Consider the following 115,343-nt stretch of genomic DNA (forward strand, 5'->3'; position numbering starts at 1 on the left):
TTTCTCGGAACTTTTTTATCTAAATAAGTTTAAACAGGTTTAATAATTAAAATGAATTTTACAAAAGATTTTCCCAACTTGTTTCAGTTTTTTGGAGGTTATTTTCCTGATGCTGATTTTGAACAATTAACCGATGAGGATATTGTATCAGAATATGTTTTGGAGCATTTATCAAATAATAATTACCAGAAAATACAGGGGTTATTAGTAGATATTAATGAACTAATGGATAATATTGATAATTATTGGGAAGAAGTTGGGGATGAAGTAAATCGGTATTTTAAAAATTCTGATGAGGCACTTAAATGGTTAATTATAATTAGACAAGAATTAAGTAAAAACGGATAGCGGGTTATTGAGCATGGCAATCTAATCCGGGTTATCACAAAGGAGAAAATTATTGGGATAGGGCTTTTAGGGTAATGGCTTACAGTAGCATGGAAGCTAGAAGGGATTTTTCTATTGGTGGAAATCGTGCGACGGATTTGATTGAATTTGTTGTAAAAGCACAAGAAATTTATAGGGCTACAGATAATTCTTAGGAAAATCAAATTGCTCAAGAAACGGGATATATTATGAGTGCTGCTGCAAGATTTCATTTTCTAGTGATGAGTCGGTAATATCAAATTTTGGGAAAACTAAAGATAAAGTAAGTATTAGTAAACTAAAAAAGCAGACCTTTGGCGGCGAGGCAGAAGTTTTTATTTTCCATATGATTAAAGCTAAAATAGTACTATATGATTAAAATAATTGAAACAGAAAATACAGAATTTACTTATTGGGATAATTTTAACTATAAAATTAATGATAGCATATTGGTGTCAAATGATGCTAAGAAATATATATATCCTAATGAGCTCATGAAAATATGTCGCCCGGTTTTTACTAAATATTATAAAAAGGGTATGTTTATGCTAGACTATCTTTTTTGGATTGACAATATTGATATTCGTGATATAGATCTTAAAGTTAAAAACAATACATTTTACGATATAGATTTTGAAAGATCAATTAAGACGTATTTTTTGAATAATTTAAAATGTCTCCAATGTGGAAAAATATATAGAGGTGCCTTATCAGTTGATCCAGTATTAATATATCCTAAAAATTTTAAACTGGGAGACATAAAGTTGAAAATGATTAATGACGAAAATAAAATCATTAAATGTCATGAATGTGGAAATGCTTTTACAAGTAAGGTTTTACATATTTCTTTAAATTAAAAAAATTATGAACTTTACAAAAGATTTTCCCCTCGCTGCCGCACGAATCCTCTCGTGTGGTAGTTGGGTTTTATTCCAAAGCTATTAATGTTGGAAACTTCTGCGATGCATGGACTCAGTTTTTGGTAGAATAATGTATGGTTGGCTATACACCTCCAGAAATATTGAAATCTGAAATGTACTGGATTCATCCTGACCATTTTAGTGGAGCTTCCATGTTGGTAACTGCCGAATTTAAAACAATAGAATAATTGCATTTCTTATGAGATCTCATATTTGGATGGAGGTGAGAAAAATCTTAAAACTTCCGTTTTTCATGTTTTTATAGCAGATTTTCCTTTCAAAGTTTTATTTTTTTAGTCTTGCTGAATAAGATGCTTTAGGTCAGGATCATTTTCAATTCGTTCTATTTCCTTTTTTACAATAGATAAAATGTCTGACTTGATTTTCTGGTAATTTGCATGTATTTCTTTTTTCATCGTATTTTTTCCAAACTCATTTTCAAAATTCATTATCTGGGGGATTTTCTGATATGATTTTGTTTCTGAAGCTACTCTTTCATTATCTACAACGATTTCTGAGTGGAAAATTTTCTGTTCAATGCGCTCATCAAAATTGTCTGAAACAGCTCCTACAAACATTCCCTGTGTTAGGGTAGAAATTTTAGAAGCTGGTATTAAACTGTCTAACTGTGTTGAGATAGAGGTGGAAGTATCGTTTCTATTAATGCTTAAGCTTTGTCGTTTTTGAAGTACTTTCCCAAATCTTTCAGAAAGATTTTTGGCAGTTTCTCCAACAACCTGTCCACTGAAAATATTTCCTACCGTGTTTTGAATGACCTTGCTCTCTTTATCTCCGTAATCACGAATTAGTTGTGAATAATCTTGAAATCCTAAACAAACAGCGACCTTATTACTTCTGGCTGTAGCAATAAGATTGTCTAGTCCCCAAAAATAAATGGTTGCCAACTCATCAATAATAACTGAACTTTTTAACCGCCCTCTTTTATTAATGAGTTTTACAATTCTGGAGTTGTATAAACCCAATGCGGCAGAATAAATGTTTTGTCGATCCGGATTGTTTCCCACGCAAAGTATTTTGGGTTCTTTTGGATTATTAATATCCAATGTGAAATCATCTCCTGTCATCACCCAATAAAGTTGTGGAGAAATCATCCTTGATAAAGGAATTTTCGCAGAAGCAATCTGACCCTGCAGTTGATCTTGTGCACCTCCTTGCCATGCATCCATAAAAGGAGAGAGGTAATTTTCTAAATCAGGATAGGTCGTTAAAATAGTAAATACATCAGCGTATTTTTTGTTTAAAAGTTCAATAGCGTGTGGAAATGTACAATATTTTCCATTGTCGTAAATCTTTAAAAACCAAATAATAGCAGCCAATAATATAATTGGACTCTCAACGAAAAAATCACCTTGCTTCTGAATCCAGCTTCTGTTGAGATTTAGCATGATGGTGTAGGCTGCTTCATAAGCATCAGAAATATCCGTCATGAAATCGGGGGTTAAAAGATTGCAACGATGGCTTTTGCTGGGGTCATCGAAATTGATAACATAAAATTTTGGTTTTACTTTGTATTTGTCTGTATGTTTAAGTAAATGGTTATATGCTATCGTTGATAGATCATCAAACTTGAAATCATAGATGTACATTGAGAAGCCTTTTTCAATATGTTGCTTTATGTAATTATTGATAATTGCATAAGACTTGCCGGAACCAAGTGTGCCTAAGACAATAGTCGCTCGAAAAGGATTTACAACATTAATCCATCCATCATTCCATTGACCTTTATAATAAAATTTTGTAGGAAGGTTTACTGAATATTCATTCTGCATTAGTTTTATCTCTTGTTGAACTCTCGTTTTCATTATTGAAAACATCTTCCATCAGATTAGTTCTTAAAAGACGGCTGATCCAAACACCAGACATCATTAAGCTGATGTAACCACAAGATATGGTTATTAAGTAGAAATAAATAGAATATTTGAAATAGGAATTTAGTATTAAACCGTTAAAAAAGAAAAGTAATACGCCAATTAGTAAAGTAATATTTATCTTTTTCCATGTAATTTTTTCATTTTTGACACCTTTCGTTCCCCAGCAGCTTAATGCCAAAAGAACTACTGCAAAGATTTTAGTGTATAACGGATGAGAAAACAATCCTGCTGTTTTCTGAAAATTCGATAATATCGTATTAACAATCTCTAAAATCCATCCATGCTCTAAAAAGAAGGTATAACAAAACCAATAAAAATGCATTATGACCAGTATAATACTTACTGCTCTCATGAATCCCATAATTTTAGCTAATCCTCTCAAATCATCTTCTCCCTGCATAATTTCTATTTTAAATTATTAAGGTCGAAAGTAATCTTGTACAGTTGAACTTTTTAAAATCGTCGTTTATTGGCTCCTATTATCTTTTTCTGCAGGGTAAATATTCAGGTTCATCAAGTTTTAGTAGATCGTAAATAAAATATTCGAAACATCATCCCTTTATTTTATAAATGGCAAGAACAAGATTAGAGAAAAAGTAGTTGTCCTGATCTTATCTACAAATTACAATAGATGGCAAGGCTGCTGAGATTTCTTGAAGAGGTAAATTTTTAAGCTTGTACTTTCATTCCTATGCTTGTTGAGATATGTCTTTTACTGAAACTGAAATTTCCCCCTTGTACAATTTTAATTTTTTCTAAATGATTATCAAACCATAACATTGATTAGAGTTTTTAAGAAAAAGTATGCAAGTCTCAATATTCGTTTCATCTTAACCAAATATTTCTCATATATATGAGAAAATATTTATATTTAAACAAAAATTTATTTCTAAGCTAATTCTAATTTATATGATTTATTCCCGTTTTCGTGATGAATTCCAATTTTTATAATGGAGAAAAATAAAGACAATATAAATTCTTTATTAAAGGAAATACTCTTTTTAATATCTCTAAAGTTGAAGATTTAACTAATAAAAAACCATGAAAATCAAATCATACTTATGCCTCTTATTTGTAGTGATAAGTTCTATTGCAATATCTGGACAAAAAGCGAGCACGGCAGTTCAATTTTTAAGCTATTATAACAACTATCAAAAAAAAGAATTAGCCAATATTATACCCCCCTTGATTTTAAATTCAAAAGAGAATTTTCAAAGGTAATTATGTAGATCTTGATTGGGTACAGCATAATGGATTCTATACAGATTCCTCAAATGGCTCCGTTTTTTTAACCCAGAGGCTTATCTTAAAAAATTGAATTTGACGAAAAACAAATACTAATTATGATATTAAAAATTAAATTATTTGATTATATCGAATGGGTAGAAATAGTAGCATTTATCATTGGTAATATTGTAGTGCTTTTACAAAATGAAAACAAGCTTTGGGAATATTTTGTTTATAATTGAGATTTAATACTCACTAAAAAAATCAATTCAGATCTTTGAGGAAATTATTATCCGGGAAAATTAAAAATAGCGAATGAAAATATAGTGGAATACCTTTTTTATGATACAAAAGGATTGAAGAATAATGCTATGGTAAATTAGTTTGAACGTAATCCGAAAAGTTATTATAGACTAGAAATTTATTTAATACTTAAAAACAGTTACAATGTCATCACTCTACAAAGTTAGTGCTATACAACGCCAAGAATCAAAAATTCAAATTAGTGTTCAGGTTATTCATCCCGATAGCAATTACATTAATGATTCGCCAGGATTTGCGTTAATGTTACTTTATCATAATGTAGACAACAATTCTCCTATAAAAAAGGAAGTTGATTTTGATGATACCCTTGATGAAGTGTGGATGAAAGAAAACGCCTATGCTTTTATTGATTCGGTAGATCTGAAAATGGGTAAACCAAATAAAAAAGGATGGAAAAATGGGGTTCTGGACATTACGGTAACACATCCTGCATGGTTAGAACATCTAAAAGATATTAATCATTGGGATTCAGCTGCGTGTGACCCGACAGATGATTATATTATCTGCGAACCCAGATTTCAGTTGAAAAAGAACCTTTTTCTATTTCTTCTGATTCAGAAGTGATTTCGAAAGAAGGTTTAATGCCCGTTTGGAAATACATTATATCGGATTTGCTTAGAAGTGAAAAAGATATTATATGGTTTCCCGCGCTTGGTGAGAAATATTATAAAGCTTCAGATATCGTTATCAAAGATTTGTCTGACGAGAATTTAAAAAAATGGGAAGGAGCTCTTGTGAGCACCGCAGAATCGTTTGGTGTTCTGTTAAAACGTTATACGGACTGGGGAATTATAAGTTGTGGTAATGGAAGTATGGGATCATCACATATTGATGGGGAAATGAACCAAATGATTTTGAATACAAGAAAAAAGAATGGTTATCCTCGCTCTCCGGAGTCTCTTTTGCGTTGGAGTCGTCCTACTGTTTATGAAACAGTAATCAATGATGATACTATTTCTTTCAAAGTAATGACTTTGAGCGAGGATGATGACCGCATAGCTTTAACATCAAAAATGAGCGCATTAGAATTTTTGCTGAAACCATTCGAGTACTTTTTTGGTGATGAATACAAAGGAGAAGGACCTTTGTGTGAGAAAATGAATGCCCTGATAAAAGAAAAAAATATTGACAGGACTATAAGTATTTATCTTAGCCACAAAGAGATAGCCGAACAGTTTATTGTGAGTTCAAGGATAGAAAAAATTAGGGATGTACCATATCCGGACTTGTACAAATTGAGCAATGAAGAAATAATGAATCTGTATTGTTTTGAAAAATGGCCAGCTTATGAAATATCGGTTACCATGACAGATGCAAAATGGCTGGAGCAATACCCGAAAATTCCTTTTTCTCATATTTTTAACAGATATGAATAAATAGCTAAAACCGAAAATATATTTAATGATGAATTTAACCCATTATTTTGCCAATGCAATAGACATAGATGGAAATGAAATAGAAATTCCTGTAAATGAAGAAGGAATAGTGCAAATTTGGAGCACAAAAAAACTAAAAAATGAAATATAACGATGACATGACAATAGAAGAACTTTTAAAAAGATCTTCTAAAAAAAGTCTTTTGAAAAGAATTCTTCAGTTTTTCAAAAAAAGCCAATATCCTATGAAAAAGCGCTAAAAAATCCCTTGAAGCATAGTAGGCTTGATCTGAGAGGTCTGGGCTTAAAAGAACTTCCTGAAAGCATTGGGGAATTTAAAAATCTAATCTTTCTGTACTTGGATAATAACGAGCTTACAAGCCTGCCTGATTCCATTGGTAACTTAACCAAATTGGAAGTGCTGTCGCTGAAACATAATCAATTGACACATCTTCCGGATTCCATTGGTAAATTAACCAAAGTGGATATGTTATGGTTATCAAATAATCAGTTGACACATCTGCCGGAGACGATCGGTAATTTGACGGCGCTTAACTACATTAAATTGGATAATAACCAGCTGATAAACCTTCCCGATAGCATTTGTTTTCTGAAAAAAGTAGTAAGTTTTGACGCTTCGGGTAATAAGCTCACCCAGCTACCGGAATTGTTTGGCGAAATGTCTTACATTCAGGTGCTCAGTTTGTACAACAATCAACTGACCTGTTTACCGGACTCTATCGGAAACCTGAAAGAAAATGTGGTCTATTTTAATATCAGCAACAATCGTCTGAAAACTTTACCCAAAACCTTGCATAAAGTAGTATTTGAAGACATATACCTCAACAACAATGAGCTGGAAACATTAGGGACATTAGGAGAAGGAAGATATAGAATCGAGCAGCTACATCTTAATGGCAATAATCTCTCTTCCTTACCCGAAGCGTTGTTAGAAAGGTCGTGGCACTCTATCAGTGCAGAAAAAAATCCCTTTACTCCGGAGCAAAGGACAGAACTGCAAAAAAGAGTTGCAGGTATGCGAGTCTGAGAAACGGAATAGAACTGTTTTAAAAATAACATACAAAAAGCAATTAAATTATTTTGTAGATTGTAAAAAAAACTAATGATCTTTAAAAAAATGGACATCGAAAATCAACGAAAACTGAAATCACAAATTACATCAGGTAATACAATAGATGCTATTCAGGAATTACAGCAATTAGAAGACCTCAGTATGTTTATGGATGGAAGAACCGCTTTGGGGTACGCTGTTTCGTACAACAATATTGAAGTCGCTAAATTTTTATTAAAAAATGGAGCAAATCCCGATTTGAGCGAAATAAAACCAGATACCTTCACTCCACTCATGTGGGCAGCAGAAGGAAATGATCTTGAAATGATACAACTTTTGTTGGAACATGGGGCTGATGTTCGTCGTAAAAACAAGTACAATAATGCTACAGCTTTATGGAAAACCGTTATACCAGGTAGTTTGGAAGCTGCTAAGTTATTAGTGAGCGCAGGTGCAAATCCGTTTGAAGAAATAGCTGCAGGGAAAAGTATCTATGATGCAGTAAAAGAAATCAATGCAAATGAGTTTGTTGAATACTTTGAAAGTGTGAAAAGAGGTTTTGAAAAATAGCGGTATAAATAAGTATAAAAAAATGAAGTGGTTTCAAATAAATACATTAAGATAACAATGACAATAACATCCACACATCCTCAACTTTCCATTGAAACAATAACTGAATGGGAAAATAAAAATATCCCGATTCCAGACCCATACAAGACATTTTTACTGAATAATAATGGTGGCGGTACCGGTGATAAAAACACATTTAAGGTTCCCAAAATGAGAGGTGAATTTGGATTTCATGAGTTCTTTGGTATTCACGAAGGATTGGGCGGTTTAGATTATATTCAAGCCACATATACCAAAAGAAAACGTTTTCCTGCGCATTATTTTGCCATTGCTTCTGATGTGGCTGGTAATATTATTTTAATGGGACAAAATGAGAAAAAATTTGGACAAATATTTTTCTGGTATCACGAAGGTGAAGTAAGTGAAAATGAAAAACCTTGGGAGAAAAACATTTATAAGATAGCAAAAAACCTGAAGGATTTTATGGATAATCTTTATGAAGAAGAAATAATAGAAAATGAAGATGATCTCTTAACTCTTTTTGGAAGAGAAAATAGTCAAAAACAATTGGCTCTGATTAATAGTGGTTGGGATGTAAATGAAAAATTAGATATTTCTTCACAGACAGCTTTGGAACGGGTTGCCCAGTTCGGAAACGATATTTCTGTCTTAGAAGCATTATTACATAAAGGGGCAAATATGGGGAAAGTGATGGAACAGGTGCTCTGGAACCGTACAGATTCAGCTGTAATTTTTGCCAAAATACTACTTGATGCCGGTGCAGATCCTGATTATTCGGATGAAAAAGCAAGAGAAGATAAAAATACATTATTGGGATCGGCAGTAAATCAGCCAATGCCTCAAATAGAAATAGCAAAACTGCTTATTCATTATGGAGCGGACGTAGCCTTAGAAGATGATTATGGATGGACAGCATTAAAGGTAGCACAACGCACGTTGGAAAATGGTGTTCCTGAAATGCAGGAAGTCATCGATTTAATCAACGGAAAATTACAGAATAATGATGCAGAATAAAATAATACTTCCTTTCTTCACAGACGAAAAATTTGCAGGAAAACCACTCACACTTGTAAATTGTATTGCGTTCTTAGCCCACAGAGATGGCAGTCATCTGTTATTGATGTCTCATTTTGCAGAATTATATCTGTTTAAATATTCAAATGATTTTGTTTTTGAAAAGGAAATTCCGGTAAAAGAGGTTTTAAACGGATTCAGACATTTCAATGAATCACGTGAGTTTGCACTGAGCGAAAGTGCTTCAGGACAGATCATTATTTCAGGCGATGCCAATCGTTGTTTTATTATTGACGAAGATGGAAACATAGATCCGGCTTCGTACACTACAACTGTTGTCAATTTACATGGAGATGCAAACGCTCTTTTTCCGCAAAAGCAGGAAGCAGCCGCTAAAAATTTGTATTGCAATGCAACGTTATTGCCACAATCCAATAAATTGGTTGCTTTAGTAGACAGTGAAATGGGTTTTGGGTCAATTGAGGGTAAAAGACGTGGAGACTTTATCGTGATTTCGGATGCACCTTTTGATGATGCAAGACAACGTCCCCGTTTGAAACTGTTGGCAGCATTGAATAAAAGACCAAGTGCAATGTACACAACGGATTTCCCGGGAATTGAACTTAAAAATGATACAACCATTTATCGTGATGATACTTTTGGAGATAATTTAATTGCTGCAATCGAGATCAATAATAAAAAAATGGTCTTTTTCGATCCGTGGATTGGTAATACTTATCCGCTTACCGAATCGTTGTTACTAGTACCTGTGTATGATAGATTTAAACGTTTGAGTGCTGATACTTGTTTTTTGTTATTGAACATTGATGGAGTAGTGGAAGGGCAATTGCAGGACATTGAGCCGAAAAATCTCAAGCTGAGTAAGTTGGAAGAATTTCATTTTGCCGTGAATCATCAGGAACAAATCATTTATTTCAAAGGAGAAAATACAATTTATTTATTTGGATTTGATGGTGCTTGTTTAGATAAAATTATATTGGAAGGAGCTACAAAATCGCTGGTAGCATTTCGATTAATTGGACATACAAGCCAAGGCAATTTACTGTTTTTCGACAGAAAGAATTTTCACTTTTTGCAATTATCTCCATTAAAACCTTTAGATGGCAACAATGTAATAATTATTGAAAATGCACTGACAGCTTATAAAAAGCACAAACTGCCAAAACCTAAAGTATCGGTAAAAAAGGTAAAAGATGACAAACATATTTACTTACATAAAATAGACGCACCTGAAGTTATAAATTCGAATTTTATAAGGAAGCAAAAGCGATATCCTGAAAATTTAAAAGACGCAAAAGAAATCTTTAGATTTTTATTTTACGTTTATAGAGATTTTTCAGAATTTTTGCAAATGTCTGTTTTGGAAAAACCAGAATTATCCCAACAAAAATATTGGTTTACCTACGGACTCAACTGTATTAGCGAGTTTTGTCGCTTAATTCATTTTAAAGGGGAAACCAGAGAAGCTACGATAGATGATAGTGGAACTTTTGAAATCAAGATAGAATCCGGCGGTGAATATGTTGATGTCATCAATGTATTGTACTGGGCAATCATTGCCCGTGATGCGGAAAAGCAAAAAATCATTGCCAATAGTCCAATAAAAAATTGGATATACAGAGAAGAAGATTGGGACAAAAATACGTTTGGGACTTGTTTTTTAAGACTGATAAAAGAATATTATCTCACAGGAAATTTTAATACTTCTTTGTATGACGCGGCAAAAGCTGATTTGGAAAAATACAAATCTTCACTTGGACCGGATGTGAAACAGAAATTTGGATGGTATCTGAGAAGCCGATTTCTAAATGCTTTTAAAAGTCTGATAGATAATAATGAAGCCGAATTTCATATCAATTTTGCATTAGCACTTCACGCTCACAAAGAAGTTTGGAGTCAGAAAAAAGCATTGAACCGTGGCGGAACTCCATTGTGCAGAGAGAATGAAGGCTTTTTAGCTTGGGATTGTACTGTTTTAGCGGTTATGGCTTATGATAAAGGCTGGAAACTGGAAATTACGTCCGATTATGTTCCGCAATTTATGGTGGATGGAAGTATTAATTTGAAATAAAAAGAGTATGATTTTTACAATGATAATTAAAGAACAATTGACTGCAGTTTTAAAAGAAGGAAATGTTGATTTATTTCAAAAGAATGAATTTGGCAATACACCACTTCATGTTGCATGTAATCCTATTTATGATACTAATGTTGAAATTATTAAATTACTTTTAAAGTATCCGTTAGACATTAATTCACGGGGATTAGATGACGTTACTCCATTAATGTATGCTATTATGAAAAGAGATATTACAGTTGTTAATATTTTGATTGAAAATGGAGCCGATGTAAACATTCCAAATAAATATGGCAAAACACCGCTAATGGTTGCTGTGGATATGTTTAAAGATGACGATGCCATTATAAAATTATTATTAGAAAACGGGGCTGATCCGTATCAGAAAAATAATTACGGAGTTTCAGTTTATAAATTATTAGAAATGCCAAGGAACGAGTCAATAAGACATTTATTTCCGCTGGAGAAATAACCTTTAAAAAATAGGACAGACGTCAAAGATTAAACCTAAGATTTAGAAGAAAATCTGCGATATCAGGTAGCAAAAAAAATAATAAATCTAATGTCGGTTAGCTACACTTGTATCGTAGGGTAGAGAAGGTTTTAAATAGTTTTTTTTAATATTAAATAATGAAAAGAATAACGTATTATAGTATTCAAAATGTCACAGAAAGTGAAAAAGTGGGTTGTTGGCCTCAATTGGAACCACCCAAACGATATTGGAAAGTAAAGAATAATTATGATGATGTATTGGATTACAGAAAATTTCCGGAAGTAACACCCAATCTTGATAATTTTACATTAAAAAGCATAGCTAAACGGACAGATGTATTAAGTGCGGAAATGCAGGGTGTCGGTGGGAGGATAGGAATGTTTGTAAGTGAAAAATTCAAGGGTCTTGTGGAAAATTATACGTTAAGGGATTTTCGATTTTACGATTGTAAGCTTATTTCTTCTTTCGACGAAAATTTTAATAAAAGAGAAAATTCGGAATTATTTCATTTTAATTATCTGAATTTCATACATCCCACAGATATCATAGATTTTAAGCATTCGGTATTTGAAGACTTAAAAATAAATGAAATGGTTACGATAGAAAATGAAGAAGAGCGGACAATGTTTTTATACCCCAGAAAAACTAATACTAAAAGAAACGCCTGATTTATTTTGTTCTCCATATAATGTCAATATTCTTGTTTCCGAACGCCTTAAAGCTGCTATAGAAGAAGCAGGTATTACAGGTGTTTCATTGTTTGTGAATTTTATACTGTTGGGTAAAAGTATCCATTAACAATTAATTAGTTTATGAAATATTACAGCATAACACAAGAAACTGATTCAAAGATAATTGGTATATATCCTCAGGTAAAAGAATTAAAAATCCCTTTTCATGAAGCTAGAGCTTCACAATGGGGTAAAATAAGTCAATGGAAAACCATTGATGATGTTCCGGAGCTCAATCATTTTATATTACACTATAACTCGAGACTTTCAGATTTAGTTTCTAATAATTTTGTTATTGTCTCAAGCGGTCTATTCATAAGCGAAAAATGTTATCAGATTTTGAAGCCCTTTACTATAAATGGGAATTTTCATCCAATGACTATTTTTAGGAAAGAAACAGCTCATCCATACAGTTTTCTTTGGTATGAGTACGGAGCAAAAAGTAAAATAGATTTAAAAAAATCAACATTTATAGAACATAACGATATCATTGAAAAGACAGGTGAAATAATACCTGTAGAAGATTTTGAAGATTATAAAGCTAAATTTAGAAAACTACACGATGAAAAAAAAGAGAAAGGTGAAGTTGGCTGGGGTTTAAGACCAACAATTTTGAAAATAAATGAATACTTTGATATGACTCCTGCTTTTGGAATCGGTTTAATCTGTAACGAAAAAGTTAAGAATGCCATTGAAGAAAATAAACTTACAGGCTTTATATTCGAACAATTAGACATTGAAATTATTTTTGAATAAAAAATCTTTCACTGCACTAGATTGCATCGTGCGACTTTTTATAGAAACTGTTCATACTAAAAATTGAAGATTGGGAAACGAGTATATAAAATTCATCTAATTTTGATATCGAAAATTATGTGAATTTGTTTCTGTAAAAGCAATAATGAACTGGATAAACGAAACTATTTTTCACTGAATAAATATTTGAAAGAGAAATAATACTTTAATTTTCACAGCACCAAAATTTTATTTTAAGACTGACTCTAAGGAAAAATTAAATAAGAAATAGAAGTATATAGTAGTCAAAAAAAAACTCCATTCAAAACAAAAAAAGGAAACTTTTCTAATCTTAATGATCACCCGTAGACTATTCATTTTTCTGATTTTAAAACAAAGTATTGTACAAAACTCAGATAATAAGTAACTTAGCAAAAGTTCTTACTATAATTCCCTAAGAAATAAAACTTCAGTTAACGTTAGATATTTTCTTGTATGATGAAGCCATTCAATACCTAACATTGACTCTATAACGCCATACCCAGTTCAAGTATCCTCTCTCTTAGTATGTTAGATATCTACTATGGATTTCTAACATAAATGTATGAAGAGATGGAAAGAAATAATGATAAAAAAGACAACACTATTATCGAGAAAAATATTTTAACATTAGAACAGAAAAGAGAAGAAGAGAAAGAAGAATTGTTAAATAAACAGATTGTAAAAATAATTGTTTCGCTTACCTTAAAAGAATATTATGAAACGTGCGATAAGATATCTAAGATTCAGCCAATTGGGACAAAGTAATGGATCTATTGAAAGACAAGAGCTGTATACAGATCAATGGTTAGCATTTAATGATGTAACGTTAATTGATACATTTATTGACAGAGGTAAAAGTGCACGAACATTTGATCGTCCTGATTTTAACAAATTAAGAGAATTCATCACAAAACATCACAGCTCAGTAGATTATCTTTTGGTTGACCAACTTGATAGATTCAGTCGGGATGCTGGTGAAGCGATGAGCTTAGTGAAACTTTTACAACAAAAATACAATATCCAAATTGTTAGTGTTACGGAAGGTATTACCTTCGATTATAATACTCCCGGAAGTTTTTTTCGTGCAGGTCTTCAATTGCTTTTAGCTGAAGAAGATAACATTAACAGAAGCATAAAAGTAAAGGGTGGAATTTACACTGCAAAAGCAAAAGAAGGTCGTTTTGTATATAAAAACGCTCCTTTCGGCTATACAAAGCAAGGTGAAAGAAAAGATAGAAAACTAATAATCAATGAATCAGAAGCAAAAATAGTTCGCTTTATCTATAATTCATATCTAGGGGGTACACCACTTTATCTAATAAAAGAAAATGCTATTAGTATGGGTTTCAACAGAAAAGGCAACATGGCTGTGGAAAGGGTTTTTAACAAATCCCGTATATGCAGGCTTGTTGAACGTTAGATCATACAAAGAGTATGCTGGGGGACTATTTCCAGGAATTCATGAACCTATAATAAATTTGCTAACATGGAAAATTGTTCAGGAAAAAATGAAACGCCCTTTGAAGATTAAAACCATAATAGATGACAACATACCACTTAGAGGTGTATTAAAATGTCATTGTGGACAGCCTTTATCAGGAGCGCCGTCTCGAGGCAAAGCTGGTAGATACTATTATTATTATTATTATTATTATTATTATTATTATTATTATTATTATTATTATTATTATTATTATTATTATTATTATTATTATTATTATTATTATTATTATTATTATTATTATTATTATTATTATTATTATTATTATTATTATTATTATTATTATTATTATTATTATTATTATTATTATTATTATTATTATTATTATTATTATTATTATTATTATTATTATTATTATTATTATTATTATTATTATTATTATTATTATTATTATTATTATTATTATTATTATTATTATTATTATTATTATTATTATTATTATTATTATTATTATTATTATTATTATTATTATTATTATTATTATTATTATTATTATTATTATTATTATTATTATTATTATTATTATTATTATTATTATTATTATTATTATTATTATTATTATTATTATTATTATTATTATTATTATTATTATTATTATTATTATTATTATTATTATTATTATTATTATTATTATTATTATTATTATTATTATTATTATTATTATTATTATTATTATTATTATTATTATTATTATTATTATTATTATTATTATTATTATTATTATTATTATTATTATTATTATTATTATTATTATTATTATTATTATTATTATTATTATTATTATTATTATTATTATTATTATTATTATTATTATTATTATTATTATTATTATTATTATTATTATTATTATTATTATTATTATTATTATTATTATTATTATTATTATTATTATTATTATTATTATTATTATTATTATTATTATTATTATTATTATTATTATTATTATTATTATTATTATTATTATTATTATTATAAGTGCAAACATTCGAAGCATAATAATATAAGCGCAATAAAGTCACATGAGCAGTTTTTAAAAATCTGTGATCTCATGAGTTTGTCTACCGAAAATATCGAAAAAATTAAATTATCATGTAGAAAATCACTTGACTCAGAACTAAATGAAAATCAACTCGTTCTTAAAGAAAACCAAAAAAAAATATTAGAGGCTGAACAAAACTTATATTCAGTAGAAGATAAATGGATTAAGAATGAAATTACAAAGGAAACTTTTGAAAGATGGTCAAATTTATATAACAGTGAGATTAAAGTTTTGAACAGCAGTATTGAGAGATTAAGTACCAATCAGAATAAAGCGTATAAATTCTTAGAGAAAAATCTCAACTCCTTAAGTGACATAAGACAAATATATTCAAAGGCAAATACAATAGAAAAAAGGGAGTTTGTAAACTTAGTGTTCGACAGCAATCTTTATTATGAAAATGGTATCTATCGAACACCTACTATGCTTGGTGTTTTTTCACATAATGCTTTGAAAATGAAAGACAAAGGTCTTCTTATTTATGAAAAAAAAAAGAGTCTTCGTAATGAAGACTCTTTCAGCGGAGAAAGAGGGATTCGAACCCCCGGACCTGTTACAGTCAATAGTTTTCAAGACTATCGCAATCGACCACTCTGCCATTTCTCCAAAAACCTCGATTGTATCGTTGTTTTTAGTGGTGCAAATATAAGACGTTTTTTAATTCTGACAAATAAAATTTAGAAAAATATTTTAAAAAGTTTTATTTCGACTAAAATAGATGTCAATAACTAGACTTCTTCAATCACTTCATCATAAATTACTGGGTCTGTAACCTCTTGAAAACGTTCCCATTCAGCTTCCATAGACTTATTTGTTTTCATTTCTTCTTCCAGTTTCAAAGTTTCACGATATTGTTTTGCTTCGGCAAGAAGTGTCCATTTACAGTTGATACCGATTTTTTCGATATGATTTTTCAAATCATTGAGTTCAAGTCTGAAAAATTCTTTTCGTGGATTGATTTTATTAAGCTGGTTTTTAAGAAATTTCTTGTGAAGCTGTCTTTCTAAAGCAGGTGCATCATCCGAATAAATCATTGCATGAACGTCAAATTCAAACGGAACACTTGCATCACCCAGCTCACGAACTCGATCTAAAGGTTCCAGACGCCTCGTCATTCCGATTTTATAAACATCTTCGCCAAAAGATCCAACATTTGAAATAATATAAACATTTCCGGTTTTCGTTTGTTGCGCCATCGAAATCGCTCTTTGATTTTTCTCTTCTGCAGCTTCGAGCTTTCCCTGAAGCTCCTCCAATTTTTGCTGGAAAAGTGCTTTCTCTTCTTCATTAGCTCTAGAAACTTGTGATTCAGCTTTTTCAATCAATCTCTTTAAAGTCTGTTCCTCTTTTTCAGCATCTTTCATTGCTTTTTCAAATTCTTTACGGGCTTTCTCTTCTTCACGAATCTGTTCACGGATTTCTCTTTGTTCTTCAAGTTCCATTGCTCGTAATTCCTGCGCCACAACTGCCCATTTTAGTTCTTCTAATCTTGCCTGATGATAGATTTCAGAGATTCTAGCATTTCTAAAAGCTTTTCCATTAAAATTAACCAATTGGAACACATCTTCAATTTTCTGTTTTAAAATTCCATAATTATCTTTTCTTACGGTCGATAAAATAGAATCAACTTTTCCGTTATAGGCATCAATCACGAAATCTACCGCTGTTTTTTGTCGTTCTTCATCCATATAATCACAAATTCCGGCTTGTCTGTTGACAATCATCATCTTATTGTTCAGGCGAAGTTTTTTCAAATTTTCTCCCGCTTCTTTATGATTGAAATCTTCTGCAAGCTGATCTAGAAGTGTATAATTCGGTACTAAATATTCATTTCCATATCCTTTGATAACATTTTTCATTGCCTGAATTCTGTCTGCAATTTCATTAGCTTCTCTCAGGCTTCGATATGCATCACCACCGATTGTTTCAGCCTTATTTTCTGCATTTTCAATGATTCTTTTCGATTCTCTCACTGCATTTTCATATAAAAGTTCAATTTCACGTTGCTTCTTTTCAGTAAATTCTCTAGTAATTCTGCGTGATTCTTTTGCATTCTCCTGCGCTTCAGATAACTCCTGATTTCCTTTTTCTCTTAACCTTTCGTAATCTTTTTGAGCCTTTTTTAGTAAATATTCACACTCAATTTTTACATCGATAATGTTTTGATATTTGCTTAATTCTGCAATTTTATCTTTCAGTTCACGGTTGTTGATTTGAAGATTTGAAAACTCAGTTCGTGCCAATTGAAGCTTGTTTTTGAATGAATTGATTTCAAACTGATACTTTGAAATTAAAGATTGAAATTGAGTAATGTCTTTTGATAGTTCAGTGATTTTTAAATGTTTGGTTTTGATTTCGTTCTTTAGCTTTATTGATTTAGTATAAAAATAAACGGCTAAAATGCCTAAAATCACAATTAAAATAATTTCCATGGTTACAAGTTTTTTTTGATGTGCAATGATATGAAAATGGCATTTTACTTTTTTACGGGAAACCGTATTTGAGCTTTAAATTTGTTTAACAAATGGTTATTTTATGTATTTTAATTCTTAAAATTTGATTTCAAAAACACTATTTTTATCAAAAATAACCCATGAAGAAAGTTCTATTTTTTGTTTTAATATTTTTCACAATTACTGTTTCAGCTCAAGGAAGGAAATTTTTTGAAAAAGGAGAAGCAATATTGAAAAATCCGGTAGAGAAAATTAATCTTACTTTTGAAAATGAAATTCCATTGGTAAAGGTTATTATTAATGGAAAACCTTATCAATTTTTGTTCGATACGGGTGCGCCAACGGTGATTTCTCATTCTGTTTATAATGAAATGAATCTTAAGAAACAGCATAAAAGTAAAGTAGGAGATTCGCAGAAAAATAAGCATGAACAGATTTTTACTGAGCTGCCCGAAATGACGATTGACCAAGTAATTTTCAAAAATGTGGGAGCGATGGTGATGGATTTGCAGGGTCACGAGTTTGGATGTCTGAAAATTGATGGCATTATTGGTGCTAATCAAATGGCAAAACTGTTTTGGAGAATCAATTATTCTGAAAATACATTGGAAGCAACGGCAGATTTGAAAAACTTTCAGATAGAAGATTATGAAACGGTTTTTAAATTTTTCTCCTTGTCTCAGAAAACACCTATTATAGAATCTAAAATTTTAAACAAAAAAATCAATCTTACTTTTGATACAGGATTTACAGGTGGTATAAAGATTTCGGATAGTGAGTATGATTCTAAAAATACAACTGTAAAGTCCGTAGAAACTTTCGGGGTAAATTCTGTAGGAGCTTTTGGTACAGGAAAACCGGTTTCTTCCTATCATTTCAGACCAAAAGAATTGGAATTGGCTCAACATAAATTTCAAAATGAAATTGTAACGACAGGAAATTCAAGTCTTCTTGGAAATGAATTTTTAAAGAAATTTAAATTTGTCATCGATTGGGAAAATAATAAAATTTATCTGCACCGCATGATAGATACTCCCTCAAAAATGCAGTCTTTTGGATTTGCCTATCGCTTTATTAATCTTAAAGCAAAGGTAGTTTTGGTTTTTCAGCAAACAAATTTCCCTATTCAAATTGATGATGAAATTTTAAGCATTAACGATACCAGTTTTGAAAATTTAAATGATATTTCTTCTTGTGAATATTTACTTAATCGAGTAGAGAAAGATTTTAAATCAATAAAAGTTAAAATAAAAAGAGGTGATCAAATTTTGAATTTTACGGTCGATAAAAAGGAGTATTTGAATTAATTAAATAATCTACTATTCATTATTTAATAATTAAAAGAATATTTTTCAATTTCCAATAAACAGAAAAGTCCTCAATTCAAGGACTTTTTCTTTTACCAATTCTTATCAATCATATAAATCATCTGCGTCATAATCGTTGCTCCCAAAAGCAATTCTCGTCGATTCACTTTTTCAAAAGTATCTTCTTCAGTGTGATGAATGTCAAAATATCTTTGAGAATCCGGAGCCAATTCAGCTGTTGGAATTCCCATATCCTTCAAAGGATAAATATCTGTTCCTGAATACCTTCCTTCAAAATCATAAGCTCCATAAGGTAAAAATAAAGACGCCCAACTTTTAATTTGGCTAATTTTAGATTCATCCATTTCAAGGGCAATTCCTCTTGGAGTAAATCCACCTGCATCAGATTCCAAAGCAAAAAGATGTTTTTCGTTGGCTTCTTTTACTATTTTTCCGTATTGTTGACCGCCTTTTACGCCGTTTTCTTCATTTGCAAAACAGACCACTCTGATCGTGTGATTATTTTTTATTCCTAAATTTTTAAAAGTTCTTAAAACTTCGATACTTTGAACAATTCCTGCTCCGTCGTCATGAGCTCCTTCACCAACGTCCCAGGAATCTAAATGACCGCCAACAACGATAACACTTTTGTCTTTGTGACCTGTAATTTCACCAATAACAGAGTGGGAGAGTCTCTCACCTTTCATTCCACAGTTTGAATTGAGTTTTGCAGTAATTTTCTGTGATTTTAAAAGATTTTCCAATTCATCTGCGGTTGTATTTCCGATCGCAACGGCAGGAATTTTATCTGAATTTTCATTATATCGCATCGCTCCGGTGTGCGGAACATCATCAAATGCAGAAGAAAGTGATCTTACGATGGCAAACTTTCCTCCTTTTTTTGCCGTTAATGAAGCTGCAGTCGAACGATAAACCGCTGCATCACTGTATGCTTTGAAAGTCTGAACATAAGACTGACTAAAAGTATAATTAAAGAAAACAATTTTATCTTTTACCTGTTCGGGACTGAGTTTTTCATATTCATCCAAAGATTTTACCATGATAATTTCTCCGGAAATATCTTTACCTTTTGTTCCTTCAGAATTTCCTAAAGAAAGCATTTTTAAAGATTTCCATTGTCCGTTTTGAGTTTTTATTTTTAAAGATTCTTTTCCTCTTTCCCAAACCGGAATCATCACTTCCTGTAACCAAACTTTATCGGCTCCTGCTTCTTTCAGCTTTTGTTCAGCCCATTTTACCGATTTTTCGTAAGCTTCGGAACCGCTTAATCTGTGACCGATATTTTTCGTTAAATCTCTTAATTCGTTGTATGATTTTCCTTTATTTAAAATTTCTGTTGAAATTCTGCTAAATTGTAAGGAATCTTCTTTTGCCTGTCCAAAAGAATTCAGACTTAAAAATATAATGGCAGTTGATAAAATATTTTTCATAATTAATTTGAATCACTAAAAACTAATACTTTAATTCGATATTAAGTTGTCTTCCTTCTCTCAAAGCTTTTTTATCCATCGAAATACCAACCAAAGTCCCTATTCCTGCTCCCGCAAGAAGTCCTAATGCAAAAAATCTAGCATTATTAAATATATAAGCTAATAAAAAGCCAATAGGTAAGCCAAAAACCAATGCTCCAAGACTAATCCACATATTTCTGTAAAGATTTTTTGGAACAATATTGTGTTTTTTCTCAAGGAATTTTACAATATAATTTTGCTTTTCTTTTAGTAAATCCAATAATAGTTTATCTTTTAATGTTGATGAATTTATCTGTTCAACTATATGATTGATATATTGAATTGCTTCAGTAGGTAATTTTTTGTTATTGGTTCTCTTCAAAATATCCTGCATCTGAAAATAAAGGTCACTCAGTTTCGGATTGTTGATCTGATCAAATTTTAAGTTTAATTGATTGATTTCCATGTTTTACCGTAAATGTATTTGTGAGTCATCTTTAACTTTTTTCAGAATTAAAGCTTAGTTTTTATTACTAATTTTCTATAAAAAACTAAAATTTCAGCTCAATATCTATTTGTCTTCCTTCTTTCAATGCCTTTTTATCCATTGATGTTCCTACACCGACACCAATTGCCAAACCGATGGGTAAACCAATTGCCATTAAACCAATATTTCCTATCAATAAACCAAACAATAAACCGAAAGGTAATCCAAAAGCAGACATTCCTAAAGCAGTCCAAAGGTTTCTGTAATAATTTTTTGGAACAATTTTATGATCAGCTTCCAGCTTTTTGATGATGGTAGTCTGAGTGGTTTTAAGAAGTTTTTGAAGTTGAGAGCCTATCAAAACTGTTGCGTTTACATCACTGATTTTCTGATTGATAAATTGTACAGTTTCTGATGGAATATTTTTATGATTAAGTTTTTCGATGAGTTCCTGTATTTGTAGATACAGGTTTTTTACTTTCTCGTTTGATATTTGCTCTGAATTTAAATTTAATTGATTGATTTCCATGTTTACAATTTTAGTTATTCTACCAATTCTTATCAATCATAAAAACAAATTGTGACATGGCAACAGCTCCGAGTAATAATTCTCTTTTATTGACTTTGTCAAAAGTATCTTTTTCAGAATGATGATAATCGAAATATCTCTGGGTATCGACAACCATTTCCGCCAAAGGAATATCTAATTTTTTTAAAGGCGCAATATCCTGAATTGCATAAGTTTGGTCAAAATCATAAATTCCGTACGGTAAGAAATAATTTTTCCATTCAAAAATCAGCTTTCTTCTTTGTGGAGACATATCTAATGAAAAACCTCGTGGAGAATATCCTCCTGAATCTGTTCCCAAAGCCAGAATATGTTTTTCCTCTTTCTTTTTTACACTCATCGCATAAGTTTCCCGCCCCATTCCGCCATTTTCACTGTTGGCGTAAAGAACAACTCTTATCGTATGATTGTTGTCGTAACCTAAAGCTTTAAAAGTTCTTAAAACTTCCAAACATTGTACAACACCGGTTCCGTCGTCATGCGCTCCTTCAGCAAAATCCCATGAATCGAGTTGTGCACCAAGAACGATAACTTTTGAATCTTTTTTTCCGGGAATTTCTCCGATGATATTGTGATTAATTGTTTCGCCTTTTGATTCGGCAGACATATTAATTTTAGCTTTTACGGTAGTTTTTTTAAGCAAACTTTCCAATTCATCTGCAGAACGAACGCCGATTGTCATTGCAGGAATTCTCGCCTTATCTTCCGGTTCATAATAAACCTGTTTAGCATGCGGAATATCATCTGAAGCGGTAGTCAAAGATCTTATAATTAAAGCTTTTGCTCCTTTTTGTCCAATGACAGATGCTGAAATAAGTTTTGATTTTGCAGCAATCATATAAGAATCTACCGTACTGATTACAGTCGGGTCAATCGGATAGTTAACGAAGATTATCTTATCTTTTGCATCGGCAACTCTTAGATTTACCAGTTCCTGAACGTCTTTTACTAAAAGAATATCTCCAATCAAATCTTTGCCTTTTGTGCCTTCAGAGTTTCCGAAAGAGAGCATTTTGATAGATTTCCAATCACCGTTTGACGTTTTAATTTGTAAAGATTCTTTTCCTCTGATCCAGATTGGAACTTTTACTTCCTGTTTCCAGATATTTTCTGCGCCGGCTTCTCTGAGTTTTTTTTCAGCCCATTCTGTAGCTTTTGAGTAACCTGGTGTTGCACTAAATCTTGGTCCGATTCCTTTCGTTAATTCGCCTAAGTTATCATAAGCGGTTCCGTGAAGAAAAATTTCGTCAGAGATTTTTTTAAATTCTTCGTGATAATTGAATTTAGGAATTACTCTTGGCTTTTTTGCCGGAGTCTTTTTCTGAGAAAATAAAAATCCACTCAAAAAGAGTGGAAATATGATGAGTAATACTTTTTTCATTTTTACTGACCGTTTTCTTTTCGGAGCATAAAAATAAAGAAAAAATAGATATTTAAGGCTTCATATCGTACATTAATAATGCTGTAACCAATTTTGGTTCAATAAATGTACACTTTGGAGGCATACTTAGCTTTAAATCAGATATTTTAATCATATCATTGAAGCTTACAGGATAAATTCCAAAACCTACTTTTCCTTCGCCTTTATCGATTTTTTCTTTTAAAATTTTAATTCCTTCAATATTCGAACTTCCTTTTACATACGTGATTTGATCAGAACTATCTGAATCTTTAATGTCAAGAATATCTTTAATTATATATTTGTCTAAAAGATGATGATCTAAATTATCAAGAGACATTTCCTGAGAACGAAGGTCATGTTTTACGTGAAGAGAGTAAAATTTACCATCCAAATACATTGAAATATGGAATTTCTGAGAAGGGTAGTACGGAGTTTCATCTTTCTCATGAATAAGGAAATAAGTTTCCAGTTTTTTAAGAAATTCTTCTGTAGATAAATCTCCAATATTACTTAAAATTCTATTGTAATCGTGGATTTTTATCGATTGGTTGGAGACAATAAAACTATATACAAAATTATAAGCTTCAGTACCGTTATGCTTTTTGTTTTTGTCTTTTAAACGTTGTGCATGAAGCGCCGTAGAACCAATTCTATGGTGACCATCTGCAATATAAAAAGAGTCAATCTGATCGATTACTTCCTTGAATTGCTGTAGCTTAAGACGATTATCAATTCTCCAGATTTTATGTCTGATTCCGATGGTGTCAACATGATTGAAAATCGGAACATTTTTCTCTTCATGATTCATCAACAATTCAATCTTAGAATTTGATGGATATGTTAGCAAAACAGGTTCTGCCTGAAGATTTACTTTGTCAAGATAATGCGCCAGCTTTTCTTTTCTCTGAGGAATCGTACTTTCGTGTCTTTTGATTTTTCCAGCCCAAAAATCTTCAATAGATGTAAGCCCCAAAAGTCCACGGAAAATTTGTTTGTTAGGATAAATCTGCTCATAAAGATAATAAGCCGAACTGTCCTGAACCAAAGTTTTATCTTCCAATAACTCTTCAAAAGTAGTACGGATTTTCCTTAAATTCCGGTCAACATCTTTAGATTTACTTACAACATAAGGTTTAATCATATTGATGTAAGTTTTTTCTTTTTGCGCTTTTTCAGCAATCTCAGCTTGTGTGAAATTATCTAAAGGATGAGTAGGAAATGTCGCCTCATGGTCTTTGTGAGGGCGTATTCCACGGAAAGGTTTAAAAACTGGCATATATAGTTTATAATTTCTTTTTAATTTCAATAATTTGTTTGGCAAGCTCAATACCGATTTTTTCTTGTGCATCAACGGTATTTCCTCCCAAATGTGGCGTAAGAGACAGGTTCGGATTCATCAATAAAATTAATTCCGGAGCTGGCTCATTTTCAAAAACATCAAGCGCAGCTCCCGCAACTTTTCCGGATTCTATAAAATCAAGCAAAGTTACTTCGTTGATAACGCCTCCTCTTGCTGTATTAACAATGAAAACATCATCTTTCATTTTTTCAAACTGCGGAGTATCAATAATATATTCGTCTGTTTGTGGAGTGTTAATACTGATAAATTCGGTGTCTTTCAAAAATTCGTCGGTATCGTTTGTAGAAGTGATTTCAAATTTTAAAGTCTGTCCGTCGAAAAAATCTAAGGTTAAAACTTGTGTTCTTGGTTTTCTTGTAAGAACTTTTACTTTCATTCCTAAAGAAATTCCCATTTTTACCACTTCCTGACCGATGCTTCCAAAGCCAATCACTCCCAAAGTTTTTCCTGAAAGTTCATAAGCTTTGCTGAAAGATTTTTTCATTGCATTGAAATGAGTATCTCCTTCCAAAGGCATCAATCTGTTTGATTCATGTAAAAATCTTGCCAAAGAAAAGAAATGTGCAAAAACCAATTCCGCCACCGATTTTGAGGAAGCATTTGGTGTGTTGATTACATATAATCCTTTTTCAATTGCATATTCTACATCGATATTATCCATACCGATTCCGCCTCTTCCGATGATTTTAAGATTCGGACAAGCATCAATCAAATCTTGTCTAACTTTGGTAGCACTTCGCACCAAAAGAACATCCACGTTGTTTTCATTGATGAAATTGATAACGTGATCCTGAGCAACTCTGTTATCGAGTAACTCAATTCCGGCTTCTTTTAAAGCGATTTCTCCGGCTTTGGAGATTCCGTCGTTAGCTAAAACTCTCATTGTTTTTATTTAATTTAAGATTTTAAAGACTTAATTTTTAAAATAATAAATAGTTGCGCAAATTAAGAAAATTTAAAATAATGGAAAATAATATTCAACTATTTTGAACTTACACAATTATGCTATTTTAGAGATTTCATTACATCTACCAAAACCTGCACGCTTTCAATTGGCAAAGCATTGTATAAACTTGCTCTGTAACCTCCCAAACTTCTGTGCCCGTTTAATCCGCTGATTCCTGCAGCTTTCCATGCAGCATCAAATTCTTCTTTTTTAGTTTCATCAATTAATTTGAAAGAAACATTCATCAAAGAACGGTCTTCTTCAACGCAAAACGTTTCAAATAATGGATTAGAATCGATTTCGTTATATAATAATTTAGCTTTAGCTTCATTTCTTGCTTCTGCAGCTGCAATTCCGCCATTGTTTTCTAAATATTGCAAAGTCAAAAGTGACGCATAAATTGGAAATACAGGCGGAGTATTATACATTGATTCTTTAGAAATATGCTGATTGTAATCTAAAATAGAAAACATATTTTCTCTTTCCGTTTTACCTAAAATTTCTTTTTTTACAACGACCAAAGTTACTCCTGCAGGTCCCATATTTTTCTGAGCTCCGGCATAAATCAGATCAAATTTTGAGAAATCCAATTGTCTTGAGAAAATATCAGAACTCATGTCACAAACCATTAAAGTATCTACTTCAGGGAAGGTTTTCATCTGAGTTCCATAAATTGTATTGTTTGAAGTACAGTGGAAATAATCGTATTCTGCACCAATTTTATAATCTTTAGGAATGAAAGAATAGTTTTCTTCTTTTGAAGAACCTACAATATCTACACTTCCTACTTTTTTAGCTTCTTTTATAGCTCCTGCAGCCCAAGTTCCGGTATCAAGATAAGCTGCTTTTCCGCCAACTTTCATCAAATTGTAAGGAACCATCGCAAACTGTAAACTTGCACCGCCTCCCAAATACAAAACTTCGTAATCATCACCAATATTCATCAGCCTTTTTACAATGGCACGAGCTTCATCCATCACCGCAACAAAATCTTTACTTCTGTGCGAAATTTCAAGAAGTGATAAACCAATTCCGTTGAAATCTAAAATCGCTTCTGCTGATTTTTCAAATACTTCCTGAGGTAAGATACATGGTCCTGCGCTGAAATTGTGCTTTTTGCTCATAATTTTACTTTTTGTTTTTGCAAATTTTATTCAAGATAGAGAAAATCTGCGGTTTCGTTATTACTATTTTGAGAGATTTAATTAATATAAATAAAAACCGCCTCATAATGTATGAGACGGTAGTTTTTATTCTCCGTGTAAGAAAGCTTTTTTGTTCAGTAAAGCTTCATCAGATTCTACATGATCTTCATCCGGAACACAACAGTCTACGGGACAAACTGCGGCACACTGTGGTTCTTCATGGAAACCTTTACATTCTGTACATTTATCTGTTACAATAAAATAAACATCATCACTCACAGGTTCTTGTGGAGAATCTGCGTCAACCGTAAGACCTGATGGTAAAGTTACGGTTCCTGAAAGTTCAGTACCTTCGGATGCTTTCCAATCTACCGCTCCTTCATATATTGCATTATTAGGACATTCCGGTTCACAAGCCCCGCAATTAATGCATTCATCAGTTATTTTAATAGCCATCGCTAATTTTTTTTAAATTTGCACAAAATTACAAAATATTCCCCAATTTTACAGTAATTATGAATATCGAAAAAAGAGTTTTAGGACTAAATAAATTAAGTGATTATATAAAAGAGTTTTTAACAAAAAATTCTGAAGATCATAACGAAAATGATGTTGAATTTCAGCAAATATTAAAGAAGTGTGAAATTGAAAACCCTTGGTTTACACTTGATAATCAGAAATATGCTTTAAAGCAATGGTCGGAATTGTTGACTCAAGAGAAGATTAATGATTGGTTGAGCAATTATTCTCCTTCAAAAACTTCAAAAAAAGTAGGATTAATTCTTGCCGGAAATATTCCTTTGGTGGGATGGCACGATGTAATTTCTGTGATTTTAAGCAATCATATTCCTTTGATTAAATTGTCGTCAAAAGATCGATTGATGATTCCTTTCTTGTTGAAAAAATGGAGAGAATTTTCTGAAGAAACAATTGATTTTGAATTTGTTGAAAGATTGGAAAATTTTGATGCGGTAATTGCGACAGGAAGTAATAATACAGCAAGATATTTAGAGTATTATTTTAAAAATCATTTAAGCATTATTCGAAAAAACAGAACTTCTGTAGCGGTTTTGAAAGGAGATGAAACTGAAGAAGAATTAAAATTATTAGCTCAAGATATTTTCCAGTATTTTGGATTAGGATGCAGAAATGTGACACGAGTTTTTATTCCTGACGATTTTGTAATTGACAGATTGTTTGAGAGTTTCTTAGATTTTAAAGAAATTATCAATCATAATAAATATGCTAATAATTATGATTACAACAGAGCAGTTTATCTTTTGAATCAGGATAAATTCTGGGATAATAATTTTGTGATGCTGAAAGAAGATGATAAATTATTTAGTCCGCTTTCTGTGATTAATTTCAGCAGATATTCTTCTTTGGATGAAGTGAAAGATTTTATCGCTGAAAATGAAGAAAATATTCAATGTATTGTAGCAAAAGATGGGCTTGGAATTGAATCAATTCAATTTGGAGAAGCACAAAATCCAGGATTGAATACTTATGCAGACAATGTCGATACGATGAAGTTTTTGGAGGTTATTTAAATATTTTAGCTTACTTTAGTTATACCAAAAATTCAAAATCTATTCTATCATGAAAAAAGTATTCGCTGTTTTGGGTCTTTTTGCAATAACATTTGCATCGGCACAGACTGTAAGTAAAGTGGAAGTTCAAAATCCAGCAATGGATATTTCTGCTTCAATTCCTCAAGATAAAATTGAATTGTATAATCAGTCGTTTTCTAAATTTGTTTCAGCTTTAAAAACTTCGAATAAGGATGCGATTTCTTCTCTTATTTCTGAAAAAGTAAAGAGTTTGGTAAACGAAAATATGATTCAGAAGCTTTCTGGTGGAATAAGCTTTGAAAGAAAGACTGAAGTTTATCAATCAGGTTATCAAAAGCTACCCGATAATCAGACTTATCCTGCGGTTCAGTATAAATATGCAGATGATAAAAATGATCCGCCAAGAGATTTGATTACGGTTATTTTTGAAAATGACGGGAGAATTCTTGGTGTAAAACCGGATTACAGTAAATAAAAATTAAATTAATATAACATAAAATTATGAAAACTGATGTTTTATTATCACACTCTACCGATTTGGAAAGAGGTGATTTTTACAGGAAAACTTACATTCATGTTGCTTTGGCGATTTTGGCATTTATCGGCGTTGAAACAGTTTTGCTAAATGTTGTTCCTGAGCAATTAATTCTTGGTATGTTAGGACAGCGTTATCTTTGGCTGTTGATTATCGGAGTATTTTGGTTAGCTTCTTTTTTAGCAACAAAATGGTCGCTTTCGCAAAGTAAATCTACTCAGTATATGGGATTAGGATTTTACGTGCTTCTTGAAGCTGCGATATTTTTACCTTTAATATATATTGCAGTAGTTTACGCCGGAGCTTCCGTTATTTTTCAAGCGGCAACACTTACTGTAGCAATGTTTGCAGGAATTTCTGCAGTAGCATTTACTTCCAAAAGAGATTTTTCATTCCTTAGAAATATCATTACAATTGGAGGATTTATTGCAATCGGATTAATTGTTGGTGGAATGATATTCGGATTTAATCTTGGATTATGGTTCTCTGTTGGAATGGTGATTTTGGCTTCAGCAACAATTCTCTATCAAACCAGTAAATTGAAAGATGCTTATGCAACAGATCAATATGTGGGAGCTTCTTTACAGCTTTTTGCTTCAATTATGCTTTTATTCTGGTATATTCTGAATATTTTGATGAGCAGAAGAAGCTAAAAAGAATTATAAATTATGAGTTTTGAGTTAAAAATTACTTTCAAAACTTTTTTAAACCCAAAAAATCCTGATGTCTTTTCATCGGGATTTTATTTTTGGTGTGTTAAACACAATTAACACTAATTTCTTCACTAATAACACAATTTAAAACTTAAATATTCGTGACATTAGTGTTTAAATATTATTTATCAATAGATCCTAAAACCTTTTGAGCAAAAGAATTTAAAGCATCTTTTTCGCTCATTCCGTTTTGTACGTTAGCGTGAACTTCAAGAGCTCCGCAAATGTTGGTGATTAATTCTCCTGCAACATTCATATCTTCTTCTGTGGTTCCTCTGAACTCTGTGAAACTTTCTAAAACTTCTAAAGTTTTTTCTAAATTTTCAGGAGTTTGGTTTTGATAAAATTGTCTGATAATTGGCAGCTTCATAATTACAATTCGTTAAATAAGTTAATTAAACTTTCTGCCTGATTAGACTGAACCTGATTCACCAATTCACCATTTTTAAAGATTGCAAATGTAGGTAAGTTGTCAACTTTAGCTAATTTTCTGCTTTCCGGTAATTTTTCTGCATCTACATAAAGGAAAGGAATCGAATCGTTCTCAGAAGCTAATTTTTTGAATTTCGGCTTCATAATTCTGCAGTTTCCACACCATGTTGCTCCGTATTGTACGACAACTTTTTCGTTATCGCTTACGATATTTTGTAAAGTATCTTCTGTTAATTCTGTGTACATAATTTTAATTTGAAAATTTTAATAAATAGAAAATGAGATAATTCTTAAATAATCAGATGATTAATTCTCAAATTATCTCATTTTCAAATTAACATATAATATTAGTTCTTCGCTAAATATTCAGCAGTAGAAGTTCTGTCAGCTTTCATAGCATCTTTTCCTTCTTCCCAGTTTGCAGGGCAAACTTCACCATGCTTCTGAACATGAGTATAAGCGTCGATTAATCTTAAATATTCTTTTACGTTTCTTCCAAGAGGCATATCATTTACAGACTCGTGGAAAATTTTTCCGGTTTCGTCAATTAAATAAGTTGCTCTGTAAGTTACATTTGAACCTGTAAAAACTTCTTCACCTTCTTCATTGTATTCGAAATCCTGATCTACAATTCCTAAAGCATTTGCCAATTGTCTGTGCGTATCAGCTAAAAGTGGGTAAGTTACACCTTCGATACCACCGTTATCTTTTGCAACGTTTAACCAAGCAAAGTGTACTTCGTTTGTATCGCAAGAAGCACCAATTACTTTAGTGTTTCTTTTTTCAAACTCAGGCAAAGCTTCCTGAAAAGCATGAAGTTCTGTTGGACAAACGAAAGTGAAATCTTTCGGATACCAGAATAAAATAACTTTTTGTTGGTTGTTTGTAGCTTCTTCAAAGATGTTGATTCTTAAATCATCACCCATTTCCGACATTGCATCTACCGCTACATTTGGGAATTTTTTTCCTACTAAAGACATAATTTTTATTTTTTTTGATTGATAATCTTACAGTGCAAATATACATTGGTTTATCTATTGAAAAAATAGTTTTCGATAAATAAAATCTATAATAGTTTTTGAGAGAAAATTCTATTTTCAATTGAAAAGCTAATAAAATTCAACCTTTTAGAGTTTAAATTTTAGATCTAATAAAGCTTTTGTCTATCAAAAAAAAACAGATTTAAGTTTTAAACCTAAATCTGAAATATTTTTTTTTAAAATAATTAAATTTTAAACAGCCTTTTCCAATACATCTTTAATTCTTCGCATCGCTTCTCGTAAGTCATCTTCAGAAGCAGCATAAGAAAATCTGATACATTCAGGACTACCGAATGAAACTCCACCAACGCAACCTACGTGAGCATTTTCTAAAATAAACATTGCAAAATCGTCTGCATCTTTTATTTCAGTTCCGTTTAGAGTTTTTCCAATATAGTAAGAAATATCTGGGAAGAAATAAAATGCAGCTTTTGGTAAAAGCACTTTAAATCCTGGGATTTCTTTCATTAAATTAAATACTAAATTTCTTCTAGATTCAAAAGCATCAATCATGTATTTGTATTCTGAAGGATTGGTTTTTAAAGCAACGATTGAAGCTCTTTGAGCAACTGTATTTGCGCCACTCGTCATTTGTCCCTGAACTTTTTCACAAGCTTTTGCCAACCATTCCGGACAAGCTGAATAACCGATTCTCCAACCTGTCATTGCGAAAGCTTTAGACATTCCGTTGATTACAGCTGTTTGCTCGTAAATTTCAGAAAATTGTGCAATTGAAGTAGTCTTAGTTTCATAATTAATGTATTCGTAAATTTCATCAGAAATAACCGTTACATGAGGATATTTCGCAATAACTTTTGCCAAAGATTTCAATTCATCGTACGTATAATATCCTCCTGAAGGATTACAAGGCGAACTGAAAAGAATAGCTTTTGTTTTTTCATTAATTGCTTCTTCAAGCTGTTCTGCAGTGATTTTAAAATCAGTAACGTATGAAGTCGGAAGCATAACAGAATTTCCACCCATCATTTTTACCATTTCATCATAACTTACCCAATATGGTGTTGGAAGAATAACTTCGTCTCCATCATTGATAATTGCTGCCAAAACATTAATAATTGCCTGTTTTGCGCCGTTTGAAACACAAATTTGCGTCGGTTTATAATCTAATTGATTGTCTCTTTTTAATTTTTCAGAAATTGCCTGTCTAAGCTCTAAAAATCCCGGAACAGGAGAGTAGTGGCTGTAATTTTCATTGATTGCATCAAAAGCAGCTTGTTTTATATTGTCCGGAACATCAAAATCTGGTTCGCCAAGCGTTAAACTAATAACGTCTATTCCGCTGGCTTTCATATCTCTTGCTTTGTTAGACATGACGAATGTTTGCGAGTAACCTAGTCTTTTTACTCTGTCTGAAAGTTTATCCATATACTGTTTTTGTCTTTTTAACAAATATATATAAAAACTTAATTTGAATAAAATGTGAATAAAACTTATTTTTGCCTTTTACAATTACTTTTATGTCGATATCAACTATCCAAAAATATTTTCCGGATCTTACAGAGAAACAAATCGAGCAGTTTACAAAGCTTGAAGAACTGTATGGAGAATGGAATGAAAAAATAAATGTTATTTCCCGAAAAGATATGGAATCGCTTTATGAAAAGCATATTCTCCATTCTTTAGGTATCGCAAAAATCATGGAATTTGCTCCCGGAACAAAAGTTTTAGACATCGGAACGGGTGGTGGTTTTCCCGGAATTCCTTTGGCGATATTATTTCCTGAAACAAATTTTACTTTAATTGATTCTATTGGTAAGAAAATTACTGTTGTAAATGCTGTTGCAGAAGGAGTTGGGTTGACGAACGTAACTGCGATTCACGGTAGAGCAGAAAAAGTGAAAGAAAAATTTCATTTTGTAGTAAGTCGTGCCGTGACGCAAATGCCTGAATTTTTGAGATGGCTGAAAGGAAAATTTGAAAAAGAACAGTTTAATCCAAAACATAACGGAGTTTTATATTTAAAAGGTGGAGATCTTGCTGAAGAATTAGCTGGATTAAGATGTGAACTTTTTAGTCTTAAAAATTATTTTGAAGAAGAGTTTTTTGATACAAAAAAAGTAGTTTATTTATCAAAAGGTAATTTTAATTCATAATAAAATATTAATTAGAATTTATTTTTACTAAATTTATATTTCCAAATTATCAAATCCTGCATCATGAAATCTCTTTTAAAAATAAGTTTCGCTTCTGTTGTTTTAGGTCTGCTTTTTACTTCCTGTAAAGATGACGACGATTATCAGACGATAGAATCTGTAGATAAAGTGAAAATTGACAGCGTGAAAATCGTAAACGATACAATGGATGTTTTTTCGGTTCAGAGTATCAGAACTTATTCGAATTATGCTTCGGGTTGTCAAGGATTTTATGGTTACGATTATGCGCATCTCTCAGATTTAGAAAGAGATATTACTGCTTATCAATTTAATACAAATGGACCTTGTTCGCAGGCAAGTTATAAATCGGCAAACCAAATAAATTTTAGTCCTCGAAAAAAAGGAAAATACACCTTCAGATTTTGGAAAGGAAATAATGATTGGATCACAAAAACAATTGTAGTAGAATAAATGAAGTTTTTTTTAATAGTTTTTTTATTGGTATTCAATATCTTATCCGCTCAGAAAATCAACTGGAGCGAAGATCAAAAATTAGTTTGGGATAATTTTAAAAGCAAAACCAACCATTTAGGAGGTTCTACAGTTGTAGCTTATACCCATTGTGGTTGGGAATATTCTGCGATTACTTCAAGTGATCCCAAAGTTCCGGTTAAAATTGAGATTCAAACAATTTTTAACGAAGATAAATCTTGGAAAGACGTTAAAAGAATTGATGATTATGTACTTGTTCATGAACAGAAACATTTCGATATTGCTGAAATTCATGCCAGAAAACTCAGAAAAGAAGTTTCAGAAAAAATAAAAACGACTTCGGATTACAATAAATTCTTTAAAACAATTTACGCTAAAATTTCTTCAGAATACAAACAATTTCAAACAACTTATGACCGTATTACGGAGCATGGGATGAATAAAGAAAAGCAGGCGGAATACAGTATTTTGATAAGCGAAGAGCTTGAAAAACTAAAAAACTATCAGAAACTTTGAAATTTTTAAACAAAATTATCGATGAATTATTAATTCAAAATTCTGATTTATCACAATTTAATATTGTTCTTCCAGGTAAAAGACCCATCGTTTTTATACGTCAAATTTTAGAAGAAAACAATTACTCAGGATTTCTTCCAAACTTTTATACAATTGAAGAGCTGATTGTTAATATTGTTGATCAACAGACTATTCAGGGGATTTCTTTGTGGCTTTTTTCGTTTGATGTTTACAAAAGTTTGAATCTAATTCCTAATGATGATTTTTCTGAATTTTTAAAATGGTTTCCTACGCTCCAGAAAGATTGGGATGATATTTTGAAATTTTCAGATTCTGATCAGGCGGTTCTGCAATATATGTTTGATGAAGAACGTATTAAAGAATGGGCGCAGGATTTAGGAGATGATGATGAAGTTCCAAGAAAAAAATTCTTGAATTTTTGGCGGAATATGAATGTTTTTTTACCGGTTTTAAAAAAGAAATTAAAAGAGAAAAACTGGGCAACTCCCGGAATGATTCATGAATCTGCTAAAGCTGAAATCGAAAATTTCGCTAAAAATAATACCGAAAAATTTGTTTTCTGTGGTTTTAATGCTTTTACTCCCGTTGAAGAAAAACTGGTTCGGAATCTTTTGCAGTGGGATAAAGCACAGTGTTTTTTTCAAGGAGATAAATACTATTTTGATGATGAAAGACAGGAAGCCGGAAAATTTCTGAGAAGTCATAAAACATGGAAAGAATTTAACGAGAGCAGAGATTTTCACTGGATTGAAGACGATTTTAATCATCTTAAAAATATAAAAGTTTACGAAGTTTCAGGAAATGTTACCCAAACAAAAATTCTTCCTGAATTATTTGCAACTATTGATAATAAAACCTTTACCAATACAGCTGTAGTTTTATTGGATGAAAATCTTCTTCCTGCAAGTCTCGACGTAATGCATGAAGTTGAAAACCTTAATATTACAATGGGTTTTCCGCTGAAAAACCTTTCATTTTCAAATGCGGTAAAACAGTTATTCTATCTACAAAAACAACTTGAAAAAAATAAAAGCTCATATTATTATCGCGACATTTTTCCGATTCTTGAAGAGCTTCCAAAATCTGATGAAGATGAGAAAATCATCAACAATTTCAAGTCTGAAATAGAAGCCAGAAACATTGTTTATATTTCTCAAAAACTGATCAAAGAGCTTTTAGAGAATCTTTCTTATTTCAATTTGCTTCAAAAAGCAGAATCAGGCTATCGGTTTTTGGATGATTTAATTGATTTTTGCCGTAAAATAAAATGGCTCGAACTTGATGATATTCAGTATGAAAATGTTTCTCATTTTGAAAATGCTTTCCGAGTTATCAAAAACCAAATCACGCCTTACGGTTTTGAAATCAAGATGGAAACACTTGAAATTCTGATTAATCAGCATATTAATTCAGAAAGTATTGATTTTCAAGGTGAACCTTTGAAAGGTCTTCAGGTAATGGGATTGTTGGAAACCCGTCTTTTAAATTTTGAAAACGTGATTCTTCTGTCTGTCAATGAGGGAAAATTACCTCTCGGAAATTCTCAGAATACTTATATTCCTTTTGATATCAGAAGACATTTTGATTTGCATACTTTCCTTGAAAACGACAGTATTTATGCATATCATTTCTACCGATTAATTCAGGATGCACAGAATGTTCATTTGCTTTTTAATGCGTTAAGTTCGGGTGTAAATACCGGTGAAAAGAGTAGGTTTATTACTCAGATTGAAATGGAAAGTTCGCATAAAATTGAACACGTTATTGTTGAAAATTCTTCTGAGCCCATTTTAAGTCAGCCTATCGAAATTTTTAAAACTGAAATTGTTCAGCAGCAACTTTTAAAATGGAAAGAAAAAGTTTCCGCTTCGCACTTGACAAGTTATCTCTATAATCCAATCGATTTTTATCTTTCTAAAATTCTGAATACCTCCGAAGCTGATGAAATTGAAGAGGAATTGTCGATCAGGAATTACGGAAATTTAGTTCATTATACACTTCAAGAAGTCTATGAAGTATTAAAAGGTAAAGTTTTAAAATTAAAAGATTTACAGGATTCAATTAAACGAATAGATGAATTTATAGATATTGCTATTGAAAAGCTAAAACATCAACCTGAATTTTATAATAAAGGAATGAATTTCATTCATAAAGCAATTGCCAAGAAAGTGATTGAGAATATTCTTAATTATGATTTGGAGCTAATAAAAGATGGAAATTCTTTAGAGATAATTGATATTGAAAGACGATTCGAGAGTGTAGATTTTTATCTGAATGAAGAAAAATCCGACAAAGTTTCTTTCTTCGGATTTATCGATAGAATTGATAAACTGAACGGAACCATTAGAATTATTGATTACAAAACGGCTAAAACAAAAAACTTAACTGTCAAGATTGACGAACTTAATAAATCTGATTATTTTCAACACAGTGACAGAAAACAGGCGATGCAGCTTTGCCTTTATCAATATGTTGTTCAAAGTTTACCCGAATTTTGGGGTTACCCGATAGAAACAGGAATCTGGAGTTTTGCTGATGCTAAGAAAGGAGTAGTTTCATTAGAATTTGCTTTAGGAAATCTTGATGATGCAATGGTTTCAATACAAAATCTGATTCATGAAATTTTAAATCCGGAAATAAGCTTTTTAGAAAATGTAAAAACTTTTAGTCCATAAAAAAGGTGACTGAGATTCTCGAAGTCACCTTTTTTGTCTAAATAAATGGAATTTTTAAGAACCTAATCTCCCATTATTTTTTTATCTAAAAGGCATTAAAGCCTGTAATATCAAGACCTGTAATCAACAAATGAACATCATGTGTTCCTTCATAAGTAATTACCGATTCTAAGTTTGCAGCATGCCGCATCATCGGGAATTCTCCCATAATTCCCATTCCGCCAAGAATTTGACGAGATTCTCTTGCAATATCAATCGCCATTTTTACATTATTCCTTTTTGCCATAGAAATCTGAGCCGGGCTTGCTTTGTGGTCATTTTTCAAGTTTCCTAATTGCAAGCAAAGCAACTGAGCTTTAGTAATTTCAGTTAAAAATTCAGCTAATTTTTTCTGCTGTAACTGAAAAGATCCAATTGGTTTTCCGAATTGTCTTCTTTCTTTAGAATATTGAACAGCCGTGCAATAACAATCAATTGCAGCACCAATTACACCCCAAGAAATTCCGTATCGTGCAGAATTTAAACAAGATAAAGGTCCTTTTAAGCCTGTAACTCCCGGAAGAAGATTTTCTTTTGGAACTTTTACGTCATTGAAAACCAATTCACCAGTTTTAGAAGCTCTTAAGCTCCATTTATTGTGAGTTTCAGGTGTTGTGAAGCCTTCCATTCCTCTTTCAACAATTAATCCCTGTACTTTTCCTTCCTCGTTTTTAGCCCAAATAACTGCAATATCGCACAAAGGAGAGTTGGTAATCCACATTTTAGCACCATTCAAAAGATAATGATCTCCCATATCTTTAAAATAAGCTTCCATAGAACTAGGATCTGAACCGTGATTTGGTTCTGTAAGACCAAAAGACCCGATCATTTCACCTGAAGCTAACTTTGGTAAGTATTTTCTTTTTTGTTCCTCAGAACCAAATTCATTGATAGGAAACATCACCAAAGAACTCTGTACAGAAGCTGCAGAACGTACCGCAGAATCTCCTCTTTCCAATTCCTGCATAATCAAGCCGTAAGAAATCTGATCAAGCCCAGAACCGCCATATTCTTCGGGAATGTAAGGTCCCAAAGCACCAATTTTCCCCAATTCTTTCATCAGATTTGGTAAATCAGTATGATTTTGAGCGGCTTCATCGATATTTGGCATTACAAAACTTTCAACCCAATCTCTTACAGATTGACGGATAAGTTTGTGTTCTTCGGTAAGTAAAGCATCAATTCCGTAGTAATCGGGAATGCTTGTAAGAGGATAATATGACATTTAAATTAATTTTCCTAAAAATAAGATTTTTTCGGAATGCTCAAAAAAAAACTTTTAACAAGGAAGAAAAAATTATTCTTTAATGAATTTATACAGATACGGAGCTTTATTTGCAGAACCGTCATATAATTTCTCCATTCTTTCTAACGAATTGGTACTAAGTATTTTACGCTGAAAATTATTTCTTCTGAATTTTTCACCTAAAATAGTTTCATATAAAGACTGAAGATCTTTCATTGTAAATTTTTCCGGCAAAAGATTACTTGCAGCAACTTGAGTATCAATGTTTTTACGTAAATACTCCAATCCTTCTGCAATAACTCTGTCATGATCAAACGCCATTTGCGGAAGCTTACTAACTTCAAACCATGCACAAGATTCATTAAAAGCATCGGGAAAAGTATTTGCCATAGAAAAATCAATCAGACTACAGTAACCAACCGTGATAAATCTCTGTAAAATCCAGTGATCTTTGGGAACATCAAGACCTTTATTGTTGATTAATGTTTTGTGAACGTTATTTTCTGTTCGATTTAATCGTCCAAAAGTGTGAAATTGTTCCAAAAACAAACCTTTCAAATGTGTTCTTTCATACAAAACACGATCTGCAGCTTCTCTTAAATCTTCATCAATAAAAACAAAACCACCGGGAAGTGAATACAAATCTAAGTCGTGATACTTCAACAGAAGCACTTTTAAGATGTCATCATGAAAGCCAAAAATCGTGCAATCTACCGATACATTCGGGATAAGATCCTTGCTGTCAATTAGTTCCTTTAAAGTTTCAATGTTTTTATTGTGATCAGTTTTCATGCGGTAAAAATAAAATTATTTTTTAAATTTTATTTATGCTTAACTTAAAATAAGAGTAGGAAAGTACAGTAACCATTATTACAGCTCCCAAAATATATAATGAATAGTAATTAAGTGCTTGATTTTTAAATAGTATTGAGATTGAAATAGAGTTTAACGAACTGCTTACTGAAGAGACAATAACGATTAAAGATGTGAAAGTATTAATTTTATCTTTATCAATTTTAGCAATCATTTTTGAATTAATAACAGGATAGAGTGGTGATAAAAATAATCCGATAACGGGAAACAGAAATAATAATATTCGGGCATTTTCAGTAAAGAAAAACTGAATTGTTGAAATAAGAACTAAAACTAAGATAATCATTAACAAACAAAACATAAAATATTTTGACAAAGAGAATCGCTGAATTATACGTGAAGTAATTGCTCTTCCTGAGTAAGAAAAAAGCGCTAAAAACGAAGAAGCCTGAAGTGCAAAGAAAGAATCTACTTTAAGATGGTCTTTGTAAAATGCTGGAAGCCAAGAATTAAAGCTTTGTTCAATGAAAATTATAAAAAAACTTACGGCAAAAAATAGAATGAAAGGCGTTTTCCCAAATCCGGATAAATCGGGAATTATTCTCTTGCTTTTCACTTCCGGTTCTACAATTTTAGATTTTAAAAATAAATAAACCGTAAAAAACGAAATGAGAGAAATAGACATAAAACCAAATTTCCAAAATTCTCCAAACTGACTCGAGATGAGCCATCCAAAACCTGTATTGACGACAAAAATACCAATCATAAAAGAAGCTTCAACGCTGTTCATCGTTTTTGCTAGCGTGCGTTCTTCGGTCATATTGTTTCTAATAATTCCGTAAACACAAATTTTTCCGATAGCGAAGCAAGTCCCAATTATAGCAAACCAAAGCTTAAAAAACCAAAAAACTTCTACAAAAGGTAAAAATAAAGAACAAATTCCAACTAAGAGTAGAGCGACAATGAGTGATTTTTTTGTTCCTAAACGGCTTATAAAATTAACCGCAAAAAGAGAAAAAACTGCAATAGGTAAATCTTTAAAAGACTCTAAAAAACCAAGTTTATCATACCCAATTTTCTGAGCTGAAAGCTGTATTATCACAATGCCCATACAATTTAAAACCATTGAAAAAATCAGGAATGTGAGTTTCAATGGAAGCGTAATATTGGGTTGCTTAGATATCATTTGGGGAATTTTTTTAGTTAGATTTTAGGAGTTTTCATAATTTTTCACCTATTTTATATGTCTTTAATTGCCCAAAAATACAGGAAATATTAAAATATTTATTAATAAAATGTTAATTATTAAAAAAAATATATATTTTTATTGTCTCAATTTGAGAATTAAAAAAACTAACTGTATATGAATGTAAAAATAACAAAAGGTCTTGGACTGGTTGCAGTGCTTTATTTCACGGCAAACTTCCATGCTCAAAACACCCAGAAAGATACTGTTCAGAAAGAACAGAAGATTGAGGAAGTTGTTTTGATTGGATATGGCTCGGTAAAGAAATCGAATTTAACAAGTGCTGTTTCTACTGTGAAAGCTGATGCTTTTGCTGACAGACCAATTACTAATGTTGCTCAAGCTTTGCAAGGAAATGCAGCTGGAGTAAATGTTGTTCAGCCTTCTGGTAAACCCGGAGCTGCATTAGATGTAAAAATTAGAGGTAATACATCTATTACATCAAGCACATCACCTTTATATGTTGTTGATGGAATTCAAACTACTGATATTAGTGGAGTCAATCCGGACGATATTGTAGAAATGACCATATTAAAAGATGCAACATCTACAGCAATATATGGTATTAATGGTTCAAGTGGAGTTGTTCTTGTTACTACTAAAAGAGGAAAAAGCAATAAATCTCAATTAGGTTTTAATGCTTATTGGGGATTTTCAAAAAAAGTTAATAATATAGACGTTCTAAATTTAGATCAATATAAATCTTTGATGAATGAGATTAATCCGTCTTATCTTACGACAATTAATAATCCTATGTATGCAGGAATTAATACGAATTGGGAAGATAAAGTATATCAGAACGGATTTGATCAAAACTATAATGTTAATTATTCTTTTGGAAACGAAAATGTGAAAGCTTATACTTCATTAGGATATCAAGGGACAGATGGTATTATAAACCCTTCTAGATTTGATCGATATTCTTTTAAAGTAAATTTAGATGCTAACATCGCAAAATGGTTAAAATTCAATACTAGTTTAAATTATATTAAAACAGATTTAAAAAGTACATCAGATAATCTCAGCACAGCGAGAGGTGGGATTGTTTTAGCAGCTCTTAATACACCATCTTTTTTACCGGTATATGGTTCTGAAGTTAATGGTATTCCAACTAATACTGATGGAAGTATAAAAGACGGTTATAAACCAGGACAATTTGCACCCAATCCTTTTCAGTCTTCTTGGGAAAACCCTGTAGCTTATCAGTCAAGAATTGAAGAGACAAATAATAACCGATTCATGAGTAATTTTGGTTTTGACGTTACTTTAGCTAAAAATTTAATCTTTAAACCTAGTATCTCGTTAGATATTGTAGATACTAAATACATGAACTTCGTTAATGGTTATCAAACAAGCTACGGAAGACAAGAGCAAGGAACAGGAAGTTTAAATAGAAGTACTTGGCAAAACGTTCTATATGAAGGAACATTAAATTACAGTTTTAAATCTGGTGCTAATGATCTACAATTACTCTTAGGTGGAAATGTAAGAGACGGAAAATATATTATGAATAGTCAATGGGGAAAAATGTTTCCTGTAGATACCAATGAATTTATTTATGATTTAGCACAACAGCCACATTATAATTATGCATCAACTGATTTAAGGGAATTGTCAAGTTTTTTCCGTGCTATTTATACATTCAATAATAAATATACAGTAATGGGAATAATAAAGGCTCAATCTTCATCTGCATTATCTAAGGATAATAGATGGGGATATTTCCCAGGACTTTCTGCTGGTTGGGTAGTTTCTAATGAAGATTTTCTTAAAGACAATTCTGCTATCAGCTATTTAAAATTGAGAGGAGGATGGGGAAAATCAGGTAATGCATCAGGGATTAGTCCTTATTCTGCTCTTTATCTTCAAAGACTTTCTGAGTTGGGGTATAATGAAGACGGAACTCCTAAAGGCTCTTGGAGTCCTTATCAATATAGTAACACAGATCTTACTTGGGAAACTACCACAGATTCTAATATAGGATTAGATGTTAATTTTCTAAACAATCGAATCAAATTTACAGCGGATGCTTATAAAAGAGATACTAAGAATCTTATTATGGGTATCGTTTTCCCTATTAATACTTATGCTTACAATACAAATGTTGGTTCCGTTGAAAATCAAGGTCTTGAATTCTCTTTAAATACTGCTAATATCAAGAACACAGATTTTAGTTGGGATACTAACTTCAATATTTCATTCACAAAAAATAAAATTAAATCGATCAATTACGTTCCTGTATCATATGCTGCTTATAATGAGACTGTTGGTGAAAACATTACGAGATTTTCTCCTGGTGTAGCTATAGGAAGTTTTTATGGTTACCAAGTACAAGGAGTAAATCCAACAACAGGAAGCTTGACCTATAAGGATCTTAACGGAAATGGATACTTCGATACTGGTGATCGTACGACAATAGGAAATCCCAATCCTAAATATACTTTTGGATTTAGCAATCAATTTAAATACAAAGGACTTTATTTAGATGTATTGGTTACAGGATCGCAAGGAGGTGATATTTTTAATGCATCAAGATTAGATTTAGAATTAATGAATGATTTTAAAAATCAATCTACAGCAGTTTTAGACAGATGGACAACAGTAGGTCAAATTACAAATGTTCCAAAGGCTAATGATCCAGAATCTCTGCATATCTCTGACAGATTTGTAGAAGATGGTTCTTATATTAAACTTAAAGCAGTAACATTAGGATATAATTTTAAAAATCTATTTAAAGGAGTTTCTAATATAAATGTTTATGTTACCGGACAAAACCTTCATACATGGACGAAGTACAGCGGCTTTGATCCTGAAGTTAACGCATATTCCGGCTCTGCAGGAATTTTAGGTATAGATTATGGAACTTATCCTCAAGTTAGAACATTTATTGTTGGACTTAAAGCAACTTTTTAAATTTAAAATAATGAAGATTAATAAAATATTATACTCAATTTCGATTTCTGCTTTGTTCTTAACAGCAGTTTCTTGTGAAAGATATCTTGATACAGAACCAATATCTGATCAAACTGTAGATGTCAATAATCCTTTATCAACTGCTCAACGTGCAGAAGAGGCAATGACTACCATTTATTCTGATTTTGGCAATGAATATTGGCAATTAGACTATCTTCTAAACGGCGATGCACAGACAGATATTTCGTACGCCGGCGCTGATAATGTGCAAAATTTTCAACAAGATGAATATAGAATCTTAGCAACCAATACTAATGTAAACAGAGATTGGGGATATCTAAGCAATTTTATGGATCATTGTAACAAAATTCTTAATTATGTAGATGGTGCTGGAGATCTTTCTACTGTTAGGAAAAATCAGATGAAAGCTGAAGCATCTATTTTCCGTGCAATGTACTTATTTCATATGGTACAGCTATGGGGTGATGTTCCAATCGTTACAAAATCTTTTATAACCATCAATTCAGATAATTTTGATGAAGCATATACACAGCTATATCCAAAAAGACAATCTGTAAATGATGTTTATGCTCAAATTATTTCCGATTTGGAAGGGGCAATTGCAAATGCTCCTGCGTCATCAGAAAAATATAAAGCAAATAAAGGTGCTGCTTATGCTTTATTGGCAAAAGTCTATGCTACAAAGCCTAATCCAGATTGGGCAAAAGTAAAGCAGTATTCGGATCTTGTTATTTCTCAAGGATATTCTTTACTTCCTGTTTATGATCATTTATTTGATAGTAATCACGAAGGAAACGCAGAATCAATTTTTGAAGCAAATGGAAATGCCAGCAATATTTGGGCATGGTGTACTTCAATGTATGTAGGAACGGATTGGAAAAAATTTAACACACCTTCCAATGATTTGATAAAAACGTATAATGATGCAGGTGATATTCAAAGATTAAACACAACTGTTAAGTTTTCAGCGGTAGGTTGGTCTGATCCTTATTGGTCAGGTAATAACTTCCCATTTATGAATAAAATGCGTTTAACGGATGGAAACCAAAACTTTTATATCCTCCGTCTTTCCGATATTTTATTACTAAAAGCAGAAGCAGATGTTCGTACTGGAGATTTTTCTGGTGCTGCAACATTGATTAATCAAGTAAGAACTAGAGTAGCATTGCCTGCAATTACTATTACTTCAACAGATGATGGAATCAATAAAGTGTTGGCAGAAAGAAAATCAGAATTAGCTTTTGAAGGACATCGTTGGTTCGATTTAAAAAGAACAGGTAAATCTATTTCTATATTATCCCAACAAAAGAATGGAAGTGGAGTTATTTTGCCATATACATCGAATATTAATCAAAATAGATTATTGTGGCCAATTCCTCAGGCGCAATTGGACAAGAATCAAAATCTAACCCAAAACTCAGGTTATTAAATATGTTAAAGAAAAAATCATATAGTTTCTTTTTAAAAAGTACTGCACTGCTCTTTAGCGGTGTGGTACTTTTGCCTTTAACTTCGTGCAAATCTACAATTACATCCAAAAATCAGGTTCAGTCTTGGTTGACAAAAGGAGATGAGAGCATAAAATTACAGCAGCAATTACCTTTAGTTTTTGTAAACACAACCAATAATTTTCAGAATATTGAAATTGACGATTCTCAAAAGTTTCAATATGTTGATGGTTTTGGTTATACATTAACGGGCGGAAGTGTTGAAGTAATTAACCGTCTTTCACCAACGAAACGAAAAGCTTTACTAAACGAACTTTTTGGGAAAGATGAAAATTCAATTTCCATCAGTTATTTGAGATTAAGTATTGGCGCATCAGATTTGGATGGCGAAGTTTTTTCTTACGATGATTTACCTCAAGGACAAACTGATCCAAGTTTATCAAAATTCAGTTTGGCGAGAGATAAAGATTTAATTGCGATGTTAAAAGAAATTTTAGCCGTCAATCCGAAAATCAAAATTATTGCAGCTCCTTGGTCGCCTCCGGTTTGGATGAAAGATAATGGAAAATCAATTGGAGGAAGTTTAAAACCTGAATTCTACGATACATATGCAAATTATTTTGTCAAATACATTCAGGGAATGCAGAAAGAAGGAATCACTATTGATGCGGTAACTCCTCAAAATGAACCTTTGCATCCGGGAAATAATCCGAGTTTACTAATGGTTTCAGATCAACAACGAGATTTTATTAAACAAAGTTTAGGTCCGATTTTTAAATCAAATCATATTAAAACCAAAATTGTCGTTTACGATCACAATTGCAACAAACCGGAATACGCTATCAATATTTTAAATGATGCTGAAGCAAATCAATACATCGATGGCTCGGCTTTCCATTTATATGAAGGCGATATTTCTGCTTTAAGCACCGTTTATAAAGCTCATCCGAATAAAAATTTATACTTCACAGAACAATGGACGGGTGCAAAAGGAACATTCAATGAAGATTTAAACTGGCACACGAAAAATGTTATCATTGGCTCTATGAGAAACTGGAGCAAAATTGCTTTAGAATGGAATCTTGCCAATGATTCTGAATTTAAACCCCATACTCCCGGAGGTTGTACAGAATGTAAAGGTGCAATTACGGTTTTAGATAAAGAAAATTTTACAAGAAATGTAGGATATTATATTATCGCCCACGCTTCAAAATTTGTTCCTGCCAATTCTCAGAGAATTTCTTCTACTCAGACAGATAACCTGTCAACAGTTGCTTTTAAAACTCCTGAAGGAAAAACTGTATTGATAGTTCAGAATTATAGCAAGACAGACGAAAATTTTAATATTAAATTTACAAATAAAATAGCTCCCGTAAGTATTACAGCTAGGTCTGTAGCAACTTTTATCTTTTAATTTTAAATGTGAAACATTAAGATTTTAAAATATAAACTTTGTGTTCTTTTCTAAGTGAAGCGGCTTTGTGAAACTTAATAGCAATGTGCATTAAAAAAAACTTTGTGAACTCTGTGTTCAAATTCCAAAAAGAGAATCAATTTAGTAATAAAATTAAATTATAATGAAAAAACTTTATTTCATACTAACATTTACCGTATTAGGATTCAATGCATTTGGACAAAAAACAATTGACCAAAAAGTTTCTGAATTATTGTCGAAAATGACTTTAGAAGAAAAAGTAGGACAATTGGTTCAATACAGCGGTTTTGAATACGCAACAGGTCCTCAGAATTCAAACTCTGCAAATGTTTTGAATGAAATAAAGCACGGCAAAGTAGGTTCTATGTTGAATGTGGCTGGAGCAGAAGAAACAAGAAAATTTCAAGAATTAGCTTTAAAATCAAGATTGAAAATTCCGATGTTGTTCGGTCAGGATGTAATTCACGGATACAGAACTACTTTTCCTGTGAACTTGGGTCAGGCTGCAAGTTGGGATTTAAAATTAATTGAAAAATCAGAAAGAATTGCAGCGACAGAAGCATCTGCTTACGGAATTCACTGGACTTTCGCACCGATGGTTGATATTGCAAGAGATCCAAGATGGGGAAGAGTGATGGAAGGTTCTGGTGAAGACACTTACTTAGGAACTCAAATTGGTTTGGCAAGAATTAAAGGTTTTCAGGGAAAAGGTTTGGGTAATCTTGATGCGATTATGGCTTGTGCAAAGCATTTTGCAGCGTATGGAGCCGGAGTTGGCGGAAGAGATTACAATTCTGTCGATATGAGTTTAAGACAATTAAACGAAACCTATTTGCCACCTTTCAAAACAGCTGCGGAAGCGGGTGTTGCCACTTTTATGAATTCTTTTAACGATATCAATGGAATTCCGGCAACGGGAAACAAATATATCTTAAGAGATTTGTTAAAAGGCAAATGGAATTATGAAGGTTTTGTAGTTTCAGATTGGGGAAGCATCGGTGAAATGGTTCCTCACGGTTATGCCAAAGACAATAAAGAAGCAGCCGAAAAAGCAATCATTGCCGGAAGCGATATGGATATGGAAAGCCGGGCTTACATGACTGAACTTCCAAAACTGGTTCAGGAAGGAAAGGTTGATCCAAAGTTGATTGATGATGCCGCAAGAAGAATTTTAGTTAAAAAATTCGAAATGGGATTATTCGATGATCCTTACAGGTTTAGTAATGAAAAAAGACAGAAAGAACAGTTAAATAATCAGGAAAATAGAAAATTCGGAAGAGAATTTGGTTCAAAAAGTATCGTTTTATTGAAGAATCAGAAGAACATTTTACCTCTTTCAAAAACAACGAAAACGATTGCATTGATTGGCCCTTTCGGGAAAGAAACCACTGCCAATCACGGTTTTTGGTCGGTTGCATTTAAAGATGATAATCAAAGAATCATCACTCAATTTGATGGAATTAAAAATCAGTTAGACAAAAACTCAACTTTACTCTATGCAAAAGGCGCAAACGTTGATGATCAGGATAAATCTATGTTTGCAGAAGCTGTAGAAACGGCAAAAAAAGCAGACGTTGTCATCATGACTTTAGGTGAAGGTCACGCAATGAGCGGTGAAGCAAAAAGTAGGAGTAATCTCCATTTCACGGGAGTTCAGGAAGATTTATTAAAAGAAATTGCAAAAACAGGAAAACCGATCGTTTTAATGATTAATGCAGGAAGACCTTTGGTTTTTGATTGGGCAGCAGACAATATTCCAGCAATTGTTTACACTTGGTGGCTGGGAACAGAAGCAGGAAATTCTATTGCAGACGTTCTTTTCGGAACAGTAAACCCGGGTGGAAAATTACCAATGACTTTCCCAAGAACAGAAGGGCAAATTCCTGTGTATTACAATCATTATAATACAGGAAGACCTGCGAAAAACAATACAGACAGAAATTACGTTTCAGCTTACATCGATTTGGATAACGATCCGAAATTTCCGTTTGGGTTTGGACTAAGTTATACTCAGTTTAAATATTCTGATATGAATTTAAGTTCGACAAATCTTAAAGGAAATCAGACTTTAAATATTAGTGTAAACATTTCCAACACCGGAAATTACGATGGGGAAGAAGTGGCGCAATTGTACATCAGAGATTTATTTGGAAAGGTTGTAAGACCTGTAAAGGAATTAAAAGGTTTCCAAAAAGTGTTTATCAAAAAAGGAGAAAGTAAAACGGTAAACTTTACGCTGACTCCGGAAAATTTAAAATTCTATGATGATGAATTGAATTATGAGTGGGAAGCCGGAGAATTCGACATCATGATCGGAACCGATTCTCAGAATGTTGAGACAAAAAGGATCAACTGGTCAAAATAAATATTAGTTTACAAAAACTGAGAGCGGGATGAAACCCGCTTTTGGTGGTAAAAGACGTGAGTTTTTAAGTAAAATTTAATCTTTGTCATTCTTGAAAGAATCTAAATGATTTTAGCATGACAAACTTTGAAAATAAACACAGTTCATTCAGAGCGGAACGAAGTGGAGTGAAGAATCTATTCAATTATAATAGAGATTCTTCCTTCGTCAGAATGACAAACTTTGAAAATAAATATAATAAAACTTTGAACATAAAATTCCAACATATCATAATCATTTTAGTCGGAGGAGCTTTAGTTTTCTGTGTTGAAAGTTGTGCTTCAAATAAGCCCGATTCCAAAAGAAAATTAATTTGGAATGATGAATTTAACGGAAAAGGATTACCAGATTCATCAAAATGGAATTATGATGTTGGAGGTGATGGTTACGGAAATAATGAAGCTCAGTTTTATACTAAAAACCGTCTGGAAAATGCAAGAATTGAAAACGGAAATCTTGTCATTGAAGCCAGAAAAGAAAACTGGGAAAAGAATAAATATACTTCCGCAAGACTTTTAACGAAAGGGAAATTTTCTTTTCAATATGGAACAGTTGAAGTCAGAGCAAAACTTCCCAAAGGTTGCGGAACTTGGCCTGCCATCTGGATGATGAGCGAAAATATGAAAGAATGGCCGGATGATGGTGAACTTGATATTATGGAACATGTTGGATTTAATCAAGGATATATTCACGCTTCGGTTCATACGAAAAAGTACAATCATATTATCGGAACACAGAAAACCGATACGTTGATTGTGAAAGATGCAAGCGAAAAATTTCATGTCTATAAAGCAGACTGGACACCTGAAAAAATTGATATTTATATTGATGATCAAAAGTTTTTCACCTATGAAAATAAAGAAAAAGTTTATGAAGCATGGCCTTTTGATCAGCCGTATTATATCATTTTAAATCTTGCAGTCGGTGGATTTTGGGGCGGAAAAGAAGGAATTGATGATGCTATTTTCCCTCAGAAATATTATATCGATTATGTAAGAGTTTATCAAAATAAATAATGAAGCGAGAGTGATTTTCTCTCCATAAAATAGAAAGAAATTATGAAGAAACTAGTAGTAAGTTGTTTTGTACTGGGAGCTTTTTTTAATGCAAATGCTCAGAATTACTGGAAAAAAAATGCAGGAAAAACAGCGAAAATAATTTTCACCAACTCCAAGACCAACGAAAAAATGGTTGATAAAGGAACGGTGAAATTCGAAAAAATGGCTCAGCCAAAAGAAACTGATGCCTGTATTTTTGTGGATCCTGATTTTAAATATCAAAAATTAATCGGAATCGGTGGGGCAATTACCGATGCATCTGCAGAAACTTTTTATAAACTTCCAAAGAATAAGCAGAAAGAAATTATTGATGCTTATTATGGTAAAAACGGCCTGGGATACACTGTTGTTCGTACCAATATGAACTCGTGTGACTTCTCAAGTGACTCTTATACTTATGTAACTGAAAATGATCAATCGTTAAAATCATTCAACGTTGCACATGATGAAAAGTATAAAATTCCATTAATTAAAGAAGCTCAAAAAGCAATTGGAAAGGATTTTACCTTCTACTTTTCTCCATGGAGTCCACCGGCTTGGATGAAATCTAACAAAAGTATGTTGAAAGGAGGCAGACTGGAAAATGCTTTCTATCAAACTTGGGCAGATTATTACGTGAAATTCATTAAGGAATACGAAAAAAGAGGGATTAATGTGTGGGGATTGACCGTTCAAAACGAACCGATGGCAACGCAAAGCTGGGAATCTTGTATTTACACAGCTGAAGAAGAAGGGGAGTTCCTGAAAAATAATTTAGGCCCAACCCTTTGGAAAAATGGTTTTAAAGATAAAAAAGTGATGATCTGGGATCATAACAGAGATTTAATTTATCAAAGAGCAACAACAACATTAAGCGATCCAGAGACTTCAAAATATGCTTCAGGAATCGGTTATCACTGGTACGAAACATGGAATAATAAAACTCAGCTTTTCGATAATTTAGCTGAAACCCAAAGAGCATTTCCTGATAAATTCTTAGCATTTACAGAAGGTTGTAAAGAACAATTTGATATGTCGAAAATTTATGACGTAAAATTGGGCGAATTATACGGAAGAAATATGATCAACGATTTCAATAAAGGAACCGCTTTATGGACAGACTGGAATGTTCTTCTTGACGAAACAGGTGGACCAAACCATGTTGGGAATTTCTGTTTTGCCCCAATCATTGCAGATACGAAAACTGGAGAAGTTCATTATACGTATGAATATTATTATGTTGGTCACGTTTCGAAATTCATTAAGCCAAATGCACAGAGAATAGGAAGTTCATCCAACAGAGCTGCTTTAACCTCAACAACTTTCATGAACAAGAACGGACAATTAGTTACTGTCATCATGAATGATTCTGATAATGACATTGATACCAATCTTTGGATTGAAGGGATGTCGGCGAAGTTATCTGCACCTGCACATTCTATACAGACCGTAATTTTATAGACTTCATATTAACATTTTTATTATTAAGAATCTGTGGCACCTTTGGTGCCACAGGTTTGATTTTTGCAAGAATTCTTGCAAAAAAAACCGAAGCTGATTGCTTCGGTTTTTAATTATATTTAAGTAATAATTGTAAAACTACTATTCAACATCATATTTTCTGATTACTTTCTGAGTAACTCCAGAACTGCTGAAACCTCCATCATGGAAAAGATTCTGCATCGTTACTTTTTTAGTTAAATCTGAGAATAAAGTTACACAGTAATCTGCACATTCAAGAGCAGTTGCGTTACCAAGTGGAGACATGTCTTCAGCATATCCTAAGAAACCTCCGAAACCTTTTACACCGCTTCCTGCAGTAGTTGGAGTAGGAGACTGAGAAACTGTATTTACACGTACTTTTCTTTCTCCCCAATAGTTTCCGAAAGTTCTTGCGATACTTTCAAGATAAGCTTTGTTATCAGACATATCGTTGTAATCTGGGAATGTTCTTTGAGCTGCAATATAAGTAAGCGCTAAAATACTTCCCCATTCATTCATACAGTTCTTTTCATAAGCCACTCTCATTACTTTGTGGAAAGAAACAGCTGAGATATCCCAACCTTTTTCCAACCAGTCGTAGTTCATTTCTGTATAATGTTTTCCTTTTCTCACGTTGATAGACATTCCAATTGAATGAAGGATGAAATCGATTTTACCAAATTTTGCAACAGCAGCATCAAAAAGTTTTTCAAGATCTTCGATAGAAGTTGCATCTGCGCCGATTACTTCAGAACCTGTTTTTTCTGCTAAACCGTTTAATTCTCCCATTCTTAATGCAATTGGAGCGTTTGACAGGATAAACTCAGCGCCTTCTTCGTGACATCTTTCTGCAACTTTCCATGCAATAGATTGTTCATTAAGGGCTCCAAAAATAATTCCCTTCTTGCCTTTAAGTAAACCGTATGACATAATTTTCTAATGTTTATTAAGCTACAAATGTAGCAATAATTTGTGTTTAGAGCATAATAAAAAACGGAACCTTCCTAAAAAGACTCCGTTTTTTTTGATAATATATAAAAGACTAATAAACTTAGTTTGTTTTTTTATTCCATTCTGCTTTTACGTCTTCTGCTGCATCCTTTGTTTTTTCCCAGGCATCATTTGCTCCGTCTTTAATATCTTCCCAAGTTTCTGATGCATTGGCTTTTACTCTCTCGAACCAATCTTCCTGGTTTGCTTCTTCATCATTATTCCTTTTTTCGTTGATATAATCTCTAGCTTTGTCTGCCAAATCACTAATTTTCCATTTTGCATCTGTTGCTGCATTTCTTAGAGAGTTTTCAGTGTTGTCAACTGCTTTTTCAGCTTTGTTGTAATCTTGATTTTCCATAATAATGTTATATTTAAGTGTTATACAATAGTTTTAAACAAGAACTATTCCTAAGATTTATTTTCATTGTTAAAATTTTCATAATGTTTATTTTTTCAATTAAAACAGTTAGATTTCTGCATTATAATAAACTTTATAATTTAGTTTAAAATATTGATTGATATATAAATATGTAATTTATGAAGTCTAAAATATGGTTTTTTTAGAGTTAAGCAAGTAGGAATTGGGATTTTTATCATTTAAAATCAATTAAAATTTTATTATAAATATTAAAATTTGATTTATTTTTTACATATTATTAAATTAAATACATAAATATTTATTAATATGTAATGGTTTTTATTACATAAATGAAATTATGTTGATTTAATCAATACCTTTGTCCTTGAAAACTGAATAAATCAAAATGAAAAGTAAGATATTACAATTATCCCTCATTGCTGCTGCTTTGAGTTCAAATATTGCATTAGCTCAGGTTGGGATAGGAACAACAACCCCTGATAATTCCTCAATTCTTCATTTAAACAGTACAAATAAAGGATTATTAATTACAAGTGTTGCGATTACTTCTGCAACCGATAATACAACAATTTCTTCGCCTGCAACCGGACTTTTAATCTGGAATAACGGAACCGGCGGATTTTCTCCTGCAGGATTTTATTATTGGAATAATTCTCAATGGAATATTTTATCAACCGGAAACTCTACTTCAGGAGGAGGAGCTACAGGAGGTTGGACGACAAATGGAAATTCAGGATCAGGTTCTGGAGCAAATACAACAATGTATTTTGGTACTTCTAGTCAGGATGATTTAGTTTTTAAAGTAAATAATGTTAATGCAGGTCGTTTAGGTGTAAATAATTCTGCTTCATTTGGTACAGGATCTTCTGCAGCTCAGAATGCAACGGCAATAGGTTATAACTCATCCGCTTCGGCATATCAGTCACAAGCTTTTGGGATGAATTCTAAAGCCACAGCAAATGAAAGTACAGCATTGGGCTTTAATTCGCAGGCAGATGGTTATCAATCTTTAGCAATGGGACATGGCGCAAAAACCACTTCGAATGGAGAAACAGCAATAGGAATAAACGCTCAAACTGCCGGACAGAATTCTGTTGCTTTAGGATCGGGGAGTAAAGGTTTAGGACAAAATTCTATTGCCTTGGGATATAATTCTCAAACAAGCGCCTATAATTCAACAGCTTTAGGATCAGGAAGTAATTCTAGTGCACAAAACTCTTTGGCATTAGGATATAATTCTCAATCTAGTGCTTATAATTCTACAGCATTAGGATCGGGAAGTAATGCAAGTGGTCAAAATTCTACTGCAATAGGAAATGGAGCAACTACAAGTCAGGCAAATGCAATTGTTCTTGGTGATTCATCTGCTAACGTAGGGATAGGTACGAATACTCCCAATACATCAACAAAATTGGATGTTAACGGACAGTATAAATTAGGAGAAAAAGGGAGTATTCATAAAAATATGATTAGCTTTGAAACCAATCCTTCTGTATCTATTTCTGGACTTCAATCAGGAAGAACAGCTTTCATTGATATAACAATTCCGGTAGCATTGAGACCAAATTCTACAAATGCAACCATTGTGGTAAGTCCTGCAAATGATTTTGCTGGAAATGATAATTTTGGAATCAGCAATCCAAGAATGACATCAAACTCAAACATTCGAATCAACGTAACAAATATTACAAATGGAAATCAAAATTTAAATTCAGGACATTTTTTTGTTACCATAAATGAATTTTAGTTTTTTAATAGGGAAGAAGCTGATCTTATTAGGTCAGCTTCTTTATTTTGTCTTTATTTAAAAGGTTTTCTAATTAACAATTCTTTCCAGAACCCATTCAATCAGATTTTTTTCAGAAGTATGATGATCTGAAGAAAATTCGCCGCGTCTTCTGTTGGCGATAACATTATTTACGGTAATTGCTTTATGACCTAATAATTTTGAGAAAGCATAAATCGCAGATGTTTCCATTTCAAAATTCGTAATTCCCAAGTCATTTAAATTTTCCAGAAATTTTTCATCCAAAGCTTTTAAACGAAGCTGTCTTCCTTGTGGAGCATAAAATCCTGGGAAAGTAGCCGTATTTCCGTGATATTTTGCATCTTTATATAATTCGCCTAATTCTTCGGACCATTCAGAAAAATAAAGCATCGGTTTGATTTTTTCGTAAGGAAATTTATCAAAAAACTGCTTTGAAAACTCATTTTCAAAGTGATAATCCTGATAAAAATGCATCAAGCCATCTAATCCAACTACATTTTGAGTAACCAACATATTATCAACCTGAACATCCGGATTTACGCTTCCACAAGTTCCCATTCTGAATAATTCCAGAGATTTATGTTCTGTTTTAAATTCTTTTTGTTTTAAATCGATATTCACTAAAGCATCAAGTTCATTCATTACGATGTCGATGTTTTCGGTTCCGATTCCCGTTGACATTACAGAAATTCTTTCACCACGCAAAGTTCCGGTGTGGGTATAAAATTCTCTTTTATTCTTTTTAATTTCTACTTTATCGAAATATTTAGAAACTTTGGGAACTCTGTCAGGATCACCCACTAAAATTATTTTGTCGGCAATATCTTCGGGTAAAAGATTAAGGTGATAAACACTTCCGTCATCGTTCAGTACCAATTCTGAAGCTGCAAGTTTATTTAGCATATTTTATTTTTAAATTATTTTATATGAATCTCTATTTTGATTTTTGGGGAATTAAAAGTAGTAAAATTTAAATGAATTAAAATATAAACATTATTTAATTCCTTGTTAAAATTGTGGTAATGTAAAGGTGATAGTTTTGTGGTTAAAATTTTTCATGAAATCTTATCCACTTCTTATTTTAGCTTTATTAATCGGAGTTTCCGTGATGTCATTCAAAACTATCGACAAAGGTCATACGAACGAAAATAATTTTGTGAAAGTAGGATTATCTGATTTTAAATTAAAACTTGAAAACCTAAAATCTGATGTTGATCTTTTTAAAGAAGAAAAGATTAGTCTAGAAGAACTCCAAAAGTCATTAAGCGAAACAAGGAATTCTTACAAAGAAATAGAATTTTATATTGCTTATCATTATCCTGAATTTTCAAAAACGCATCTTAATGCAGCGCCTTTATTTAGAATTGAAGCTGCAGGAACTACTGCTTATACTTTGCCTCCTGAAGGTTTGCAGGTTTTAGATGAATTAATTTTTTCCGATGAAGCACACGAGCAAAAAGATAAAATAATTGACATTACCAATTTTCTTTATAATAATTACAATAGCTTTTATCTAAGTTCAATTAAAAACGGAACAAGCCAAGGTAAAAATAAAACGCTTCCGTTAAGAATAGAATTAATCAGGATTTATACTTTGGGACTTACCGGTTTTGATACTCCGGGATCTTTAAATATTTCTGAAGAAGCAAGTCATGCTTTTCAGGGAATGAAAAAATACATCCAAAATGATTCTTATTTTAAAAATTACAATACTGGAATTGCAGACAGAATGTTTTCTGATGCTGTAGATTATCTTTCAAAAAACAAAGATTTCGAAACTTTCGACAGAATAGAATTTTATAAAAAACATTTGCAGCCTATTTATGAAGAATTAGGGAAATGGGACGGAAATAAAGATGATTTGCAGGAATTTTCAGGTTGGAATGCTTCCAATAAAAACTTTTTCAACAGCGATTTTCTTAATCCATATTTCTTTACATTATTAAAAGACTCTGAAGATAATGATGAGTTGAGAAGTTTAGGAAAGAAAATATTTTATGATGAAACTTTAAGCGACAACGGAAAAATGAGTTGCGCAACCTGTCATCTTCCAGAAAATGCTTTCACGGATTTGAAAACAAAATCATTGAGTAATGTCGAAGGAAAAACAGTTTTAAGAAATTCGCCTTCCTTATATAATGCTGTTTTTGCTAAAAGATTCTTCTATGATATGAGAGCGTATTATTTGGAACAGCAAGCGGAACACGTTATTTATAATTCTGAAGAATTTAATACAAGCTACGAAAGTATCATCAGAAAACTAAAAACAAATCCAGAATACAAAAAAGCATTTAAGAAAGCTTATAAAAATGGAAATATTGATAAACAGACATTTTCCAAAGCTCTAAGCTCGTATGTAGCTTCATTAAATTCTTTCGATAGTGATTTTGATCGATTTATGCGGAATGAAAAAGAAATTTCTGATGATGCTAAAAAAGGCTTTAATCTTTTTATGGGAAAAGCCAATTGTGCGACTTGTCATTTTGCTCCTCTTTTTTCAGGGCTTGTTCCACCGTTTTTTAATGAAAATGAATCTGAAGTTTTGGGAATCACTAAGAAACCAGTTCAAAATCTGCCTTTAGAAATAGATTCAGACCGAGGAAGAATAAAAAGTAATGTCAAAAAAGAAGACTCGTGGATTTATGAAAATTCTTTTAAAACAACCACTGTAAGAAATATTGCACTTACAAAACCTTATTTTCATAATGGAGCTTTTAACACTTTGGAAGAGGTTTTAGAATTTTACAATGAAGGTGGAGCAGAAGGTCTTGGTTTAGAAATCAAAAATCAGACTTTGCCAGCTGATAAATTGGAACTTACTCCTTTAGAAATAAAACAGATTATCGCTTTTCTAAATTCTTTAACAGACATCAGCAAGACAAAATCGAAATAAAATCTATTACTTAGAATTTAATTTCCAAAATAATTTAACATAAAGTTAATCCACGTAACATTAGGTTTTTGATTTGTTAATTTATACTCACATTTATTTAAAACCTTATTAATAGAGGCTTCGCAATAATAAAATAGTTTTGCAACAGAAAAATAAAAAGTATTAAAAATGAAAAAAAAACTACTTACAGTTGCGATGCTGGCTTTCCTTACAAGCTCTGCAATACAAGCTCAGACTACAATTTTTGGACTTCAAAGTTCATGGCGTTTTAATGACGCAGACGTTGCACTTCCTGCAACATGGAAAAACTCCAATTATGATGTTTCTACTTGGTCTTCAGGAAACGGACCATTAGGATACGGAGATCCTGTAACAACAGCTTTCATATCGGGTGTTGACACAGCTTATCTTACGAAAGATTTCACAGTAAATTTGGCAGATTTAACCAACACAATGGAATTTGGAGTAAGAAGAGATGATGGTATTATTGTTTATTTAAACGGTGAAGAAGTAATCAGAGACAATATGCCTTCGGGAACAGTTTCTCACAGTACTTTTTCGAGTACAACCATTGATGGTGCTGCAGAAACGGCAATTAATGTTTTTTCTATTGCTAAAAATAAATTTGTACAAGGAGTTAACAGAATTTCAATCGAATTACACAACAGAAGTGCTTCGAGTTCTGATTTAACTATTGATGCTTATCTTAAAACGGTTGTTACAACACCTACACCTCCTGCAAATACTTGTACAGGAACTCATATCAGTTGCTTTACATCAATTGTTCCTACTGGTCAAACTGCAAAATTAATTATTCCTGCAGAGCATAGATTTCAAATGATTCTTAAAGAAGGTGATGCTTATACAGAAGGTGGAGGATTAGTCGGAGGACAAAACGATTTTACAGGTTATGTTCCTAAAAATACAAGCAGTGAAAACGGTTATTTATCTGTAAATCATGAAACCAATCCTGGTGGAGTGACAATGGCTGAAATTAATTATAATACTTCTACAAAACTTTGGCAGTTAACAAAATCAAGAGGTGTAAGTTTTTCTGCTACAAGTTTGGTACAAACAATCAGAAACTGCTCTGGAGGAGTTACACCTTGGGGAACAATTGTTACCGCTGAAGAGTCTGTTACAGGAAACGATACCAATGCAGACGGATACAAAGATTACGGCTGGTTGGTTGAAATTGATCCTGCAACAGCTCAGGTTATGTCTCACAATACCAATGGAACCAAAGATAAACTTTGGCAGATGGGAATTATGAATCACGAAAATGTAGTGATTAACAATGCGGGAACTACAGCATATTACGGCGAAGATGGCGGAACAAACATGGTTTATAAATATGTAATGGATACGCCAAACAATCTTGCATCTGGAAATTTATATGTATTGAAATTAGATCAGGGATTATCAAACGGAGATCCGGTTGTAACGACTGCATCATGGGTTCAGATTCCTAACAAAACTCAGGCTGACCAAAATAATACAACAGCTTTAGCACAATCTCTTGGTGGAACATCATTTAACGGTATTGAAGATGTTGAAATAAGCCCACTTGACGGAAAAGTTTACTTTACAGCAAAGGGCTTGAATAAAGTTTACAGTATGCAGGACAACGGAAGTACTCTTTCACAAGTAGAAGTGTTCGTTGGCGGATTAAATACACAATATTCATTCAACACCGCTCAAGGAGTTAAAACAGAAACTTGGGGTGATGGTAATGATAACTTAACATTTGACGAACTTGGAAATCTTTGGGTTCTTCAGGATGGCGGGAAAAATTATATTTGGGTAGTTGCGCCGACTCACACTCAGGCAAATCCTAATGTAAGACTTTTTGCTTCTATGCCTGCAGGTTCAGAACCAACAGGATTGACGTTTACTCCAGATCATAAATTCGGGTTTTTCTCTGTTCAGCATCCGGATTCTACGATTTCTACAGATATTGACGCAACTGGAAATATAATCGATTATAAAGGTAAATCTGCGACAATGGTTATAGCGCTTCAGCAGTTTTTAGGAGCAAGCGGAACTTTAGGAACCACAGAAGCTGTTACCCAGACAGAAGTTACAGTTTCTCCGAATCCTACTTCAGGTTTGGTAAAAATAAATTCTCCAAAAGCACTTAAAAACCTTTCTGTAACAGCTTACAGTATGGATGGTAAAATTGTTTACAGCAAGAAGTTTACAGGATCAAATTCTTCATTAGAATTAGATTTCACTTCTCAACTTCAGGTTTCAAGAGTTTTGATGTTGAACATCGAAGCAGACGGTTTCCAGAAAACTGTAAAAATTCTTAAAAAATAATTACTAACTTTCTTTCTCAGCTGCCGACATTTTCTTTGTCGGTGGCTTTTTTTATTATGAAAAAACTACTTTATCTCATTACAATATTTTCTTTGTCAAATATTTACGCACAGATTGATCCTTTAAAATATCCTACTTACACAGACATAGAGGATGCTTTAAAAAGCGATAAAACCATTTACAGCATGAGTTTTAGAGATAAAGGTATTTTCAATGTTTCTCCTGAGCTTTCAAAAATGGATTCTCTTTTTTTTCTGAATTTAATGGGAAATAAACTAGAGAAAATGGATGATGAAATTTTTAAGCTTAAAAAACTTGAAATATTGAATTTAAATGCAAACAGCATTAAATTTATTCCTGACGAAATTGGCGAACTGACAAATCTGACAAGTTTCTCGATGAATTTGAATAGCTTAACAAAAGTAAATAAGAATTTCTCAAAACTTCAAAATCTAAAAGTTGCTCATTTTGATGCCAATAATCTGAATGTTTTTCCTGAAGCTTTAATTAAAATATCAGCGTTGGAGGAAATCAATCTTTCCAGTAACCAAATTAGTTTTGTAGCAAAAGATTTAGATCAGATTAAAAATTTAAAATATCTCAATCTTGCAGCCAATCAAATCAATGATTTAACAGATGTGAAATTTCCTGAAAAGCTGAAATATCTTGAATTACAACAAAATTCAATCGTAAAACTACCGGAAATAATGTTTAAATCTAAAAATCTGGAGTTTTTAAATGTTAGTGAGAATAATCTTAAAGAAATTTCGCCAAAAGTAAAAGGATTAAGAAGTGTTGTCAGCATGAATCTTGCACACAATCAGTTGAAAGACCTTCCTAAAGAATTCGCTCAATTGAAAAATCTTAAAACCCTTATTTTGGCAGGAAATCCGATGGATAAATCAACAATAGAAAAGCTTAAAGCTTTGATGCCTCAAACACAGATTTATTTTTAAATTATCCGCCGACTCTTTTCGTTTTGTAACCCAAATCTTTCAGAATTGCCATGATTTTATAACGGTTATCACCCTGAATGATAATGGTGTTATCTTTTTCAGAACCACCGATTCCTAAAGTGGTTTTTATTTTTTTTGAAATCTTTTTCAAATCTTCTTCGCTGCCTTCCCAACCTTCAACAATCGTTACAGGTTTTCCGTTTCTGCCTTTCTTTTCAAATTTGCAAACCAAAGGTTCCTTCTGCTTAAATTCTTCTTCAGGCATATGAAAATCCTGCTCTTCATGCTGAGGAAAAAGGTTTTTTAATTGATCTCGTAAATCCATAAAGCAAAATTATAAATAAAACTTTATTGATTATAATTTTCGTTGAAGCTTTTCAGCATTTATAAGAAATTTAAGTTCTAAAATTCTCGAATTCATCATAAAATCAATAAATTTGTTTGTTTAAAAATCAAAATAAAATGTCTAAAAAAGCAATATTGGCAATACTTGACGGATGGGGTTTGGGAACAAATCCTAACGTTTCTGCACTCGATCAGGCAAATACACCATTTATAGATAGCTGTTATCAGAAATTTCCTCACACCACTTTAGAAGCAAGCGGTTTGGCAGTTGGTCTTCCGTTGGGACAGATGGGAAATTCTGAAGTGGGGCACATGAATTTGGGAGCAGGTAGAGTAGTGTACCAAAATTTGGTAAAACTAAATATGGCTGTCGAAAACGGAACTTTAGGACATGAAAAAGTAATTCAGGAAGCTTTTGCTTATGCAAAATTGGAAAATAAAAATGTCCACTTTATCGGTTTGGTTTCCAACGGTGGAGTACATTCGCATATCAATCATTTAAAAGGATTATTGTCTGCTGCGAAAGATTTTGGCTTAAATGAAAATGTTTATGTTCATGCTTTTACAGACGGTAGAGATTGCGATCCCCATTCAGGTTTAGGATTTATTGAAGAACTTCAGAATCATATGAACGAGACAACGGGTGAATTAGCTTCTGTTACCGGAAGATATTTCGCAATGGATCGTGACAGAAGATGGGAACGTGTGAAATTGGCTTACGATGCAATGGTAGAAGGGGTTGGTTTGCAGACTACAAATGCTTTAGCTGCAATTAAAGCTTCTTATGACGAAAATGTTACAGATGAATTCATCAAACCAATTATTTTAGTTAAAGAAACTCAGATTGGAAACGTTGTTCCTGTCGGAAAAATAGTTGATAATGACGTTGTGATTTGCTTCAATTTCCGTACAGACAGAGGTCGTGAGATTACAGAAGTTCTTTGTCAGCACGATATGCCTGAATATTTTATGCGAAAGCTAAATCTTCATTATGTAACATTAACCAATTACGATAAAACCTATCAAAATGTAAATGTAGTTTTTGATGAAGAAGTTTTAAAAGATACGATGGGAGAAGTTTTAGAGAGAAATGGGAAAACCCAGATCAGAATTGCTGAAACAGAAAAATATCCTCACGTTACATTTTTCTTTTCGGGAGGTCGTGAAGAGCAGTTTCATGGTGAAAAAAGATTGCTTTGTCCAAGCCCAAAAGATGTTCCTACTTACGATTTGAAACCCGAAATGTCTGCATACGAAATTACCAATTCAATTTTACCGGAATTGGAAAATGAAACCGCTGATTTTATCTGTTTAAATTTTGCAAATACAGATATGGTTGGTCACACAGGAGTTTTCGAAGCCGCCGTAAAAGCAGCTGAAACAGTAGATAAATGTATCGAAAAAGTGGCAACGATGGCTTACGAACATGGTTATGCGGTTTTCATTTTGGCAGATCATGGAAATTCTGATGTAATGATTAATTCAGATGGCTCTCCAAACACACAGCATTCGACCAACTTGGTTCCGTTAATTGTAATGGATAAAGAAAAAAACTGGGATTTAAAGCCAGGAAAATTAGGCGATGTAGCACCAACCATTTTATCGGTAATGGGTGTTGAAATTCCAGCAGTTATGACAGGAGATATTTTAGTGAGCTAAAATTGAGTAATAATACTGTAAAAATACCGTTATCATAGTGATAGCGGTATTTTTTATGATTTATGTCAGAAATAGTATGAGTCACATATTATATTATGTCACAAATAATAAATAAATCTTATCTTTGTAAATTATAAATTTATATTATTGATGTATAATGCGCTCGTAAGAAAAGAAGTAATGGGTATTTTGGAAAAGGAAGTTGGTTCTTTTCTCGATAAGTTTTTGACTCCAATTGAAAAAATCTGGCAGCCTTCAGATTATTTACCAGATCCTTCTAGCTCTGATTTTAAATATGATTTAGAAGAAATTCAAACTTTCGCTCAAGAAATGCCTTATGATCTTTTTGTAACATTGATTGGGGATTGTATTACTGAAGAAGCTTTACCTTCTTACGAATCTTGGCTAATGAGCGTTGACGGAATTGATCAGGAAAAAAGTGGACCGAGTTGGGCAAGCTGGATCAGATCTTGGACTGCCGAAGAAAACAGACACGGTGATTTACTTGGTAAATACCTGTATTTATGTGGTAGAGTCAACATGAGACAGATGGAAATTACCACTCAATATCTGATTAGTGATGGTTTTGATATCGGAACAAGTATGGATCCTTACAGAAATTTCATCTACACAAGTTTTCAGGAAACAGCAACCAACGTTTCTCATAGAAGAGTAGGTACATTGGCAAAACAAACAGGAAACGGAAAACTGGCAAAAATGTGCGGTGTAATTGCAGCAGATGAAGCAAGACACGCAAAAGCTTACAAGCATTTTGTAGCAAAAATATTAGAACTAGATCCTTCAGAAATGATTTTAGCGTTTGAAGATATGATGCGCAAAAAAATTGTTATGCCGGCTCACATGATGAGACAATCTGGTCAAAAAGCTGGTGAACTTTGGGGACATTTCTCAGATGCAGCACAAAGATGTATGGTTTACACAGGTCAGGATTATATCAATATTATGAAAGATCTTTTGGACGAATGGAAGATTGAGCATATTACCGGTCTTACTGAAAAAGCTGAAAAAGCACAGGAATACTTGATGAAACTTCCATCAAGATTACAGAAAATCACAGATAGAATTTCTACTCCTGATTTACAGTATGAATTCTCTTGGGTTAAAAAATAATTAGATTTTAACAATAAATTATAAATTGGAGTGTCGAATGTTTTTCGGCACTCTTTTTTTTATTTACTATCTTTGCCCAGCTAAAAACGCAACAAAATGTTAAATAATAAGAAAATTGCTGTTGATTTTGACGGAACTATCGTAGACGATGCATATCCGGCGATTGGAAAAGCTAAAATTTTCGCTTTCGAAACCCTTAAAAAACTTCAGTCTCAAGGTTTTAGACTGATACTTTGGACATACAGACACGGAAAAACTTTAGATGAAGCTGTAGAATTCTGCAGACAGAATGGTATTGAGTTCTACGCAATTAACTCAAGTTTTGAAGGAGAAGTTTTTGATTCTGAAGCACAGTCGAGAAAATTAGATGCCGATTGGTTTATTGATGACAGAAATCTTGGTGGCTTTCCGGGTTGGGGAGAAATCTATAACATCATCAACGAAAGAATTGAATTCCGTGTTGAAGGTAAAGAAGTATTAGCTTATTCAAAATTAAAAAAAGAAAAGAAAAAAGGATTATTCTGGTAGAAATTGAGAAGTTAGAAGCTAGATGTTAGAATTTAGTTTATAATTTCTACTTTTAATTAAAAATTGATCAGAAAATATAGGTGCTTAGAAATTTATCAGAACTTATAAATATTCATAAAGCTGTAAGTCTAACTTCTAACATCTAGTATCTAACATCTAAACAAAAAAATGATTCAATTAAAAACGATAGACGAACTTCGTCTTATGAAAGAAAGTGCCCAATTGGTTTCCAGAACATTAGGAATGTTGGCAAAAGAAATCAAACCGGGAATTACTACTTTATATTTAGATAAATTAGCACACGATTTTATTAAAGATCACGGTGCTGAACCAGCATTTTTAGGATATGGAGGTTTTCCAAATTCTCTTTGTATCTCACCAAACGAACAAGTTGTTCACGGTTTTCCAAATAAAGAAGAAATTAAGGAAGGAGATGTACTTTCTGTGGATTGTGGTGCAATTCTTAACGGTTACGTTGGTGATCATGCTTATACTTTTGAAATTGGTGAAGTAAAGCCTGAAACTAAAAAATTACTGAAAGTTGCTAAAGAATCTCTTTACAAAGGGATTGAGCAATGCATTAGAGGAAAAAGAATCGGAGATATTTCTCATGCTATTCAACAGCATTGCGAGAAAGAAGGTTATGGTGTGGTGAAAGAGCTTGTTGGTCACGGTTTAGGCAAGAAAATGCACGAAGATCCTCAAGTTCCGAATTACGGGAAACAGGGAAGTGGAAAAGTTATAAAAGATGGTTTGGCAATTGCTATCGAACCGATGATTAATTTGGGAACTGAAAAAGTTAAATTCCACAATGACGGTTGGACGGTTACAACACTTGATAATCAGCCTTCTGCACATTTTGAGCATGACGTTTGTGTAATCAATGGTAAACCGGTTTTGCTTTCAACTTTTGATTATATTTACGAGGCTTTAGGGATTGTAAGTGATGAAGAAAAGCGATTTCAATTGGATTTTTAATGAAAAGGCTGACTAAGTTTTTATTAAATAAAGTTCCACGTCCTATGCTTATTAAAATGAGTATTTGGGCGCGACCTTTGATTTATCAATTCTTTAAAGGTGATCAATTTTTTGATCCTATTGATGGCAAGTCATACCGAAAATTTCTTCCTTACGGATACGGAAAGCAAAGGGAAAATGCATTATCTCCCGGAACTTTGAGTCTTGAGAGACACCGCCAAATGTATCTTTATCTTCAGAATGAAACCGATTTTTTCATTAAAAATTATAAAGTTTTACATATTGCTCCCGAACAGGAATTTTTGAGAAAATTTAAAAGAATGAGCAATCTCAACTATATTTCGGCAGATTTGTATTCGCCGATTGTAGATGTAAAAGCAGATATTTTAAATTTACCTTTTGAAAATGAGAGTTTTGATATCATCTTTTGTAATCATGTTTTGGAACATATTCAGGATGATGCAAAAGCAATGAGTGAGTTATACAGAGTGATGAAACCTGGAGGTTGGGGAATTTTACAGGTTCCGATGAAAAACTCTTTGGAGAAAACTTATGAAGATTTCACCATTACAGATCCAAAAGAACGACAAAAACATTTCGGACAGTATGATCATGTTCGCTGGTACGGAATGGATTATTTTGACCGTTTAAAAAGCGCTGGTTTTGAAGTTGAAGCAAACTTTTATTCTCAAGAGTTTTCCGATGAAGAAATAAGAAAATATGGTTTAAGACAAAACGAAATTTTACCAATCGTTTTAAAGAAATAAAAAAAGGCTTCAAAATTTGAAGCCTTTTTTGTTTGTTAAATAAGATTTTAATTCTTAATAAAAAATTCAGATTTAAAATTTTCAATATTTAAAAGATATTGACCTTTTTGAAAATTACTTACATCTACTTTCAATGTTTTCCCTGAAGATAATGTTTCAAATAATAACTTTCCGGATAGATCATAAATTTTCACTTTTAAATTTTTCTCTAAATCTTCAACAACCAAAAAGTCGCTTGAAGGATTTGGATATATTTTAAATGATTTTTTCATAGCAATATCCTTTGTCCCAAGAAATGCACTGTTGTAATATACTTTATTTCCATTTGCCGAATTTGTAACAATAAGTATTTTATAAGAACCGTTATTTACAATTTCATAATTAAAAACAGTTCCATTGGGAACGTTTCCTGAAGAAGGAATACTGCCTACGTAAAAGTCACAATGTTTTTGGTCATATTCCTGTGCAGCTTGCATATTGGTTCCGTGATAATCGGCAAAAGTACAACCTCCACCATTTTTTGTAAAAGAATTCTGTGTCTGTGAAAAGCTAATATTTACTCCTGCAGTATTAAAATATTGAGAATTAAAAACATATCCTGAACTGTTCTGAATAAATGCAGAGTTTGGTAATCCTTGAGACATTGCAGGCGAAGTTGTTGTTTGTCCATTTAAGGTTATCTGCGAAATGTACCAATTGTTGTTGAAAAGATCTGCATTCTGAGCAAAGGCGAGATTACTTGCTATTGTTAAAAAGAGTAGGGCTTTTTTCATGATTATTTTTCTTTTAAAGATACAAAAATAAACTATTCTACAAAAGGTGATAAAAATTAATATTTGTTAAAATTAAATTTTATCAAAACTATTTTTAATACGAAACGGCTTTCAAGCCAACTACAGAGCCAATCAATGTACATATGAAAAATATTCTCCAAAAACTTGCGGGATCTTTAAATACTAAAATTCCAACCAATGCAGTTCCTACAGCGCCAATTCCGGTCCAGACTGCATAAGCGGTTCCAATTGGTAGAGTTTCTGTGGCTTTGATGAGTAAAAGCATTGAGATTGTTAAACAAACTAAAAATCCTCCAAACCACCAATACATTTCGTTTCCGGTTGTTTCTTTTACTTTTCCCAGGCATGATGCAAAAGCCACCTCAAATAATCCTGCAATGATTAAAATAATCCAGTTCATTCTTAAATAATTTTATACCACAAATTTGAGATTTTAAACTGGTTTAAAATTTTACAAATGTTAAAAAATGAACTTTTTCAAACTCATAATTTATAATTCATCACTCAAAACTCATTTCATTTCTGCACGAATTCTACTCAAGCTAACCTGCGTAATTCCCAAATAAGAAGCAATATGACCAAGCTGAACTCTTTGCAGTAAATAGGGTTTTTCTTTGAGTAAGTCTTTATATCGCTCCAAAGCCGTTTTATATTGTCTGGAAATAATTAATTCTTCCGTTTTCACCAATTCTCGTTCAGCAAATTTCCGTCCCCAATTTGCAATGTAAATATCTTCATTAAATAAAATTTTTAGCTTTGAAGTTTCCAAAACATAAAAATCGCAATCTTCCAGAAGCTCTATACTTTCGTAACCCGGTTTTTCATCTACATAACTTTTCATAGAAACTACGGGTTCGCCTTCAGTTCCGAACCAAAAAGTAATATCATTATTTTCGGTTGATGCATAAGCGCGAACAATTCCTTTTTTTAGAAAATAAATATAGGAAACAACTTTATTGGCTTCCATCAAACAAAATCCTTTTGGGTGGCTGATTTCAGAAATATGTTGGGTTAAATTGAATTTAGACAATTCCGGAAGCGGAAAGATATTATTGATGATCTGATCGATTTCCATGAGAAAGTCAGGATTAATTATTTTTCAAAAATAGACTTTTTTAAGCATCTAATTTTAGATATAGTCCAAAATCCAAATTTTGTTTTAGTAACTTTGCAAATCGTAATAAAAGCGATTTAATTTTTTTATATGCATAAAGCAGGATTTGTAAATATCGTTGGAAAGCCAAATGCCGGAAAATCAACACTCTTAAATCAATTGATGGGAGAGAAGTTGGCTATCGTAACGCAGAAAGCTCAGACAACTAGACATAGAATTTTTGGAATTTATAATGAAGAAGACTTACAGATTGTATTTTCTGATACTCCCGGAGTTTTGGATCCGAAATACGGTTTGCAGGAAAAAATGATGGATTTTGTGAAGGATTCTTTACAGGATGCAGACGTTTTTCTTTTCATTGTAGATGTTACTGATAAAGCTGAACCATCTGAATTTTTAATTGATAAATTAAACAAAATCCCAGTTCCGGTTTTATTATTATTAAATAAAATTGACCAAACCAATCAGGAAGGTCTTGAAAAAATAGCAACAGAATGGCATGAAAGAATTCCTAAAGCTGAAATTCTTCCTATTTCTGCATTAAATGCTTTTAATCTTGATATTATTTTACCAAAATTAAAATCAATGCTTCCTGAAAGTCCTGCGTACTATGATAAAGATATGTACACCGATAAACCGGAGCGTTTCTTCGTAAATGAGGCAATCAGAGAAAAAATTCTCTTAAATTATGAAAAAGAAATTCCTTATTCGGTAGAAGTTGTAACAGAAATGTTCAAAGAAAAAGAGGGAATTATCTTTATCGATTCTATTATTTATGTAGAAAGAGATACTCAAAAAGGGATCATCATCGGTCATAAAGGTGAAGCAATTAAGAAGGTTGGAACTGAAGCAAGAATTGATTTGGAGAAATTCTTTGCTAAAAAAATCCATTTGAATCTTTTTGTAAAAGTGAAAAAAGACTGGAGAAAAAACGACAGAGATTTAAAGAATTTTGGGTACAGATAGACTAAAAAGTCAATATCCATCGTTGTATTAAAAGATTTTTATTATCTTTAATTTAAATTTTCATACAATGAGCTACTTAAATACAAAAACTAATCCCATCATTTTAGATGTCGTTATATTTATTGTAAGATTGTTTGTAGGATTTGCGATGATTTCTCACGGATTTCCAAAACTTCAGACTTTAATTAATGGTGGCGAAATACAGTTTTATGATTTTCTTGGGCTAGGTTCTACCGTTTCGCTGATTTTAACGGTTTTTGCTGAATTTGTCTGTTCTATTTTTATTATTTTAGGATTATTCACAAGAGTTGCAGCAGGATTTTTACTGTTTACAATGATCATTGCAGGATTTGTAGTTCACGGAGCAGATCCGTTTGATAAAAGAGAATTGAGTTTATTATATCTTTCGATATATTTAATAATCATTTCTGTAGGTGCAGGAAAATTTTCTGTAGATCATATGATCGAAAAACGAAGAAGAGCTTCAGATTGGTAAAACAACATTATATAAAAAAAATCCCGAAACAACTTCGTTTCGGGATTTTTTATGCTTTAAACTTAAATGAATTAAGCTAATTTCTGAGAATCTGCAACAAACTGCGCCAATCCGCTATCCGTTAATGGATGTTTCAACAAACTCAAGATTGGAGGAAGTGGTGAAGTAATTACATCTGCACCAATTTTTGCACAATCAATGATATGCATTGAGTGACGGATTGAAGCTGCTAAAATTTCAGTTTCATACATATAATTATCAAAAATCAATCTGATTTCCTGAATTAAATTTAAACCGTCCGTTGTAATGTCATCTAATCTTCCCAAGAACGGAGAAACGTAAGTTGCACCCGCTTTTGCCGCTAAAAGAGCTTGTCCAGGAGAGAAAATCAAAGTACAGTTGGTTCTGATTCCTTTATCTGAAAAATATTTCAACGCTTTGATACCGTCTTTAATCATTGGGATTTTCACTACAATATTTGGGTGAATTGCAGCCAAATCATCACCTTCTTTGATCATTTCTTCGTAAGTTGTAGAAAGTACTTCAGCAGAAATATCTCCATCAACGATTTCGCAGATTGCTTTGTAGTGATTTTTAATTGCTTCAGAACCCTGAATTCCTTCTTTTGCCATTAATGATGGGTTGGTTGTTACACCATCCAAAATTCCTAGGTCTTTAGCTTCTTTAATTTGCTCTAAATTAGCAGTGTCAATAAAAAATTTCATTTTTTCTTAAATTATTATAGATTACACAAAGATAGACAATCCATTTTGAGTGCAAAATTATTTTGGCGAGTTAGCAAATTCTTAATTATTAAACCCAAATTTCGAATGAAATATTAACTTTGAGATTATGAAAAATCAATTCAAACCAAAACTGGAAATCATCGGAATCAATCCATTTGTCTACATTCCTCAAGAAATTTTAGAAGAAATATTTAAAACTTCAGGAAAAAATAAAAGTCCGATTCCTGTGAAAGGAACTGTAAACGGAAAAGAATTTAAGCAAAACCTAATGAAATATCTTGGAGAATGGCGCTTGTATATTAATTTAGCTATGTTAAAAGATTCTCCGAAAAGAATTGGTGAACTTCTTGAAATTTCTATCGAATTTGATGATTCTGACCGAACAATTTCAATTCATCCAGATTTAGATAAGGCAATAAAAGAAAATTCTGTTGTTCTTAAAAACTTCGAAAACTTAATTCCTTCGAGAAAGATAGAATTGATTCACTACATTAATAATTTAAAAACGGAAGCAAGCATTCAAAGAAATATTGAAAAGATTATTCGGCATTTAAATGGAGAAACAGATTTTTTTGGGAAAAATATCAAATAAAAAACCGAAGAAAATAAATTCTCCGGTTTTATTTTTATTATGAATTAAGAGCCTGACTCAATTTTACAGCATCCTGATTACTCGGATCATACTGTAAAGATTTTGCAATATGCTCTTTTGCTTTATCCGGACTATCTTTTTGCTCGTTAAAGGCAATAAAGAAATAGGCATAAGCTAAATTCTTTTTACTTGCTTCAATTTCTTCAGGCTTTACTGTTGCAACATACTTTTCGTAAGAAAGTTTGGCGTTCTCATTATCTTTTGCAGATTGGTATGAATAAGCCTGGCTGTAATAGGATGGAGCCCAATCCGGCAACTGTACAGATAATTTTTTCCATGTAGCAATTGCGTTTTGCCAATCTGTAGCATCTTGATAAGCTGTTGCCAATTTAGCAAGTGATTCTACATCTTTAGGATTGGTTTCAACTTGTTTTTTTAGTCCTTCAATCGTAGGATTTGTCTGTGCTTGAGTCGTTGTGATAGGTTCTGCAGTCTGTGCAAAAACAGCACCCGTACTTCCTAACATGATTAAACCTACAAATAATTGTTTGATATTAATTTTAACCGTTTTCATATTCTTTATTTTAAAATTACTATTGCTAATGTAGGAGTTACAAATTTATTTTTCTATAATTCTTTTAGAGCCTTTAAGCTTTTTTGGAGTTTTTTAACGGTTTTAATGTGATTTTTAGCGTAATTTTTGATTTATAAAAGCATTGAGTTTATCTTTGTTTTACATAATAATTCTATATTTTCATTTTATGAACGTAATATTAGCATCAACTTCCACGCTTTTCGGCGGAGAATATCTTGAATATTTAAGAGACGAATTAATTGAATTATATAAAGGAATCGATGAGATTATTTTCATTCCATTCGCAAGACCGGGCGGAATTTCACATGATGATTACACTGCAAAAGCAAAATATTTTTTCGAAACTATTAATATTAAAGTAAAAGGTTTGCATGAGTTGGAAGATAAAATTGAAGCTCTAAATTCAGCAAAAGGATATTTTACTGGCGGCGGAAACACTTTTTTGCTGGTTAAAACATTGCATGAAGAAAATTTGATGTCTGTTTTAAAGCAAAACATTGAAAACAGAAAAGCTTATTTAGGTTGCAGTGCAGGAAGCAATATCGGCGGACAAAACATGAAAACAACGAACGATATGCCGATTGTTTATCCACCGAGCTTTGATTGTATGGGATTGGTTCCGTTTAATATCAATCCGCATTATTTAGATCCAAATCCAGATTTAAAACATAATGGAGAAACGAGAGAAACCAGAATCAAAGAATTCCTAACTCAAAATAATATCAAAGTTGTCGGACTTCGTGAAGGAAACTGGATTCGCAAAATCGGCGACAAAATTACCGTTGAAGGAAATGAACTGACCAGAATTTTTGAGAAAGGGAAAGAGCCTTACGAAATTGAATCAGGAACAGAACTTTAATTATTATGGAATCTTCTAAAGACGCAATAGATCAATTTATTGAAAGCAATTTATCAAACTTTTCGATAAACGGTTCAGGGTGGCATTCGTTAATTCGAGACATGCTATATGAATTTTGTATTGCTGGCTGGAATTTAGATGAAAAAGTATTTGGAAAAGAAAAATTTGGAGGATTACGCTGTTATGTTTCTTCTCCGGATGAAGCTTTAAATAAAAAGATTCAGGAAATTAAAAGTAAATACATAAGACTCTCAGGAAAAACTTGTGAGAAATGCGGAAAGGAAGGAAAAGGTAGATTTGTAAATTCTTGGGAAACAACTTTATGCTTTGATCATTATTTGGAAACGATTAATATTCTTGAAATTGATAATGATGATGTGAAAATTAATGGCAAATATGTTTTTAATACGAATGAAATTAGTAGAATTGAGATTCGGAATTCCTACAGGCAAATAACATTATATATCTCATCTTCGTTTACAGATAAAGAAAAAACTTTCTACGTTGCCCGTTGGGAACCTAATTTTTATTTGTTATTAAATTCAATTCCTCAGCATTTTTTTTCAAATGAAGATAAGACATATACCAAGTCTATGTTTCAAAATCTTAAAGATTGTGAAATTTGTGGATATCAATCAGTTTTTGAAAATCGTTGCGTAAGATGCCTTAAAGAATCATGGAATAATTCCCTTTTAGAATATTATGACAATAAATTAGAATACATAAAAGAAATCCAGATGGATCTTTTTATCGATGAAGATGACAATGAAAAAGTTCGTCAGTTTGACAGATCATTTGAAAAACTTCCTGATCATAAAATTCTCTTTAATGGTGAAGAACTCGAAAAATATAAGAAAGAGTTACAAGAAATGGATTTATAAATAAAAATGCAATAATTAAAATTATATTTGAATAAACATTTCTTTACATGAAAAAATCGTTTGCCTTAATCATATTTTCCACACAAATTATTTTTGCTCAGATTATTGCTCAAAAATTAGATGATGCTACAAAAAACCTGATAAATTCTTCATTGGCAGTTTCATCCAATTTATCTTTTTATGTTTCAGATGAAAGTGGAAATTTAATTTATGAATTCCAAGGAAATAAAGGACTTTCAACAGCTTCAACGCAGAAGATTTTCACTGCAGCAGCAGCCTTGGAGACTTTAGGCAAAAATTACACATACAAAACAACTTCCTCTTATTCAGGAAATATTTCTAGTGGAAATCTAAACGGAAATCTATTTATTACCTCAAATGGCGATCCTACATTGGGAAGTTGGCGTTATGAAGGTTATAAGCCCGAAAATTTTAAACAGAAATTAATTGAAGCCGTAAAAAAATCAGGAATTACAAAAATTTCCGGTGATTTGATTATTGATGATTCTTATTTTGACCATCAGACAATTCCGGGAGGTTGGCCATGGGATGATTTGGGAAATTATTATGGAGCAGGAGTTTGGGGAGTTAATTGGCGCGAAAATCAGTTTGACATCAACATCAACGGAACAGATTTTAAAAGTTTTTCTTATCCTTTAGAAAATGTGAAATGGCTGAATGATCTTAAAGCTACAGGAAATTCAGATCAAAGTTTGATTTTCACAGCCCCACATTCTGATGTTGCTTTAATTAACGGAAGTTTACCATCAGGAAAAACGACAACTGTTTCAGGTTCTACACCAAATCCACCTTTGCAATTGGGCGTTGAAATTCAAAAATGGTTAAAAGAATCAGGAATTGAAATTTCAGGAAAAGTGGTAACCAATTCTCAATTGGAAATTGATGGTAAAAAATCTTTAGAAGCTCCAAAAAATAATGTTATTCTTACGTACGAATCGCCCACTTTAGATAAAATCATTTATTGGTTTTTACGAAAATCTGTGAATTTGTATGGAGAAAATTTAATTAAAACTTTAGGAAAAGAAAAGAAAGGAAATCCGAGTTTTAAAAGCGGAATTTCTTATCTAAATGAATTTTGGAAATCAAAAGGAATTAATCCAAATATGATTAATTTTGCTGATGGAAGCGGACTTTCACCACAAAATTATGTTTCAGCAAAAGCAGAAGTTCAGGCTTTAATTTATGCTAAAAAACAAACTTGGTTCGATTCTTACTATGATGGATTTCCAACTCAGGATAACGGTATGAAAATGAAAAGCGGAACCATGCGAGATACAAAATCTTATGCAGGTTATCACACTTCTAAAGATGGCAAAAAATATGTTTACGCCATTATCATTAATAATTATCAAGGAAGCGGAAGTACAGAATTGCAGAAAATTTTAAATGTTTTAAAATAAATCAGATTGAAAAAAAGATCCATTTTTGCCAGATTCAATAACTGGTTTATCTTTTCTTTGATGACCTTGGTTGTTGTATCCATCGTTATTACCTCTACCTTGGTTGTAAATTATTTGAAGAAAGATGAAGTAAAGCGAGTTGATATTTTGGTTAAAGCTTTAAAATTTCAACAGGATGTTACACCAAGCTTAGAAGTTCAGGAACTGCTTCTCGCAATTTACAGCTCAAATACTACGATTCCAATGATTATTTTAGATAAAAATGATCAGATTATAGAGTACAAACATCTGCCGCAAGAAGTTGGAGATGATTCTCAAAATATAATCGCCGAAGCGAAGATGATGGAGAAAAAATATCCAGCAATTGAAATAAAAGTTCAGGGAGGAAATGATCAGTTTGTATATTATGACAACTCCAGAATGTTGAATAATCTGCAGTATTTCCCTTTTCTTCTCGGATTTTTTGTGCTCTGCTATTTCCTGTTTTCATTCTGGTTTCTAAGAACTTTAAAAAAAACGGATGAAGGATATCTTTGGGCTGGTTTGGCGAAAGAAACGGCACATCAAATCGGAACTCCGTTATCATCAATGATGGGTTGGATGGAAATTATGAAGTTGGAAAATCCCGATTCTGATGGAGTTGTAGAAATTGAAAAAGATATTGAAAGACTTAGAACGATCTCTGAAAGATTTTCAAAAATCGGTTCGGTTCCTGAGTTGAATGATACGAATTTTAATGAAACCATTAAAGAAAATTACGATTATCTGAAAACGAGAATTTCTAAAAAAATCGATTTTACGCTTTTACTTCCAACATACAATATTTTAGTTCCGCATAATAAAATTCTGATGAGTTGGGTGATTGAAAATCTGGTTAAAAATGCCGTTGACGCCATGAAAGGCGAAGGGATTTTGCAGATGTCGGTATTTGAGCGCAATAAAAATATTTTAGTGGAAGTAAAAGATAACGGAAGCGGAATGACAAAATATCAAGCTCAAAATGCTTTCAAACCAGGATATTCAACTAAAAAACGAGGATGGGGATTAGGTTTAAGCTTAGCAAAAAGGGTAGTACAGGAATATCATAACGGAGATATTAAAATTTCTCAAACCGAAGTAGGAAAGGGCACAACCTTTAGAATTTTAATTAAAAAAGCATAAATAATTATTATTAAAAAATTGATAATTTAAGTTTAGATTAATCATTCTAAAACCTGTTTTTAAAACCTTAAAACAAAAGAAAAAATCACTATTTTTGAAACATGATTAGAGCGAGTAATATCCATAAATCTTATGGAGATCTGGAAGTATTGAAAGGAGTTGATATTCACATTAAAACGGGTGAAGTTGTTTCTATTGTAGGAGAATCCGGAGCCGGAAAATCTACGCTTCTTCAGATTTTGGGAACTTTAGATACTCCCACAAATCCTCAAAAATACGATACGGAGATTTTCTTGAATGATCAGCCTTTTATCTACATGAGCGATAAACAGATTTCAAAATTCAGGAATCAGAATATTGGTTTTGTATTTCAGTTTCATCAGTTGCTTCCTGAGTTTACTGCTTTAGAAAACGTTTTGTTACCTACAAAAATTGCCGGAGCCAACGAAAAAGAGACTTTAGAAAAAGCATATCATCTGTTTGAAGATTTAAAAATTGCCGAGAGAATTCATCATAAACCTAATCAATTATCGGGTGGTGAAGCGCAAAGAGTTGCCGTTGCAAGAGCTTTGATCAATTCTCCCAAAATTATTTATGCAGATGAACCAACAGGAAATTTAGATTCGAAAAACGCTGATGATCTTCACCGATTGTTTTTTGATTTAAGAGATAAATACAACCAGACTTTTGTGATTGTAACGCATAATCCGCAATTGGCAGAAATTACCGACCGTAAGTTGGTTATGAAAGACGGGTTAATCATTGAATAATTATTTTCAAAATGAAATCTTTACTTTTTGCGTTCCTTTTATTAATTTCCTGCAGTCAATCAAAAGCTCAGGAAAATATTGATGTTTTGCCAAAAGAGAAAATTTCTGAGTTGAGAGATTATATTAAAAACAAAGATTACAATCAGGATTTTGCAATTTTTATTAATTTTAAAGTTCATTCCGGGAAATACCGTTATTTTGTTTATGATTTAAAAAATAACAAAATTGTTCAAAAAGCAATTGTTTCTCACGGTTCAGGATCTGTAATTCCAAAATCAAATCAGCTTAAGTTTTCCAATGTTGAAGGATCTTATCAATCTTCTTTAGGAAAATACGAAATTAAAGAAAGTTATTCGGGACAGTTTGGAAAAGCCTATCGTCTAAAAGGTTTAGATTCAACCAACAGTAATGCGCTTCAACGTGCAATTGTACTGCATTCCTTTGGATGTGTTCCTGACCAAGAATCTCAAAATTTTGCTTGTTTAAGTTTAGGTTGTCCGATGCTTTCCGTAAAAGCTTTTAATCAAACAGCAAAGTTTTTAGACCAATCAAAAAAGAGCATCATTTTATATGCTTTTTATTAACTTAAATCTATAACCAGAAACCTTTAAACTAAATTCATGTCTATAAAATTTTTGGCAGAAGACGACAGACCGAGAGAAAAGTTTTTACTGAAAGGTAAAAATTCGTTATCCGATTCTGAACTTTTGGCAATCATTATGGGAAGTGGTAGTCGAGATGAAACGGCTGTTGAATTGGCAAGAAAAATATTAGCTTCAGTTAATAACAATTGGCACCAGTTAAGTTTACTGACGATAAAAGATTTAACTAAATTTAAAGGAATTGGTGAAGTAAAAGCTATTTCAATTGCAACAGCTTTGGAAATCGGAAGAAGAAGAGCAGCTCAGGAAATCCCTGAAAAACCTCAAATTTCGAGCAGTAAAGACGCCTATAATGTCTTAAAACTGCATTTATCAGATCTTAGAACAGAAGAATTTTGGGCACTTTTTCTGAATCAAAGCAATAAAGTAATTCACATTGCCCAACTTACTCAAGGTGGAATCAATCAGTCGATTGTAGATATCAGAATACTTTTTAAAACAGCTTTAGACCATTTTTCGACAGGAATTATAATTTCGCACAATCATCCGTCAGGAAATTTAAAACCAAGCGCAGAAGATATTAGCATAACCAAAAAAGTGAAAGAAGCAGGAAATTTGATGAATATTCAGCTTTTGGATCATTTAATTATTACCCAAAATTCATATCTGAGTTTTGCAGACGAAGGATTATTATGATTAGAAGATTAAAATATAATGAAATTGATTTTGAAAAATATGCTCAATGCCTTGAAAATTCTGCACAACGAAAATATTCTGCAACAAAAACGTTTTTAGATCTTACGTCCGATAAAAAATGGGAATTGCTGGTTTATAAAGATTATGAAGCGGTAATGCCTGTTCCTTATGTTTTTAAATCAAGAATAAAAATCGTTCATAATCCGATGCTTTGTCAGCAATTGGGAATTTTTTCTAAAGAAGATCATGTTGAAATTAATGAAGAATTTCTAAGCTTTTTAGAACAAAATTATCTGATAAGAATCTATATTTTTAATGAATTTAATCAGTTTAAAACATTATTAAAGCCTAAAAAAAACTTTCTTATTCTTCCTGATAATTACGAAACTGTTTATTCTAAATATTCTCCAAAAAGGAAAAGAAAATTAAGACTTGATGAAGATGTTTTGAGTAATTCTGAAATCAAAGAAATTAATTTTAACCAAGCTGAAAGCTTTATTAGAGGTAATTTATTGGGTGCTGATAAAGAAGAAGATATAGAATTGTTTATTTTAATTTTTAAAAATATGTTTGAAGCAGGCTGTTTGAAGTTCTCTGCTTTTTATCTTAATAAAAGAATTATCAACATTATTGTGACTTATTTTGATGATTTTACGGTAGCGCTTTTAGGGACTTTTAATGATAAAGAATCGGTTAAGATTTCAGGAGCTTCCGTATTGATAGACAATTGTATAAAAGAAAATATTCAGACGAAAATTTTTGATTTTGAAGGAAGTGATCTTCCCAATGTAGAAGAATTTTTCAGAGGTTTCAGACCCGAACTCCGTCCTTATCATGTTATCGATTATTCCAAAAAAGAAATTATCAAAAAATTGCTAAGCTTGAAGTTTATCATGAAACGGTAATTTAATCACGCTCTTTAGATTAGTTCTAAATATATTTCATAAATTTATACAAGTATTTTACAAACTAATAGCAATGCTAAAGAAGATTCGCAATTACAAATTGCCTTACATGATTTATAATTTTTTCAATAGAAAAAAATTACAGCATAATATCCCGCTTTATAAAAAATACGGACTCGATAAATCTTATTTTTCAAGTATTTCAAGCAAAGATTTTGCTCATTTACCAGAAAATGAGAGAAATTTTGATAAGGAAAAACTGTTCAACACAGAATTTTATAAGAATCTTTCCGAGGAAAATAAATTGAGTGCTGAAAGTTTTGACGATCAAGGTTTTTTAGTTTTAAGAAATTATTTGAAACCTGAAACCGCAGATCAAATCAATAATGAAATTGAAAAATTAATGAAAGATGGAAGAATAAAATTTCGTTATGGCGGAAAACTGATGTTTGTTATTCATCATTCAGAAATCATTAAAAATATTGGAAATGATAAGGATTTACTTGAGTTTTTGTCTGTTTTGATTGATGGTGATGCTAAATTGTTTCAAAGTATCAATTTCATCAATGGAAGTCAGCAAAAAACACATTCAGACAGTATTCACATGACGACATATCCTTTAGGCGGACTTCTCGGAGTATGGATTGCGTTGGAAGATGTGGATGAAATGAATGGTGCTTTGCATTATATTCCGGGAAGTCACAAACTACCATATTTCCTGAATTCTGATTATGATAATGAAGGAACAGCTTTTAAAATCGGTAAAAAAAGTTATCTAGCTTACGAAGAATTTCTTGAAAATAAAGTAAAAGAATTAGGACTGAAAAAGGAAATTTTCAGAGCTAAAAAAGGTGATCTTTTGGTTTGGCATGCGAATATTCTTCATGGCGGAGAACCACATTTAGACAAAACCAAAACCCGAAAAAGTCTTGTTTATCACTATTTTGATGAGAAAAGTATATGTTATCATGAAGTAACACAAAGACCTGCATTATTTGAGCTGTAAATTCAGAAAATATCATTAATTTTGCTTCCTCAAATTATGACAGATTTTTTAGACTATTTACCTTATGCAGCCGCATTAGTTATTGCAATTCCGTTTTTGGTTTTGCTGAGACAATTTGTGTATACTTACATCAACTTAAAAAATCAGGAGATAAAATTACTATCTGTAAAATCAAATTCTGAAAATAAAACCCATTCTTACGAAAGAATGACGCTTTTTTTGGAACGAATCAAACCTTCCAATCTTATTCTAAAATTTGATAAAGATTTGGCTGCTCATGAATTTGTATTTCTCACAGAGAAAACGATCACCGAAGAGTTTGAATATAATGCTTCCCAACAGCTTTATTTAACAAAAAATTCATGGCAGAATATCGTAGATTCTAAAAATGCAATCATAGATTTGCTTCACAAAACGTACGAAAGTCTTAACAACAATCCGAATCTTAACGAATATAAAACCGTTTTCATTATGAATTATATGAATGATAATGATTATATCGGTGCAACAATCGAAGATTTAAGGAGAGAAATTTTAATAATAGCTTAATTAAATAATAAATATAAATAATGATTCCAAATTTTAAAGCACATCCGTGGCATGGGATTTCTGCAGGAGAAGATGCGCCAAACGTTGTAAACGTATTCGTGGAAATAGTTCCTTCAGACACCATTAAATATGAAGTAGATAAAGAAACTGGTTACCTTAAAGTAGACAGACCTCAGAAATTTTCAAACATTATTCCTGCATTATACGGTTTTGTTCCAAGAACTTACTGTGACGCAGAAGTAATGAAATTGGCTGTAGAAAGTGGTGCAAGCGATGTTACAATGGGAGATCATGATCCTTTGGATATTTGTGTTTTAAGTTCGCATAATATTCATTCAGGAGGACTTTTGATGGAAGCTATTCCAATCGGAGGTTTCAAAATGATTGATGGAGGTGAAGCTGATGATAAAATTGTTGCTGTAATGGTAAGTGATCACGCTTTTGGACATTTCAGAGACATTTCAGAATTACCAGAAGCTGAAGTAAAAAGATTGATGCACTATTTCCTTACTTACAAAAACTTACCGGATGAGCCTGCAAAATGCAGAATTCAGGAGGTTTATGGAGCAGCTCATGCACATAAAGTAATTGTAGCTTCTCAAAAAGACTACTCTGACAAATACGGAGGTTAATTTGACAAAAAATTATCAATTGATATAGAAAGCAGGTGAATTTTCATCTGCTTTTTTGTTTTAAATTTTATCTAAATTTTCTAAAACCTCCAAAAGGCTTAATATTTTAAATGGTTTGATAGAAATAATTAAGTATATTTAATATTCTATTACCAAAAAAATATTAAACTATGGACTTATTTGTGTTAGTGCCAATTTTTGGCGTTATTGCCCTGATCTATACTTTTCTCCAAAGTAATTGGGTAAGCAAACAAAATGCAGGAAATGAAAAAATGAAAGTTATCAGCGGACATATCGCTGACGGTGCGATGGCTTTTCTCAAGGCCGAGTACAAAATTATGATGTATTTCGTCATTATCGTAGCTATTTTACTTGCAGTAATGGGAATGACAAATTCCAACTCACACTGGAGCATCGGAATTGCTTTTGTTATTGGAGCAATATTATCTGCTTTAGCAGGATTTATCGGTATGAAAATCGCCACGAAAGCTAATGTAAGAACTGCCGAAGCAGCTAGAACTTCTTTATCTAAAGCTCTGAAAGTATCATTCACAGGAGGTTCTGTGATGGGAATGGGAGTTGCGGGTTTAGCCGTTTTAGGATTGGGTGCGGTTTATTTAATTATTAAACAGATTTTTGCTCCCAATTCAACTGTAGATTCCCATGAAATGGAAAGAACCATTGAGATTCTTACCGGATTTTCTTTAGGTGCGGAATCTATCGCTTTATTTGCAAGAGTTGGCGGCGGAATTTATACTAAAGCTGCCGATGTAGGAGCCGATTTAGTTGGAAAAGTAGAAGCGGGAATTCCCGAAGATGACCCTCGAAATCCTGCTACAATTGCAGATAATGTTGGAGATAATGTTGGAGACGTTGCCGGAATGGGAGCTGATTTGTTTGGATCTTATGTTGCAACGGTTTTAGCAACGATGGTTTTGGGAAGAGAAACAATTTCTGTTGATTCTTTTGGAGGATTTGCCCCAATTCTTTTACCGATGTTGATTGCCGGAACAGGAATTATATTTTCAATGATCGGAACTTTATTTGTTAAAATTAATGATAATGAGGGTGCATCAACTTCTAATGTTCAGAATGCTTTAAACTTAGGAAACTGGGGAAGTATTGTCATTACAGCAATTGCTTCTTACTTTTTGGTCACCTATCTTTTACCTGAAAAAATGGTTTTAAGAGGTTTTGAATTTACAAAAATGGGAGTTTTCGGAGCCATCATTGTAGGATTAGTTGTCGGAACTTTGATGAGTATCATTACAGAATTCTACACAGCGATGGGAAAAAGACCGGTTTTAAGTATTGTAAGACAATCTTCTACAGGTCATGCAACTAATATTATTGGCGGACTTTCGGTTGGAATGGAATCAACCCTTTTACCAATTTTAGTTTTAGCAGGAGGAATTTACGGTTCCTATTTATGTGCCGGATTATATGGAGTGGCAATTGCAGCAGCCGGAATGATGGCAACCACAGCAATGCAGTTAGCGATTGACGCTTTCGGACCGATTGCAGATAATGCAGGAGGAATTGCTGAAATGAGTGAGTTACCAAAAGAAGTTCGCGAGAATACGGATATTTTAGATGCTGTCGGAAACACAACTGCAGCATCAGGAAAAGGTTTTGCAATTGCTTCTGCTGCATTAACGGCTTTAGCTTTATTTGCGGCCTTTGTAGGAATTGCAGGAATCGATGGAATTGATATTTACAGAGCTGATGTTTTAGCCGGATTGTTTGTCGGTGGAATGATTCCTTTTATATTTTCATCTTTGGCAATTACGGCAGTTGGACAAGCTGCAATGGCAATGGTAGAAGAAGTACGAAGACAATTCAGAGAAATTCCAGGGATTTTAGAAGGAAAAGCAGAGCCGGAATATCAAAAATGCGTAGCCATTTCTACTGATGCTTCTATTCGTAAGATGATGCTTCCAGGTGCAATTGCAATAGTTTCTCCTTTATTAATAGGATTTATTTTTGGACCTGAAGTTTTAGGTGGCTTCTTGGCCGGAGCAACGGTTTGTGGAGTTTTAATGGGAATTTTCCAGAATAATGCAGGTGGAGCTTGGGATAACGCTAAAAAATCTTTTGAAAAAGGAGTTGATATCAACGGACAAACCTATTATAAAGGATCAGAACCGCACAAAGCTTCTATTACAGGAGATACAGTTGGAGACCCGTTTAAAGATACTTCAGGGCCTTCGATGAATATTTTAATTAAATTAATGTCGATTGTTTCTTTGGTTATCGCACCAACTTTGGCAGTTTTACATAAAGATAAAATTGAAGCCAACAGAAAGGCTAAAATTGAAAGTTTACTTGGTAAAACTGTGATTAATACAGAAAATCAAACGATCTCAGGAAATAATGCTGCAATTGTACCTTTAGGAATTAATGGTCAATTAAATGAAAATGGCGATTTTGTTTATAATACCGGAACTATTCAGGAAGTTAAACTGAAAAATGGTAAAACAATTTCTTTAGGCAACCAAAGCCAATTATTCTTTTTACAGAACGATGTTAATAAGAAAAGCCAAGCTGTTTTAGATCCAAATAAATGGTACACCATTGAAAACTTATATTTTGAAACGGGTTCAAGTGATTTAAAAGCCGGTTCAGAAATTCAACTAGCTAATCTGGCTGAAATTATGAATGAATATCCGAATTTAAGAATAAAATTAGGCGGTTATACAGATAATGTTGGAGGTGAAGAAAGTAATCTTTCACTATCCAATTTAAGAGCACAAACTGCAAAATTGAAATTACTTGAATTGGGAATTGCGGGAGATCGGGTAGAAACAGAAGGATATGGTTCTCAACATCCTGTTTGTCCTGAAAATGACAGCGAAGAATGTCAGGCAAAAAATCGAAGAATAGATCTAAGAGTTTTAGCTCTTTAAATTCAAATAAAACTAAACTTTAAGCACTGCATTTGCGGTGCTTTTTTATTTTGATATTTTCCCAGTAAATTATTAATTTGAAATCTGTGAAAATCCGTGAAATCTGTGGGAATAAAGGAATATAATAAAACCAATAAATGACGACTATAAATTTCTCTTCAAATGTTCCATCGCCTGAATAATCACATCATCTTTTTTAGCAAAACTAAATCTTATATAATCAGAATCTTGTTTAGAATTATAAAAAGCAGAAAGCGGTAAACAGGAAACTTTTTTCTCAACAGTCAGCCATTTTGAAAATTCTACGTCTGTCATGGTTTTATTTACATTCCTGAAATTAACGATCTGAAAAAATCCACCTTGCGATTTTTCTTCAATTTTCAATGGTGTAAATTGTATCATTTCATTAAAAATATCACGTTTTTGCTGCATGATTTTTTGGTTTTCTGAAGGATCAAAAACTTCAAGATACTTTGCTATTGCATATTGACAGGGAGAATTTGAACTGTAAGAAATATATTGCTGATGAATTCTGAAATAATTTAATAAACTTTCAGGAGCTAAAAGATAGCTTACTTTCCATCCCGTTGAATGAAACATTTTACCAAATGAAAAAATGCAAAATGTTCTTTTTTTGAGTTCAGGATGAAGAAAAGAACTGTAATGTTCAACATTATCATAACAGTAAATATCATAAATTTCCTCTGAAATAAGATATATTTCCTGATGTTTTATTAACTCATAAAGCTGATTCCAATCTTCTTTAGTCCACATTTTTCCGGTAGGATTTTGTGGCGAATTGACGATGATTGCTTTGGTTTTTTTAGTTATGCATTTTTGCAATTCATTCCAATTTATTTTAAAATTAACATCCAAATCATAATAAACAGGAACTCCGCCATTCAAAACAATCGAGGGCGCATAAGTGTAATAAGAAGGTTGAATCACAATTACTTCATCGCCAATATTCAAAATAGATTTTAAAGAAGTGTATAAGCCAAAAGTAGAGCAAGGAACAATATTAATTTCCTCTTTTTTAAGTTTTACGCTGTTCTTTCGATTTAAATTAAATTGAATAATACTTTCAATCAACAAAGGGTTTCCAGAAAGCGATTCATAACTATGGCTGATCATATCTGCAGATTCTTTCAGATAATACCTTAAACGCGGATCAATTTCAAAATCAGGTAGACCTAATGACAAATCATAACTCTGATGTCTCGAAGCAAGCTCCGACATTTCTGTGAAAAATTTGTAATCATTAAATCCGTAGTTTTTTTCCATAGGCTTTTATCAAATATATAAAAAAATAGCATCCAATTTACAGTTGGAATTTTTTTGTTATTTTTAAACAAACAATTTTTTAAATGAAAAAATTACTCATTCCTATCTTTTCAGCAATCGTGCTTACGAGTTGTGGAAGTTCTATACACTCAGGTGATAAGCAGAATTCAAATCAAAATACAAGTTCAAGTGATTCTAAAAGTGAAAAAGCTTTTAATAAAGCATATCACCAAATTAAGTATAATGATTTAAAGAAAAATTTATATGTGATTGCGTCTGATGAAATGGAAGGAAGAGATACTGGAAGTCAAGGTCAGAAAAAAGCAGGAGAGTATATCGTCAAATTTTATAAAGATTTAGGAATCGAATTTCCTAAAAAATTAGGTTCATATTATCAGAAAGTTCCGTCTTCTTACATGAAAAAAAGAGGCGGTGGAAATTTACCTGATTCTGAAAATATTTTAGCTTTTATTGAAGGAAGTGAAAAACCTGAAGAAATTATCGTTGTTTCTGCACACTACGATCATATTGGAACTAAAAATGGCGTGGTTTACAACGGAGCCGATGATGACGGAAGCGGAACTGTTGCTGTGATGCAGATTGCAAAAGCTTTTCAAAAGGCTAAAAAGAAAGGTAACGGACCGAAGAGATCTATTTTATTTCTTCATGTAACGGGAGAAGAGCACGGACTTTTTGGTTCTGCATATTATTCTGATAACCCGGTTTTTCCTTTATCAAATACAGTTGCTGACTTAAATATCGACATGATTGGAAGAGATGACATTGCAAATCGAGGTAAGAATTATGTTTATGTGATTGGTTCTGAAATGTTAAGTTCAGAATTAAAAATCATTAACGAAGTAGCTAATAAAAAGACAAATAATCTTGAATTAAACTATAAATACGACGATCCGAAAGATCCCGACAGATTATATTACCGTTCTGATCACTATAATTTTGCAAAACATGGAATTCCTGTAGCATTTTTCTTTGACGGAATTCATGAAGATTATCATAAGGAAACCGACGATGTTGAGAAAATTGATTTTAATTTATTGCAAAAAAGAACTCAATTAGTTTTTGCAACAGCTTGGGAATTGGCAAATCGTGAAGCGAGAATTGTTGTTGATAAGAAATAATTAGAAAAATTTTGAATATGATTATTCGTGAAGCGAAAATAGAAGATATTCCGCAAATTCAGATAGTAAGAAATTCTGTTAAAGAAAATACTTTGTCAAATCCTGATCTTGTTACTAATAAAGATTGTGAAGAATTCATGACCGAAAGAGGAAAGGGGTGAGTTTGTGAAATTAATGAGAAAATTACAGGCTTTTCTATTGTTGATCTAAAAGGAAATAATATTTGGGCGTTGTTTGTAGATCCTGATTTTGAAAAGATGGGAATTGGTAAAAAATTACCTGATATTATGTTAGATTGGTATTTTAAACAAACCCAAGAAAATGTATGGCTTGGAACTTCACCAAATACAAGAGCAGAAATGTTTTATCGGAAAACCGAATGGAATGAAATAGGAATGCACGGAAAAAACGAAATTAAGTTTGAAATGACTTTTGATAACTGGACAAATAAAAAATAATATGAATCAAAAAATAAAATCAATAAGACCTTTTATCGGATCAAAAGATTTTGCAGAAAGCAGAGCTTTTTATCGAGATTTAGGATTCGAAGAAGTTGAAATTGATCCTAAATTTTCAGTATTTAAAAAAGGGAATTTTGCATTTTATCTTCAGGATTATTATGCCAAAGAATGGATTGAAAACACAATGATTTTCCTTGAAATAGAAAATGTAGATCTTTATTGGGAAGAATTGGTATCACTAAATTTAAAAGATAAATATGATTCAATAAAATTAGTTCCAACAAAAACGATGGATTGGGGAAAAGAATGTTTCCTGCTTGATCCTGCTGGAGTTTTATGGCATTTTGGAGAGTTTTTTAGTTTTTAAAATATGATTTACGCATTCGACACGTATTATTACGAAAAATTCGCCAAAACAGTCTGCATCGCATTCGAAAACTGGAATTCAGAGACTGAAAGTTTTATTTATTCAGAAAATACAGAAATTACTTCCGATTATGAAAGCGGCGCATTTTATAAAAGAGAATTACCTTGCGTTTTGAGTTTATTAAAGAAAATTGAATTACAAAACGGTGATTTGATTATTGTAGATGGTTATGTAACTTTAGATAATGACGGTAAATTTGGTTTAGGCGGTTATCTTTATCAATCTTTAGATGAAAAATATCCGATTATTGGTATTGCAAAAAATGGATTTTACAGTGAAGATGATCAAAGAAGAACTGTTTTACGTGGTGAAAGTAAAACTCCGTTATTCCTTACTGCAATTGGAGTTGATGTTGATGAAACTCAATCTAACATAGAAAATATGCACGGAAATTATAGAATGCCGACCTTATTAAGAAAACTAGATCAGCTTACAAGAGAGAAAGATGAACTAAATGTGAGAAACTGATAAAAGTCAGCTGAACATTTATTTATATTTATTCTAAATAAATATAAATTTGTTTCAGAATTAAAACGATTCTAAAAACATCAAATAGTTCATATCCATATTAATTTTTCATTTTTCAAGAACCGATAAGTTTTGCTTGTCGGTTTTTTTTATTTAAAGTAGAAGATTTAATTATAAATTTTTATTTTTGGAAAAAATAAACACAAAAACAATGAGAAAATTATTCTGTTTTTTTGCAATAAGCATTTCTGTTATTGTATTCTCACAAAAGTCTTATACAAAAATTAGCAATTCAAAGATCAATAATGAAAGAGTTCAAATCAGTGAGCAATTCATTAAAGAATATTTGTCTAAATGTGAAAATAAAGACTTTTCTAAATTCAATAATTTCATTTTAGATAAAAGATTAGAAAGAAAACTGAGTGAAGGTTTTGAGAAAAAATGTGAAGAGACATTACAAAATAATGGAAAAATTACGATTAAAAAGTTTAATTCAGCATACCTTCAAGACTTTACAAAAGATAGAGATCCGATTGAGTATATTGTTTTTGATGCTGATTTCGAAAAATCTAAAGATCTGAAATTTATAAGTGTCTGGATTTATAGGGATCAAAACGTAATCAGTGGAATTTGGATTTCTAAAGAAAAACCTTAAAACAAACCTAAATAAAAGAATCCGCTCTTTAGAAGCGGATTCAGTAGATAAATACATCTCATTTTTTTAATTAGACAACAACAAAAAAGCACAGCCGACGATGCTGTGCTTAAATTTTTATTTCAAATTTAATTGCGATTTCGAACTCGAAAAAGGCAAGAAAAAGATTCATTTCGTTTTTATTACATAGTAAATGTAGGAATATTTTTAATACGAAATGTAAATTTAATGTTAAAATTCACAACTTATCCACATTTTTTTGTGGATAAAGTTGCATGTCTAAATTTTGCCTGTGTGAAAGTTAAAACAAACATTTACCAGTAAAACTAATATTGCTAATATAATACAGATTACAGAATAAAACCTACCTAATTCAAAAAGTAAAGAAATAGCTTTAAAATGATTGATAAGTTTGCTCATCATTTTAAATTTGCAGTAATGAAAAAACTATTTTTTTTAATCCTTTTGTTCGTACAAAGTATTTTGGTGTTTTCTCAAGACAGGCACAATTATCTAATTGCCCTAAGAGAAACACAGATTGTAATTTCTAATAATTTTATTATACCCCAAAAAACAAGTTCCTATAAAAATGTTCAATTTATAAAAGCACCTTGGAAAGATCAGATTTTAAATGTTTATGGTAAACAACTTTCAATCACAGTTTCTAATTCGTTGATACGGAATATTGCTTTTAGTGAAATTGTAGCTGATTCTACAAAACTTAAACAGTATGATTTTGAAAATTTGGAGTTCCAAATTCTCAAAAATAACAAGATTTTATATTCGTGGAGAAATATAGAATCTGGTTTTAGCATTAATGACAAAACTACCCGTTTACAAAAGAGTGAAAATTTAAAAGCTTATAAAATTTTAGACCAAATTCTGAATGAAAATGATGTGGTGAAAATCTCATTTAGAACAAAAGGCGAAAAACCATTCTTGAATTGTATCATACATAAAGTTAAGGATGATAAGGTGCCACTTGTCTGCTCAAGTATTCATAATCCCAACGGAGTTTCCTTAGAAACTTTTGTAGAAGAAGCACTTTCTCACAAGAAGCAAATCAATTATAGTTTTTACGAAGACTGGCCAAGTTTGTATTCCGCAAAATATGAAGAGCCCATTGTGAAAGTAGATGAGAAAACTAAAATTGCGATTTTCTACCGTCCAAAAAATTACGCCAACACAAAAGATATGCTTGAGTACAGGCTTTTAGAAAATGGTGAGCCTACCTCTGAGACATGGAAAAAAGCAAACGACTTTATTATTCTACATGATTTTAAACCCGGAAAAAAATACGTTCTTCAAGTAAAATATCGAGGTGAAAAAAAATATATTACAAAAGAGTTTTTCTCTGAGCCCAAGTGGTTTCAAAATATTTGGTTGAAAATTTCCTTTTTCATTTTTGTAATAACTTTATCTGGTTTTATATTTTTAATTCTTAGAAACAAAAGAATGAAGAGATTACAAAGAGAGCAGAAAGCAAAACTTCAATTTATGTCTGCCCAGCTTAATCCTCATTTTTTATTTAATGCCTTAAATTCGATACAGGGTTTGATAAACTCTGGAAATATTGATAAATCTAATACTTACCTTACTGATTTTTCAAAACTTATGCGTGCTATTTTGGATTTTAGTGATAAAGACGTGATTCCTCTTTCTTTAGAAATTAAAGCATTAAAACATTATATTTCTATTGAGCAACTTCGATTTTCTTTCTGTTTTGACTTTTTCATTGATGCGGAAATTTCTGAGGCTACCACTGAAGTTTTGCCAATGCTTGTACAACCTATATTAGAAAACTCAATGCGACATGGCATTTCTATACTAAATGAAAACGGAAAGCTTTCATTTAAAGTTCTCAAAAATGACAAAGATTTAATTTTTGAAATACTAGACAACGGAAAAGGTTTTCAAACCAATCAAAAATTTTCGGGAAAAGGAATTAATATTACAAAAGATCGGATTGCGTTATTTAATTCATCATCAGATAAAGTGAAAATTGATTACCTTGTAGAATCCAATAACGATGGTACGAAGACATTAATAATCTATAAAAATTTATTAAATAATGATTAAAGCAATCATTGTAGATGATGAAAAAAATGCAGTCGAAAATTTAAAACTGATTTTGGAGAAGAGATTTCCAAATGAGATTGATGTTGTTGCTTCTGCTAATGGTGTGGATCAGGCTTACGATTTATTTCTGAAACTTTCTCCCGACCTTATTTTTCTGGATATTGAAATGCCCATAAAAAAAGGTTTTGAACTTTTAAAAATGTTAAATCACTATGATTTTGAAGTTATTTTTGTGACTGCATTTTCTCAATATGGTATAGATGCTGTGAAATTCTCTGCTTTAGATTATGTGCTGAAACCTATTGATTTTAATGAACTGGATGTATCTATTCAAAAAGCAAGAAAAAGAATCTCACAGAAAAAAGTGAATAAATCTTTGGAAAATTTGGTGGAATATTTAAAATATGAAAATGATAAATCTAACCATAAAATAGCAATTTCTTCTTTGAAAGAAATACATTTTGTATCCGTCAATGAAATTATTCGATGTGAAAGTTCTAATAGTTACACCACGATTATTTTAGAAAATCGGGAACAAATTGTTTCTACAACTTCTTTGTTTGAGTATCAGAATCTTTTAGAAAAATATGGCTTTATCCGCTGTCATCAGTCTCATTTAGTCAACAAGAATTTTATTAAAAGTATAAAAAAATCTGAAGGAAATATACTTCTACTCACAAACAAAGATGAAATTCCCATGTCTAGAGATAAGAAGAAAGTGGTGAAAGAGCAATTTAATTTATAGAATAAGTTTCTTCTTACAAAAAATCAAAGTTTGTTAACAAAAAAGGAAGCAAAATTTGCTTCCTTTTTAATTATTGAGAAAATTTCTACAACTTCTCCGCAATATATTTTGCTGTATGAGAAGTCTTATTCTTTGCTAAATCTTCAGGAGTTCCAGCAAAAACAACTTCCCCGCCATATTTTCCTGCTTCGGGACCGATGTCTATAATATGATCGGCACATTTCATAATATCCGGTTGATGTTCAATTACAATTACAGAATGACCGAGATCAATTAAAGCTTGTAAAGATTTCAATAATTTTTGAATATCATGGAAATGTAATCCTGTTGAAGGTTCATCAAAGACAAACAGAGTTTTATCTGTAGTTACACCTTTTACAAGAAATGAAGCCAGTTTTACACGCTGCGCTTCACCTCCGGAAAGGGTAGAAGAACTTTGTCCGAGCTGCAAATATCCCAAACCGACATCCTGAAGTGGAGTTAGTTTTGTCACGATTTTATCTTCTTTATTTTCTCTGAAAAAAGTTAAAGCTTCATCAACAGTCATGTGAAGAATGTCAGAAATATTTTTTTCGTCGAATCTTACTTCTAAAACTTCATTTTTAAAACGGGTTCCTTTACAGGTTTCGCATTCCAGTTCGATATCTGCCATAAATTGCATCGAAACATTGATTACACCTTCACCTTTACATTCGTCACATCTTCCGCCATCAACGTTAAAAGAGAAATGTTTTGGCTTGTAACCCATCATTTTCGCACTTTTCTGCTTAGAGAACAAATCACGAATATCGTCATAAGCCTTCAGATAAGTTACAGGATTTGAACGGGAAGATTTTCCAATAGGATTTTGATCAATTAATTCGATATGTTTGATTAATTTTTTAGGAAATTCTACAGAATCATAATCGCCTTTTTTTCCGCCCATTCCTAATTGAATCTGAATATCATTAGTAAGAATTTCTTTCATTAAAGTAGATTTTCCGCTTCCGGAAACTCCTGAAATAACGACTAAACTTTCCAAAGGAACATCAACATCAATATTTTTTAAATTATTTGATCTTGCTCCTTTTATATGTATAAATTCCTTTGCTTTTCTGCGCTTTTCAGGAACTTTTATTTCCAATCTTCCGGTTAGATATTTTGAAGTCAGCGTATCGGCATCTTTCAGCTCTTTATAGTCACCTGCAAAAACTAATTCTCCGCCTAAATATCCAGCTTCAGGACCAATATCAATGATATAATCTGCTGCTCTCATGACGTCTTCATCATGTTCTACAACGATAACTGTATTTCCTAAATCTCTAAGGTTTTTTAAAACTCCAATTAAATTTTCGGTATCTCTTGAGTGCAGCCCAATCGACGGTTCATCTAAAATATAAATTGAGCCCACCAAAGAACTCCCTAAACTTGTTGCTAAGTTAATTCTCTGACTTTCACCACCAGAAAGTGTATTTGAGGTTCGATTAATCGTTAAATATCCCAAACCAACTTTTAGCAAAAACTCGACTCTCGTTGTAATTTCGTAAAGCAGTCTTTTTGCAATTTCTTTATCGTGTTCTGAAAGTTTTAAGCTTTGAATTAACGGTAAAAGTTCATCCAAAGGAAGTTCAATCATCGACTGAATATTGTTTCCGTCGATTTTCACCCAGCTTGTTTCTTCACGAAGACGTAAACCTTCGCAAGTAGGACAAAGGGTTTTTCCTCTGTAACGTGAAAGCATTACACGATACTGAATTTTATATAAATTTTCCTCCAGCATTTTGAAGAAATTATTCAGAGAAGGGAAACTTGCTTTTCCGTCGCCTTTCCAAAGATAGTTTTTCTGTTCTTTGGTTAATTGATGATAAGGCTTATGAATAGGGAAGTCTTTTGCTTTTTTAATGAAATCTTTCTTCCATTCGCTCATTGTTTCGCCTTTCCATGCAGCAACTGCATCTTCAAAAACCGACAAAGCTTTGTTTGGAATGACCAAATCATCATCAATTCCGATCACTTTTCCATACCCTTCACAAGTAGGACAAGCCCCAAAAGGATTATTAAAGCTGAAAAAATGAACATTCGGCTCTAGAAATTCTATTCCATCGAGCTCAAATTTATTTGAAAATTCTTTTACAGTTCCGTTTTCGGTATTTTTTAATGAACAATATCCACGACCTTCATAAAAAGCCATTTGAATGGAATCTGCCAAACGCTGAAGAAAACTTTCATCTTCTTCATACGAAAAACGGTCAATCACCAAATTGATTTCCATGCCTTTTTCCGGTGTGAAACCGAAACTTTCTAAATCTTCAATTCCTGCTAAATTTCCGTTGACTTCTAGCCTTGTGAAACCTGCTAATTTTAAGACATTTAAAGTATCTGTGAAATTTTCAACCTCAAAATTCAGCGGAGCTGTCAATAAAAACGGAACATTATTTCCGGAATTTTTAATAAAATCTACAACATCTGTTACCGAATCTTTTTTGACCTCATTACCAGAAACCGGAGAAAATGTTTTCCCGATTCTTGCAAACAAAAGCTTCATATAATCGTAAATTTCCGTGGAAGTTCCGACTGTAGAACGTGGATTGGAAGAAATTACTTTCTGCTGAATCGCAATAGAGGGCGCTAAACCTTTAATATCATCAACTTTTGGTTTTTCTAATTTACCTAAAAACTGGCGTGCGTAAGAACTTAAACTCTCCACATATCTTCTCTGTCCTTCCGCATAAATAGTGTCAAAAGCCAAAGAAGATTTTCCGCTTCCAGAAACTCCTGTCATGACAATTAATTTATTTTTCGGAATTAAAACATCAATGTGTTTTAGGTTGTTCAGGTGTGCGTTTTTAACGAAAACCTGTTTCTTTATATCTATTTCTGTAGTTGAAGCCATAGTAAAATTAAGACTAGCAAAAATACAAATTTTTGACGGATTTTATTTAAAAGAATTAAGTACCACAGTTTAAATCATTGACATAAGTATAATTTAAATCACTATAAATCAATTCATCAAGATATTTTTGTTATTTTAACATAAAATTTAATAATTTTTTACAATATACTATTGTTTTGTAAATATTTTTCATGTAAAATTGCATCAAGAAAATAGTAATAAAAATGAGAAAATTTTTCCAACATTTTATTACACATTTAATGAAAAAAAGATAAAAAAAAGGTTCTGAAAATCTAAAAGACGTATCATTTGATGCGTCTTTTTTTATGATATGTATCATTTTTTGGTTTTGAGAAAGTCTGCTAATTTTGGAAGCTTCAAAAATAAACTAAAGTAATATGAATAAGAAACTCGGAACTGTAATTTTTCTTGCTGCGCTTTGCTCGGTAAATGCACAGGTGAAAACTTCAGATATAGATTCTGTTGAGATTCAGGGAAAATTTATCGCAACCACTTACAAAAATGCCAATCAGAATATTTCTGTGATTACACGAGAAGATATTCTTAATTCTCCAGCTGCAAGTATTGATGAAATTCTACAGCAAATTCCAGGAATGGATATCAGAAGGAGAGGTGCAAATGGAGTGCAGAGTGATGTAGGTTTCAGAGGAAGTTCGTTTGAGCAGGTTTTAATTTTAATCAACGGAATCAGGATGAATGACTCGCAAACCGGTCACAATTCTTTAAACATCCCTGTTGATTTGGATAATGTTGAAAGAATAGAAGTAATAAAAGGACCTGCTGCAAGAAGGTTCGGACAAAATGCTTATGCTGGAGCGATCAATATTATTACTAAAAGTCATATTGGAAAGAATATAAAAATCAGTGCAAATGCAGGAGATTACGAAACATACGGTTTCGGATTTAATGCAAATCTTGGAAACGAAAAGTTTTCAAATACTTTACAGGCAAATTCAAATTCATCACAAGGTTACAGGCATAATACCGATTTTGAAATCAGAAATGTTTTCTATCAAAATCAATTAAAAATAAAAAATGGTGACATCAGATTGCAAGCCGGTTTTTCTGAAAAGAAATTTGGCGCCAACGGATTTTACTCTTCACCAAAAGCAACGGAGCAATATGAAGAACTGCAATCATCAATTCTGAGTCTTGCACACCAACAAACTTTCGGGAAATTAAAGCTTAATTCTAATGTTTACTGGAGAAGAGGGCAGGATATGTATCTGTTTAACAGAGAAAAACCTGAAATCTACAGAAATATGCACATCGGAAATAATGTAGGCGGAGAAGTGAATTCTAGCTATTCTTCAAGTTTAGGAACAACAGGTTTGGGTGTCGAATTGAGAAAAGAATTTTTAGCAAGTAACAATTTGGGAGACAGAGAACGTTTTGTAACTCAGGTTTTCTTCGAGCATCATTTTTCTTTTTTTGATAAAAAACTAAACATCAGTCCGGGAGCTTCTTGGGCAAATTATTCTACCAATGGAAACTTCTTTTACCCAGGATTAGACGTTGGTTATACATTTTATCAGAATAATAAAGTGTACGGAAATATCTCCAGAGTTCATAGAGTTCCTACTTTCACAGATTTGTATTATACAAGTAAAACAGAGCAAGGAAATCCTAATCTTTTACCAGAAAATGCTGTTTATGCAGAACTTGGATATCAATATCAAAACAAAAATATTTTAGCAAAGCTAAGCGGTTTCTATAGAGATTCTAATAATTCTATCGACTGGACTAAAAATTCTTTAGAAGATCCTGTTTGGTATTCAAGAAATATTGGAGACACTGAAATTAAAGGTATTGAAGCTGAAATAGGGCATCAGGTTTTCGATTGGATGAAATATACTTTGGGTTACACGTATATCGATAATAAATTAAAGGATTTAAATGATTTGAATTCTCGCTATGCACTTGATAATTTGAAACATCAGTTTGTTGCAAAACTTCAGACGAAATTCCTGAAATATTTCACCAACGAATTGGTTTACAGATATAATGACAGAGTGAGTTTAGGAAGTTATCATCTGCTTGATGAAAAATTGAGCTTTAATAAGAAAGACTTTTCTGTTTATGCTTTAATCAATAACGTAACTGATTCTGATTATACAGAAACTTTTGGAATACCAATGCCTCAAAGGTGGTTTCACATTGGTTTTTCTTACAACATTAATATTAAGTAAACTTAACATTACGGAATAGTTAAATAATATAAATTTGCAAAAATTTTTTTGGATGAAACTTATTTTAAGTCTGAGTTTACTTTTAAGTTTAAGTATTTACAAAGCGCAAGAGCACATCTCTTCGTTTAATGCACTCACCATCACCTATAAGTTTCATCCAAAATTTTTCCTCTATGCTGAAGGACAATCCAGAGGAATCGAAGAATATACTTATCCTGATTATTACGAAATAAAAGGAGGTTTAGGTTATAATCTTACAAAAAATCACAAACCTTTTGTCGGTTTAGGACGTTACGCAACTTACAAAGATCACGCAATTAACAAAGAAGAGTTCCGTGTTTGGTTGCAGGATGTTATTGATTTTAAACAAGGACGAGTAAAGTTTGAAAACAGATTTCGTATTGAAAAATCTTGGTTTTATGAGCCACAAACTGAGAAAAATTCAGAAAGAATGCGCTACCGTTACCGTTTGAACGTTTCGGTACCTTTAAATGCTAAAAAAATTGCACCCGGAACTGTTTTCGCAAACGTTTATGACGAAGTTTTCGTAGTAACACCTATAAAGCCTGCTTTTGCAAGAAACAGAGTCTACGGAGGTTTTGGTTATCAAATTGATGAAAACTTTGGTGTTCTAGGCGGTTATCTTTGGCAAAGAGAATTTGAAGCAAAAGGAAATAAAAATGTACATTTCGTTTATCTTGCTTTAAATATCAACATCGATGATACCGATAATGATCATAAAAACAAAACCTATCACTTTCCGGGGGCCGATTAATCTAATATTTCTCTGTTAAATATCGATATGCTTTCAGATATTTATTAAAACGGTGAATATCTTTTGAAGTTAATTCACGATTCACCCTTCTCAAATCCATATTATCACGAAGATCATTTAGTTTTACGGCAACTGCAAGAGGAGATCTTTCGGTTCTTTTCACAAAATCATCATAGATTTCTTCAGGATCGAATTTTGTAAGACAGCTCACTGCAAATAGAATATATTCAGGAAAACCTTCGGATCGTAAGTATTCAAAACTAAATTCTTCGGCATGATCTTCAACTACATCGTGTAAAGCACCTACAATTTTCTCATCCATCGTTTTGCCATATTCCATTACCCGCATTACGTGAGCAATATACGGCGCATGATATTTATCTTTTTGCCCTTTGTGTGCCTTATCAGCAATTCTTATCGCTTTATTTAAAAGTTCTTCCTTTGTCATTCTTAATAGAAAAATAGAATACAAAAATATAAAACAGCTTAGAAAAACTCTATAATTTTAATGAAAAGTTTAACAAATTTTATCAACAATTTGATTTAGAGAAAAATTATTTCGAAGCCAACTTTGGAGGTTTAGCTCTGTCTAATAAATTTGGTATTTTTTGTAATATTGTATCTCTTTTTGCGGCTTTTAAGCTTGAATATAGTTCAGGGTTTTTAGGTTTTGAAACAGGCATTTTGTACAAGTTTACAATAGAACTATCAATCTTTGTAACATCCGATGGCTTTACAATAAAAAATTTTTCAATTTCAGGAAGTTTCGTAGAATCAACTTTTAATGGTTTTCTTGGAAAAGTCTGTGCTGAGATTGCTACTGAACTTAATATTGTAATTAATAATAGTTTCATTGTTTAAATTTTTATAAGATTAAATTATAGTAACTTAAAACTCCATGTTTTATTATAAAACAACTAATACTGTTGGGTCATTACACTTTTTGAGATTTTTTAATCGAGACAATTATTTTTTTGAATTTAATATGATTTAATATGATTTAATAATAAATAAAAAGCGTCTCAAAAAATTGAGACGCCTTGAAATCAAATTTATATAAAAGACTAGTAATGTCCTTTTTCAATATAATGCGCAGCCACTTTTTCAGTTAACGCTACTACATTCGGACTATTTGTATATTTTGTGAATCTTCTTAATCCTGAAAGCATCATTCTTTGTTCGTCACCTTCTGCGAAAGAAACGATTCCTTCTTTTGCACCAGCAATGATTTTGTCAATTGCTTTGTAAAGATTTAACTGAGCCATTGCAGCTTCCACAGAATCAGCAGAGAAGTGTTTCTCAGCTCTTAAAACTGCAGATTCTGCCATGTAGATTTGGTTAAGAATTTCAGATGCATTTAATAATAAATGTTGCTGTTTTTCAATATCCATCATGAATTTTTGAAGTGCAGCTCCTGAAACCATTAAGAAAACTTTCTTAAGATTCGCAATGATGGCTTTTTCTTCGCTCATAAATTCAGAATAATCAGGAACTTCGAACGATGGAATTCCCATCAATTCTTTGCTGATTGCCATTGCCGGAGATAATAAGTCTAATTCTCCTTTCATTGCTCTCTTTATCAACATTCCAACCGCAAGAAGTCTATTGATTTCATTGGTTCCTTCATAAATTCTTCCAATTCTTGCATCTCTCCATGCAGATTCCATTGGAGTGTCTTCTGAGAATCCCATTCCACCATAGATCTGAATTCCTTCATCGGCTGTATTTTGAGTTAAATCAGAAACAAAAACTTTAAGGATAGAAGCTTCTACTGCAAATTCTTCAACACCTTTTAATTCAGCTTGTTGATGATCCATTCCTCCTGCAACTAATTCTGCAATTTTATCTTCAACATTTTTTGCTAAACGGTAAGAACCCGCTTCACTTACGAAAACGCCAGTTGACATTTCAGCAATTTTCTTTCTAATCGCTCCGAAAGTTGAGATAGAAACTCCAAACTGTTTTCTTTCGTTTGAATACTGAATAGAGTGGTTCAAGATTCTTCTCTGTCCGTCAAGGTTTGCAGCAGCTAATTTAATTCTACCAACATTTAATGCATTCAAAGCGATTTTGAAACCATTATTTCTTTCACCCAGCATATTCTCTACAGGAACCTTCATATCATTGAAGAAAACCTGACGGGTAGAAGACGAACGAATACCTAATTTATGCTCTTCTTCACCAAAAGTCAAGCTTTCAGGGTTCTCAAGTTCTGAACGATTAATTACAAAACCAGTGATATTTTTATCATCATCAATTTTAGCAAACAAAGTGAAAGTATCTGCAAATCCTGCATTAGAAATCCACATTTTCTGTCCATTGATGATGTAATGTTTTCCATCTTCAGATAATCTGGCTCTTGTTTTTCCTGAATTGGCATCTGAACCTGCATCTGGTTCAGTCAAACAATACGCTCCGAATTTTGTTCCTGTTGCTAAATCAGGAAGATATTTTTTCTTTAATTCTTCGCTTCCGTAAAGTAGAGTAGGAAGTGTTCCGATTCCGGTATGTGCTCCATAAGCTGTTGCTAATGATCCGTTTCCACCTGAAACATAGTCGCAAGCTAACATTGTGCTCACGAATCCCATTCCAAGACCGCCGTATTCTTCAGGAACAGTAATTCCTAACAATCCCATTTCACCTAATTTACGCATGGTCTCTTCAGTCAATGCATAATCTTTTTTCTCAAAACGGTCATGGTGCGGAATAACTTCTCTGTCGATAAATTCCTTAGCAGAATCACGAAGCATTTTTTGTTCTTCAGAAAGTTCTTCTAAAGAAAATATTTCATTAGCAGTAATTTCTTTAATTAAAAACTCACCGCCTTTTAATGTTTTATTAAGTGTATCACTCATTGTTTTAATTTTTTAGATTTAAAGAATAAAGAGAAAAGAATAAAGACTTACAAGTTTAATTTTTTTTGAAAGCCAGAAATCATTCTCTGTAATTCTGTGATTTTATTTTCTATATTTTCAAGTTTGGACAAATCAAAATAACTTCTGTTTGAAGAAATTATAATTTGAGTTTGTAATTCGTAAAGAGATCCAAGACTTATTTCCAAAAATCGATTGAAATCTTTATTTGAACTTCTGCTTGAACCTTCAGCAATATTTGAAGCAACCGAAACAGAACATCTCCTAAGTTGAGATTTTAATCCAAATTCTTCATTTTTCGGGAAACTATCAGTAAGAATGTAGGTGTCATTAGCTAATTCAATAGCCAACTTCCAAATGTTTAGATTCTTAAAATTATGTTTCACCTCTGTCTTTTCTCTTTATTCTTTGTTCTCTTATCTATAATAACTCAAAGATTGAAGCAGCACCTTGGCCTGTTCCAACGCACATAGAAACCATTCCGTATTTGTTTCCGCGTTTTCTCATTTCGTCAAGAAGTTGAACGGTTAATTTTGTTCCCGTACATCCAAGTGGGTGACCCAAAGCGATGGCGCCTCCGTTTACATTTAAGATATCAGGATTTAAATCTAATTCTTTTTTGATAGCAACAGATTGTGATGCGAACGCTTCATTTAATTCGATTAAATCAATATCTTTTAATTCTAAACCTGCCTGTTTCAAAGCTTTTGGAATTGCATAAATTGGTCCCATTCCCATGATTCTAGGTTCCAAACCTGCAGCTGTATAAGCTACTAATCTTGCTTCTGGTTCAAGACCTAATTCTTTTACCATTTCCTCGCTCATAACCATCACGAAAGCAGCTCCATCACTCATTTGAGAAGAGTTTCCGGCAGTCACGCTTCCTCCGTTGGCGAAAACTGGTCTAAGTTTAGCCAAACCTTGTAAAGAAGTATCTGCTCTCGGACCTTCATCTACTGAAAAATCAAACTTTTTAGTCTGCATTTTCTGGTTTTCATCCAGGAAGTTATATTCAACGGGAATCGGAACAATCTGGTTGGCAAATTTACCTTCCTGATTCGCTTTTAAAGCCTTCATATGAGATTCAAAAGCGAACTGATCCTGTTCTTCTCTTGTGATATTATATTGTTTTGCAACTTCTTCTGCAGTGTAACCCATTCCCCAATAATAATCGGGGTTTGTTTTTGCAATTTCTGTTTCAGGAACAGGTTTATAACCACCCATCGGAATGTAAGACATTGATTCTGTACCTCCTGCGATAATACAATCAGCCATTCCTGCCTGAATTTTTGCAGAAGCAATCGCAATCGCCTCACTTCCTGATGCACAATATCTGTTTACGGTAACTCCGGGAACCTTGTCTGTATTCAACCCCATTAAAGAGATCAAACGGGCAACGTTTAAGCCTTGTTCAGCTTCCGGCATTGCGTTTCCTACGATAAGGTCATCGATTCTGTTTTTGTCTAATTGCGGAAGTTCAGCCATTAATTTTTCAATTACGGTAGCCGCCATTACGTCAGGACGAGTAAAACGAAGGGAGCCTTTTGGCGCTTTTCCTACCGCTGTTCTAAATCCTTTTACTATGTATGCTTGTTTTGACATTTGTTTTAATTATTTAATTTAAACATACACTTTGTCATGCTGAAAGCATCTCTACGAAGTTTAGATTCCTACGGAATGACAAAGTTTGTGTTAATTTGGAATTATTAATTTCTTAATGGTTTTCCGTTTTGTAACATATACTGAATTCTCTCCAATGTTTTTCTTTCACCACAAAGTTGAAGGAAAGTTTCTCTTTCAAGATTCAATAGGTATTGTTCAGTTACGATTGTTGGTTCAGAAAGATTTCCTCCAACCATTACGTTGGCTAATTTATCTGCAATTTTCTTGTCGTGTGCAGAGATGAAGTTTCCTGTTAACATTTGATCAGTTCCCACATAGAACATTCCCAATGCATCTTTACCTAAAACTTTTACTTTCTGCTCGATTGGTTGAGTGTAGCCGTGTTCTGCCAAACTTATTGCCAACCTTTTTGCTGTTTTAATCTGTGTTCTTTTATCAACAGCAACGATATCTTTTCCTTTTTCAAGAATTCCCATGTCGTAAGCTTCATAAGCAGAAGTTGCCACTTTACCCATTGCAATATTCATGAAGGCTTCACGAAGTCTATTGTTTTTAACATCATCACTGTGGAATTCTCTTGAAGTTCTCAATGTCAACTCCTTTGTTCCACCACCGCCAGGGATTACACCAACTCCGGTTTCAACTAATCCAATATAGGTTTCTGCTGCTGCAACAACTCGGTCTGCATGCATAGTCATTTCGCAACCACCTCCAAGCGTCATTCCGTGTGGAGCAACAACCACAGGAATAGAAGAGTAACGAACTCTCATCATCGATTTTTGGAAATAGGCAATCGCCATGTTTAAGTCATCCCAATCCTGTTCGATCGCCATCATTAAAATCATCGCTAAATTCGCTCCAACAGAGAAATTTGTCCCCTGATTTCCGATAACCAAACCGTCATATTCTTTTTCAGCTAAATCAATCGCTCTGTTTAATCCATCTAAAACTTCGCCCCCAAGAGAGTTCATTTTAGAACGGATTTCAAAGTTGATAATTCCATCTCCAAGATCTTCAATCGAAGCTCCCGAATTACTCCAAAGCGTTTTGTTTTTTCTGATATTATCTAAAATAATAAAGGCATCCTGACCCGGAATTTTGTTGTATTCTATAGAGTTTTTATCAACGTAAATGCTTTGTCCATCGTCACTAACTTTGTAGAAGGTCTCTACATTTTTCACCCAGTCTGAAACTTCGTAACCTGCATCTTTAGCCAATTCAATACCTTTTTGAACGCCAACGGCATCCCAGATTTCAAATGGACCGTTCTCCCAACCGAAACCCGCTCTCATGGCATCATCGATTTTATAAACTTCATCAGAAATTTCAGGAACTTTGTGCGAAACATAAGCGAATAATGCTCCTAAAGATTTTCTATACAATTCTCCAGCTTTATCTTTTCCACCAATTAAAACTTTAAATCTGTCAATTGGTTTGTCAATATTTTTAGTTAATTCTAAAGTCGGGAAAGAAGATTTTCCTTGAAGTTCGTATTCTAAAGTATCAAGATTTAATCCGTGAATTTCAGATTTTCCTTCTGCATTTTTCACTTTTTTATAAAAACCTTGTTCAGTTTTTGAACCTAACCATTTATTATCAACCATTTTCTGGATGTAATCTGGAAGTGCAAAAACATCATTGAAATTATTAGCTTCGGCACCGCTGTTACGAACGCCGTTTGCAACCATCACCAAAGTATCCAATCCAACAACATCAGCAGTTCTGAACGTTGCAGATTTTGGACGACCGATTACAGGACCAGTCAGTTTATCAACTTCAGAAACAGTTAAACCTAATTTCTGAACATTATGAAGCAAATCCATCATCGAGAAAACCCCGATTCTGTTTGCGATAAATGCAGGAGTATCTTTTGCTAAAACGGTTGTTTTACCTAGGAATTTTGCTCCGTAATTCATGTAGAAATCAATGATTTCAGGATTTGTATCGTTGGTAGGAATAATCTCTAAAAGAGGTAGATATCTAACAGGATTAAAGAAGTGTGTTCCTGCAAAATAATGCTTGAAATCATCGCTTCTTCCTTCTACCAGCATATTAATTGGAATTCCGGAAGTATTTGAAGAAACTAAAGTTCCGGGGTTTCTGAATTGTTCGATTTTTTCGTAGACTGATTTTTTGATGTCGAGTCTTTCAACTACAACTTCAATAATCCAGTCTGTATTTTTTATTTTTGGTAAATCATCATCAAAATTTCCAACCTTGATTCTATCTGCGAATTTTGGAGAATAGAGTAGAGCCGGACTTGCTTTTTTCAGTTTTTCAAAGTTTTCAGAAGCGATTCTGTTTCTTACCGCTTTGTCATCTTTGGTCAAACCTTTTTTCTGTTCTGCTTCAGTTAATTCAAAAGGAACGATATCTAAAAGCGAAACCTCTACGCCAATATTAGCGAAGTGAGCCGCAATACCGCTTCCCATAATTCCTGAACCAAGAACTGTAACGTGTTTGATTCTTCTTTTCATTTGATTATATTTATTATTTATTTTCTGTTGTTTAGATCTGTAGCGATTTTCATGATTTCAGTCATTACTTCCTTGAAAGTTTCTAGCTTCTCAGGAGCAATTTTTTCCATGATTCTTTTGTTGAAGTTTACAACAACTTCTTTAGACATATTTCTGGAATTCAACCCCTTATCTGTCAGTTTAATGATTACTTCACGTTTGTCCGTGGTTGTTTTTTCTTTATAGATATATCCGTTGTCTTCAAGAAGTTTGATGATCCTTGTTAGTGAAGTGGGTTCGATAGCCATTTTAGGACCTAAATTCGTGCTTCTAGTTCCTTCTTTTGGGTCAATTTTAAGAAGAGTAAGTGCTTGAACAGCCGTAGAATCATGCTCTTGAGCAAGCTCAGTATACATTTTGGAAACAGCTAACCAGGTCTGCTTCAAAATGAGATCAACATTTTCGGTTTTATCTTTGTTATTATCCATTATAATTTTTTTGCTAATCGGTTTTATCAAATGTAGCAAATATTATGCATGCATAGTATTTATTAACGTTAAAATTTGTTAACAAATTGATAATGAATAAATTAAATTATATGACAAGCATAATACTATGCATGCATAGTATGTGAATTGAATAAATAAAACCGAGTATTAGTAAATGGTTTTCACGAAATTAACGATTTCTTCAAAGGATTCGCATTGTTGTCTTAAAGAATCATTGGAAATAACCCAAAAGTTGTTTTGAAACTCAAAATTTAAAGATGAAAGATCTTTTTGAAAGTTTTTTTGAAGTAAAGAATACAACATTTCCTTATAAAAATCTGGCGCGATAATTTTTGGAGCCACAAAATTTTCATTAACCTGAAATAGCGATGCATTCGTTAATTCTTTGTGTTGAAGCAAAACATCTTCCACAATTCCGGAATATAAATAATTGTCTTTTACATACCAAATTTTATCTGCAAATTCTTTAGCCAATCGCCAATCGTGTGAAGAAAACAAGATCAATTTATTTTGTTCTTTGGCTAATTTTCGAAGGGTTTTTAAGATGATTAATTTATTTTTTTCATCTAAATGTGTCGTTGGTTCATCGAGAATGATGATAGGAGAATTTTGTGTCAAAGCTCGTCCAATAAACGCTTTTTGGAGATTTCCATCTGAGAGGTTTCTCAATAAAGTATGTTTGTATTGGTCTAAATCTAATGCTTTTATTATATCAGAAACCTCTTCTCTATCTTCTTTTTTAAGCTCGAAATAGAAAGGATAGTAAATGTATTTTCCCAACGAGATAAGATCTTCAACCGTATAATTTTGCGGAATAATCGACTTTGAAAAAACAACCGCAATGTTTTCTGCAATTTCTTTAACAGAAAGTTTTTTTACATTTTTATGATTAATAGAAATTTCTCCGCTTAACAAAGGATTTTGATGGAGAATAGATTTAATTAAAGTGGTTTTTCCTACACCGTTGTTACCAATCAATAAGCATACGTCTCCTAAATTCAAATGGGCAGAAGCATTTGAAATTAAAGTTTTGTTGTAGCCGATGTTTGCTTGTTTGATTTGTAGGTGCATTTTCATTTTTATTTCCCGCAGATTTTCACGGATTTACACAGACTTTTTTTCTCGTTGATTTTGCTGATTACGCAGATTATATTTTACGGTTTATTTGTCATGCTGAAGGCATCTCTACAAAGTTAGTTTAGATTCCTACGGAATGACAATATGGGTGTATCATTTATTTACTTTAGATTAAAAATATTTTTAAACATTTATATAATTAGCAAAATCTGCGAGAGGTTTTAAAATTAACAATTAACTAATTTATAATTCACTTTTATACCTTATTCTGCCTCAAAAGCATCATCAAAATCACAGGAATTCCAAAAATTGAGCTTATAACATTCAATGGAATCTGAGATTTCTCAGCGACGATTGAAAATAATAGCATCATCAACATTCCCAAAAACATATTTAAAATCCATTGCTGCCAAAGTTTTGCAGGGTTATAAACCAGTCTGCAAAAGTGAGGAACAATGATTCCTATAAATAAAATGGGTCCCAAAAATGCTGTAATAGAAGCCGAAAGTAGGGAAGAAGCTACAATGATTAATACTTTTAATCGATTCAAATTTACTCCTAAACTTTGTGCGTATGAAGTTCCTAATGAATTTCCAATGAGAGGTTTTATGGTTTTAAAACAGATAAATAATCCTATCAAAACTAAAATTGACAAAACATAAATCTGATTTCTCGTCACCATATTATTAGCTCCAAATGACCATAAAATATAGTTTTTCAGACTTTGATTTTCAGCATAAAATTGAAGTAATGAAACAATCGCTCCGGCAAATGCGGAAACCAAAAATCCAAAAATAATTAAGTAAGATTTATCCTGAAATTTATTCGACATTGATAACAAAACCAACATTAGTAACAAACTTCCTCCGATTGCGGCTAAACTTAAAAAACTATTTTGAAGAAACTCAGGAAGAATAATACTGCTTGAAAAAAATATATAAAAAGCGACTGATAAACTTGATACAGAAGTGATTCCTAAAATGTCCGGTCCGGCTAAAGGATTTTGGAAATATTCCTGCATCAGAAAACCTGAAGTGGGAATCGAAATTCCTGCTAAAAGCATTACTAAAACTCTATTTACCCGAATTTCAGCAATTTGGCTATTAGAAGATTCTGTGAAAAAATCCAGAAGATTTAGCCTTAAAAATCCTGTGTTCAAATTAGTAATCGCCGTCAGAATTATTGCGATTAGCAAAAGAAAACACAGAATTTTAAATTTTTTAGACATTAGAGATTTTAACTAAACTTTATTTCAAAAGAGAAGATATTTTCTCGTTAAGCTGGCTTTCACTCATCATTCCCAAAGTTTCATCGGTTTTACTGCCTCTTCTCATAAAAGTAAAAGGAATTGCTCCACCATCCCATTGTTTAAAATTTGATTGGAAAAAATTGGCATCCAAAAGTTGTCCGTCCAATAAAATTGTATGATTTTGAATTCCGTGTTGTGCTGTAAAACGGGGAACTTCCGTATTCCAGATTTCTTTTTGATCTAAACTTACAAAAGTAATTTTTACAGGTTTATTTTTTAATTCTTCAATTTTTGTTTTGAAATAAGGAATTTCTCTCACACATGGTCCACACCAAGTCGCAAAGAAATTTGTAATGTATAATGTGTCATTTTTTTTCTGTAAATAATCTGAAGTTTCTTTTGTTGACAAAGCTTTCAATGAATTAATTACGGGTTCAGGTTCCACAGTATTTTGAGTATCTATAGAATCGATTGTGGTAAGATTCTCTTCCGTTTTTTCGGCTTCTTTTTTACAACTTACCAAAGCGGTAATCAAAAGCGTTGATAAAATTATTTTTTTCATACGGAAATATTTATTGGTTTTAAGGTTTCCATCATCGGCATCTCACTTAATTCTGTTTTAAGAAAAATTGACACAATGATGATTTCATAATTATTTTTTATTTATTTTTGAAATGCAGTATGGAACAACAAATCTATAAAGGGAAACTGACGCAGTTTCATCGGTTAAAAATAGCTAAAAAAGAAAAGCTGACCAAAAATACTTTTTCTTTGGAGCTCGAAATTCCTGAGGATTTGAAAGAGAATTTTCAATTTGAAGCAGGACAGTTTGTTAGCATTAAATTTAAATCTCATGGTGAAGATGTTATTAATGATTATTCGATGACTTCGGCTCCGTATGAGCAAAAAATAAGTTTAGGAATAAAAATAAATTCACAAGAAGGAGCAGCTTCTCAATTATTTGATAATTACGACATTGGAGATGAAATTTTGGTAAGCGAGCCAAACGGAAGATTTACTTTAGTTTCAAAACCCCATGAATTCAGAACGATTGTTGGTTTTGCTGCAGGAATAGGAATTACTCCTATTTTAAGCCATTTTAAAAATATTCTTCACAACGAACCACGAACTAGACTTTTTCTTTTTTTGGGAAATAAAAATACTGAGGATTTAATCTACAGAGATTTGCTGGATGATTTAGCTAAAAAATATAACGACAGACTACAGATTTTCTATTTTTATTCTCAGGAAAAAACAGCAGATCAGCTTTTTTATGGAAGATTGGATGCTAAAAAATTAAATTTAATCATCAATCAGATTTTGCATTTGGATGATACCGACGAAGAGTCTACAATTTGGGATGCCGTAGATGAAGTTTTGATTTGTGGAAAAGGAGAGATGATTAAAACTTTGGCAAACGCTTGTTATCATCATGGTATTCCGAAGAAAAATATTCATTTTGAATTATTTGAAGAGTTTAATGACGATATTTACCCAATAGAAGAAGAGTTTCCTTTGATTACAGATGTCCAGGTAGATTTTAAGATGCTTGGGAAATTATATAAGTCTGAATTACAAGATAATCGAGAGAAAATTTTGCAACAGTTATTAACTCAAGGATTTCCTGTCCCATATTCTTGTAAATCTGGAATTTGCGGAAGTTGTGAATGCACTCTGGAAGAAGGTGAAGTTGAACTTCTCGAAAATGAATATTTAACAGAAAAAGAAGAAGCCCAAGGGAAAATTTTAGCTTGTATGTCTATTGCTAAAACAAAGAAAATAAAACTTAACTTTGATTTTAATTGAGAATCATCCGATACATATTCAAATTATTCTTCGTATCAGTAGAAATTGTTTTTCTTCTGATGTGTTTGTCGAATGCTTGGGTTTTCGGTTTAACCAATGGTAGAACATACAATAAAATCTCAAAAATTCCTCCTCGAGAAATTGCTTTGGTTTTGGGAACATCACCAAGAATGCGTTCCGGACTTTCAAATCCTTATTTTACCAAAAGAATGGATGCAACTGCATTGTTGTATCATCACGGAAAAATAAAAAAAATCATTGTAAGTGGCGAAAAAAGCAAAGGCTATAACGAACCTGCTGCAATGAAAAATTATCTGATTTATCAAGAAGGTGTTCCGGAAGATATTATTATTGAAGATCCGGAAGGTTTTAATACGTATAAAAGTATTTTACGTTGCAAAGACGTTTATAAAAAGAAAAATGTGATTATAGTTTCGCAAGGATTTCACAATTTAAGAGCTTTGTTTTTTGCAAGAAATAACAATATGAATGCTTTGGGCTTCGATGCACAAGATGTTACAAAACCTGAAAGTTATTACAGAAACCAATCTCGCGAAATTCTCGCAAGAGTGGCCGCTGTAGTTTATTTTACTTTGGGAATTTCTCCAGATTAGAAAGGATATCCGAAGGCAATATTTAAAGTTGGTTTCAATGGTTTAATGTCATTAAATCTCCATCTTTCACCATCCGGTTTGTTGGGATCATAGATTTTATAGGCTAAATCTACTCTTAATGTGATGTAAGCAACATTCACTCTAAGTCCGAATCCGCTTCCAACTCCCATTTCTCTGATGAATTTATTGAATTTAAACTGATCATCAAAACCATTATTCTCGGTATTCCAAACGTTACCAATATCCGTGAAAATTGCCCCTTGATACATATCTGTAAATGGAATTCTGTATTCGATATTTGTGGTCAATTTTATATTTCCCATCAAATAAGTACGCACTCTTTCATCAATCTGAGATCCACCCGGACCTAAACCTCCAAATGCAACCCAAGCTCGAATATCATTAGCTCCACCATTAAAATAAGATCTTACAAACGGCATTGTAGAAGAGTTTCCGTAAGGAATTCCTAAACCTACAAACTGACGAAGAACTAAAGTATGATCTCCATTAAACTTAAAATATTTTCTTATATCAAAATCAAATTTCACAAACTGAGCATAAGGAATTCCAAAAATTGTTCTTTCTGGGCTTCTTAAAATTCCACCACCATCATTTCTTTTCTGATTAAAAAGACTTGGAATATTTCCGGCTAATTCAACTTTTCCATTAAAATAAAAAGCGTTTGGATAATCTTTTTTACCAATTTCGTTATAAACAAAATTATAAACCATAGATGAAATTAAAACATCCTGTGTTTGTCTGTCTTTATTGGTAAGTGTTCCCAGAAAAGATAATAAATCATCGGCTTTTTTAGCATCAAGTGTTGCAACATAACCAAGATCTTTAATAATCTGTTCAGAAACCTGATCTCTCGTTAATATTCCTGCTTTAAGTTCCTGTTGAGCTGTTGGATTATAATTAAAATAATCACTAAAAACAGTCTCTCTAATTGCATTATCACCTACGAAAAAGTCGTAATAACTGTCTTTGTTTTTAGTTAAACTAAAAAGTGTATTAAACAGTGTTAATCTATGCGAAACCTGATCGTTAACGTTGGCAAAATAGTTTAAACCTGTATTGAAATTGGTTCTTCCCAAACCAATGTTATTCTGTACCGAAGCTCCTAAAACAATTGATGAAGTAGGAGTATATCTTTTCGGAATTAATTTATAATAATTAAATGGCAAAAGCAATCTTGGGAAACTTAATGAAGCTTGTGCCGAATATTCATAAGCTAAAATTCTTTTATCTAAATTTTTAGGATTTCTGATAGATCCGAAAGTTCCTGCAAGACTCGTCGTTAAATTTTCTGCACCTCTGAAAACATTTCTTGTCGTTAAATCTACAGAAGGAGAGATTCCCCAATTTAAAAACTGAGAATAATTTAAATCTGTTCCAACTTTTAAGTCATATTTATCAAGAGGTTTTAAGATGTACAAAACATCTACAATACTGTCATTTGGTGTTGTTCCACCGCCTTGTCTCAAAGAATCTCTGGCTTTCAAGATGCTGAAATTATTCATTGCCAAAAAGTTTCTCTTAGTAAGATCTAATTTTTTCTGATCATAAACTGCTTTATTATCAACAATCACAGCTCTCCACAATGCTGCGGATTTATAATTATCATTTACTTTATGAAATCTTACTCTTCTTAAACTGTCTTTAACGGTTCGTCTCGGGAAATCTCTGTTACGATCAACAATTGCAACATCGATATTTCCGAAAGTGGCTCTTTTATAAGGACGATCTATCGAATCTTTATGAATTTCCAAAACCAAAGGAACTTCTTTTCTGCTTCTCAAAGAATCTGCAATGAAACCAACTTCATCATTTCCTGCATTAAAACGGTAATATCCATTTTCTCGCATCCAATCATTAATTCTTGTAATTTCTTTTTCTAAAACAGTCTGATCGAGCAGTTTCCCGCTTCTTACTAAACTTTCGTTGATTCTTTGCTGAAAAAGTCCTCTGATTCCCGGATCTGGAATATTGTAATAATATTCTTTAATGTTAGTTGGGCTGTTGTGTTTAATTGAATATTGTACAGAGGCTTTTTTATTGGCAGAATCCAATTTGTGAGCAAACTTCACTTCAGAATCCCAAAAACCTCTGTAAGTCATTCTTTTTTCGATAGACTGAGCACTTTTTTCAGTTCTTGTCTGATCTAAAATTACAGGCGGAGTTCCCCAATTATGGTACAATCTATCCATAAAAAGACTTTTCCCGACGCTGCTTTGCATATTATATTTAATGAAAAGAGAATCCCGAAGTTTTTGATTTCTCATTTCACTAGGATACGTCATATATTCATTAAGGATTGTATCGTATTTAGGATTGGCTGCATTATATAAAAGAAGGCTCAAAGGCATGAAAAGCAATTGCTTTTTATTGGGCTTTTGCTGAACATAATCTTTCAATTCTTCATCGAAAAACTGTTTCTTGTCTTCAAACTCAAAATTGTTCTGAGTAAGCAGGTATTCTCCATCCGGAACTTTTTTTGTGGTACTACACGCATAAAGTAAACCGACAAATGTTGCAAATGATATTATTTTATAATATTTTTGAGGAGAATTCTTAAAATGCTTACAGCTCATACAATTAAAATTTTACAGTCTTTAGATAAAAAGAAGTTCAGGCAAAAATACAATTTGTTTTTGGTTGAAGGGAATAAAACTATTCTTGAACTTCCTAATTCTAACTTTAAAATTAAAGAAATATTTTCTACAGAACCTAACAATTTTCTGTCCAAAGAAGTACAATTTACACAGATCTCTGAAAATGAACTCAAAAAGATAAGTTTTCTACAAAATCCTAAAGATTCTGTAGCTGTTTGTGAATTATTAGAAAAATCTCAGTTTAAGGATAAAGACTTTCAATTGGTTTTAGATGGAATCCAAGATCCTGGAAATTTGGGAACGATAATTCGTTTGGCAGATTGGTTCGGAATTGAGCAGATTGTTTGCAGTGATGATACGGTAGATTTTTATAATCCTAAAGTAATTCAGGCAACAATGGGATCTTTTACACGAGTAAATATCGTGTACTGTAATTTGGTTGAATACCTTTCAAATACAGAAAATATCAATATTGGAACTGATATGGATGGTGAAAATATTTACAATTTTGAAAAACCGAAAAAGATCAATTTAATTTTAGGAAACGAAGGAAACGGAATGCGTGACGAAACAGAAAAACTCCTTCACAAAAAAATAAGCATTCCAAGATTTGGGAAATCACAATCTACAGAAAGCCTGAATGTTTCAATGGCCGCAGGAATTATTCTTGGTCAAATGTTTTCAAAATAGAAAAGAAATTAGAAATTAGAGGTTAGAAATTAGTAAAACAAATTTTATTTTAAACTAACTTCTAACCTCTAGATTCTAACTTCTCAGATTATATAAGTTGCTCCATACTGGAAACACTTTTTGTTTTTTGATAAGCTTCCAACTTGGTACGAACAAATTTTAAAGCCATAGGCGCAACATAAATTAACGCAGCTCCTAAAATTTTCTTTTTCCAGTTTGAACTTTTCATGTTTTTCTTTGCATAATTTGCCACAAAAGCAGTTACTGCAAGTTTTATAACGGTATCTATTGCATCTCCTTTAAAAGCTCCGCCAGCGATTCCCATTGCCGTATTCCTGCTAAGGAAAAGATCTTTCACTTCAGAGGTGATCTGTTTTGCGATGACATCTTTTCTGATAACCGTTTTTTCTTCACCTTCTTCATCAATCTGTTCTTTCAAATACTGATCTGTAAGCCCATTTGTAAATGCACTTAGACTTTCCTTTGTATTTTTAAAAGTTAAAAGATTTTCTAAATCACTTATTTCACCTTTTAAAAGTCTCTTTTTTCTTTTTAGCTCTTCCAGACTCTCGTAATTTCTTCCCATATTTTAGTGATTTAAAAATTCAATTACTTTATTTGCAACCATATGCACGATTCGTTTCTTAAAGGTAGCAACTAAAATCATTATTACAAAATAAAATGCCGCAACAATTAAAAACCCGTAAGAAGTATTATTGAGTGCTTTTCCTAATAAAAAAGCCAACCCAAAGTTAAAAAGAATAATAAAAAAGGCAAAAGCTACCAATAATATCACAAGATAAGCGATAACACCTGCCGAGATTGAAGATTTTTCTGTAGCTTCAATTTTAAGCAAATCTATTCTTTTTGATGCGTATTCTTTTATAGTTTCTATCATCCTTTTATTTTTTAAAAGTTACAAAAAAAGGAACTCTTTAGACTAAAGTTCCTTTTTTATTTAATTAAAATTAAATGTTATTATTTAAGATCGTTCAAGCTAGACTCTACATCTTTTACCATGTCAGTCGTTTTAGAAACGATTTGATCTTTGTATTTATCGTATCCGTCTTTCACAGTGTGAGCAACGTTATTTGCAGTTTCTTTGAAAGTAGTAGAGATGTTACCATATTGGTCTTTTACTTTTTCAGAAACTTCACCGAACTTATCTTTTGCCTGATCCTTAAGATCGTTTGCTTTATTCTTGATTTTTTTTCTTGTTTCTTTACCTTCTTCCGGAGCGTAAAGCATTCCTAAAATTACACCTGCTGCAGCACCTGCTAAAAGTCCTGCCAAAATACCCGCTGTATTGTTTTCTTTTCTAGACATTTTTTGTTTTTTTAATAGTTAATAAATACTAGTTTTACGTTTTAAAAGGTTACAATTAATATACCAAAGCAGGTTTATCTAGTAAAAAGTATTGATTTTTGTTATCTGCAACAAAATAGCGTCAATAGTTTGACTTTTTGTCATCTTTGTATTGTCAATCAAAATTGCATCTTCAGCTTGCTTTAAAGGCGCAATTTCTCTTTCACTATCAATTTTGTCTCTTGCAATAAGGTTTTCTTTCACTTCAGACTCATTAGATTGTATTCCCATAGCAAGAAGTTCGTTATATCTACGTTTTGTTCGTTCATCTATACTTGCAGTAAGGAAAAATTTAAAATCGGCATCGGGTAAAACTACAGTTCCGATGTCTCTTCCATCCATGATAACTCCGCCGTTTCTTGCGATTGATCTTTGAGTTTCCAACAAAAAATCTCTTACTTCTTTTTGCTTCGCTATTAAACTTACATTATTTGAAACTTCAGCAGTACGAATTTCTTTGGAGACGTTGATATGATTTAAATATAAAACCAATTCATCCTCCACTTTTTTAAATTCAAGTTTGATGATATGAAATGATTTGAAAAGTTCCTGTAAATCGATATTTCCATTATCATCGGCACAGTTTTGTAAAGCAAACCAAGTGATACCACGATAAAGTGCACCTGTATCTAAGTGTACAATTCCAAATTTTTCGGCAATAATTTTTGAGATTGAGCTTTTTCCTGTAGAAGAATAGCCATCAATAGCAATTACTGGTTTTTTCATATCACAAATTTCAAGAAATTTTCTGAAAAAATCAAGTGGGTTTCAAGTATAAACCTGAATAATTTTAAATTTTATGGAAATTTATTGTCCTCTGTTACCACTCAAGTCAACAGAAATACCAATTTGGTTTACGTTGGAAGAGTTGTGATATCTTACATGGGCATAATCTAAACGGAATTTTGATATTTTTAAACCAAATCCACCAGAAATACCTGTGAAGTTTCTTTGATCTGCTACAGCTAATTCATTTCCTCTTCTTACATTATAACCTAATCTTATATTGAAGCCTTTTTCAGGGAAAAGTTCGGCACCTAAAGAAAAGTGATCGGCAAGTTTTCTTCCGAAACCAACTTCCTGTCCGTTAATATTATAATCGGTAGAAATGTTAAATTTCTGTAAATCGTGTGCGGTAATTGTAATTGCTAAAGGAATCGCTTTTAAAATTCTTGTATATCCTAAATCTATTCTAAAAGGAAGATTTTCTCTTTCTCCATTAAATGATTTAAACTGATAACCGAAGTTTCTAAAAACAACTGAAGCAACTTCTTTATTTAATTTATTGTGATACGTAACACCCGCAGTTCCTGAGATTGCAGAAGAAGTATACGTGTCGATTTTTGAAGTAACGAAATTTAATCCACCTCCAATCGTCCAATCTTCTTCAAACTGATAAGCATAACCGGCTCCTACAGCAACGTCTGAAGCTGAAAATTCTCCCATTTCAAAACCACTTTCGTCGGTTCTCGGGATATTTCCATAACTTAAATATCTTGCGTTTAAAGTTACCATGTGACCATTATCAAGGTCTTTAGCAAAAGCAACCGTTCCGAATTTTGAATCTGCCAAATAGGTCGAGGCATTTACAGAAAGCTGTTTATCTGAATCTTTATTCAACAAAGCCGGATTGGCAATGGCAAAAGATACATCGTAATCTCTCATGGTAATAGCGTCGCCACCTAAAGCAGCCTGTCTCGCAGAAACGGGAATATTTAAGAAAGAGTAAACGTTTGTTCCAGATTGTGCAAATGAAACAATTCCCGAAAGAAATAGTGAAAAAATTAGAACTTTCTTCAAATCAGTATTTAATTAATGCAAAAATAATCCTTTTTGCTACTTATCAAAATATTTCTGCCATTATTTATGTATAATATTTTTCTTTTTTCAATATTTATAATGATTATATTTGCAAAGTTAATTTTCGAGGAAATTAATTCTCAAAAACTATTATTAAAATTTAAGATGAAATATAAAAGAATCCTTCTGAAACTGAGCGGTGAGGCATTAATGGGGAACAGACAATACGGTATCGATACTGATAGACTGATGGAATATGCTCAGGAAATCAAAAAAGTGGTTGACAGAGGTTGTGAAATAGCAATCGTAATAGGAGGAGGGAATATTTTCCGTGGTGTGGCTGGAGCTGCAAAAGGGATGGATAGAGTACAAGGTGACTACATGGGAATG

General features: G+C 32.2%; 110 protein-coding genes, 1 tRNA gene and 1 pseudogene (1 of these 112 running past the window's edge). 66 read left to right on the plus strand and 46 right to left on the minus strand.

The genetic code is table 11. The annotated features are described in order from the left end of the window. The first annotated feature begins 51 nt into the window (after window positions 1-51). A complete protein-coding gene (locus tag OF897_RS12380; protein WP_267266001.1) occupies window positions 52-348 on the plus strand; it encodes a hypothetical protein in 297 nt (98 codons plus the stop codon). Between the two features lie 389 nt (window positions 349-737). Further along, window positions 738-1,223, plus strand: coding sequence for a hypothetical protein (locus OF897_RS12385; RefSeq protein WP_267266002.1), 486 nt, complete (start codon window positions 738-740; stop codon window positions 1,221-1,223). Between the two features lie 356 nt (window positions 1,224-1,579). On the opposite strand, the pseudogene mobC reads toward OF897_RS12385, so the two are convergent. Beyond that, a pseudogene (gene mobC / locus OF897_RS12390) lies at window positions 1,580-3,578 on the minus strand (conjugal transfer protein MobC). 1,274 nt (window positions 3,579-4,852) lie between these two features. On the opposite strand from mobC, the gene OF897_RS12395 reads away from it, so the two are divergent. From OF897_RS12395 to OF897_RS12450, 12 genes are all read left to right on the plus strand, one after another. Continuing rightward, window positions 4,853-5,293 carry a hypothetical protein gene (locus tag OF897_RS12395; protein WP_267266003.1) on the plus strand — a complete coding sequence of 147 codons (441 nt, stop codon included), beginning with the start codon at window positions 4,853-4,855 and terminating at the stop codon, window positions 5,291-5,293. Between the two features lie 17 nt (window positions 5,294-5,310). After that, window positions 5,311-6,105 carry a hypothetical protein gene (locus OF897_RS12400; RefSeq protein WP_267266004.1) on the plus strand — a complete coding sequence of 265 codons (795 nt, stop codon included), beginning with the start codon at window positions 5,311-5,313 and terminating at the stop codon, window positions 6,103-6,105. 25 nt (window positions 6,106-6,130) lie between these two features. Beyond that, on the plus strand, window positions 6,131-6,256 hold the full coding sequence (locus OF897_RS12405; protein ID WP_267266005.1) for a hypothetical protein: 126 nt from the start codon (window positions 6,131-6,133) through the stop codon (window positions 6,254-6,256). A 117-nt stretch (window positions 6,257-6,373) separates the two neighbouring features. Further along, complete coding sequence (locus OF897_RS12410; protein ID WP_267266006.1) at window positions 6,374-7,153, plus strand: leucine-rich repeat domain-containing protein; 780 nt, start codon at window positions 6,374-6,376, stop codon at window positions 7,151-7,153. Window positions 7,154-7,243: 90 nt separating this feature from the next. Then, window positions 7,244-7,747 carry an ankyrin repeat domain-containing protein gene (locus OF897_RS12415; protein WP_267266007.1) on the plus strand — a complete coding sequence of 168 codons (504 nt, stop codon included), beginning with the start codon at window positions 7,244-7,246 and terminating at the stop codon, window positions 7,745-7,747. Window positions 7,748-7,804: 57 nt separating this feature from the next. Next, entirely contained in the window at window positions 7,805-8,782 is a 978-nt protein-coding gene (locus OF897_RS12420; protein WP_267266008.1) for an SMI1/KNR4 family protein, read from the plus strand. Next, window positions 8,769-10,874 carry an Imm49 family immunity protein gene (locus OF897_RS12425; RefSeq protein ID WP_267266009.1) on the plus strand — a complete coding sequence of 702 codons (2,106 nt, stop codon included), beginning with the start codon at window positions 8,769-8,771 and terminating at the stop codon, window positions 10,872-10,874. The genes OF897_RS12420 and OF897_RS12425 overlap by 14 nt, the downstream gene beginning before the upstream one ends. Before the next feature lie 7 nt (window positions 10,875-10,881). Beyond that, entirely contained in the window at window positions 10,882-11,352 is a 471-nt protein-coding gene (locus OF897_RS12430) for an ankyrin repeat domain-containing protein (protein ID WP_267266010.1), read from the plus strand. Window positions 11,353-11,510: 158 nt separating this feature from the next. Beyond that, complete coding sequence (locus OF897_RS12435; RefSeq protein WP_267266011.1) at window positions 11,511-12,041, plus strand: hypothetical protein; 531 nt, start codon at window positions 11,511-11,513, stop codon at window positions 12,039-12,041. Window positions 12,042-12,185: 144 nt separating this feature from the next. Continuing rightward, window positions 12,186-12,860: a hypothetical protein gene (locus OF897_RS12440; protein ID WP_267266012.1), complete on the plus strand. Its 675-nt coding sequence runs from the start codon at window positions 12,186-12,188 to the stop codon at window positions 12,858-12,860. Window positions 12,861-13,451: 591 nt separating this feature from the next. Beyond that, window positions 13,452-13,646 carry a hypothetical protein gene (locus OF897_RS12445; protein WP_267266013.1) on the plus strand — a complete coding sequence of 65 codons (195 nt, stop codon included), beginning with the start codon at window positions 13,452-13,454 and terminating at the stop codon, window positions 13,644-13,646. After that, window positions 13,597-14,301: a recombinase family protein gene (locus OF897_RS12450; protein WP_267266014.1), complete on the plus strand. Its 705-nt coding sequence runs from the start codon at window positions 13,597-13,599 to the stop codon at window positions 14,299-14,301. Before OF897_RS12445 ends, OF897_RS12450 begins: the two co-directional genes overlap by 50 nt. 137 nt (window positions 14,302-14,438) lie before the next feature. Here OF897_RS12450 and OF897_RS12455 read toward each other — a convergent pair whose 3' ends face one another. The 3 genes from OF897_RS12455 to OF897_RS12465 form a co-directional block, all read right to left on the minus strand. After that, complete coding sequence (locus OF897_RS12455) at window positions 14,439-15,401, minus strand: hypothetical protein (RefSeq protein ID WP_267266015.1); 963 nt, start codon at window positions 15,399-15,401, stop codon at window positions 14,439-14,441. Between the two features lie 541 nt (window positions 15,402-15,942). Continuing rightward, window positions 15,943-16,027 (minus strand) — tRNA-Ser (locus OF897_RS12460). Window positions 16,028-16,149: 122 nt separating this feature from the next. Continuing rightward, window positions 16,150-17,853, minus strand: coding sequence for a DUF4041 domain-containing protein (locus tag OF897_RS12465; RefSeq protein ID WP_267266016.1), 1,704 nt, complete (start codon window positions 17,851-17,853; stop codon window positions 16,150-16,152). 161 nt (window positions 17,854-18,014) lie between these two features. Between OF897_RS12465 and OF897_RS12470 the strand changes: the two genes are divergently transcribed. Beyond that, on the plus strand, window positions 18,015-19,181 hold the full coding sequence (locus OF897_RS12470; protein WP_267266017.1) for an aspartyl protease family protein: 1,167 nt from the start codon (window positions 18,015-18,017) through the stop codon (window positions 19,179-19,181). A gap of 92 nt (window positions 19,182-19,273) precedes the next feature. Here the strand turns inward: OF897_RS12470 and OF897_RS12475 are convergent, their stop codons facing one another. The 8 genes from OF897_RS12475 to OF897_RS12510 form a co-directional block, all read right to left on the minus strand. Beyond that, the gene (locus OF897_RS12475; RefSeq protein WP_267266018.1) at window positions 19,274-20,632 is read right to left on the minus strand and encodes a M20/M25/M40 family metallo-hydrolase; all 1,359 of its coding nucleotides are present in this window, start codon (window positions 20,630-20,632) and stop codon (window positions 19,274-19,276) included. A gap of 22 nt (window positions 20,633-20,654) precedes the next feature. Further along, a complete protein-coding gene (locus OF897_RS12480; protein ID WP_267266019.1) occupies window positions 20,655-21,119 on the minus strand; it encodes a hypothetical protein in 465 nt (154 codons plus the stop codon). 85 nt (window positions 21,120-21,204) lie between these two features. Then, window positions 21,205-21,669, minus strand: coding sequence for a hypothetical protein (locus OF897_RS12485; protein ID WP_267266020.1), 465 nt, complete (start codon window positions 21,667-21,669; stop codon window positions 21,205-21,207). Between the two features lie 19 nt (window positions 21,670-21,688). Next, a complete protein-coding gene (locus OF897_RS12490) occupies window positions 21,689-23,089 on the minus strand; it encodes a M28 family peptidase (protein WP_267266021.1) in 1,401 nt (466 codons plus the stop codon). 52 nt (window positions 23,090-23,141) lie between these two features. Then, window positions 23,142-24,386: a DUF1015 domain-containing protein gene (locus OF897_RS12495; protein ID WP_267266022.1), complete on the minus strand. Its 1,245-nt coding sequence runs from the start codon at window positions 24,384-24,386 to the stop codon at window positions 23,142-23,144. A gap of 7 nt (window positions 24,387-24,393) precedes the next feature. Beyond that, window positions 24,394-25,353, minus strand: coding sequence for a D-2-hydroxyacid dehydrogenase (locus tag OF897_RS12500; protein ID WP_267266023.1), 960 nt, complete (start codon window positions 25,351-25,353; stop codon window positions 24,394-24,396). Between the two features lie 122 nt (window positions 25,354-25,475). Continuing rightward, complete coding sequence (serC, locus tag OF897_RS12505; protein ID WP_267266024.1) at window positions 25,476-26,540, minus strand: 3-phosphoserine/phosphohydroxythreonine transaminase; 1,065 nt, start codon at window positions 26,538-26,540, stop codon at window positions 25,476-25,478. Window positions 26,541-26,666: 126 nt separating this feature from the next. After that, window positions 26,667-27,017: a 4Fe-4S dicluster domain-containing protein gene (locus tag OF897_RS12510; protein ID WP_267266025.1), complete on the minus strand. Its 351-nt coding sequence runs from the start codon at window positions 27,015-27,017 to the stop codon at window positions 26,667-26,669. Window positions 27,018-27,076: 59 nt separating this feature from the next. Between OF897_RS12510 and OF897_RS12515 the strand changes: the two genes are divergently transcribed. Genes OF897_RS12515 through OF897_RS12525 form a run of 3 tightly spaced genes read left to right on the plus strand, consistent with a single transcriptional unit; the run spans window position 27,077 to window position 29,320 of the window. Continuing rightward, window positions 27,077-28,111: an acyl-CoA reductase gene (locus OF897_RS12515; RefSeq protein WP_267266026.1), complete on the plus strand. Its 1,035-nt coding sequence runs from the start codon at window positions 27,077-27,079 to the stop codon at window positions 28,109-28,111. 49 nt (window positions 28,112-28,160) lie between these two features. Continuing rightward, the gene (locus OF897_RS12520; protein ID WP_267266027.1) at window positions 28,161-28,607 is read left to right on the plus strand and encodes a peptidylprolyl isomerase; all 447 of its coding nucleotides are present in this window, start codon (window positions 28,161-28,163) and stop codon (window positions 28,605-28,607) included. 26 nt (window positions 28,608-28,633) lie between these two features. Next, complete coding sequence (locus tag OF897_RS12525) at window positions 28,634-29,320, plus strand: Bax inhibitor-1/YccA family protein (protein ID WP_267266028.1); 687 nt, start codon at window positions 28,634-28,636, stop codon at window positions 29,318-29,320. A gap of 181 nt (window positions 29,321-29,501) precedes the next feature. Here the strand turns inward: OF897_RS12525 and OF897_RS12530 are convergent, their stop codons facing one another. From OF897_RS12530 to OF897_RS12545, 4 genes are all read right to left on the minus strand, one after another. Then, a complete protein-coding gene (locus tag OF897_RS12530) occupies window positions 29,502-29,750 on the minus strand; it encodes a DUF6952 family protein (RefSeq protein WP_055978832.1) in 249 nt (82 codons plus the stop codon). Between the two features lie 2 nt (window positions 29,751-29,752). Continuing rightward, on the minus strand, window positions 29,753-30,058 hold the full coding sequence (locus OF897_RS12535) for a thioredoxin family protein (protein WP_047402181.1): 306 nt from the start codon (window positions 30,056-30,058) through the stop codon (window positions 29,753-29,755). A gap of 101 nt (window positions 30,059-30,159) precedes the next feature. Beyond that, window positions 30,160-30,792: a peroxiredoxin gene (locus OF897_RS12540; protein WP_267266029.1), complete on the minus strand. Its 633-nt coding sequence runs from the start codon at window positions 30,790-30,792 to the stop codon at window positions 30,160-30,162. A gap of 252 nt (window positions 30,793-31,044) precedes the next feature. Continuing rightward, entirely contained in the window at window positions 31,045-32,238 is a 1,194-nt protein-coding gene (locus OF897_RS12545) for a pyridoxal phosphate-dependent aminotransferase (RefSeq protein ID WP_267266030.1), read from the minus strand. Window positions 32,239-32,330: 92 nt separating this feature from the next. Here OF897_RS12545 and rsmG point away from each other — a divergent pair, with 92 nt between their 5' ends. From rsmG to OF897_RS12565, 4 genes are all read left to right on the plus strand, one after another. Further along, window positions 32,331-32,966: a 16S rRNA (guanine(527)-N(7))-methyltransferase RsmG gene (gene rsmG / locus OF897_RS12550; RefSeq protein WP_267266031.1), complete on the plus strand. Its 636-nt coding sequence runs from the start codon at window positions 32,331-32,333 to the stop codon at window positions 32,964-32,966. 63 nt (window positions 32,967-33,029) lie between these two features. Continuing rightward, window positions 33,030-33,437 (plus strand): hypothetical protein, encoded by a 408-nt coding sequence (locus OF897_RS12555; RefSeq protein ID WP_267266032.1) that lies wholly within the window; start codon window positions 33,030-33,032, stop codon window positions 33,435-33,437. Continuing rightward, window positions 33,438-33,974, plus strand: coding sequence for a DUF922 domain-containing protein (locus tag OF897_RS12560; protein ID WP_267266033.1), 537 nt, complete (start codon window positions 33,438-33,440; stop codon window positions 33,972-33,974). Next, the gene (locus OF897_RS12565) at window positions 33,971-36,670 is read left to right on the plus strand and encodes a PD-(D/E)XK nuclease family protein (protein WP_267266034.1); all 2,700 of its coding nucleotides are present in this window, start codon (window positions 33,971-33,973) and stop codon (window positions 36,668-36,670) included. Before OF897_RS12560 ends, OF897_RS12565 begins: the two co-directional genes overlap by 4 nt. Before the next feature lie 85 nt (window positions 36,671-36,755). On the opposite strand, the gene OF897_RS12570 is transcribed toward OF897_RS12565, so the two are convergent. The 3 genes from OF897_RS12570 to OF897_RS12580 all read right to left on the minus strand — a co-directional run bounded on the left by OF897_RS12570 (window position 36,756) and on the right by OF897_RS12580 (window position 39,954). Then, window positions 36,756-37,934, minus strand: coding sequence for an acyl-CoA dehydrogenase family protein (locus OF897_RS12570; protein WP_267266035.1), 1,179 nt, complete (start codon window positions 37,932-37,934; stop codon window positions 36,756-36,758). Window positions 37,935-38,006: 72 nt separating this feature from the next. Further along, entirely contained in the window at window positions 38,007-38,747 is a 741-nt protein-coding gene (locus tag OF897_RS12575; protein ID WP_267266036.1) for an NUDIX hydrolase, read from the minus strand. A 22-nt stretch (window positions 38,748-38,769) separates the two neighbouring features. After that, window positions 38,770-39,954, minus strand: a complete 1,185-nt coding sequence (locus OF897_RS12580; RefSeq protein WP_267266037.1) for an MFS transporter — start codon at window positions 39,952-39,954, stop codon at window positions 38,770-38,772. A gap of 177 nt (window positions 39,955-40,131) precedes the next feature. On the opposite strand from OF897_RS12580, the gene OF897_RS12585 reads away from it, so the two are divergent. The 6 genes from OF897_RS12585 to OF897_RS12610 all read left to right on the plus strand — a co-directional run bounded on the left by OF897_RS12585 (window position 40,132) and on the right by OF897_RS12610 (window position 50,733). Continuing rightward, window positions 40,132-42,927, plus strand: a complete 2,796-nt coding sequence (locus OF897_RS12585; protein ID WP_267266038.1) for a SusC/RagA family TonB-linked outer membrane protein — start codon at window positions 40,132-40,134, stop codon at window positions 42,925-42,927. 10 nt (window positions 42,928-42,937) lie between these two features. Further along, window positions 42,938-44,377, plus strand: a complete 1,440-nt coding sequence (locus OF897_RS12590) for a RagB/SusD family nutrient uptake outer membrane protein (protein ID WP_267266039.1) — start codon at window positions 42,938-42,940, stop codon at window positions 44,375-44,377. 2 nt (window positions 44,378-44,379) lie between these two features. Beyond that, window positions 44,380-45,810 carry a glycoside hydrolase family 30 protein gene (locus OF897_RS12595; RefSeq protein ID WP_267266040.1) on the plus strand — a complete coding sequence of 477 codons (1,431 nt, stop codon included), beginning with the start codon at window positions 44,380-44,382 and terminating at the stop codon, window positions 45,808-45,810. Between the two features lie 163 nt (window positions 45,811-45,973). Then, on the plus strand, window positions 45,974-48,196 hold the full coding sequence (locus OF897_RS12600; protein WP_267266041.1) for a glycoside hydrolase family 3 N-terminal domain-containing protein: 2,223 nt from the start codon (window positions 45,974-45,976) through the stop codon (window positions 48,194-48,196). 116 nt (window positions 48,197-48,312) lie between these two features. Beyond that, on the plus strand, window positions 48,313-49,251 hold the full coding sequence (locus tag OF897_RS12605; protein WP_267266042.1) for a glycoside hydrolase family 16 protein: 939 nt from the start codon (window positions 48,313-48,315) through the stop codon (window positions 49,249-49,251). 42 nt (window positions 49,252-49,293) lie between these two features. Continuing rightward, the gene (locus tag OF897_RS12610) at window positions 49,294-50,733 is read left to right on the plus strand and encodes a glycoside hydrolase family 30 protein (RefSeq protein WP_267266043.1); all 1,440 of its coding nucleotides are present in this window, start codon (window positions 49,294-49,296) and stop codon (window positions 50,731-50,733) included. Between the two features lie 141 nt (window positions 50,734-50,874). Here the strand turns inward: OF897_RS12610 and OF897_RS12615 are convergent, their stop codons facing one another. After that, window positions 50,875-51,684, minus strand: a complete 810-nt coding sequence (locus tag OF897_RS12615; RefSeq protein ID WP_076558190.1) for an enoyl-ACP reductase FabI — start codon at window positions 51,682-51,684, stop codon at window positions 50,875-50,877. A gap of 121 nt (window positions 51,685-51,805) precedes the next feature. Continuing rightward, window positions 51,806-52,105, minus strand: a complete 300-nt coding sequence (locus OF897_RS12620; RefSeq protein WP_267266044.1) for a hypothetical protein — start codon at window positions 52,103-52,105, stop codon at window positions 51,806-51,808. A 406-nt stretch (window positions 52,106-52,511) separates the two neighbouring features. Here OF897_RS12620 and OF897_RS12625 point away from each other — a divergent pair, with 406 nt between their 5' ends. Next, complete coding sequence (locus OF897_RS12625; RefSeq protein WP_267266045.1) at window positions 52,512-53,873, plus strand: hypothetical protein; 1,362 nt, start codon at window positions 52,512-52,514, stop codon at window positions 53,871-53,873. Between the two features lie 69 nt (window positions 53,874-53,942). Here OF897_RS12625 and OF897_RS12630 read toward each other — a convergent pair whose 3' ends face one another. Beyond that, a complete protein-coding gene (locus OF897_RS12630) occupies window positions 53,943-54,797 on the minus strand; it encodes a nucleoside phosphorylase (RefSeq protein ID WP_267266046.1) in 855 nt (284 codons plus the stop codon). A gap of 154 nt (window positions 54,798-54,951) precedes the next feature. Here OF897_RS12630 and OF897_RS12635 point away from each other — a divergent pair, with 154 nt between their 5' ends. The 3 genes from OF897_RS12635 (at window position 54,952) to OF897_RS12645 (ending at window position 60,062) form a co-directional block, all read left to right on the plus strand. Next, entirely contained in the window at window positions 54,952-56,787 is a 1,836-nt protein-coding gene (locus OF897_RS12635) for a cytochrome-c peroxidase (RefSeq protein ID WP_267266047.1), read from the plus strand. Window positions 56,788-56,955: 168 nt separating this feature from the next. Further along, window positions 56,956-59,106 carry an alkaline phosphatase PhoX gene (locus OF897_RS12640; RefSeq protein WP_267266048.1) on the plus strand — a complete coding sequence of 717 codons (2,151 nt, stop codon included), beginning with the start codon at window positions 56,956-56,958 and terminating at the stop codon, window positions 59,104-59,106. 56 nt (window positions 59,107-59,162) lie between these two features. Next, window positions 59,163-60,062 carry a leucine-rich repeat domain-containing protein gene (locus OF897_RS12645; protein WP_267266049.1) on the plus strand — a complete coding sequence of 300 codons (900 nt, stop codon included), beginning with the start codon at window positions 59,163-59,165 and terminating at the stop codon, window positions 60,060-60,062. 1 nt (window position 60,063) lies between these two features. On the opposite strand, the gene OF897_RS12650 is transcribed toward OF897_RS12645, so the two are convergent. Continuing rightward, window positions 60,064-60,387 carry a translation initiation factor gene (locus OF897_RS12650; protein WP_267266050.1) on the minus strand — a complete coding sequence of 108 codons (324 nt, stop codon included), beginning with the start codon at window positions 60,385-60,387 and terminating at the stop codon, window positions 60,064-60,066. A 137-nt stretch (window positions 60,388-60,524) separates the two neighbouring features. Between OF897_RS12650 and gpmI the strand changes: the two genes are divergently transcribed. The 5 genes from gpmI (at window position 60,525) to OF897_RS12675 (ending at window position 65,470) form a co-directional block, all read left to right on the plus strand. Beyond that, window positions 60,525-62,066 carry a 2,3-bisphosphoglycerate-independent phosphoglycerate mutase gene (gene gpmI, locus OF897_RS12655; protein ID WP_267266051.1) on the plus strand — a complete coding sequence of 514 codons (1,542 nt, stop codon included), beginning with the start codon at window positions 60,525-60,527 and terminating at the stop codon, window positions 62,064-62,066. A gap of 150 nt (window positions 62,067-62,216) precedes the next feature. Beyond that, complete coding sequence (locus OF897_RS12660; RefSeq protein WP_267266052.1) at window positions 62,217-63,197, plus strand: acyl-ACP desaturase; 981 nt, start codon at window positions 62,217-62,219, stop codon at window positions 63,195-63,197. A 96-nt stretch (window positions 63,198-63,293) separates the two neighbouring features. Further along, a complete protein-coding gene (locus tag OF897_RS12665) occupies window positions 63,294-63,725 on the plus strand; it encodes a BT0820 family HAD-type phosphatase (RefSeq protein ID WP_267266053.1) in 432 nt (143 codons plus the stop codon). A 168-nt stretch (window positions 63,726-63,893) separates the two neighbouring features. Continuing rightward, the gene (gene map / locus OF897_RS12670; protein ID WP_267266054.1) at window positions 63,894-64,703 is read left to right on the plus strand and encodes a type I methionyl aminopeptidase; all 810 of its coding nucleotides are present in this window, start codon (window positions 63,894-63,896) and stop codon (window positions 64,701-64,703) included. Beyond that, entirely contained in the window at window positions 64,703-65,470 is a 768-nt protein-coding gene (locus OF897_RS12675) for a class I SAM-dependent methyltransferase (RefSeq protein ID WP_267266055.1), read from the plus strand. Before map ends, OF897_RS12675 begins: the two co-directional genes overlap by 1 nt. Window positions 65,471-65,517: 47 nt before the next feature. Here the strand turns inward: OF897_RS12675 and OF897_RS12680 are convergent, their stop codons facing one another. The 3 genes from OF897_RS12680 to OF897_RS12690 form a co-directional block, all read right to left on the minus strand. Beyond that, window positions 65,518-66,243: a T9SS type A sorting domain-containing protein gene (locus tag OF897_RS12680; RefSeq protein ID WP_267266056.1), complete on the minus strand. Its 726-nt coding sequence runs from the start codon at window positions 66,241-66,243 to the stop codon at window positions 65,518-65,520. Between the two features lie 94 nt (window positions 66,244-66,337). Then, on the minus strand, window positions 66,338-66,664 hold the full coding sequence (locus OF897_RS12685) for a DMT family transporter (protein ID WP_267266057.1): 327 nt from the start codon (window positions 66,662-66,664) through the stop codon (window positions 66,338-66,340). Window positions 66,665-66,775: 111 nt separating this feature from the next. Beyond that, window positions 66,776-67,339: a Crp/Fnr family transcriptional regulator gene (locus OF897_RS12690; protein ID WP_267266058.1), complete on the minus strand. Its 564-nt coding sequence runs from the start codon at window positions 67,337-67,339 to the stop codon at window positions 66,776-66,778. Between the two features lie 129 nt (window positions 67,340-67,468). Here OF897_RS12690 and era point away from each other — a divergent pair, with 129 nt between their 5' ends. Both era and OF897_RS12700 read left to right on the plus strand, forming a co-directional pair. Beyond that, window positions 67,469-68,344: a GTPase Era gene (gene era / locus OF897_RS12695; protein ID WP_267266059.1), complete on the plus strand. Its 876-nt coding sequence runs from the start codon at window positions 67,469-67,471 to the stop codon at window positions 68,342-68,344. A gap of 67 nt (window positions 68,345-68,411) precedes the next feature. Further along, window positions 68,412-68,840: a DoxX family protein gene (locus tag OF897_RS12700; RefSeq protein ID WP_267266060.1), complete on the plus strand. Its 429-nt coding sequence runs from the start codon at window positions 68,412-68,414 to the stop codon at window positions 68,838-68,840. 71 nt (window positions 68,841-68,911) lie between these two features. Here the strand turns inward: OF897_RS12700 and fsa are convergent, their stop codons facing one another. After that, window positions 68,912-69,565 carry a fructose-6-phosphate aldolase gene (gene fsa, locus OF897_RS12705; protein ID WP_267266061.1) on the minus strand — a complete coding sequence of 218 codons (654 nt, stop codon included), beginning with the start codon at window positions 69,563-69,565 and terminating at the stop codon, window positions 68,912-68,914. A gap of 127 nt (window positions 69,566-69,692) precedes the next feature. On the opposite strand from fsa, the gene OF897_RS12710 reads away from it, so the two are divergent. Then, window positions 69,693-70,178, plus strand: a complete 486-nt coding sequence (locus tag OF897_RS12710) for a YdeI/OmpD-associated family protein (RefSeq protein ID WP_267266062.1) — start codon at window positions 69,693-69,695, stop codon at window positions 70,176-70,178. A 37-nt stretch (window positions 70,179-70,215) separates the two neighbouring features. On the opposite strand, the gene OF897_RS12715 is transcribed toward OF897_RS12710, so the two are convergent. Then, window positions 70,216-70,752 (minus strand): tetratricopeptide repeat protein, encoded by a 537-nt coding sequence (locus OF897_RS12715; RefSeq protein ID WP_267266063.1) that lies wholly within the window; start codon window positions 70,750-70,752, stop codon window positions 70,216-70,218. 187 nt (window positions 70,753-70,939) lie between these two features. Between OF897_RS12715 and pepE the strand changes: the two genes are divergently transcribed. The 12 genes from pepE (at window position 70,940) to OF897_RS12775 (ending at window position 83,161) form a co-directional block, all read left to right on the plus strand. Next, the gene (gene pepE / locus OF897_RS12720; RefSeq protein WP_267266064.1) at window positions 70,940-71,632 is read left to right on the plus strand and encodes a dipeptidase PepE; all 693 of its coding nucleotides are present in this window, start codon (window positions 70,940-70,942) and stop codon (window positions 71,630-71,632) included. Between the two features lie 5 nt (window positions 71,633-71,637). Further along, window positions 71,638-72,513, plus strand: coding sequence for a hypothetical protein (locus OF897_RS12725; protein ID WP_267266065.1), 876 nt, complete (start codon window positions 71,638-71,640; stop codon window positions 72,511-72,513). Between the two features lie 47 nt (window positions 72,514-72,560). Beyond that, the gene (gene dacB / locus OF897_RS12730) at window positions 72,561-73,934 is read left to right on the plus strand and encodes a D-alanyl-D-alanine carboxypeptidase/D-alanyl-D-alanine endopeptidase (RefSeq protein ID WP_267266066.1); all 1,374 of its coding nucleotides are present in this window, start codon (window positions 72,561-72,563) and stop codon (window positions 73,932-73,934) included. 6 nt (window positions 73,935-73,940) lie between these two features. Further along, window positions 73,941-75,095 (plus strand): sensor histidine kinase, encoded by a 1,155-nt coding sequence (locus OF897_RS12735; protein ID WP_267266067.1) that lies wholly within the window; start codon window positions 73,941-73,943, stop codon window positions 75,093-75,095. A gap of 101 nt (window positions 75,096-75,196) precedes the next feature. Further along, the gene (locus tag OF897_RS12740; RefSeq protein ID WP_267266068.1) at window positions 75,197-75,865 is read left to right on the plus strand and encodes an ABC transporter ATP-binding protein; all 669 of its coding nucleotides are present in this window, start codon (window positions 75,197-75,199) and stop codon (window positions 75,863-75,865) included. Window positions 75,866-75,876: 11 nt separating this feature from the next. Then, entirely contained in the window at window positions 75,877-76,449 is a 573-nt protein-coding gene (locus tag OF897_RS12745; RefSeq protein WP_267266069.1) for a murein L,D-transpeptidase catalytic domain-containing protein, read from the plus strand. A 36-nt stretch (window positions 76,450-76,485) separates the two neighbouring features. Then, a complete protein-coding gene (radC, locus tag OF897_RS12750; RefSeq protein ID WP_267266070.1) occupies window positions 76,486-77,163 on the plus strand; it encodes a RadC family protein in 678 nt (225 codons plus the stop codon). Continuing rightward, the gene (locus OF897_RS12755) at window positions 77,160-78,068 is read left to right on the plus strand and encodes a hypothetical protein (RefSeq protein WP_267266071.1); all 909 of its coding nucleotides are present in this window, start codon (window positions 77,160-77,162) and stop codon (window positions 78,066-78,068) included. The genes radC and OF897_RS12755 overlap by 4 nt, the downstream gene beginning before the upstream one ends. Before the next feature lie 109 nt (window positions 78,069-78,177). Beyond that, entirely contained in the window at window positions 78,178-79,074 is an 897-nt protein-coding gene (locus tag OF897_RS12760) for a phytanoyl-CoA dioxygenase family protein (RefSeq protein ID WP_267266072.1), read from the plus strand. A 36-nt stretch (window positions 79,075-79,110) separates the two neighbouring features. Next, complete coding sequence (locus tag OF897_RS12765) at window positions 79,111-79,623, plus strand: DUF7935 family protein (RefSeq protein ID WP_267266073.1); 513 nt, start codon at window positions 79,111-79,113, stop codon at window positions 79,621-79,623. Between the two features lie 20 nt (window positions 79,624-79,643). Then, entirely contained in the window at window positions 79,644-80,255 is a 612-nt protein-coding gene (locus OF897_RS12770) for an inorganic pyrophosphatase (protein ID WP_267266074.1), read from the plus strand. A gap of 170 nt (window positions 80,256-80,425) precedes the next feature. Continuing rightward, window positions 80,426-83,161 carry a sodium-translocating pyrophosphatase gene (locus OF897_RS12775; RefSeq protein WP_267266075.1) on the plus strand — a complete coding sequence of 912 codons (2,736 nt, stop codon included), beginning with the start codon at window positions 80,426-80,428 and terminating at the stop codon, window positions 83,159-83,161. Between the two features lie 144 nt (window positions 83,162-83,305). On the opposite strand, the gene OF897_RS12780 is transcribed toward OF897_RS12775, so the two are convergent. Then, on the minus strand, window positions 83,306-84,445 hold the full coding sequence (locus OF897_RS12780) for an aminotransferase class I/II-fold pyridoxal phosphate-dependent enzyme (RefSeq protein WP_267266076.1): 1,140 nt from the start codon (window positions 84,443-84,445) through the stop codon (window positions 83,306-83,308). 83 nt (window positions 84,446-84,528) lie between these two features. Here OF897_RS12780 and OF897_RS12785 point away from each other — a divergent pair, with 83 nt between their 5' ends. The 8 genes from OF897_RS12785 (at window position 84,529) to OF897_RS12820 (ending at window position 90,419) form a co-directional block, all read left to right on the plus strand. After that, window positions 84,529-85,584: a M28 family metallopeptidase gene (locus OF897_RS12785; protein ID WP_267266077.1), complete on the plus strand. Its 1,056-nt coding sequence runs from the start codon at window positions 84,529-84,531 to the stop codon at window positions 85,582-85,584. A 17-nt stretch (window positions 85,585-85,601) separates the two neighbouring features. Then, window positions 85,602-85,745: a hypothetical protein gene (locus OF897_RS12790; protein ID WP_267266078.1), complete on the plus strand. Its 144-nt coding sequence runs from the start codon at window positions 85,602-85,604 to the stop codon at window positions 85,743-85,745. Between the two features lie 9 nt (window positions 85,746-85,754). Next, window positions 85,755-86,042 carry a GNAT family N-acetyltransferase gene (locus OF897_RS12795; protein ID WP_267266295.1) on the plus strand — a complete coding sequence of 96 codons (288 nt, stop codon included), beginning with the start codon at window positions 85,755-85,757 and terminating at the stop codon, window positions 86,040-86,042. 1 nt (window position 86,043) lies between these two features. Further along, entirely contained in the window at window positions 86,044-86,412 is a 369-nt protein-coding gene (locus OF897_RS12800; protein ID WP_267266079.1) for a VOC family protein, read from the plus strand. A gap of 3 nt (window positions 86,413-86,415) precedes the next feature. Then, window positions 86,416-86,940 (plus strand): endonuclease V, encoded by a 525-nt coding sequence (locus OF897_RS12805; RefSeq protein WP_267266080.1) that lies wholly within the window; start codon window positions 86,416-86,418, stop codon window positions 86,938-86,940. Between the two features lie 211 nt (window positions 86,941-87,151). Continuing rightward, window positions 87,152-87,595 (plus strand): hypothetical protein, encoded by a 444-nt coding sequence (locus OF897_RS12810; RefSeq protein WP_267266081.1) that lies wholly within the window; start codon window positions 87,152-87,154, stop codon window positions 87,593-87,595. A 438-nt stretch (window positions 87,596-88,033) separates the two neighbouring features. Beyond that, a complete protein-coding gene (locus tag OF897_RS12815; RefSeq protein WP_267266082.1) occupies window positions 88,034-89,674 on the plus strand; it encodes a sensor histidine kinase in 1,641 nt (546 codons plus the stop codon). Beyond that, window positions 89,667-90,419, plus strand: coding sequence for a LytR/AlgR family response regulator transcription factor (locus OF897_RS12820; protein WP_267266083.1), 753 nt, complete (start codon window positions 89,667-89,669; stop codon window positions 90,417-90,419). The genes OF897_RS12815 and OF897_RS12820 overlap by 8 nt, the downstream gene beginning before the upstream one ends. Before the next feature lie 85 nt (window positions 90,420-90,504). Here the strand turns inward: OF897_RS12820 and uvrA are convergent, their stop codons facing one another. Continuing rightward, entirely contained in the window at window positions 90,505-93,291 is a 2,787-nt protein-coding gene (gene uvrA / locus OF897_RS12825) for an excinuclease ABC subunit UvrA (protein ID WP_267266084.1), read from the minus strand. A gap of 398 nt (window positions 93,292-93,689) precedes the next feature. Here uvrA and OF897_RS12830 point away from each other — a divergent pair, with 398 nt between their 5' ends. After that, window positions 93,690-95,501: a TonB-dependent receptor plug domain-containing protein gene (locus OF897_RS12830; RefSeq protein ID WP_267266085.1), complete on the plus strand. Its 1,812-nt coding sequence runs from the start codon at window positions 93,690-93,692 to the stop codon at window positions 95,499-95,501. Between the two features lie 52 nt (window positions 95,502-95,553). Continuing rightward, a complete protein-coding gene (locus OF897_RS12835) occupies window positions 95,554-96,276 on the plus strand; it encodes a DUF2490 domain-containing protein (protein ID WP_267266086.1) in 723 nt (240 codons plus the stop codon). A 1-nt stretch (window position 96,277) separates the two neighbouring features. Here OF897_RS12835 and OF897_RS12840 read toward each other — a convergent pair whose 3' ends face one another. The 10 genes from OF897_RS12840 to OF897_RS12885 form a co-directional block, all read right to left on the minus strand. Beyond that, window positions 96,278-96,724, minus strand: coding sequence for a phosphohydrolase (locus tag OF897_RS12840; RefSeq protein WP_267266087.1), 447 nt, complete (start codon window positions 96,722-96,724; stop codon window positions 96,278-96,280). A gap of 106 nt (window positions 96,725-96,830) precedes the next feature. Beyond that, window positions 96,831-97,130, minus strand: a complete 300-nt coding sequence (locus OF897_RS12845) for a hypothetical protein (RefSeq protein WP_267266088.1) — start codon at window positions 97,128-97,130, stop codon at window positions 96,831-96,833. A gap of 210 nt (window positions 97,131-97,340) precedes the next feature. Beyond that, entirely contained in the window at window positions 97,341-99,131 is a 1,791-nt protein-coding gene (locus tag OF897_RS12850) for an acyl-CoA dehydrogenase family protein (RefSeq protein ID WP_267266089.1), read from the minus strand. Between the two features lie 47 nt (window positions 99,132-99,178). Then, window positions 99,179-99,535, minus strand: a complete 357-nt coding sequence (locus OF897_RS12855) for a four helix bundle protein (protein WP_267266090.1) — start codon at window positions 99,533-99,535, stop codon at window positions 99,179-99,181. A 34-nt stretch (window positions 99,536-99,569) separates the two neighbouring features. Then, complete coding sequence (locus tag OF897_RS12860) at window positions 99,570-100,751, minus strand: acetyl-CoA C-acyltransferase (protein ID WP_267266091.1); 1,182 nt, start codon at window positions 100,749-100,751, stop codon at window positions 99,570-99,572. 104 nt (window positions 100,752-100,855) lie between these two features. After that, complete coding sequence (locus OF897_RS12865; protein ID WP_267266092.1) at window positions 100,856-103,249, minus strand: 3-hydroxyacyl-CoA dehydrogenase/enoyl-CoA hydratase family protein; 2,394 nt, start codon at window positions 103,247-103,249, stop codon at window positions 100,856-100,858. A 17-nt stretch (window positions 103,250-103,266) separates the two neighbouring features. Continuing rightward, window positions 103,267-103,716, minus strand: coding sequence for a MarR family winged helix-turn-helix transcriptional regulator (locus OF897_RS12870; protein WP_267266093.1), 450 nt, complete (start codon window positions 103,714-103,716; stop codon window positions 103,267-103,269). Between the two features lie 168 nt (window positions 103,717-103,884). Then, on the minus strand, window positions 103,885-104,814 hold the full coding sequence (locus OF897_RS12875) for an ABC transporter ATP-binding protein (protein WP_267266094.1): 930 nt from the start codon (window positions 104,812-104,814) through the stop codon (window positions 103,885-103,887). A 256-nt stretch (window positions 104,815-105,070) separates the two neighbouring features. Continuing rightward, the gene (locus OF897_RS12880; protein ID WP_267266095.1) at window positions 105,071-106,042 is read right to left on the minus strand and encodes an iron ABC transporter permease; all 972 of its coding nucleotides are present in this window, start codon (window positions 106,040-106,042) and stop codon (window positions 105,071-105,073) included. A 19-nt stretch (window positions 106,043-106,061) separates the two neighbouring features. Then, window positions 106,062-106,625, minus strand: a complete 564-nt coding sequence (locus OF897_RS12885; protein WP_267266096.1) for a TlpA family protein disulfide reductase — start codon at window positions 106,623-106,625, stop codon at window positions 106,062-106,064. Window positions 106,626-106,744: 119 nt separating this feature from the next. Here OF897_RS12885 and OF897_RS12890 point away from each other — a divergent pair, with 119 nt between their 5' ends. Both OF897_RS12890 and OF897_RS12895 read left to right on the plus strand, forming a co-directional pair. Next, window positions 106,745-107,869 (plus strand): ferredoxin--NADP reductase, encoded by a 1,125-nt coding sequence (locus OF897_RS12890; protein WP_267266097.1) that lies wholly within the window; start codon window positions 106,745-106,747, stop codon window positions 107,867-107,869. Window positions 107,870-107,928: 59 nt separating this feature from the next. Further along, complete coding sequence (locus OF897_RS12895) at window positions 107,929-108,483, plus strand: SanA/YdcF family protein (RefSeq protein WP_407648324.1); 555 nt, start codon at window positions 107,929-107,931, stop codon at window positions 108,481-108,483. On the opposite strand, the gene tamL is transcribed toward OF897_RS12895, so the two are convergent. Continuing rightward, the gene (tamL, locus tag OF897_RS12900) at window positions 108,480-111,077 is read right to left on the minus strand and encodes a translocation and assembly module lipoprotein TamL (protein WP_267266099.1); all 2,598 of its coding nucleotides are present in this window, start codon (window positions 111,075-111,077) and stop codon (window positions 108,480-108,482) included. The genes OF897_RS12895 and tamL overlap by 4 nt on opposite strands. Here tamL and OF897_RS12905 point away from each other — a divergent pair. Then, window positions 111,063-111,788 (plus strand): TrmH family RNA methyltransferase, encoded by a 726-nt coding sequence (locus OF897_RS12905; RefSeq protein WP_267266100.1) that lies wholly within the window; start codon window positions 111,063-111,065, stop codon window positions 111,786-111,788. The genes tamL and OF897_RS12905 overlap by 15 nt on opposite strands. Window positions 111,789-111,876: 88 nt before the next feature. On the opposite strand, the gene OF897_RS12910 is transcribed toward OF897_RS12905, so the two are convergent. The 5 genes from OF897_RS12910 to porQ all read right to left on the minus strand — a co-directional run bounded on the left by OF897_RS12910 (window position 111,877) and on the right by porQ (window position 114,953). Beyond that, entirely contained in the window at window positions 111,877-112,374 is a 498-nt protein-coding gene (locus tag OF897_RS12910) for a phosphoribosyl-ATP pyrophosphatase (protein WP_267266101.1), read from the minus strand. Between the two features lie 3 nt (window positions 112,375-112,377). Beyond that, window positions 112,378-112,686: a phage holin family protein gene (locus OF897_RS12915; RefSeq protein ID WP_267266102.1), complete on the minus strand. Its 309-nt coding sequence runs from the start codon at window positions 112,684-112,686 to the stop codon at window positions 112,378-112,380. Window positions 112,687-112,766: 80 nt separating this feature from the next. Continuing rightward, on the minus strand, window positions 112,767-113,114 hold the full coding sequence (locus OF897_RS12920) for a YtxH domain-containing protein (RefSeq protein ID WP_267266103.1): 348 nt from the start codon (window positions 113,112-113,114) through the stop codon (window positions 112,767-112,769). 78 nt (window positions 113,115-113,192) lie between these two features. Further along, window positions 113,193-113,879, minus strand: a complete 687-nt coding sequence (cmk, locus tag OF897_RS12925; RefSeq protein WP_267266104.1) for a (d)CMP kinase — start codon at window positions 113,877-113,879, stop codon at window positions 113,193-113,195. A gap of 81 nt (window positions 113,880-113,960) precedes the next feature. Next, a complete protein-coding gene (gene porQ, locus OF897_RS12930; RefSeq protein WP_267266105.1) occupies window positions 113,961-114,953 on the minus strand; it encodes a type IX secretion system protein PorQ in 993 nt (330 codons plus the stop codon). Between the two features lie 165 nt (window positions 114,954-115,118). On the opposite strand from porQ, the gene pyrH reads away from it, so the two are divergent. Then, a protein-coding gene (gene pyrH, locus OF897_RS12935; RefSeq protein WP_066675610.1) for a UMP kinase crosses the window boundary here: on the plus strand, window positions 115,119-115,343 show its start. 483 nt of this gene lie beyond the right edge of the window; 225 of the gene's 708 nt are visible here — the first part of the coding sequence; it begins with the start codon at window positions 115,119-115,121; its stop codon lies beyond the right edge, outside the window.

Source organism: Chryseobacterium formosum, from assembly GCF_026460885.1.
Classification (GTDB): Bacteria; Bacteroidota; Bacteroidia; order Flavobacteriales; family Weeksellaceae; genus Chryseobacterium; species Chryseobacterium formosus.

Excerpts from the sequence above, each read along its gene's own strand:
- OF897_RS12380 (WP_267266001.1), top strand. The coding sequence starts at position 52 with ATGAATTTTACAAAAGATTTTCCCAACTTGTTTCAGTTTTTTGGAGGT.
- OF897_RS12385 (WP_267266002.1), top strand. The coding sequence starts at position 738 with ATGATTAAAATAATTGAAACAGAAAATACAGAATTTACTTATTGGGAT.
- OF897_RS12395 (WP_267266003.1), top strand. The coding sequence starts at position 4,853 with ATGTCATCACTCTACAAAGTTAGTGCTATACAACGCCAAGAATCAAAA.
- OF897_RS12400 (WP_267266004.1), top strand. The coding sequence starts at position 5,311 with ATGCCCGTTTGGAAATACATTATATCGGATTTGCTTAGAAGTGAAAAA.
- OF897_RS12405 (WP_267266005.1), top strand. The coding sequence starts at position 6,131 with ATGATGAATTTAACCCATTATTTTGCCAATGCAATAGACATAGATGGA.
- OF897_RS12415 (WP_267266007.1), top strand. The coding sequence starts at position 7,244 with ATGGACATCGAAAATCAACGAAAACTGAAATCACAAATTACATCAGGT.
- OF897_RS12420 (WP_267266008.1), top strand. The coding sequence starts at position 7,805 with ATGACAATAACATCCACACATCCTCAACTTTCCATTGAAACAATAACT.
- OF897_RS12425 (WP_267266009.1), top strand. The coding sequence starts at position 8,769 with ATGATGCAGAATAAAATAATACTTCCTTTCTTCACAGACGAAAAATTT.
- OF897_RS12430 (WP_267266010.1), top strand. The coding sequence starts at position 10,882 with ATGATTTTTACAATGATAATTAAAGAACAATTGACTGCAGTTTTAAAA.
- OF897_RS12435 (WP_267266011.1), top strand. The coding sequence starts at position 11,511 with ATGAAAAGAATAACGTATTATAGTATTCAAAATGTCACAGAAAGTGAA.
- OF897_RS12440 (WP_267266012.1), top strand. The coding sequence starts at position 12,186 with ATGAAATATTACAGCATAACACAAGAAACTGATTCAAAGATAATTGGT.
- OF897_RS12445 (WP_267266013.1), top strand. The coding sequence starts at position 13,452 with ATGGAAAGAAATAATGATAAAAAAGACAACACTATTATCGAGAAAAAT.
- OF897_RS12450 (WP_267266014.1), top strand. The coding sequence starts at position 13,597 with ATGAAACGTGCGATAAGATATCTAAGATTCAGCCAATTGGGACAAAGT.
- OF897_RS12465 (WP_267266016.1), bottom strand. The coding sequence starts at position 17,853 with ATGGAAATTATTTTAATTGTGATTTTAGGCATTTTAGCCGTTTATTTT.
- OF897_RS12470 (WP_267266017.1), top strand. The coding sequence starts at position 18,015 with ATGAAGAAAGTTCTATTTTTTGTTTTAATATTTTTCACAATTACTGTT.
- OF897_RS12475 (WP_267266018.1), bottom strand. The coding sequence starts at position 20,632 with ATGAAAAATATTTTATCAACTGCCATTATATTTTTAAGTCTGAATTCT.
- OF897_RS12480 (WP_267266019.1), bottom strand. The coding sequence starts at position 21,119 with ATGGAAATCAATCAATTAAACTTAAAATTTGATCAGATCAACAATCCG.
- OF897_RS12485 (WP_267266020.1), bottom strand. The coding sequence starts at position 21,669 with ATGGAAATCAATCAATTAAATTTAAATTCAGAGCAAATATCAAACGAG.
- OF897_RS12490 (WP_267266021.1), bottom strand. The coding sequence starts at position 23,089 with ATGAAAAAAGTATTACTCATCATATTTCCACTCTTTTTGAGTGGATTT.
- OF897_RS12495 (WP_267266022.1), bottom strand. The coding sequence starts at position 24,386 with ATGCCAGTTTTTAAACCTTTCCGTGGAATACGCCCTCACAAAGACCAT.
- OF897_RS12500 (WP_267266023.1), bottom strand. The coding sequence starts at position 25,353 with ATGAGAGTTTTAGCTAACGACGGAATCTCCAAAGCCGGAGAAATCGCT.
- serC (WP_267266024.1), bottom strand. The coding sequence starts at position 26,540 with ATGAGCAAAAAGCACAATTTCAGCGCAGGACCATGTATCTTACCTCAG.
- OF897_RS12510 (WP_267266025.1), bottom strand. The coding sequence starts at position 27,017 with ATGGCTATTAAAATAACTGATGAATGCATTAATTGCGGGGCTTGTGAA.
- OF897_RS12515 (WP_267266026.1), top strand. The coding sequence starts at position 27,077 with ATGAATATCGAAAAAAGAGTTTTAGGACTAAATAAATTAAGTGATTAT.
- OF897_RS12520 (WP_267266027.1), top strand. The coding sequence starts at position 28,161 with ATGAAAAAAGTATTCGCTGTTTTGGGTCTTTTTGCAATAACATTTGCA.
- OF897_RS12525 (WP_267266028.1), top strand. The coding sequence starts at position 28,634 with ATGAAAACTGATGTTTTATTATCACACTCTACCGATTTGGAAAGAGGT.
- OF897_RS12530 (WP_055978832.1), bottom strand. The coding sequence starts at position 29,750 with ATGAAGCTGCCAATTATCAGACAATTTTATCAAAACCAAACTCCTGAA.
- OF897_RS12535 (WP_047402181.1), bottom strand. The coding sequence starts at position 30,058 with ATGTACACAGAATTAACAGAAGATACTTTACAAAATATCGTAAGCGAT.
- OF897_RS12540 (WP_267266029.1), bottom strand. The coding sequence starts at position 30,792 with ATGTCTTTAGTAGGAAAAAAATTCCCAAATGTAGCGGTAGATGCAATG.
- OF897_RS12545 (WP_267266030.1), bottom strand. The coding sequence starts at position 32,238 with ATGGATAAACTTTCAGACAGAGTAAAAAGACTAGGTTACTCGCAAACA.
- rsmG (WP_267266031.1), top strand. The coding sequence starts at position 32,331 with ATGTCGATATCAACTATCCAAAAATATTTTCCGGATCTTACAGAGAAA.
- OF897_RS12555 (WP_267266032.1), top strand. The coding sequence starts at position 33,030 with ATGAAATCTCTTTTAAAAATAAGTTTCGCTTCTGTTGTTTTAGGTCTG.
- OF897_RS12560 (WP_267266033.1), top strand. The coding sequence starts at position 33,438 with ATGAAGTTTTTTTTAATAGTTTTTTTATTGGTATTCAATATCTTATCC.
- OF897_RS12570 (WP_267266035.1), bottom strand. The coding sequence starts at position 37,934 with ATGTCATATTATCCTCTTACAAGCATTCCCGATTACTACGGAATTGAT.
- OF897_RS12575 (WP_267266036.1), bottom strand. The coding sequence starts at position 38,747 with ATGAAAACTGATCACAATAAAAACATTGAAACTTTAAAGGAACTAATT.
- OF897_RS12580 (WP_267266037.1), bottom strand. The coding sequence starts at position 39,954 with ATGATATCTAAGCAACCCAATATTACGCTTCCATTGAAACTCACATTC.
- OF897_RS12585 (WP_267266038.1), top strand. The coding sequence starts at position 40,132 with ATGAATGTAAAAATAACAAAAGGTCTTGGACTGGTTGCAGTGCTTTAT.
- OF897_RS12590 (WP_267266039.1), top strand. The coding sequence starts at position 42,938 with ATGAAGATTAATAAAATATTATACTCAATTTCGATTTCTGCTTTGTTC.
- OF897_RS12595 (WP_267266040.1), top strand. The coding sequence starts at position 44,380 with ATGTTAAAGAAAAAATCATATAGTTTCTTTTTAAAAAGTACTGCACTG.
- OF897_RS12600 (WP_267266041.1), top strand. The coding sequence starts at position 45,974 with ATGAAAAAACTTTATTTCATACTAACATTTACCGTATTAGGATTCAAT.
- OF897_RS12605 (WP_267266042.1), top strand. The coding sequence starts at position 48,313 with ATGACAAACTTTGAAAATAAACACAGTTCATTCAGAGCGGAACGAAGT.
- OF897_RS12610 (WP_267266043.1), top strand. The coding sequence starts at position 49,294 with ATGAAGAAACTAGTAGTAAGTTGTTTTGTACTGGGAGCTTTTTTTAAT.
- OF897_RS12615 (WP_076558190.1), bottom strand. The coding sequence starts at position 51,684 with ATGTCATACGGTTTACTTAAAGGCAAGAAGGGAATTATTTTTGGAGCC.
- OF897_RS12620 (WP_267266044.1), bottom strand. The coding sequence starts at position 52,105 with ATGGAAAATCAAGATTACAACAAAGCTGAAAAAGCAGTTGACAACACT.
- OF897_RS12625 (WP_267266045.1), top strand. The coding sequence starts at position 52,512 with ATGAAAAGTAAGATATTACAATTATCCCTCATTGCTGCTGCTTTGAGT.
- OF897_RS12630 (WP_267266046.1), bottom strand. The coding sequence starts at position 54,797 with ATGCTAAATAAACTTGCAGCTTCAGAATTGGTACTGAACGATGACGGA.
- OF897_RS12635 (WP_267266047.1), top strand. The coding sequence starts at position 54,952 with ATGAAATCTTATCCACTTCTTATTTTAGCTTTATTAATCGGAGTTTCC.
- OF897_RS12640 (WP_267266048.1), top strand. The coding sequence starts at position 56,956 with ATGAAAAAAAAACTACTTACAGTTGCGATGCTGGCTTTCCTTACAAGC.
- OF897_RS12645 (WP_267266049.1), top strand. The coding sequence starts at position 59,163 with ATGAAAAAACTACTTTATCTCATTACAATATTTTCTTTGTCAAATATT.
- OF897_RS12650 (WP_267266050.1), bottom strand. The coding sequence starts at position 60,387 with ATGGATTTACGAGATCAATTAAAAAACCTTTTTCCTCAGCATGAAGAG.
- gpmI (WP_267266051.1), top strand. The coding sequence starts at position 60,525 with ATGTCTAAAAAAGCAATATTGGCAATACTTGACGGATGGGGTTTGGGA.
- OF897_RS12660 (WP_267266052.1), top strand. The coding sequence starts at position 62,217 with ATGTATAATGCGCTCGTAAGAAAAGAAGTAATGGGTATTTTGGAAAAG.
- OF897_RS12665 (WP_267266053.1), top strand. The coding sequence starts at position 63,294 with ATGTTAAATAATAAGAAAATTGCTGTTGATTTTGACGGAACTATCGTA.
- map (WP_267266054.1), top strand. The coding sequence starts at position 63,894 with ATGATTCAATTAAAAACGATAGACGAACTTCGTCTTATGAAAGAAAGT.
- OF897_RS12675 (WP_267266055.1), top strand. The coding sequence starts at position 64,703 with ATGAAAAGGCTGACTAAGTTTTTATTAAATAAAGTTCCACGTCCTATG.
- OF897_RS12680 (WP_267266056.1), bottom strand. The coding sequence starts at position 66,243 with ATGAAAAAAGCCCTACTCTTTTTAACAATAGCAAGTAATCTCGCCTTT.
- OF897_RS12685 (WP_267266057.1), bottom strand. The coding sequence starts at position 66,664 with ATGAACTGGATTATTTTAATCATTGCAGGATTATTTGAGGTGGCTTTT.
- OF897_RS12690 (WP_267266058.1), bottom strand. The coding sequence starts at position 67,339 with ATGGAAATCGATCAGATCATCAATAATATCTTTCCGCTTCCGGAATTG.
- era (WP_267266059.1), top strand. The coding sequence starts at position 67,469 with ATGCATAAAGCAGGATTTGTAAATATCGTTGGAAAGCCAAATGCCGGA.
- OF897_RS12700 (WP_267266060.1), top strand. The coding sequence starts at position 68,412 with ATGAGCTACTTAAATACAAAAACTAATCCCATCATTTTAGATGTCGTT.
- fsa (WP_267266061.1), bottom strand. The coding sequence starts at position 69,565 with ATGAAATTTTTTATTGACACTGCTAATTTAGAGCAAATTAAAGAAGCT.
- OF897_RS12710 (WP_267266062.1), top strand. The coding sequence starts at position 69,693 with ATGAAAAATCAATTCAAACCAAAACTGGAAATCATCGGAATCAATCCA.
- OF897_RS12715 (WP_267266063.1), bottom strand. The coding sequence starts at position 70,752 with ATGAAAACGGTTAAAATTAATATCAAACAATTATTTGTAGGTTTAATC.
- pepE (WP_267266064.1), top strand. The coding sequence starts at position 70,940 with ATGAACGTAATATTAGCATCAACTTCCACGCTTTTCGGCGGAGAATAT.
- OF897_RS12725 (WP_267266065.1), top strand. The coding sequence starts at position 71,638 with ATGGAATCTTCTAAAGACGCAATAGATCAATTTATTGAAAGCAATTTA.
- dacB (WP_267266066.1), top strand. The coding sequence starts at position 72,561 with ATGAAAAAATCGTTTGCCTTAATCATATTTTCCACACAAATTATTTTT.
- OF897_RS12740 (WP_267266068.1), top strand. The coding sequence starts at position 75,197 with ATGATTAGAGCGAGTAATATCCATAAATCTTATGGAGATCTGGAAGTA.
- OF897_RS12745 (WP_267266069.1), top strand. The coding sequence starts at position 75,877 with ATGAAATCTTTACTTTTTGCGTTCCTTTTATTAATTTCCTGCAGTCAA.
- radC (WP_267266070.1), top strand. The coding sequence starts at position 76,486 with ATGTCTATAAAATTTTTGGCAGAAGACGACAGACCGAGAGAAAAGTTT.
- OF897_RS12755 (WP_267266071.1), top strand. The coding sequence starts at position 77,160 with ATGATTAGAAGATTAAAATATAATGAAATTGATTTTGAAAAATATGCT.
- OF897_RS12760 (WP_267266072.1), top strand. The coding sequence starts at position 78,178 with ATGATTTATAATTTTTTCAATAGAAAAAAATTACAGCATAATATCCCG.
- OF897_RS12765 (WP_267266073.1), top strand. The coding sequence starts at position 79,111 with ATGACAGATTTTTTAGACTATTTACCTTATGCAGCCGCATTAGTTATT.
- OF897_RS12770 (WP_267266074.1), top strand. The coding sequence starts at position 79,644 with ATGATTCCAAATTTTAAAGCACATCCGTGGCATGGGATTTCTGCAGGA.
- OF897_RS12775 (WP_267266075.1), top strand. The coding sequence starts at position 80,426 with ATGGACTTATTTGTGTTAGTGCCAATTTTTGGCGTTATTGCCCTGATC.
- OF897_RS12780 (WP_267266076.1), bottom strand. The coding sequence starts at position 84,445 with ATGGAAAAAAACTACGGATTTAATGATTACAAATTTTTCACAGAAATG.
- OF897_RS12785 (WP_267266077.1), top strand. The coding sequence starts at position 84,529 with ATGAAAAAATTACTCATTCCTATCTTTTCAGCAATCGTGCTTACGAGT.
- OF897_RS12790 (WP_267266078.1), top strand. The coding sequence starts at position 85,602 with ATGATTATTCGTGAAGCGAAAATAGAAGATATTCCGCAAATTCAGATA.
- OF897_RS12800 (WP_267266079.1), top strand. The coding sequence starts at position 86,044 with ATGAATCAAAAAATAAAATCAATAAGACCTTTTATCGGATCAAAAGAT.
- OF897_RS12805 (WP_267266080.1), top strand. The coding sequence starts at position 86,416 with ATGATTTACGCATTCGACACGTATTATTACGAAAAATTCGCCAAAACA.
- OF897_RS12810 (WP_267266081.1), top strand. The coding sequence starts at position 87,152 with ATGAGAAAATTATTCTGTTTTTTTGCAATAAGCATTTCTGTTATTGTA.
- OF897_RS12815 (WP_267266082.1), top strand. The coding sequence starts at position 88,034 with ATGAAAAAACTATTTTTTTTAATCCTTTTGTTCGTACAAAGTATTTTG.
- OF897_RS12820 (WP_267266083.1), top strand. The coding sequence starts at position 89,667 with ATGATTAAAGCAATCATTGTAGATGATGAAAAAAATGCAGTCGAAAAT.
- uvrA (WP_267266084.1), bottom strand. The coding sequence starts at position 93,291 with ATGGCTTCAACTACAGAAATAGATATAAAGAAACAGGTTTTCGTTAAA.
- OF897_RS12830 (WP_267266085.1), top strand. The coding sequence starts at position 93,690 with ATGAATAAGAAACTCGGAACTGTAATTTTTCTTGCTGCGCTTTGCTCG.
- OF897_RS12835 (WP_267266086.1), top strand. The coding sequence starts at position 95,554 with ATGAAACTTATTTTAAGTCTGAGTTTACTTTTAAGTTTAAGTATTTAC.
- OF897_RS12840 (WP_267266087.1), bottom strand. The coding sequence starts at position 96,724 with ATGACAAAGGAAGAACTTTTAAATAAAGCGATAAGAATTGCTGATAAG.
- OF897_RS12845 (WP_267266088.1), bottom strand. The coding sequence starts at position 97,130 with ATGAAACTATTATTAATTACAATATTAAGTTCAGTAGCAATCTCAGCA.
- OF897_RS12850 (WP_267266089.1), bottom strand. The coding sequence starts at position 99,131 with ATGAGTGATACACTTAATAAAACATTAAAAGGCGGTGAGTTTTTAATT.
- OF897_RS12860 (WP_267266091.1), bottom strand. The coding sequence starts at position 100,751 with ATGTCAAAACAAGCATACATAGTAAAAGGATTTAGAACAGCGGTAGGA.
- OF897_RS12865 (WP_267266092.1), bottom strand. The coding sequence starts at position 103,249 with ATGAAAAGAAGAATCAAACACGTTACAGTTCTTGGTTCAGGAATTATG.
- OF897_RS12870 (WP_267266093.1), bottom strand. The coding sequence starts at position 103,716 with ATGGATAATAACAAAGATAAAACCGAAAATGTTGATCTCATTTTGAAG.
- OF897_RS12875 (WP_267266094.1), bottom strand. The coding sequence starts at position 104,814 with ATGAAAATGCACCTACAAATCAAACAAGCAAACATCGGCTACAACAAA.
- OF897_RS12880 (WP_267266095.1), bottom strand. The coding sequence starts at position 106,042 with ATGTCTAAAAAATTTAAAATTCTGTGTTTTCTTTTGCTAATCGCAATA.
- OF897_RS12885 (WP_267266096.1), bottom strand. The coding sequence starts at position 106,625 with ATGAAAAAAATAATTTTATCAACGCTTTTGATTACCGCTTTGGTAAGT.
- OF897_RS12890 (WP_267266097.1), top strand. The coding sequence starts at position 106,745 with ATGGAACAACAAATCTATAAAGGGAAACTGACGCAGTTTCATCGGTTA.
- OF897_RS12895 (WP_407648324.1), top strand. The coding sequence starts at position 107,929 with ATGTGTTTGTCGAATGCTTGGGTTTTCGGTTTAACCAATGGTAGAACA.
- OF897_RS12905 (WP_267266100.1), top strand. The coding sequence starts at position 111,063 with ATGCTTACAGCTCATACAATTAAAATTTTACAGTCTTTAGATAAAAAG.
- tamL (WP_267266099.1), bottom strand. The coding sequence starts at position 111,077 with ATGAGCTGTAAGCATTTTAAGAATTCTCCTCAAAAATATTATAAAATA.
- OF897_RS12910 (WP_267266101.1), bottom strand. The coding sequence starts at position 112,374 with ATGGGAAGAAATTACGAGAGTCTGGAAGAGCTAAAAAGAAAAAAGAGA.
- OF897_RS12915 (WP_267266102.1), bottom strand. The coding sequence starts at position 112,686 with ATGATAGAAACTATAAAAGAATACGCATCAAAAAGAATAGATTTGCTT.
- OF897_RS12920 (WP_267266103.1), bottom strand. The coding sequence starts at position 113,114 with ATGTCTAGAAAAGAAAACAATACAGCGGGTATTTTGGCAGGACTTTTA.
- cmk (WP_267266104.1), bottom strand. The coding sequence starts at position 113,879 with ATGAAAAAACCAGTAATTGCTATTGATGGCTATTCTTCTACAGGAAAA.